This is a genomic window from Streptomyces shinuiensis (assembly GCF_043660855.1).
In the GTDB taxonomy this organism is placed as follows: domain Bacteria; phylum Actinomycetota; class Actinomycetes; order Streptomycetales; family Streptomycetaceae; genus Streptomyces.
Map to the genome: position 1 here is coordinate 2,949,649 of NZ_JBIHML010000001.1, position 111,772 is coordinate 3,061,420.

Consider the following 111,772-nt stretch of genomic DNA (forward strand, 5'->3'; position numbering starts at 1 on the left):
GCCGTCCAGGGCCGCCTCGATGTCGGCGCGCATCTCGTCGGCGGACTGGTAGCGGTAGTCCGGGTCCTTCACCAGCGCCTTGAGGACGATGGCGTCCATCTCGGGCGCGATCTCGGGATCGAAGGAGCTGGGCGGCTGCGGCTCCTCGCGCACGTGCTGGTACGCCACCGCGACGGGGGAGTCCCCGACGAACGGGGGTCTGACCGTCAGCAGCTCGTACAGCAGGCAGCCGGTGGAGTACAGGTCGGAGCGGGCGTCGACCGTCTCGCCCTTGGCCTGCTCCGGGGAGAGGTACTGGGCGGTGCCGATGACGGCGGCGGTCTGGGTCATGGTCATGCCGGAGTCGCCCATGGCGCGGGCGATGCCGAAGTCCATCACCTTGACCTGCCCGGTGCGTGTCAGCATGACGTTCGCGGGCTTGATGTCGCGGTGGACGATGCCGTTGCGGTGCGAGTACTCCAGCGCCTGGAGGATGCCGACGCACATCTCCAGGGAGCGCTCGGGCAGCAGCTTGCGCCCGGAGTGCAGCAGCTCGCGCAGGGTCGAGCCGTCCACGTACTCCATGACGATGTACGGGATGGAGATCCCGTCGACGTAGTCCTCGCCGGTGTCGTAGACGGCGACGATCGCCGGATGGTTGAGCGAGGCGGCGGACTGGGCCTCACGGCGGAAACGAGCCTGGAACGTGGGGTCGCGCGCGAGGTCCACCCGGAGGGTCTTCACCGCGACGGTGCGGCCCAGGCGGGTGTCATGGGCGAGGTAGACCTCGGCCATACCACCCCGGCCGAGCACCGAGCCCAGCTCGTACCGGCCGCCGAGGCGACGCGGCTCTTCCATAGTCTCCAGCCCTCTCCGTGCGTCCTGACCGTCTCCCTGCGCGGTCCGGCGGTGCTGCTCGGCATACGGTACCCGGACCGTGCGGCAGGCCGGGATGCGACCGCCGACGTGACCGCCGACGTGACCGGTGCCTCCCGGTCACCTCTTGCCGTCGAGAGCCGCCTCCATCATGGCCCTGGCCACCGGAGCGGCCAGCTTGCTGCCCGCGATGTCGTCGCGGAGGACGTCGGCGCTCTCGACGACGACCGCGACGGCGATCGGGGTGGAGCCGTCGGAGGTCTTGGCGTACGAGATGAACCAGGCGTACGGGTTCTTCTCGTTGTTCTCGCCGTGCTGCGCGGTACCGGTCTTGCCGCCCACTGTGACGCCGTCGATCTGCGCGGGGGTTCCCGTGCCCTTCTCGACGACCGTCTCCATCATCTGCTGGAGCTTCTGGGCGTTCTCCCCCGAGACCGCCTCGCCCATCTCCCTGGGCTTGTGCTCCTCGACGACGTTGAGGCTCGGCGCGACGAGCTGGTCCATCATGTACGGCTCCATCAGCTTGCCGTCGTTGGCGACGGCGGCGGCGACCATGGCCATCTGGAGCGGGGTGGCGCGGTTGGACGCCTGGCCGATGCCGGCCTGGGCGTTCTGCGAGTCGATGTCCTCGGGGTAGACGGACTCGGCGGTGCGGACCGGGACGAAGTGCTCCTGGTTGAAGCCGAACCGCTCGGAGTACTCGATCATCTTCTCGTTGGTCACTTCGTGACTGATCTTCGCGAAGACGGTGTTGCACGACCACTGCATGGCCACCCGCAGCGAGGCGTCCTCGCAGGGGTGGTTGCCGTCGTTGACCATGTCGGTCCTGGTGCCGGGCAGCTCGTACGGGTCGGGGGAGTCGGTCTTCTCGTCGATGCTCTCGTACAGGCCGCTCTCCAGCGCCGCGGCGGCGGTGACGACCTTGAACGTCGAGCCGGGCGGGTAGGTCTGGCGCAGCGCCCGGTTGAGCAGCGGCTCGTCCTCGTCCTTCAGCAGGGCGTTCCACTTCTCGGCGTCCTTGGAGGAGCTTCCCGCGAAGGAGGACGGGTCGTAGGAGGGGGTGCTGACCAGACCCAGGACCGCGCCCGTCTCGGGGTTGATCGCGACGGCGGCGCCCTTCTTGTCGCCCATGGCCTCGAAGCCGGCCTTCTGGACCTTCGCGTCCAGCGTCGTGACGACGTTGCCGCCCTTCTGGTCCTTGCCGGTGAGCATGTCGATGGTGCGGTTGAAGAACAGCCGGTCGTCGTCGCCGGTGAGGATGCCGTCGTAGATGCCCTCGAGCTGGGTGGCGCCGAAGGCCTGGGAGGCGTAGCCGGTCACCGGGGCCCAGGTCTTGCCGTTCCTGTACGTCCGCTTGTACTTGAAGTCGGTGCCCTCGACCTCTTTCGAACCGGTGATCGCCTTGCCGTCGACGATGATGTTGCCGCGCGGCTGGGCGTACCGTTCGATGGCGACCCGGCGGTTGTGCTTGTCGTTCTGCAGATCGTCGGCCTGGGCGAACTGGATCCAGTTGCTGCGGACCATCAGGGCCACCATCAGCAGGCCGCAGAAGATGGCGACACGGCGCAGGGGCTTGTTCACGATCGGACCACCTGGGTCATCTCGGCATCGGGTGAGGGTGCGGGAGCCGGCGCGGGCCGCCGGGCGGTGTCGCTGATCTTCAGCAGGATCGCGACCAGCGCCCAGTTGGCGATGACCGACGAGCCGCCCTGGGCGATGAAGGGCATGGTCATACCGGTCAGCGGGATCAGGGCCATCACACCGCCGGCCACCACGAAGACCTGGATGGCGAAGGCCGCGGACAGTCCGACGGCCAGCAGCTTGCCGAACGGGTCGCGGGCGGCCAGGGCGGTGCGGATGCCGCGCTCGACGAGCAGGCCGTACAGCAGCACGAAAGCCATGACACCGGTCAGGCCCAGTTCCTCGGCGACGGTGGCGAAGATGTAGTCGCTCTTGGCCGCGAACATGATCAGGTCGGAGTTGCCCTGGCCCAGTCCGGTGCCGAGGATGCCGCCCGCGCCGAAGGCCCACAAGGCCTGTGCGGGCTGGTTGGCCCGGCCGGTCTCGCGGACGGTGTGGAAGGGGTCGAGCCAGTCCTGGACACGGCTCTGCACATGGGGCTCGAAGCTGGCCACGGCCACCGCGCCGACGACGGCCAGGGTGAGGCCGAAGAGGATCCAGCTGGTGCGCTCGGTGGCCACGTAGAGCATCACGACGAAGAGACCGAAGAAGAGCAGCGAGGTGCCCAGATCGGTTTCGAAGACCAGGATGAGCACGCTCAGGCACCAGATCACCAGGATCGGGCCCAGATCGCGGCCGCGCGGCAGGTACAGGCCCAGGAAGCGTCGGCTGGCCAGCGCCAGGGCGTCCCGCTTCACCATCAGATAGCCGGCGAAGAAGACCGCGATGATGATCTTGGCGAACTCGCCGGGCTGGATGGACATCCCGCCGATGGAGATCCAGATCTTGGCGCCGTTCACCGCGGGGAAGAACATCGGCAGGATCAGCAGGACCAGCGCGACGACCATGGAGATGTAGGTGTACCGCTGCAGGATGCGGTGGTCCTTGAGGAAGATCAGCACCGCGAGGAAGAGTGCTATCCCCAGTGCGGACCACATCAGCTGACTGGACGCGCCGGGCGGGTCCACCAGCCGCTCCGACTGGTCGAGCCGCCAGATCAGCACCAGCCCCAGCCCGTTGAGGAGCGTGGCGATCGGCAGCATCAGCGGATCGGCGTACGGCGCGAATCTGCGCACCACGAGGTGGGCCACGCCGGCCATCAGACCGAGGCCGAGGCCGTAGCCGAGCATGCCCGCGGGCATCTCGCCGTTGATGGCCAGGCCCACGTTGGCGTAGGCGAACACCGGGATCAGCACGGCGAAGACGAGCATCGCCAGCTCGGTGTTGCGGCGGCTGGGCAGACCGCCGGGGGAGATCGTCGTGTTGCTGCCGGTGGTCCCGGTGGCTTGACTGGTGCTCATGGCGTGCGGCCCCCTATGACGTGGTGCACTGCTTGGCGAGCCTCTGCTGCTCCTCCGGAAGGGTGGGGCCGGGGGTGGGAGCGGTCGGGCTCTTGGTGCTGGCGGTGGCGGCGGAGTCGAGGGAGTCGGAGGACGCGGTCGGGCCGGGGGAGGCGGACGGCTCGGAGCGCTCGCCGGCCCCGGCGCCCTCGCTGGCGGAGCCGCTCTCGTCGGCCTTCCCTGCCTCCGCCTCCGCGCGCTCCTTCTCCCTGCGCTGGGCGGCGACGATCTCGCAGACCTCGGCCTGCTCCGCCAGCTTCTCCAGCCGGTTCTCCGCCTGGTCGAGGCTGTCCATGGAGATTCCGGCCTCGACCTCGTTGCGCTGGTAGGTCGGGAGGTACTTGAGTTCGACCGATGAGCTCCGCTCGACCTCGCTGAGCTGGATCCAGCCCAGCTTCTGGCCGATGCCGCGGTAGATCGCGACGCGGTCGCCGTCGGCTCCGACGTAGAACTGGGTCTGGGTCCATCTGTGGGCGCCGTACAGGCCACCGCCGAGCAGACCGAGGACGAGCAGGGCGAGGAAGATCCGCTTCAGCCACCTGAACCGCTTGCGCGGCTTGGCGAAGTCGTCCTCGGCGTAGGCGCCGAACGCCCCGGCGGGCGGGGTGGCGTCACCGCTGCCGGGCGGGCCGAAGCTCCCCTGCGGGCCCTCGGGCGACTGCTGCTGGGGCACACCGCCGCGGCCGAGTTCGGCGGCGCGGGCGGCGGGGGTCCGGAGGGTGCCCGGGTCGCCGAGCTGCTGCTGGTTCTCGGCGACGGCGCCGACGATGACCGGGGTGTCGTTGAGCCGGCCGGCGAGGGTGTCGTCGCCGACGTCCAGGACGTCCGCGACGATGCAGGTGATGTTGTCGGGACCGCCGCCGCGCAGGGCGAGCTGGATCAGCTCCTGCACGGTCTCGTGCGGCTCCTGGTGGGCGGCGAGGGTCTCCTCCATCGTCTGGTGGCTGACGACGCCGGACAGGCCGTCGGAGCACAGCAGATAGCGGTCCCCGGCCCGCACCTCGCGGATGGACAGGTCGGGCTCCACGTGGTCGCCGCTGCCCAGCGCGCGCATCAGCAGGGAGCGCTGCGGGTGGGTGGTGGCCTCCTCCTCGGTGATCCGGCCCTCGTCCACCAGGCGCTGGACCCAGGTGTGGTCCTGTGTGATCTGGGTGAGCCGGCCGTCGCGCAGCAGGTACGCGCGGGAGTCGCCGACGTGCACCAGGCCGAGCCGACGGCCCGTCCACAGCAGGGCGGTGAGCGTGGTGCCCATGCCCTCCAGATGGGGGTCCTCCTCGACCATGACGCGCAGCTGCTCGTTGGCGCGCTGCACCGCGGTGCCCAGCGAGGTGAGCAGGTCGGAGCCGGGGACGTCGTCGTCCAGCTGCACGAGGATCGAGATCACCTCCGAGCTGGCGACCTCGCCGGCGGCCTGGCCGCCCATCCCGTCGGCGATCGCGAGCAGCCGGGGACCGGCGTAGCCGGAGTCCTCGTTGCCCTCGCGGATCATTCCTCTGTGCGATCCGGCGGCGAAGCGCAGTGACAGACTCATGCGCACCTCGCCCGTCGGCTCCGGGTACATCCGCACGGTGCCCACCCTCCGGTCGTCATGGTCGCGTTCACTACTTCCGCAGCTCGATGACCGTCTTGCCGATGCGGATCGGCGCACCGGGCGGGATCGGCGTCGGTGTGGTGAGCCGGGTCCGGTCCAGGTACGTGCCGTTGGTGGAGCCCAGGTCCTCGACGATCCACTGGCCGTCGCGGTCCGGGTAGATCCTGGCGTGGCGGCTGGAGGCGTAGTCGTCGTCCAGCACGATCGTCGAGTCGTGGGCCCGGCCGAGTGTGATGGTCTGGCCCTGGAGGGCCACGGTGGTGCCGGTGAGCGACCCCTCGGTGACCACCAGCTTGGTCGGGGCGCCGCGGCGCTGCCGCCCGCCGCGGGCCGGCTGCTGCGGGGCCTGGCGCGGCTGGGGAGGGCGCTGTGCCTCGGCGCGGCGGGCCGTGCGCTGGGTCACACGGGTGCCGAAGAGGTCGCTCCTGATGACCTGCACGGTCACGATGACGAACAGCCACAGTACGGCGAGAAAACCCAACCGCATGACCGTCAGGGTCAGCTCTGACATTGCCCCCGCTTCACCCTTCGGCTTGCCGGTAAATGATCGTGGTGCTGCCCACGACGATGCGTGAGCCGTCGCGGAGCGTAGCGCGCGTGGTGTGCTGTCCGTCCACCACGATGCCGTTGGTGGAGCCCAGATCCTGGACCGTCGCCGGGTGTCCGGCCCGGATCTCGCAGTGGCGCCGCGAGACGCCGGGATCGTCGATGCGCACGTCGGTCTCGGTGGAGCGGCCCAGCACCATGGTGGGGCGGGAGATCTGGTGTCGGGTGCCGTTGATCTCGATCCAGCGGCGGGTCTGGGCGGGCGGCACCGGAGCGCCGGGGGCGTGTCCGGGAGGCGGCCCGGCCGGCATGGGCGGCGGCCCGGCCGGGCGCTGCGGCGGGTATCCGTAACCGCCGGGGGCGCCGGGGGCGCCGGGGGCGTGTGCGGGAGGCGGTGCGCCCTGCGGTGACTGGTGCTGGGAGCTGCTGGAGGCGAGGGTGCGGCTGCGCACCCGGTACAGGCCGGTGTCGAGGTCGTCGGCCCGCTCCAGGCCGACCTTGACCGAGCCCATGAACGTGTAGCGCTGCTGCTTGGCGTACTCGCGCACCATGCCGGCCAGCTCGTCGCCGAGCTGGCCGGAGTACGGGCTGAGGCGCTCGAAGTCCGGGGCGCTGAGCTGGACGACGAAGTCGTTGGGAACGACCGTCCGCTCCCGGTTCCAGATGGTGGCGTTGTTGTCGCACTCGCGCTGGAGGGCGCCCGCGATCTCGACGGGCTGCACCTCGGACTTGAACACCTTGGCGAAGGTGCCGTTGACGAGACCCTCGAGACGCTGCTCGAAGCGCTTCAGAACTCCCACGGTGCACCTCCTTCCCCGATGCCCACGGCTCTAGTGCGCCGGTCGCGGTCGCGCACGACGCGTTGCCTTCCAATACTGCTTACTGATCGTATCCACGCGCGGGGTGAACGGCTGGTTCCCCACCCGGGGCCCGGCGCGCGGGTGCCGACCCTCACACGGATCGTAGAGGTGGCACGGGGCCAGTGTCCCAAACCGTGGGCGGTCGATATGGGTGTGAGACCACCCCGGACAGCGTGCTAATGTTCTGTGTGTCGCCAGGCGATCCCACCGAACCGGACGAGAACCTTCCGGAAGGTGTGGGAGAATCGAAGCGGCAACACCCATGCGCGGGTGGCGGAATAGGCAGACGCGCTGGATTCAGGTTCCAGTGCCCGAAAGGGCGTGGGGGTTCAACTCCCCCCTCGCGCACAGAGAAGTACCGAGGAGCGGGTCTCCGGAAGTGGTGAAAGTCACTCCCGGGGCCCGTTTCTCGTTGTGGGCGCCTGAACTCCGTGCAGGCGGAACGGGAGCGCGCGACCGTATCGGTGCGGCAGACCAGGAGGTCGGGCAGCAGCGGACCGGGGCGGTCGTGGACGAGGGGACCGCGTCACGGGGACGGTGTGCGCCCGGCAGCCGTGCGACGAGCGACCGGCCCCGGCGTCCCTGCCGCGCCCGGCCTTCCGGGCGAGGCGCCGACGAGCCGTTCCCGGCTCTCCGGGAGCCGGCGGCCTCGGCGGCGAAGTGCGCGAGGCGGTGGTCGTCCTTCTTCGTCGGCCCGTCGTCGTCCCCCCGTGGGTGTCCTTCGGTGTCCGCCGTCACGGCGGGATGCCTCCGGGGCGCGAGCGGGTCACGGCGACGGGCCGGGCGCCCGGTGGGCCCGGCGCGGCAGGGACGCCGGGGCCGGGCCGTGGAAGCGGCCGCGGGAGCCGGTGCGTACGACGGTCGGGCCGGTCACCGGCACTCCGTTCGGGTGCGCCGCGGCGGTTGTCAGTCCTCCGTCCGGCGCGATCGGCGCAGTTCCTCCAGATCGCGGCGGAGCCGGGCGATCTCCTCCCTCAGATCGCGCAGGTGATCGGCCAGTTCACCGGTGTCGGCCGAGCTCCGGCCGGAGCTCGGCGGCTCGGGCGGGGGGCCGTAGGACTCGGGCGGGGGGTAGTAGCCCGGAGGCGGATAGAGCGGGGGTGGACGTAGTGATGCCAGGGACCGTGTCCGCACCAGCAGCTCATGGGATCCTCCTTTTCCACTGTCTCCGATGTCGCATAAATCACGGTTCGCGCGTATCGGACGGGAGACTTCCCCGCCGCCCCGGTCAGCCGGTGCGGGCCCGGGGCCCCGGCCTCCTGTCCCGAGCCGGAGGGAGCCGCGGTGGAACGCGTGGTCGGGGAACGGGTGGTCGACGGCCACCGGGTGAAGATCGTGGAGGATGCCGAGGACGAGGGGGCGGGTTTCCTTCTGATCGTCGACGGGATCCCGGCGGAGGAGGCGGAGACGTTCGCCGACCCTCCGACCGACGGGGAGATCCGGGCCCTGCCCGGGGCGCGCGGCCGTGACCGGCGCCGGACGGAGCCCGGCGCGGCGCCGGCCGGCCGCTAGGCGAGCAGGGCGATGCCCAGCAGGGCGGCCAGGCCCAGCGCGAAGCTCGCGGTGTGCAGGACCTTCTCCCGCGGGACGGGGGAGGTGGTGATCTCCGGAAGCAGGTCCGCGACCGCGATGTAGAGGAAGTTGCCGACCGCGAACGGCACCAGCACGGCGACGTCGATCCCGTCGGCCGCGGCGTAGGCGGCCAGGCCGCCCAGGGGGAAGGTGAGGGCCGAGACCAGGTTGTACGCCAGGGCCTGGCGCGGGCTCCAGCCGCTGTGCACCAGGATGCCGAAGTCCCCCAGTTCCTGCGGCACCTCGTGCGCCGCGGCCACCAGCCACGTCACCAGGCCCAGCCGGACGTCGACCACGAACGCGCCGCCCACCGCCATCCCGCCGACGAGGTTGTGCAGCCCGTCGGCGATCAGGATCAGACAGCCCAGCGGCCGGTGGTCCGACACCGGGCGGTGGCAGTGGTGCCAGTGCAGGAACTGCTCCAGCACCAGGAACGACAGCAGCCCCGCGGCCACCCACGCGTAGACGGTCAGGTCGTTGCCGAGTACCCGCACCGACTCGGGCAGCATGTGGAACAGCGCGCCGCCCAGCAGGGCGCCGGCCGCCAGGGCCACCAGCGGAACCACCACACGCCTGAACGCCCGCTCGGGCAGCAGCAGCGCGATGCCGCCCGTCAGCGCCAGCGCGCTCATGGCCAGCCCGGACAGCACGATCCACCACAGAACGGACATGCCGGAACGTTATCCGCCGCTTCCGCCGTGTTCCCGGAGCGGAGGCTCTCCGGGCAGCGGGCGGGGCGCCGGGTCCGGTCGTCCCGCCCGCTGCCCGGGAGCGGGATCGGGAGGTACCTTCTAACCCGCTGATCGTCGCGGTCGGCGCGGGTCGGCGCCGGCCCGCGCCGACCGCTGGTAAGTAGCAGGGGGTGGGGGCCGTGGACGAGCGGCTGCCGTATGTGCCGGGTTTCGCGGACCGGCGGAGTCCGCGGGAGCCCAAGCGGGAGGGCAGGGCGCTGCGGGAGGCGGTGCCGAGGCGTGCCCACGCGGAGTTCTCCGCGAGCCCGGAACGGCCGGACGCGGTGACGGCCGTGGAGGAGTCCAACCGGGGCCGGATCGAGGAACTGGTGCCGATCCGGGTCGGCCGGATGGTCGCCTCGCCCTTCGCGTTCCTGCGCGGCTCCGCCGGGCTGATGGCGTACGACCTGGCACACGGCACGCCCGCCACCGGCGTCGGCGCGCAGATCTGCGGTGACGCGCACGCCGCGAACTTCGGTCTCTACGGCGACGCCCGCGGTGGTCTGACCATCGACCTGAACGACTTCGACGAGACCGCGCGCGGCCCCTGGGAGTGGGACCTCAAGCGGCTGGCCGCCTCCCTGGTGCTGGCCGGGCGGGAGACGGGGGCGGACGAGGACGTGTGCCGGACGGCGGCGTACGACGCGGCCGGCGCGTACCGGCACACCCTGCGGTTGCTGGCGAGGATGCCGGCGGCCGACGCCTGGAACGCGGTCGCCGACGAGGAACTCGTCTCGCACGCCGACGCACACGACCTGCTGGGCACCCTCCGGCGGGTCTCGGAGAAGGCCCGGCGCAACACCAGCGCGCGCTTCGCCGCCAGATCCACCCGGGAAACCGACGGCGGCCGGGTCTTCGTGGACGCCCCGCCGGTGCTGCGCAGGGCGTCCGACGCGGAGGCGGCGGCCGTGGCCGCCTCGCTGGAGGAGTACCTGGGGACGCTGCCGGAGGACCGGCTGCCGCTGCTGGCGCGGTACGCGGTCCACGACGTGGCGTTCCGGGTCGTGGGCACCGGCAGCGTGGGCACGCGCTCGTACGTGGTGCTGCTCCTGGACCACCGGGGCAAGCCGCTGGTGCTCCAGGTGAAGGAGGCGCGGCCGTCGGTGCTGCGGCCGTACACGGCCCTGGCGGGCGTCGGCGGGCCGGAGCCGGGGCACGAGGGCCGCCGGGTGGTACTGGGGCAGCAGCACATGCAGGTGGTCTCCGACACACTGCTGGGCTGGACGACGGTGGAGGGGCGGCCGTACCAGGTGCGGCAGTTCCGCAACCGCAAGGGCAGCGTGGACCCGGCGGCGCTGGGGCCCGGCGAGATCGACGACTACGCGCGGATGACCGGCGCCCTGCTGGCCCGCGCGCACTCCCACAGCGCCGATCCGCGGCTGCTGGCGGGGTACTGCGGCAAGTCGGAGGAGCTGGACGAGGCGGTGGCCGCCTTCGCGGTGGCCTACGCCGACCGTACCGAGAGGGATCACGCGGAGCTGGAGACCGCGGTGCGCGCCGGGCGGCTGCCGGCCGAGCGGGATGTGTGAGGGCCGGTGTGCGCGGCCGGGCGTGAGGGCTCGTGTGGGGGCGGGGGTGTGGACGGGGATGTGAGGCCCGGGCCCGGGGAGCCGTAGGCTGGCCGGGTGGCGCCGCCGTCCGGCCGGGGGGTCTTCCCGGTGGCCGCGGCGCGAATCCCGGTCAGGGTCACGGTCAGGGCCGGGGTGCAGTGGAACGCCGTCGCGAGGAAGCCCGTGGAACCGGAAGCCCAGCAGGAAGCCCGGCAGGCCGGGCACGAGCCGCAGGACGCGCCAGAGGCCGCCCCGAGCGCCGGCGGGGAGGCCGTCGAGCGCCTGGAGCGAGCCGTGCGCGCGGCCGAGACGGCGCTGATCGAGTACGAGATCGCCGTGGAGACCTTCCGGGTCGAGGTGGAGAACTTCTCCCGGCTGCATGAACAGCGGCTCGGCCCGCTGTACGGCCGGATCGAGGAACTGGACGTCCTGATCGCCGAGGCGGCGGCCGCGTGCACCGGTGATCCCGAGGATGTGCGCAGGGCGCGTGAGGCACGTGCCTCCTTCCTGCCGATGCCGGCCGTGGAGGAGCTGTACCAGGGGTGGATGGACTCCGCCGGGCTGCCGCCGGAGGCCGTCGCGATGCTCACCGGGCAGCGGGTGCGGCCCCCGGAGCGGGTGCGGCCCAGCGAGCGGGCCAGGCGCCTGTACCGGGAGCTGGTGCGCTCCGCGCATCCGGACCTGGTGCAGGACGACGCGGAGCGCGGGCGGCGCGAGGAGTTCATGACCCGGGTGAACAAGGCGTACTCCGACGGCGACGAGGAGGTGCTCGCCGCGCTGGCCGAGGAGTGGGCCGCCGGGCCGCCGACCGGGGAGGAGCGGGAGGCCGCCCGCGGCGAGGAGCTGTACGCGCGCCTGGAGTGGCTGGCGCGGCGCAAGGAGAAGCTGGCCGCGGCCGCGGCGGAGCTGGAGGAGGGCGCGATCGGCTCCATGCTCAGGCTGGCGCCCGACGATCCGGACGGCCTGCTGGAGGAGATCGCCGGGCGGCTGCGCGAGCGGATCGCCGAGAAGGAGGCGCGTCTGGCCGAGCTGACCGGTCGGACGGGCCAGGCGGGGTGTACGGGTGATCCGAGGCCGACGGGTTAGGTTCTCGGCCGGCGGCCGGCCGGATCACCGGGCCGGAGCGTGCGGAGTGTGCGGAGTGTGTGGACTGTGCGAGACGGCGCCGGAGAACCGGGGCCGGTGAGAGGGGCGTGACCTGATGCAGTATGGCCGGATTCCGTCGGTGGAGGTCACGGCGGTGCCGTCGGAGGGCCTTCTGCTGGACGTCCGGGAGGACGACGAGTGGGTGGCCGGACATGCCGAGGAGGCTCTGCACGTGCCGATGAGCGAGTTCGCGGAGCGGTTCGGCGAGGTGACCGAGAGGGCCGCGGACCGGCGGGTGTACGTGGTCTGCCGGGTCGGCGGCCGGTCGGCGCAGGTCACGCGGTACCTGCTGGGGCAGGGCATCGACGCGGTGAACGTCGACGGCGGCATGCTGGCCTGGGAGGCGGCCGGGAAGCCTCTGGTGAACGACGGGCAGGGGCCCGCCCGCGTGGCGTGACACGCGGCGCGTGCCGCGCGACTTGAGCTGTGAACGGGAGGGGCCCGGCGCGGGGGTCGGAGCGCGCCGGGCCCACCGGCAGTGCGAAAGCCGGCTGTACGAGGGGCCGTGGGGCTCCTCAGGCGTCGAAGTCCACCTCGACGGTCTCGGTGACCGGCCGTGACTGGCAGGCCAGCACATACCCCGCCGAGACCTCCTCCGGCTCCAGGGCGAAGTTGCGGTCCATGCTCACCTCGCCGGACACCAGCCGCACCCGGCAGGTGCCACACACCCCGCCCTTGCAGGCGTAGGGCGCGTCGGAGCGGTTGCGCAGCACTGTCTCCAGCAGCGTCTCGCCCTCGGCGGCGGGCCAGACGCCCATGCGGCCGTCGAGCACGGCGGTGAGCTTCGAGCCGCCGGGCGCGGTACGGGCGGCGGTCCGCTTCTCCACGGCCGGGGAGGCGTCGTCCACATGGAAGATCTCCTGGTGGACCGCGGCTGGGGGCACCCCGAGCGCGGTCAGCGCGCGCTCCGCCTCCCGGACCAGCCCGTGCGGTCCGCACAGGAACCAGCCGTCCACGTCGGGCACCGGCAGCAGGGCCGGCAGCAGGTCGGCGAGGCGCTCGGCGTCGAGCCGCCCGGTGGGCAGGCCCGCCTGACGCTCCTCGCGGGAGAGCGTGTGCACCAGATGGAAGCGGTCCGGGTGGCGGTCCTTCAGCTCGGCGACCTCCTCCAGGAACATCGCCGACGCCGCAGTGCGGTCGGCGCGGATCAGGCAGAACCGGGCGTCCGGCTCCTCGGCCAGCAGTGTGGAGGCGATGGACAGCACAGGCGTGATGCCGCTGCCGCCGGCGACCGCCGCGAAGCGGCCGGGACGGGGACGCAGGGTGAAGCGGCCCGTCGGGGGCATCACGTCGACCGTGTCCCCGGCGGACAGCTCCTTGACGGCGTGGGCGGAGAACGCGCCGCCCTCCACCAGCCGGATGCCGACCCGCAGCACCGGCTCGGCGGGTGCGGGGACGGAGGGGGAGCAGACGGAGTAGGTGCGGCGCACCTCCGCGCCGTCCACCTCACGTCGCAGGGTGACGTGCTGGCCCGGGATGTGCCGGAAGGTGTCGTGCAGCCCGGGCGGCACCTCGAACGCCACGGCCACCGAGTCGTCCGTGAGCCGCTCGACCTCGCGGACCCGGAGCGGATGGAACCTCATAGCAGCTCCTTGAAGTGGTCGAACGGCTCCCGGCAGGAGGCGCAGCGGCGCAGCGCCTTGCAGGCGGTGGAGGAGAAGCGACTGAGCAGGGTGGTGTCGGTCGAGCCGCAGTGGGGGCAGCGGATGGCCAGGTCCACCGCGACCGGCCCGCCGCTCCCGGTGGCCCCCGCACCGGGCCGGGGCGGGGCTATCCCGAACTCGGCCAGCTTGCGGCGGCCCTCGGCGGTTATCGCGTCCGTCGTCCAGGGCGGGGAGAGGACCGTGCGGACCGTCACCTCCGCCACGCCGTGCTCGCGCAGTGCCCGCTCCACGTCGGCGGACATCGCCTCCACCGCAGGGCAGCCGGTGTAGGTGGGGGTCAGCTCGACCTCCACCCGGCCGGGCCCGAGTACGTGCAGACCGCGCAGTACTCCCAGCTCGGCCAGGGACACCACCGGCAGCTCCGGGTCCGGTACGGAGCCGGCGACCCCGCGCAGCTCCGCCTCCAGCGCCGTCGCCTCCGCCGGGGGCGTCACCACGACGCTCCCGGGTGGCTGCGGTGCAGATGCTGCATCTCGGCGAGCATCCGGCCGAACGGCTCGGTGTGGACGCCCTGCCGTCCGGCACCGGCGGCCCAGGGGCTGCTCCGCGGTCCTTCGGGAACGGCGAGGGCCGCACGCTCCAGCACGGCGGTGATGCGCCGCGCCCACTCCTCGTCCAGCCCGGCCCAGTCGACGTCCAGGCCCTCGACGGGCCGGAACAGCTCGCCGGTGTAGCGCCACAGCCCCTCCAGCGCGTCCTTCATGCGCTTGTGGCTCACCTCGGTGCCGTCGCCCAGGCGCAGCGTCCAGTGCTCGGCGTGGTCGCGGTGGTAGGCGACCTCCTTGACCGCCTTGGCGGCCAGGGCGGCGAGCTCCGCGTCGTCGGTGCCGCCGCCGGCCAGCCGCTCGTACAGCAGCTCCTGGTAGGTGGAGAAGTACAGCTGGCGGACGATGGTGTGGGCGAAGTCGCCGTTCGGCTGCTCGACGAGCTGCACGTTGGTGAAGGCCCGTTCCTCGCGGAGGTATGCCAGCTCGTCCTCGTCGCCGGCCATCGTCAGCAGGGTGCGGGCCTGGCCCAGGAGGTCCAGTGCGATGTTGGCGAGGGCGACATCCTCCTCCAGAACGGGTGCGTTCCCGGCCCACTCCCCCAGTCGGTGGGAGAGGACCAGCGCGTCGTCACCGAGGGCCAGCACGGCCGTGCTGGGAGCGCTCACAGGTGCTGCACCCCTTCCGGGACCTCGTAGAAGGTGGGATGGCGGTAGGGCTTGTCGGCGGCGGGCTCGAAGAACGGGTCCTTCTCGTCGGGCGAGGAGGCGGTGACCGCGGACGACGGAACCACCCAGATCGAGACGCCCTCCGACCGCCGGGTGTACAGGTCCCGCGCGTTGCGCAGGGCCATCTCGGCGTCGGGCGCGTGCAGGCTTCCGGCGTGGGTGTGGGACAGGCCGCGCCTGCTGCGGACGAAGACCTCCCACAGGGGCCAATCGCTGGTGGTCATGCCGCCGTCCTTCCGTCGCCGTCCTGCTCGCCGTGCTTGCGGGCGTACGCCGCGGCGGCCTCGCGCACCCAGGCGCCCTCTTCGTGGGCGCGGCGGCGGCGGTCCAGCCGCTGCTCGTTGCAGGGGCCGTTGCCGCGCAGCACCTCGTGGAACTCGGACCAGTCGATCGGCCCGAAGTCGTAGTGCCCGCGTTCCTCGTTCCACCGCAGCTCGGGGTCGGGCAGGGCCAGGCCGAGGGACTCGGCCTGGGGCACGCAGATGTCCACGAAGCGCTGGCGCAGCTCGTCGTTGGAGTGCCGCTTGATCTTCCAGGCCATCGACTGGGCGGAGTGCTTCGAGGCGTCGTCGGGCGGCCCGAACATCATCAGCGACGGCCACCACCAGCGGTCCACGGCGTCCTGCGCCATGGCGTGCTGGGCCTCGGTGCCCCGGCTCAGCGCGAGGAGCAGCTCGTATCCCTGGCGCTGGTGGAAGGACTCCTCCTTGCAGACGCGGACCATGGCCCGCGCGTAGGGCCCGTAGGAACAGCGGCACAGCGGCACCTGGTTGGTGATGGCCGCACCGTCCACCAGCCAGCCGATCGCGCCGACGTCGGCCCAGGTCAGGGTGGGGTAGTTGAAGATCGAGGAGTACTTCTGGCGCCCGGAGTGCAGTTTGTCCAGCAGTTCGTCGCGACTGGCGCCGAGCGTCTCGGCGGCGCTGTAGAGGTACAGCCCGTGCCCGGCCTCGTCCTGCACCTTCGCCATCAGGATCGCCTTGCGGCGCAGCGAGGGCGCACGCGTGATCCAGTTGGCCTCCGGCTGCATGCCGATGATCTCGGAGTGGGCGTGCTGGGCGATCTGGCGCACCAGTGTGGCGCGGTAGGCGTCGGGCATCCAGTCGCGCGGCTCGATCCGCTCGTCCGCCGCGATCGCCGCGTCGAACGCCCCCTGGTACGCCTCCTGACCCGCCTCCTCGTGCGCCCCGGGACCTCCGCCCCGGTCCGTTTCCGGCAGCAGCGTCGTCATGCAGAGCTCCCTTGCTCCTGGCGAGGAACCAACCGACCGATCGTTCGGTTCAATGGTGGTCGTCCGGGCCCCAAGGTGTCAAGGCTGTGGATAACCTCGTAGGGCCGCCGCGGACCGGGGCGGCCGCGGGGGAGCGCGACCGGTGTCGCGGGGTCGTGAGAGCGGGGCCCGGCCGGGCCCGAGATCGGGGAGGGCATGGATCCACAAGCACAGACGCGCCGGGAGGCACCGCCGCCCCCGTCGGCTGACGGCGCACCCTCCGGGACGCCTTACGGAAAAGCCCCGGGCGTGATGTCGCTCCCGCCCGCGGCGCGGATCGCCGTCGCGGTGGCGCTGGGCGTCGTCACCGTGCTCACCGGCGTGCACCTGGCGATGGTCTTCCTGCACGTCGCGCCGGACAACACCCTCAGCAAGCAGCACGGCCCGACGGTCTCGGACTACATCAACCCCGAGTTCGAGCAGAACTGGAAGCTGTTCGCCCCCAACCCGCTCCAGCAGAACGTCGCCGTCCACGCCCGCGCGGAAGTGGTCCGGCCGGACGGCGGACGCGAGCGGACCGGCTGGGTGGACCTGACGGCGATGGACATCGGCAACATCCGGGGCAACCCCTTCCCCAGCCACACCGACCAGAACGAGCTCCGCCGCGCCTGGGACTTCTTCACCGGCTCGCACGACGAGGAGAACCGGTCCAGCGGGCTGCGCGGAGACCTCTCCGAGGAGTATCTGCGGCGGATCGTGATGTCGCGGTTCGGGCCCGAGCTGAACGGCGGCGAGATCAGGCGCGTGCAGGTGCGGTCGGCGACCACGCCGGTCGCGCCGCCGCCGTGGAGCGGTGAGAGCGCGGGTGCCGGGACCACGCACCGGGTGCTGCCCTGGTGGCCGGTCGACCGCACGGACGTCCCGGAGGACCAGTGACACAGCCCGAGAACGGCTTCCCCGCCCCGTCCGCCCCCGCCCCGTCCGTCCCCGGCGCCCGGCGGCCAGGGGAGCGGCCGTCCGGCGAATCGCCCGCCGCACCGCCCCGGCCGTGGTCGCGGCGCCTGCTGTCGAAGGCCGACGAAGCGGTCGTACGCGGCATCGTCCGGGTCAGCGACCGGGCGCTGGGCCCGTACCAGAGCGCGGTCGTCCGGATCGGCTTCTCCTTCACCTGGCTGGTCTTCCTGCTCTTCGAGTGGCCCCACCGGCGCGAGCTGTACGGCCCGGACGGCCCGTGGAGCTGGGAACTGGGCGAGCGGCTGGTGGCGGGCAACCACGCCTTCACGGTGCTGCTGTGGTCCGACAGCGCCGTCTGGTTCGAGGCCGTCTACGCCCTCGCCGTCCTCTCCTCCGCCGCGCTGCTGGCCGGCTGGCGGACCAGGACCATGTCGGTGCTGTTCATGGTCGGCGTGCTGTCCCTGCAGAACCGCAGCGTCTTCATGGGCGACGGCGGCGACAACGTCATCCACCTGATGGCGATGTACCTGGTGCTCACCCGCTGCGGCCGGGTCTGGTCGCTCGACGCCCGCCGCGCCCGCCGCTCCGGCGCCGGGGGGGCCGACCTGGTCGGCATCGCGCTGTGGTCGCTGCTCGGCGCCGTCCTGCTGGTGGCCACCGCGGGCGGCCGGCTGAGCTGGTTCGGCGACGACGGACCGGTGCTCTACGTGGGCTGGGCGACCTTCCTGTGGAGCCTGTGGCTGGTGTACGGGCTGTGGTGGTACGTCACCCGCCCCGCGGACGGACGGGCCGGGCGGGAGAACGTCCGCCGGCTGATGGACGTCCTGGGCAACATCGTCCACAACGCCGTCCTGCTGATCATCATGGCCGAGGTCTGCCTGATCTACGCGACCGCCGGCTGGTACAAGGTCCAGGGCTCCCGCTGGCAGGACGGCACAGCCGTCTACTACCCCCTGCACCTGGACTACTTCTCCCCCTGGCCGGCTCTGGCCGAGGTGCTGGGGAGCAGTGGGCTGATGGTCATGCTGATCACCTACGGCACGGTGATCGCCCAGGTGGCCTTCCCCTTCACCCTCTTCAACCGCCGGGTGAAGAACGTGCTGCTCGCCGTGATGATGCTGGAGCACGCCTCCATCGCCGTCATCCTCGGCCTGCCCTTCTTCTCGCTCGCCATGATCGCGGCCGACGCCGTCTTCCTGCCGACGGTTCTCCTGGTCTGGATCGGGGCCAGGACGTCCCGGGCGACCTCACGGCTGCGCCGGGGACGCCCGCGCGAGCCGGAGGAGGCGGCTCAGCCGTCCGGGGCCGACGGCCCCGCACGTACCCTCGTGGGGTGAGCGAAGGCGAGACGGAGAACCGGCCCGTGCGGGACGAGCCCGTGCAGTACGACGAGGGCTACGGCGCGGAGGTGGGCGTCGGTCCCCACCCCGGGCCGTGGCCCGTCGGCGAGCACTACGACCCGGAACTGCTGGCCCGCGGCGACCGGCGCAACGTCGTGGACCGCTACCGCTACTGGACCCGGGAGGCGATCGTCGCCGACCTCGACACCCGGCGGCACGACTTCCACGTCGCGGTGGAGAACTGGAACCACGACTTCAACATCGGCAGTGTCGTGCGCACCGCCAACGCCTTCCTGGCCAAGGAGATCCACATCGTCGGAAAGCGCCGGTGGAACCGGCGCGGCGCGATGGTCACCGACCGGTATCAGCACATCACCCACCACCCGGACGTGGCCGCGCTGGCCGACTGGGCACGGGCCGAGAGGCTGCCGGTCATCGGGATCGACAACCTACCCGGCGCCGTCCCGCTGGAGACCACCGAGCTGCCCCGCCGCTGTGTGCTGCTCTTCGGCCAGGAAGGGCCGGGGCTGACGCAGGAGGCGTGGAAGCACGCCGAGCGCGTCTGCTCCATCGCCCAGTTCGGCTCCACCCGGTCCGTCAACGCGGGCGCGGCGGCGGCCATCGCCATGCACGCCTGGATCCGCGCGCACGCCGACATCGGCTGAGAGCGACCCGCCGGGAGCCGCCCGCTCCCGGGGGCCCGCCGCGCGGCGAGCCCCCGGGAGCCTTCGGACCCTCCGGGAGCGGGAGGCGTCAGGCCTGCCTGCGGACCTCCACCACGCGGAAGCGGCTCGCCACGAACGCCCCGTCGCACAGCGCGGCGTTGGCCGCCGGGTTGCCGCCGGAGCCGTGGAAGTCGGAGAACGCAGCGGTCTGGTTCACGTACACCCCACCGGTGAGGTTCAGCGAGAGCTGGGCGCACTCCTCCAGACAGGCCTCCTCCACCAGCCGCTCCACCTCCGGCGAGGTGGTGTACGCGCCGACCGTCATCGCGCCCTTCTCCCGGACGGTGCGGCGCAGCAGCTCGACCGCCTCGGCAGCGGAGTCCACGGCGACGGCGAAGGAGACCGGGCCGAAGCACTCCGACATGCAGACCTCCTCCGACTCGGGCTTCGTCCCGTCCAGCCCGACGATCGCCGGGGTGCGGACCGTGGCGCCGGGGAACTCCGGGTGCTCCACCGCGCGCGAGGCCAGGATGGTCTCGCCCAGCTCCGGCGCCCCCTCCAGCCGCTCGCGCACCCCGGGGTTGACGATCGCGCCCAGCAGCGCCACCGCCCGCTGGTCGTCGCCCAGCAGCTTGTCCACCGCGCCCGCCAGATCGGCGGTGAACTCCGCGTAGGACTTGTGGCCCGCGTCCGTGTCGATGCCGCCGCGCGGGATCAGCAGGTTCTGCGGGGTGGTGCACATCTGGCCGCTGTAGAGGGACAGGGAGAAGGCCAGATTGCCCAGCATGCCCCGGTAGTCGTCGGTGGAGTCGACGACGATCGTGTTGACGCCGGCCTTCTCGGTGAAGACCTGGGCCTGGCGGGCGTTGGCCTCCAGCCAGTCGCCGAAGGCGGTCGACCCCGTGTAGTCGATGATCCGGACCTCGGGGTGTACGGCCAGCTCCCGGGCGATGCCCTCGCCGTCCCGCTCGGCGGCCAGCGCCACCGTGTTCGGGTCGAAGCCGGCCTCGGCGAGGACCTCGCGGGCGGTCCGCACCGTCATCGCCAGCGGAAGGACCGCGCGCGGATGCGGCTTGACCAGCACCGGGTTGCCCGTGGCCAGGGAGGCGAACAGACCCGGGTAGCCGTTCCAGGTGGGGAAGGTGTTGCAGCCGATCATCAGCGAGACGCCGCGCGGCACCGGTGTGAACTCCTTGGCCAGCTCCAGCGGGTCCCGCTTGCCCTGCGGCTTGGACCACCGCGCCGATTCCGGGGTGCGGGTCTGCTCGGCGTAGGCGTACGCCACCGCCTCCAGGCCGCGGTCCTGGGCGTGCGGGCCGCCGGCCTGCATCGCCATCAGATAGGCCTGCCCGCTGGTGTGCATCACCGCGTGGGCGAACTCGTGGGTGCGCGCGTTGATCCGGGCCAGGATCTCCAGGCACACCAGCGCCCTCACCTCCGGCCCCGCGTCCCGCCAGGCGGGCAGCGCGGCACGCATCGCGGGCAGCAGCGCCCCGATGTCGGCGTGCGGGTACTCCACGCCCAGCCCGATGCCGTACGGCGAGACCTCGCCGCCCACCCAGCCGTCCGTGCCGGGCTGGTCCAGCTCGAAGCGGCGGCCCAGCAGGGCGTCGAACGCGGCCTTCCCCTCGGCGGGACCGAGCGTGCCGTGCTCCCCGCCGTACGCCTTGGGGTGCTCCGGATACGGGGACCAGTAATCCCTGGTGCGGATCGCCTCCAGTGCCATCCGAAGCGTCGGGCGGTGCTTCTCCGCGAGCCCCTCCTGGGTCAGTGGCGGGGCCTGGGTGGGTGCGGCGGCCATCGGGGACCAACTCCTCGTCGAGCTCGTCGAGCGGGCGGCGGTGCCGTACGGACGGCGCCCGGGCGGGCCGTGGAGGGCGCGCGGGCCGCCGTGCGCGGACGGGCGGACAGGTAGATACTGCTACCGAACGATCGGTCGGGGCAAGAGGGGCAGGCCGCCTGTGGATAACATCGAGGCCATGCCAGCCAAGCCGCCAGCCAAGCCGCCAGCCAAGCCGTCGGCCGGGTCGCCGGCCAGGCCCTCCGCCAAGTCGCCGGGGCGCGACACCTACACGCCCGAGTCGCTCCTCGCGGTGGCCGTGGAGGTGTTCAACGAGCGTGGTTACGACGGCACTTCGATGGAGCACCTCTCCCGTGCGGCGGGGATCTCCAAGTCCTCCATCTACCACCATGTGCGGGGCAAGGAGGAACTGCTGCGCCGGGCGATAGCCCGCGCCCTCGACGGCCTCTTCGCCATCCTGGACGAGCCGGACGCCGGCCGGGGGCGGGCGATCGAGCGGCTGGAGCACGTCACCCGCCGCACCGCCGAGGTGCTGATGGCCGAGCTGCCCTACGTCACCCTGCTGCTGCGGGTGCGGGGCAACACCCGCACCGAGCGCTGGGCGACGGAGCGCCGCCGGGAGTTCGACCACCGGGTGGCCGGACTGCTGAAGGACGCCGCCGCCGAGGGCGACATCCGCTCGGACCTCGACGCCCGGCTGGCCACCCGGCTGCTCTTCGGAATGATCAATTCCATCGTGGAGTGGTACCGCCCGCAGCCCGGGGACGCCGCGGACCGCGAGCGGGTCGCCGAAGCGGTGGTGCGGCTGGCCTTCGAGGGGCTGCGCAGGCAGTAGCGGCGGAGGAGCGGAGGGCGGGGCGCGGGGCAGGGGGCCGGAGCGGGCCGCCCGGCTCGCCGCTCACGGCTCGGGTTCGAGGTCGGTCTCCTCGAAGACCAGCAGGGTGCGGGTGCTCAGCACCTCCGGCATCGCCTGTATCCGGGTGAGCACCAGCTCCCGCAGCGCCCGGTTGTCGGCGGTGTGCACCAGCAGCAGCACATCGAAGTCGCCACTGACCAGCGCGATGTGCGCGGCGCCCGGCAGTGCCTGGAGCTTCTCGCGCACCGCGCGCCAGGAGTTCTGCACTATCTTCAGCGTGATGTACGCCGACGCGCCCTGACCGGCGCGCTCGTGGTCCACCCGGGCCGCGAAGCCGCGTATCACCCCGTCCTCCACGAGGCGGTTGATCCGGGCGTACGCGTTCGCCCGGGACACGTGCACCCGTTCGGCGACCGACCGTATCGAGGCGCGCCCGTCCAGCTGCAGCATCCGCAGGATGGACCGGTCGACGGGATCGAGCGGTCTGGCGGGCGGCCGGTGTCCGTCCTCCGGCGCCTCGGGGGCCATCTGTTCTTCCGGCATGGCCTGCCGCCTCCCCTCCATGGACGTCCTGCCGACATCCCACGCCGCGCAGAACCGTTTGTCCACAGGGCGGTGCCACCCGTAGCCAAAATGAGCCGACGACCGAACAATCGGTAGGGGGCCCGCCGGACCCAGCGCGGCCCCCTGCCCGCAGATGCCCCCCCCACCAGGAGGTGCCGCATGACAGTCCTGGAGCAGCCAGGCGCATACCGCCCCGCGCCGCCGCCCGCCTGGCAGCCGCGCACGGACCCCGTGCCGCTGTTGCCGGACTCCGAGCCGTACCGGCTGCTGGGCACCGGCGCCGACCTCGACCCCGGCCTGCTCAGGACGCTCTACGCGCACCTGGTGAGGGGCCGCCGCTACAACCGGCAGGCCACCGCGCTCACCAAGCAGGGCAGGCTCGCCGTCTACCCCTCCTCCACCGGGCAGGAGGCGTGTGAGGTGGCCGCGGCCCTGGTCCTCCGGGAGCGGGACTGGCTCTTCCCCAGCTACCGCGACACCCTCGCCGCCGTCGCCCGCGGCATGGACCCGGCCGAGGCGCTGGGGCTGCTGCGCGGCGACTGGCACACCGGCTACGACCCGCACCGGCACCGCGTCGCCCCGCTGTCCACCCCGCTGGCCACCCATCTGCCGCACGCCGTCGGGCTCGCCCACGCCGCCCGGCTCAAGGGCGACGACGTGGTGGCGCTGGCCATGGTCGGCGACGGCGGCACCAGCGAGGGCGACTTCCACGAGGCGCTGAACTTCGCCGCCGTCTGGCGCACCCCGACGGTCTTCCTCGTGCAGAACAACGGCTTCGCGATCTCCGTCCCCCTGGCCAAGCAGACCGCCGCGCCCTCGCTGGCCCACAAGGCCGTGGGCTACGGCGTCCCCGGCCGGCTGGTGGACGGCAACGACGCCGCGGCCGTCCACCGGGTCCTGACCGAGGCCGTCGAGCGCGCCCGGCGAGGCGAGGGGCCCACCCTCGTGGAGGCCGTGACCTACCGGATCGACGCCCACACCAACGCCGACGACGCCACCCGCTACCGCGGCGACGACGAGGTCGGCGTATGGCTCGAACACGACCCCGTGGCGCTGCTGGAGCGCGAGCTGACCGAGCGCGGCCTGTTCGAGGACGCGACACGCGACGGGGCGCACGAGGAGGCCGAGGAGATGGCCGCGCGGCTGCGCGAGGCGATGAACGAGGACCCTGTGCTCGATCCGATGGATCTCTTCGACCACGTCTACGCGGAGAAGACCGCGCAGCTCGGGGAGCAGGCCGCGCAACTGCGCGCCGAGCTGGACGCGGAGAACGACGGACAGGCCGGGCACGGCGGGACCACCGGGCACGGCGGGACCACGGCGGGAGGCGAGCGATGACGACCGCGACCACGGGCAAGAGTGCGGGCAGGGCGGACCAAGAGGCCCGGGGCGGGGCCGGGGCCGACCGCAGGCCCGCCACCATGGCCCAGGCCCTCAACCGCGCGATGCGCGACGCCATGGCCGAGGATCCGTCCGTGCACGTGCTCGGTGAGGACGTCGGCACGCTCGGCGGCGTCTTCCGCGTCACCGACGGCCTGACCGCGGAGTTCGGCGAGGACCGCTGTACCGACACCCCGCTGGCCGAGGCCGGCATCCTGGGCACGGCCGTCGGCATGGCGATGTACGGGCTGCGGCCTGTGGTGGAGATGCAGTTCGACGCCTTCGCCTACCCGGCCTTCGAGCAGCTCCTCAGCCATGTCGCCAAGATGCGCAACCGCACGCGCGGCGCGATGCCGCTGCCCATCACCGTCCGGGTGCCCTACGGCGGCGGGATCGGCGGTGTGGAGCACCACAGCGACTCCTCCGAGGCGTACTACATGGCCACCCCCGGCCTGCACGTGGTGACCCCGGCGACGGTGGCCGACGCCTACGGGATGCTGCGGGCCGCCATCGCCTCCGACGACCCCGTGATCTTCCTGGAGCCCAAGCGGCTGTACTGGTCGAAGGCCGACTGGTCGCCACAGGAGCCGGAGGCCGTCGAGCCCATCGGCCGCGCCCGGGTCCGCCGCACGGGGACGTCCGCCACGCTGGTCACCTACGGCCCGTCGGTGCCCGTCTGCCTGGAGGCGGCCGAGGCCGCCCACGAGGAGGGCTGGGAGCTGGAGGTCGTCGACCTGCGCTCCCTGGTGCCCTTCGACGACGAGACGGTCTGCGCGTCGGTGCGGCGCACCGGGCGGGCCGTGGTCGTCCACGAGTCGTCCGGTTTCGGCGGCCCCGGCGGCGAGATCGCCGCCCGGATCTCCGAGCGCTGCTTCCACCACCTGGAGGCGCCCGTGCTGCGGGTGGCCGGATTCGACATCCCCTACCCGCCGCCGATGCTGGAGCGCCACCACCTGCCCGGAGTTGACCGGGTCCTGGACGCCGTCGCCCGGCTCCAGTGGGAGTCGGAGTGGACCGAGCGGCCCGAGGCGTTCGGCGGGGCGAGCACGCGCGAGAGGGGTGGCCGCTGATGGCCGAGGTCCGCGAGTTCGCCCTGCCCGACCTGGGTGAGGGGCTCACAGAGGCCGAGATCGTCCGCTGGCTGGTGTCCGTCGGCGATGTCGTCGCCGTCGACCAGCCGGTGGTGGAGGTCGAGACGGCCAAGGCGATGGTCGAGGTGCCGTGCCCGTACGGCGGTGTGGTCACCGCCCGGTTCGGAGAGGAAGGGGCCGAGATCCCCGTCGGCGCGCCGCTGGTGACGGTGGCCGTCGGGGCCTCCGCCGCCACGGCGGGTGAGCCGGCCGGCGTCCCCGCCGAGGCGTCGGCCGGAGCGCCGGCCGACGCCTCGGAGAAGTCCGGGAACGTACTGGTGGGATACGGCACGGGCGCGCCCGCCGCCCGCCGCAGGCGGGTCCGCCCGGCCAACGGCGTGCCCGTCCCGGTCCCCGCCGCCGCGCCCGCCCCTGCGGCTCCGGATCCGGATCCGGAGCTGTCCGCGCCCGTGGCGGCCGGCCCGCCCGCCGCGCCCGTGGAGATCCGCCCCGCCGACGGACCCGTACCGGTGATCTCGCCGCTGGTGCGGCGGCTCGCGCGGGAGCACGGGATCGACCTGCGGCAGGTCGTCGGCTCCGGCCCGCGGGGGCTGATCCTGCGCGCCGACGTCGAGCGCGCGGTGGCGGAGGCCCAGGCCGCACCCGCACCCGCGCCCGTCCCCGCATCCGCACCCGTCGGCGGCACCGCCGCGCACGGCGAGCGGATCCCGCTGCGCGGGCTGCGCGGTACGGTCGCCGACAAGCTCTCCACCTCCCGGCGTGAGATCCCCGACGCCACCTGCTGGGTGGACGCCGACGCCACCGAACTGCTCGCCGCCCGGCGGGCGATGAACGCCGCGGGGCCGAAGGTCTCCCTGCTCGCCCTCCTCGCCCGGATCTGCACGGCCGCCCTCGCCCGGTTCCCCGAGCTGAACGCGACGGTGGACACGGCCGCGCGCGAGATCGTCCGGCTGCCCGAAGTCCACCTGGGCTTCGCCGCGCAGACCGACCGCGGGCTCGTGGTCCCCGTCGTACGCGACGCCCACACCCGCAACGCGGCCGGACTGTCCGAGGAGATCGCCCGGCTGACCGAGTCCGCCCGCGCGGGGAGGCTGACGCCCGCCGAGCTGACCGGCGGCACCTTCACCCTCAACAACTACGGCGTGTTCGGGGTGGACGGTTCCACTCCGATCATCAACCACCCCGAGGCGGCGATGCTCGGAGTCGGCCGCATCACCCCCAAGCCTTGGGTGCACGAGGGCGAACTGGCGGTGCGCCGGGTCGTACAGCTCTCCTTCACCTTCGACCACCGGGTGTGCGACGGCGGTACGGCGGGCGGCTTCCTGCGGTACGTGGCGGACTGCGTCGAGCACCCGGCGGTACTGCTGCGCACCCTTTGACATCCGCGTCGCCTGTGGCCGCGGTGTCGGGTGGGTTCCCGCCTCTCCGCGCTGCGCCGGGACGAAACGCCCGTCCTGCCTGCGCTCCACGGGCCGGCACGGCCGGTCCGGCCGCCCTGGCGACGTCGACCGCCGCGTTGACCTCCCGGTCCAGGACGGCTCCGCACGCCCTGCACGTCCACACCCGGACGTGCAGGGGCCCGGGGCCGTCCTGGGCGCCGCAGGCCGAGCACACCCGGCCGGTCGGCCCGCAGCGGCCGGCCTTGAGGAAGGTGCGCCCGGAGCGGGCGGCCCTGTACTCCAGCATGTTCCACGGACGCCGACCATCCGGCGTCGTGCACGGACCTGGCCAGGCGGGTGCGGGCGAGTCCCTGCACGCACAGGTCCTGCACCGCGACTGCCTGGTTCTCGTGGACGATCCCGGTGGAGAGGCGGACGGGGCACTCCCGTGCCGAAGGCCATGGGGGTGAGGAACTCGCGGCGCGCGTCGGCGACCTTCGCGTGTGCCCGTGCGACGCGGCCCCGGGCCTCGTCCCGGTTCCTGCTGTTCTGCTGTTCGCGGGACAGGGCCCGCCGTGCCTTCCTCGGGCGTTTCTCGGCCCGGCGCAGAAACCGCGGGGAGTCGATCTTCGTGTCGTCGGAGAGGACGGCGAAGTGGGTCGGCCCGAGACCGATTCCCAGCTCGGGCGCGACCCCGGGCGTCGTCTCCGGCAACAGTTCCCCGGGTCCGGTCTCCACCACGAGGGCCGCGGAGTACCGGCCCGCGCTGTCCCGGACCACCGTCACCGCGGACGGGGCGGACGGGGCGGACGGCAGGGAGCGGGACCAGCGCACCGGAATGTCGCCGATCTTCGGCAGGCGCAGTTTGCGCCCCGGGGTGATCGGCCAGTGGGCGTTGGCGGTGAAGCGGACGGCCTGCCGGGCGTCCTTGCGGGGCTTGTACCGGGGCGCGCCCGCGCGGGGGCGCCTGCCCGCCGGCCCGTCGAAGAAGTTCCGGTACGCGGTGTCCGGGTCGCGCAGTGACTGCTGCAGTACGAGGGCGGAGCCCCCGGTGTTTGTGACAGGTTTCGTTGGCCCCACTCCGGCACTCTGGTCTGGCCCCAGTTGATCGGCATTTGATTTGGCCCCATCTGTGAAGCTCTGAGGCGACATGCCCTCGTCCGAGTGAATGGTCTGGGCTGTCTGCCCGATCCCGACAGGGTGTGTCCGTCGTTCACGGTCATGTCGGAGGCCGTGCTGTGGGTCATGGCCGTGTCGGGAGGCCGGGTTGCGTGTTTCGCGTGTCGAGCTGTTCGAACAGATCCGTCGGGATGTCCGTCTCGATCCGTCGATCTCGCAGCGGGCCCTGGCGGCGAAGTACGGCGTTCACCGCCGAACCGTCCGGCAGGCCATGGCCTCCGCGATCCCGCCGCCGCGCAAGTCCGGCCAACGGCAGTTCCGCATCCTGGACCCGGCCACCGGGTGGATCGACGCGATGCTCCGCGCCGACCAGAAGGCCCCGAGGAAGCAGAAGCACACCATCGAGCGGATCCAGAAGCGTCTGGCCGAGGAGCACGACTTCGACCTGGCGTCGTATTCCACTCTGCGCAACTACGTCCGCAAACGGCGACCGGAGATCGTGGCAGAGGACCGTGAGGGCCGCCAGCATCTGGAGGGGATGGTGCCCCAAGCACACCTGCCCGGCGAGGAAGCCGAGGTCGACTTCGCGGACGTGTGGGTGCGAGTGGCCGGCGAGGTGGTCAAGTGCCACCTGTTCACGCTGCGGCTGTCGCATTCGGGCAAGGCCGTCCACCGGGTGTTCGCCTCACAGGCCCAGGAGTCGTTCCTGGAAGGCCATGCGGAAGCATTCCGGGTGCTGGGCGGTGTCCCGACCAAGCACATCCGCTACGACAACCTCAAGCCCGCGGTCCGGCAGGTCTGCACCGGCCGCAACCGGGTGGAATCAGAGCGGTGGACCACCTTCCGTTCGCACTACGGGTTCGATGCCTTCTACTGCATTCCCGGTGAGGAAGGCGCCCACGAGAAGGGCGGGGTCGAACAGGAAGGCGGACGCTTCCGCCGGGCCCACCTGGTCCCGGTCCCCGACGTCCCGTCGCTGGAGGAGCTGAACTCCCGCATCGCCACGATCGACGAGGCGGAGGACGAGCGGATCCTGCGCGGGAAGCTGACCTCGATCGGCTTCAACTTCCGCATCGAGGCCGAAGAACTGGCCCCGCTGCCGACCGAGGACTTCGAGTGCGGCATCACACTGACGCCGAAGGTTGACCGGACCAGCCGGATCACTGTCCGCCAGTCCCACTACTCGGTGCCCGCCCGCTTCATCGGAGAACGCGTACGCGTTCTGCTGCGGGGCAACGAACTGCTGGTCTTCGAGCGCCGGAACATCGTCGCCCGGCATCCGCGGCTGACCAAACGCTACGGATACCGCGACGTGCTGGACCACTACCTGGAGATCCTCCTGGTCAAACCGGGTGCCATGGCCGGGTCGACCGCGCTGGCCGCCGCACGGACCGAGGGCTCCTTCACGGCCATCCATGAGGCGTACTGGGCCGCGGCCCTGAAGGCGCACGGGGACGCGGCCGGCACCCGGGCCCTGATCGAGGTCCTGCTGCTGCACCGACGGATGCCCGCCGAGGCGGTCCAGGCCGGAATGTCGGCCGCGATCAAGGCCGGGTCGATCAGCCCGGATGTGGTGGCCATCGAGGCCCGCAAGGCCGAGTCCGCCGCCCGCGACCCAGAGCCGGAGGACGACGAGAACGATCCTCCGCCCTGGGCGGACATCCCCGGCGGGCAGCTGCTGACGCTGCCCGCCCGCCGACCCGAACTGCCCGAGGACAACCGCCCCCCGCCGTCGGTGGACGTCTATGACCAGCTCCTGACCCGCCTTCCGAAAGGTTCCGCATGAACGACAGCACCGCCCTCTTCGACGTCGGTGAGCGAGTCCCTGGGCCTCGCAAGGACGCCGCCGCCGCTGGCGCCGTCGAGACCGTGATCGACGAAGCCTGCCGGGCCCTTCACCTGCCCACGATTCGCTCACGCTGGGAGGAGATCGCGGGCACGGCGCTGAAAGAGCGGGCCAGCTACAAGGACTTCCTGGCCGACCTGCTGGAAGCCGAGTGTCTCCAGCGCGAGGAGCGGAAGAAGACCAGGCTGGTCAGGGAGGCGAACTTCCCCCGCCCCAAGCGGCTGGAGGATTTCGAGTTCGAGAAGAACCCGAACGTCACCCCCGAGCAGGTCAGCACCCTGGCCGACCCGGCCTGGGTGAAGGCCGGCCTGCCGCTCTGCCTGATCGGGGACTCCGGCACCGGCAAGTCGCACCTGCTGATCGGCATCGGGACCGCGATCGCCGAGGCCGGGATGCGGGTCCGCTACACGACCACGGCGAACCTGGTCAACGACCTTGCCGAAGCGGCGGACGAGAAGAAGCTCGGCCGCACCCTCGCCCGCTACGGACGCGTTGACCTGCTCTGTCTGGACGAGTTCGGCTACCTCGACCTGGACAAGGCCGGGGCGAAGCTACTGTTCCAGGTGTTCACCGAACGCGAGGAACGACGCGCGATCGCCATCGCCTCGAACGCCCCGTTCTCGGAGTGGAAGCAGACGTTCACCGATCCCCGGCTCTGCGCGGCGATCGTGGACCGGGTGACCTTCAACGCGCACATCGTCGAGACCGGCACCGACAGCTTCCGCTTCAAGAAGACCCAGGAGAAACACCGAAAGTCCTGAAAAGGTGTCTGAGCCCCGCATCACAAGTTGCGCGGGGCTTCAGTCCCGCCGCACGACGCCACCGCGAGCGTCTCGCGCTGGGCAGCGTGATGCAGCAACCCATCCCCCACAACCTTCGTACTGATCAGGTGCGGGTTACCGAATCAGCCAAAGACCACCCGCCACTCCCATGATCACCCGAACGAGCGATCGGCTTCAGGGCAGAATGACGGGCCCATGGACATGCATCCCCTCCGGCTCACCGCTCACGGCCTGTTGCTCCGGGAATGGACAAGCGACGACCTCGCCGTCCTGCAAGAACTGTTCGACGACCCCGACGTCGCCTACCGGACCCCCTTGCAGTCGCCGTTCGACCAGGCCGCCGCACGGCGCTACTTGCACAGCGCGCACCAGGCACGACGCGGACACGAACGCATCCACCTGGCCATCACGACCGACGGGCAACAGGCCATGGGAGAAGTCCTACTCAACCTGACCACTGGTGGCATCGGCTATATCGTGGGCGCCGCCCACCGAGGCCAGCACCTCGCAGCGCGAGCACTTCGAACCATGACCGAGTACGCGCACCACACCGCGGGCCTGACCCGGGTGATCCTCGAGATCGAGCCCGACAACCACCCCAGCATCGCCGTCGCCCGATCCGCAGGCTTCTGCCTCACCGACGCCAAACCCGAGACAGTCACCGACAAGGGACGGACCTACGACTTGCTCACCTGGGAACATCCGGCTCCGGCTTCCCGAGGTTAAAAACAAGCTGATCCGACCCACTTCAAGAACCGAGGCCGGCGCCCCGTGCGGGGCGCCGGCCTCGGCCCGGTTAGGCACGAGCCGTTCTCCGTCGGTCGTGCCGATGCCCGTCCTCGTCGTCCACCACAGATCGGAGAATCCGTCGGTCCCGGATCGAACACGGGTCGAGATCCTCTGGTCCGGCGGGCTGTCGGGGCCCGTCGTCCAGTCCGGATCCGATGTGCTTCACGCTACCGCTCCGCCCCCTCCCCACGACCAGGGAACCCACTCGTTCGGGGTGGGGCCAAATCAACTTGCCGGAGCGAGGTTGACGCACCCCACGCGACCGGTCAGGGCCAGCGAGTGGGGCCAACTTCAATGCCGGAGTGGGGCCAATTGAAGTTGCCACAAACACCCCGGACAGCCAGGCCCGTCCCGGGGTGCGCCTGGCCTCGGTGACCGGTGCCCTGGACAGCTCCCCGGCCGTCGGCAACGGCAGCCCGGCGGCCCGGCGGCGCGGCAGAGGCGGAACCGGTACCGAAGCCGCACGCCGCCCACGCCGCCCGGCACCCCCACCCGTCTTGACCAGAACTTGTGTGCGAGCCGTCACCGCCGCCGCCTCTCCCAGGGCAGGCCGAAGAACCGGGCAGAAATTTCCCCGGCCCCGCCCGCCGCTGCGGGCGGGTGCACCGCCTGTGCTCCGGTCCGCACCCCGCCGGGGTGGTGGGGCGCCGCCCGGCACTGTCACGCAGTGCATCGAGTGCCCCGACCGCCCGCTCCGGCCCGGACCGAGGCGAACCGTGCGGATCCGTGCCCACCGCCGAGGCCGGAGCGGGCCAAGGGTTCGCCTCACCACCGGGTCCGGAGCCCGGCGCACCGCGAACAGACCCGACAGCGACCGCCCCGGTCCGGAAGCCCCCCGTCCGGGCCGGGGCGGCGGGGGCCACACTCGGGGCATGACCCATGTGTACGACGCCGTCGTCATCGCCGGCGGCGCCGCCCGCCGGCTCGGCGGGACGGACAAGCCCGCCCTCACCGTCGGGGGCCGGACGCTGCTCGACCGGGTGCTGGACGCCTGCGCGGACGCGGCGCGGACGGTGGTCGTCGGCCCGCGCAGGCCGACGGCCCGGCCGGTGGACTGGACGCGCGAGGACCCGCCCGGCGGCGGGCCGCTGGCGGCACTCGACGCCGGACTGCGCCGCACCGGGAGCGAGACGGTGCTGGTGCTCTCCGCCGACCTGCCGTTCCTGACGCCCGCCACCGTGCGGGCGCTGCTGGACGGTGTGGACGGCCTGCACGGCGGGGACACCGGTCCCGGCGTCTCCGCCGGCCCCGACGGGGCGATCGTGGACGACGGGCGTGCCCAGCCCCTCCTGGGCGCCTACCGAGCCGAGTCCCTCCGCCGCGAACTGGCGCTGATCGCCGCCGAGCACGGGCGGCCGGCGAACCTCCCCCTGCGGCTGCTCACCGACGAGCTCGTACTGCGCCGCATCGCCCCCGCCGGCCCCGGGGAGGCCCGCGACTGCGACACCTGGGAGGAACTCGCCTCGGCCCGCTCCCGCATCAGGGAGCATGGACGCGTGCTGAACGAATGGATGACCGCGGCCAAGGCCGAACTCGGTATCGACATCGACGTCGACACCGCCGCCCTCCTCGACCTCGCGCGGGACGCCGCGCACGGTGTGGCCCGGCCCGCCGCCCCGCTGACGACCTTCCTCGTCGGATACGCGGCGGCGCGTGCGGGCGGGAGTCCCGAGGACGTGGCCGAGGCCGCTCGCAAGGCCGCCGAACTGGCCCGGCGCTGGGCCGCCGAGGCCGCCGAGGCCGGCGGGGGCGGCGGGGGCGGCGGGGGCGGAGAGGCCCGCGGCGGAGAGGGAACGGACGCCGGATGAGCGGCGACGAGCTGGCCGACGCCCTCGCCCTGGCCGACGGCCGCGGTGACACGCACAAAGACACGCACGGCACGTCCCGCGGTGACGGCCGGTCAGGGGGACGGAGGTCCGGCCCGGCTCCCCGGGAGAGCGGCCCCCACGACCCCCACGACCCCCACGACCCCCACGACCCCCACGACCCCCACGACCCCCACGACCCCCACGACGGAGTACGGCACCGCGACTGGCCCGCCGCCCGTGCCGCCGCCGCCCGCGCCGGGGCCGGCCGGCGGTCCGAGCCCGCCGCCGTCCCCCTGGACGAGGCCCTCGGTCACCGTCTCGCCGCCCCCCTGACCGCGCTCACCGATCTGCCGGCGTTCGACACCTCGGCCATGGACGGCTGGGCCGTCGCCGGGCCCGGCCCGTGGGAGCCGCTCGGTCCCCGGGACGGCACGCGGGACGGCGGGGACGCCGCCTCCGGCACGTCCCCCTCCACAGCACACGGCACGTCCCGCGGCATCCTGGCCGGCGACGACTGCCCGGACCCGCTCCCGGACGGCCACGCCGTCCGCATCGCCACGGGTGCCCGCATCCCGCCCGGCACCACCGCCGTGCTGCGCTCCGAGTACGGCGAGGTCCGCGACCGGCGGCTGCGCGCGAACGGTGCCCCCCAGCACGGCGCGGACATCCGCCCGCGCGGCCAGGAGTGCCGGGCGGGCGACCGTCTGCTGCCCGGTGGTACGCCGGTCACCCCGGCCGTGCTGGGGCTGGCCGCCGCCGCGGGCTGGGACGAGCTGCCGGTCGTACGCCGTCCCCGCGCCGAAGTCCTGGTGCTGGGAGATGAGTTGCTGGCCTCCGGCGTTCCGTCCGGCGGCCGGGTCCGTGACGCGCTCGGCCCGATGGTCGGTCCCTGGCTGACGGCTCTGGGCGCCGGGGTCACCGCCACCCGCCGTCTCGGCGACGACGCCGGGGCGCTGTACGCCGCGCTGGAGGGGACCACCGCCGATCTCGTCGTCACCACCGGCGGGACGGCCTCCGGCCCCGTCGACCACGTCCACCCGGCCCTGCGCCGCCTGGGGGCGGAGCTGCTGGTCGACGGGGTGCGCGTACGCCCAGGCCACCCGATGCTGCTGGCGCGGCTGCCCTCGGGTGCGCATCTGGTCGGGCTGCCCGGCAACCCGCTGGCGGCCGTGTCCGGACTGCTCACCCTCGCCGAACCGCTGCTGCGTGCCGCCACCGGCGCCGGTCCGGCCGAAGCGCAGCCCGCCGGTGCGCACACCGGACCGCACACCGGAGACGACGCCCTGCCCGCCGCCGCCCTCCTCGGCGAGGTCCAGGGCCACCCCCGTGACACACGCCTGGTCCCGGTCGTGCAGGATGGCGGTGGCGTACGGCCGCTGCGGTTCAGCGGCCCCGCGATGCTCCGCGGCATCGCGGCGGCCACCGCTCTCGCGGTCGTGCCGCCCGGCGGTGCCGCCACCGGCGCCGGCGTACACCTACTGAGACTCCCGTGGGCGTGACGGCATGAACCACACCTCGCCCGAAGAGCTGCAGCACTTCGTGCAGTTGCCCGAGCCCGCGGCCGGGCCGCTGCGGCAGGTGCTGCGGCGGCTGCTGGCCGCGCTGGTCGTCCTGCTCGTGACGGTGTTCCTGGTCTACCTCGAGCGCGACGGCTACACCGACAACGCCGACGGCGAGGTCTCGCTGCTGGACTGCTTCTACTACACCACCGTCAGCCTCTCCACGACCGGCTACGGCGACATCGCCCCGGTCAGCGACAGCGCCCGGCTGGTCAACGTCCTGGTCATCACCCCGCTGCGCGTCCTGTTCCTGATCATCCTGATCGGCACCACCCTGGAGGTGCTGGCCGAACGGACCCGCCAGCAGTTCCGCCTGGCCCGCTGGAGGTCCTCCTTGCGCGACCACACCGTCATCATCGGCTTCGGCACGAAGGGGCGCTCCGCGGCCGAGACGCTCATCTCGACCGGGGTCCCCCGGGAGCGGATCGTGATAATCGACCCGAGCCGCAAGGTCGTCGAGGCGGCGAACGCCGACGGCTACACCGGGGTCGTCGGCGACGCGACCCGCAGCGACGTCCTGCTGAAGGCGGAGGTGCAGCGGGCGGCCCAGGTGGTCATCTCCACCCAGCGCGACGACACCGCGGTCCTGGTGACGCTCACCGCCCGTCAGCTCAACCGCAACCTGCGCATCGTCGCGGCGGTGCGCGAGGAGGAGAACGCGCCGCTGCTGCGGCAGTCCGGCGCGGACTCCGTGATCACCAGCGCCAGTGCCGCCGGACGACTGCTCGGCATGTCCATGCTTAGCCCGAGCGCGGGCGCGGTCATGGAGGACCTGATCCACCAGGGCACGGGCCTGAACCTCACCGAGCGCCCGGTCACCAAGGCCGAGGCCGGCCGCTCCCCGCGCGAGTGCAAGGACCTCGTGGTCTCCGTGGTGCGCGGCCACCGGGTGCTGGGCTACGACGACCCGGACGCGGCCGTCCTGGAGCTGACCGACCGCCTCGTCGTCATCCGCCGTGCCACCCCCTCCACCACCGTCATGCCCTCGGAGACCCCGCGGAGGTAGCGTCACCCCATGCACGCGATCACCATCACCGAACCCGGCGGCCCCGGCGTCCTCGCCTGGACGGAGGTGGACGACCCCGTGCCCGGCGACGGCGAGGTCCTGGTCGAGGTGGTGGCCGGCGCCGTCAACCGCGCCGACATCCTCCAGCGGCAGGGCTTCTACGACCCGCCTCCGGGCGCCTCGCCCCACCCCGGGCTGGAGTGCGCCGGCCGGATCGCCGAGCTGGGGCCGGGCGTGGGCGGCTGGAAGGCCGGCGACGAGGTGTGCGCGCTGCTCGCCGGCGGCGGTTACGCGGAGAAGGTCGCCGTGCCGCACGGCCAGCTCCTGCCGCTGCCCGACACCCCCGGCGGCCGGCTCGACCCGGTCGCCGCCGCCGCCCTCCCCGAGGTCGTGTGCACGGTCTGGTCGAACGTCTTCATGCAGGCGAAGCTGCGCCCGGGCGAGACCCTGCTGGTCCACGGCGGGGCCAGCGGCATCGGCACCATGGCGATCCAGCTCGCCAAGGCCGTCGGCGCGCGGGTGGCGGTCACGGCGGGCGGCCGGAAGAAGCTGGAGCGCTGCGCGGAGCTGGGCGCGGACGTCCTGATCGACTACCGCGAGCAGGACTTCGCCGAAGAGGTCCGGGCGGCCACCGGCGGACGCGGCGCGGACGTGATCCTCGACATCATCGGCGCCAAGTACCTGGAGCGGAACGTCAGGGCGCTCGCCCGCGGCGGCCGGATCGTCGTCATCGGCCTGCAGGGCGGCGTCAGGGGAGAGCTGAACCTGGGTGCGCTGCTCGCCAAGTGCGGTACGGTCTCGGCCACCTCGCTGCGCGGCCGCCCGCTGGAGGAGAAGGCGGAGATCGTCGCGGCGGTGCGCGAGCACGTCTGGCCGCTGATCGCAGCCGGGCGGGTCCGCCCCGTCGTGGATCGCACGGTGCCGATGAGTAATGCCTCCCGGGCTCACCGGGTACTCGAGGAGAGCGATCACGTGGGCAAGGTCGTTCTCACCGTCTGAGGCGCCGGACCGGGGCGCCGGACCGAGACACCGGACCGAGACACCGGACCGAGACACCGGACCGAGATGCCGGGGCCGCGCGTTCGTGTGACGCTTGTTACACCATTCGATGCCTGGTACGGGAGGGGGCGTAGCGGTGAGGGAAGCCGCGATCACCCTGCTGGCCTGCGCGATGGTGCTCGTCCCGGCACCCGTCGCCCTGGCCTCCCAGCAGTACGCGGCCGTGACGGCCGTTCCCGGTGGCGCGCGGGACGGGATGGAGCCCAGAGCGGAGGGCCCGGGCGAATCCTCGTCCTCCCCCACCGCCTCCCCGGACGACCCGGAGGAGAGCGGGGATCCGGACGAACCGCGGGAACCGGACTACCCGGAGGATACGGAGCGTCCCCCGCGGTTCACCCTGCCGCCGTGGCCGAGTGGCTCCTCACCCGGCCCGGACCCGTCGTCCACGCCCACATCCACGCCGGAACCCACCTCCGGCGAACCCTCCGGCGAACCGTCCGGTACGGCGCCCGGCGGGGACGGCGGCCCCACCGCCTCCGCCGAGCCGCCGGGCACGCCGCGGCAGACCCCGCAGGGCCGGGCCGAGCAGGTCGTCGACCGGCGGACCGGCGTCGGCGACCACTACGACGACTACGTGTACGACGACGGCCGAAGCGGCGAGGAGCCCGCCCGGAACCGTGCGACGCCCGCCACCGGCGGCCAGCTCCTCCCGGTGCTGCCGCTCGGCGCGGGGCTGACCTTCCTCGGCCTGGGCCTGGCCTCGTTCGCCCTGCGGCTGCGGCGCTGAGACGGGCGGTGCCGAGGCCGCGGCGCCGAGGCGGGCGCACCTCCGGCACCGCCCCGGGGGATCGCCCTCCGGCCGTACGGACGGACGTTGCAGAATGGGGGTATGACTCAGCCGATGAACGAACGCTCGCAGGAGAGCCAGCACGTCCTGGTCGTGGGGCCGGACGGAATGGCCCTCGGCAGCACCGCCGCTCCCAGGGGCGGGGACGGCGGCTCCGACGACGAGCGGCGCGAGATCCCCGTGACGGAGATGGTCGAGCAGCCCGCGAAGGTCATGCGGATCGGCAGCATGATCAAGCAGCTCCTGGAGGAGGTCAAGTCGGCCCCCCTGGACGAGGCCAGCCGTGCCCGGCTCAAGGAGATCCACGCCAGCTCGGTCAAGGAGCTGGAGGACGGCCTGGCGCCCGAGCTGATCGAGGAGCTGGAGCGGATCTCGCTGCCGTTCACCGACGACGCGGTGCCCACCGACGCCGAGCTGCGGATCGCCCAGGCCCAGCTCGTGGGCTGGCTGGAGGGGCTGTTCCACGGCATCCAGACGGCGCTCTTCGCCCAGCAGATGGCGGCCCGCGCCCAGCTGGAGCAGATGCGCCGCGCGCTTCCGCCGGGCGCGCTGCCCGACGAGGAGGGCGACGGGCGCGGCGGCCAGATCCGCTCCGGCGGCCCCTACCTCTGAGCAGCAGCCTCCGAGCCGTCACCTCCGAGCAGCCAGGACCCCGTACGCGCGAGGGGCCGGCACGCGATCCGCGTGCCGGCCCCTCGTTCACGTCCGCCGCGGTCAGCCCGCCGGGTTGCCGGTGGAGACGGTCAGCGTGATCTTGTCCTTCTTGGGGTCGAAGCCCTCGTAGGCGCTCGGGGACTGCTTGAGGACGGTGTTCTTCCCGTACAGGTTCTCGTCCTCGTACTCGACGTCCTCCAGGATCCAGCCCGCCTCGCGGACGCACTCCTTCACCGAGTCCAGGTGCTTGAACGTCAGGTCGGGCATGTTCGTCTTGCCCTTGTCGAAGAGGCTCTCCGACGCCTCCGTGCACTTGGCCGGGTCGATGGTCTTCGAGGTGTCCTCGTCCTTGAAGCCGCTGTCGTCGTCGCCGTCGTCACCGCCGTCGTCGGTGTCCGTGCCGACCCCGTCGCCGTCGGTCTCCTGGCCGCCCGTGCCGCCGCCGGAGTCGCCCCCGCCGGTGCCCGCGGGCTGCTCCGCCGTCCGGACGGGCCCCGGGGACTCGCCCGCCCGCGGGTCCTCCCCGCCGCCGCCGTTGAGCGTCACCGCGATGATCACGGCGGCGGCGACGATGATCGCCGCGACCGCCGATCCGACTATCACCCCGGTGTTCCTCCCGCCGCCCGAGGGCTGGGGCTGGGGCTGGGGCGAGACGGTGTACGGCGGCGGGGTCGGCGCGCCGCCCCGGGGGCCGTACGGGCCCGGCGCCGGTGTGGAGTACCCCTGCGGGACCGCCCCCGCTGCCCCGAAGCCGGCCGCCGGCGCGTAGTGCGGCCGGTACGGCTGCTGCACGCCCGGCGGCGGCGGGGTGTTCCGGGCGTCCACCGGCGGGAAGACCGACTGGGAGACGGCCGCGCCGCTGTTGGGGCCGGGGGCGCCGCCGGCGATCAGCGGGGTGGTGTTCGAGGCGACCACCGAGTTGCGGACGCGCTCGCACTCCCGGCGCATCGACTCGGCGGTCGGGAACCGCTCGTCGGGGTTCTTCCGCAGCGCCCGCGCGATCAGCGCGTCCACGGCCGGAGGCAGCGACCGGTTGATCGACGACGGTACGGGCGGCTCCTCCTGGACGTGCGCGTAGGCGATGGCCAGCGGCGAGTCCGCGTCGAAGGGAAGGCGTCCGGTGAGCAGCTCGAAGAGCATGATGCCCACCGAGTACAGGTCGGAGCGGGCGTCCACGCCGCGCCCCAGTGCCTGCTCGGGGGAGAGGTACTGCGGGGTGCCGACGACCATGCCCGTCTGCGTCATCGAGGTGACCCCGGACTGCATGGCGCGGGCGATGCCGAAGTCCATCACCTTGACCGTGCCGCGCTTGTTCAGCATGACGTTGCCCGGCTTGATGTCCCGGTGCACCAGGCCCATCTCGTGGCTGGCCTCCAGCGCGGCGAGCACCTCGGAGACGATCGTCAGCGCCTTGTCGCCCGGCATCGCCCCGAGCCGGGCCACGTCCTCGTCGAGGACGGTGCGCAGCGGCTTGCCCTCGACGTACTCCATGACGATGTAGGGCACCGTCGCGCCGTCGATCCCGTCCTCACCGGAGTCGAAGACCGAGACGATGTTGGTGTGCGCCAGCTTGGCGACCGCCTGCGCCTCGCGGCGGAAGCGCTCCCGGAAGGACTGCTCGCGGCCCAGCTCGGTGTGGAGGGTCTTGACCGCCACCTGCCGGTCGAGCACCGTGTCGTAGGCCAGGTGCACCGATGCCATGCCGCCCTGGCCCAGCAGATCGCGTAGCTGGTAGCGCCCGCCGCCGACCGTACGCCCCCTGTACGCGGCCTGCGCGCCGTCGTCGCTCATCTGACTGCTTCCCCCTCGGCGCCGCAGGACTGCCGTCTCGGGCCTGCGCGTGTACGGTTGCTCTGCCGGTGCCCGTGGTGCTGCCGGCCGGGCTTCGAAAACGCCGGGCGGGGCACCGGTCCAACCCTGGACTCCACCCGTGAACTTCCAGGCCAAGTCTGCCCCAGCGGCCGGACACGTCAAGGCGCTTGCCCGTTCCGTGACCCGATGCGCGCATACGCCTCACACGTGTTCGCGGGGGCGCCCGACATCGTAACTTGCCAGTTGGACGCCCGAGCGGGTTGGATGGTCCGTTGCTGCCCCCCAGCGCTCTCGGTACCACGTCCCACGCCGCTCTCTTCGTCTTCGCCGAGGGGCACGGCTCCCGGACCCTGTTAGCGTGCACGAGGAGCAGAGCGTACGGATCCGCGCTCGCGGACCTGATCTACGGCGAGGACTGATGGCACAGACACAAGCCGCCGGAGGGCCTTCGGAGCCCGACGAGACTGCTGGTGGGGTGTCCGATTCGCCCGAGTCGTGGGGTAGCGGCGGTGTGGTGGGCGACGGGCGCTACCGCCTCACGCGCCGGCTCGGCCGCGGCGGCATGGCGGAGGTGTTCGCAGCCGAGGACGTACGCCTGGGCCGCACCGTCGCCGTCAAGCTGCTGCGCGCGGACCTCGCCGAGGACCCGATCTCCAAGGCCCGCTTCACGCGCGAGGCGCAGTCCGTCGCCGGCCTCAACCACCACGCGGTGGTGGCCGTCTACGACTCCGGCGAGGACGTGGTCGGCGGCAACACCGTGCCGTACATCGTCATGGAGCTGGTCCAGGGCAGCACCATCCGCGACCTCCTCCTCAACGCCGACGCACCGCCGCCCGAGCAGGCGCTGATCATCATCTCCGGGGTGCTGGAGGCGCTCGCCTACAGCCACCAGCACGGCATCGTGCACCGCGACATCAAGCCCGCCAACGTCATCATCACCGACAACGGCGCGGTGAAGGTGATGGACTTCGGCATCGCCCGCGCCCTGCACGGCGCGTCCACCACCATGACCCAGACGGGCATGGTCATGGGCACTCCGCAGTACCTCTCCCCCGAACAGGCGCTCGGCAAGACGGTGGACGCCCGCTCCGACCTGTACGCCACGGGCTGCATGCTCTACGAGCTGCTCGCGCTGCGTCCGCCGTTCACCGGCGAGACCCCGCTGTCGGTGGTCTACCAGCACGTCCAGGACGAGCCGGTGCAACCCTCGCGGGTGAACGACTCGGTGCCGCCGGAGCTGGACGGCCTGGTGATGCGGGCGCTGGCCAAGGACCCGGACGACCGTTTCCAGACCGCCGAGGAGATGCGCGGCCTGGTGCAGTACGCGCTGCGCATGCTCCAGGAGCAGGGCGGCCACACCGGCGGCCTGTGGAACACCGGCGCGGTGGTCTCCACCGGCGCCACGCCCGCCATGGGCACCCCGGGCGCCTACCGGGGCGGCGACACCCCCGCCGCCACCCCCGCGGGCGGCTACCCCGACGACGCCGCGACCCGGGTCGGCCCGCCGCTGCTGATGGGCGCCCCCGGCGGCGGCCCGTACGACGGCGGCGGATACGACACGGGCGGCGGCTACGGCGACGGACGCCGGGGCGGCAGCGGCCTGAAGTACGGGCTGATCGCCTTCTTCTCCGTCCTCGCCATCGCCGCGGGCGTCTTCCTGGCCGTCAACGGCAACGGAGGCGGCAGCGATCAGAAGGCGCCGGAGAAGACCACCTCCACGCCATCCCAGGACGAGAGCTCGTCGGAGCCCTCGCCCGACGAGGAGGAGACCCAGGAGCCCGGCCAGGGCGACGACACCGAGCCCGGCGGCACGGGCGGCTGGCAGAACGGCGGCGGGAGCACCGGCTGGACCGGGGGCGGGGAGCCCAGCCCGGAGCCCTCGCCCAGCGGTGAGCCCAGCGAGCCCGACGGCGGCACCGACGAGGGCGCCACCGACGGCGGCACCGACGAGGGCACCACCGACGGCGGCACGGAGACCGGCGGCACGGAGACCGGCGGTACCACCGAGGGCGGCACGAGCGAAGGCGCGACCGAAGGCGGTACGGACACCGGCACCACCACCGGCACGACCGAGGGCGCCGGGGGCGCCCCGGGCGGCACCGGCGGCGACTCGGCCGCGGCCGGCGGCCCCGCCACGGGGTCCTCGGGCACGATCGGCAACTGATCCGGCCGGCAGCCCCGGCGGCTCGCGCCGCCCCCATACCACCTCCGCGCACCCGGCGCACAACGCGTCCGGACGGTAGCTCTCGGTGATCTACGATCCCCGGCGTGCAGTCTCCCCACCTCTCCCGTTTCACCCTCGCCACGCTGGTGCGGCGCTTCGGCGCCGGGGAGCCGGTCTCCTGCGAGCCGGTGGCCCAGGGGCTGCTGAACCGCGGCTACCGGCTGTCCACCACGCGGGGCCGGTTCTTCCTAAAGCACCACCTCGACGGCGATCCACGCGACCCGGCACGCATCGAGCACCAGCACCGCGTCACCGTCCGCCTCGGCGACCTCGGGATCCCGGTCGTGCCGGCGGTCGAGGACGTCTCCGGGCGGACCGTCGCGGTGGTGGAGGACCGCTGCTACGCCCTCCACCCGTGGGTGGACGGCCACCACCGCGACGGCGGCGAGCTCTCGCGCGGCCAGTCGCGCCGCCTGGGCGCGCTGCTGGGCCTGGTGCACGTACGGCTGGGCCAGGTCGCGCCCGTGCCCGACGCCGAGTGCGCGGCCGGGCCCAGCGCCGATCCGGAGGTGACCTTCGGCCTCATCGACGAGCTGCTGGCCCGGGTGCGCGACCGGGCCCGGCGCGACTGCTTCGACGAACTGGCCGACCACCGGCTGCGCGAGCGCCGTGCCCTGCTGGAGCGCCATGCCCACCGCCGCCCGCCCGCGGGGGCCGAGCCGGTCGCCGGATGGGTGCACGGCGACTTCCACCCCCTCAACCTGCTCTACCGGGACCGGGCCCCCTGGGAGCCCGTCGCGATCGTGGACTGGGACCGGCTCGCCGTCCAGCCGCGCGCCGAGGAGGCCGTACGGGCCGCCGTCATCTTCTTCCTGCGGCCCGGCGGCACCCTGGACCTGGCCAAGATCCGGGCCTACGCCCGCGCCTACCGCGCCGCCACCGGGGCCGGGGCGGACGAGATGGCCGCGGCCGTCCACCGGGTGTGGTGGGAGCGGCTCAACGACTTCTGGATGCTGCGCTGGCGCTACCAGCTGCGCGACCGCCGCACCGATCCGCAGTTCCCGGCGGCCTCCGCACTGGTGGTGTGGTGGACCGGCCGTTACGAGGCGGTGCGCGACGCCTTCTGCCTGTAGTTCTGCCCGTAGGCGGCGTATGCGCGGTACGCGGCTCCTGCGGGGCCGTGTGCCCCTTCACCCTCCGTGTCCGTCTCACATACCGATCACGCACCATCTCCGCGTCACTCCTCCACAGCTCTTCCCGTCACTTCGGTACCGGGATAACGTGCGTTTGTCCCAGGCGCTTGCGAGGCTGTGACCAGTGACGTTCCAGGCTTTTGCGATTTACTTGGAAATCCAAGCAGAATTGCAGGTCAGGGACCCTTCGCACATGTGCGGAGGTACTGGGTAACGTGCTGACAGCGGGCCGTCGAACGGGACACCTGTCACCGCTCGGTTCCGTCCGCGCCGCACCCACCCCGTGGGCCGTACGGATCCGGGCGAGCCTCTCCCTGCCACCGGCGGGGAACCCTCAGGCTTCCCGGCGACCCCGGGGGCCGGACAGACGGAGGAGCACAAGTGACCGTGGAGAGCACTGCCGCGCGCAGCAAGCCGCGCCGCAGCAGCGGAAAGCGCACCACGACGAGCGGGGCGAGGAAGCGCTCGCAGTCGGCCGCGCGCCCCGAGCTCGTACAACTGCTGACGCCGGAGGGCGAGCGGGTCGAGCACCCGGACTACTCGCTGGACCTGACCCCCGACGAGTTGCGCGGTCTGTACCGCGACATGGTCCTCACCCGCCGGTTCGACGCCGAGGCCACCGCGCTGCAGCGCCAGGGCGAGCTGGGCCTGTGGGCGTCGCTGCTGGGCCAGGAGGCCGCGCAGATCGGTTCGGGCCGGGCACTGCGGGACGACGACTACGTCTTCCCGACCTACCGCGAGCACGGCGTCGCCTGGTGCCGCGGGGTGGACCCGACCAACCTGCTGGGCATGTTCCGCGGCGTCAACAACGGCGGATGGGACCCCAACAGCAACAACTTCCACCTCTACACCATCGTCATCGGCTCGCAGGCGCTGCACGCCACGGGCTACGCGATGGGTGTGGCCAAGGACGGCGCGGACAGCGCGGTGATCGCCTACTTCGGCGACGGCGCTTCCAGCCAGGGCGACGTGGCCGAGGCGTTCACCTTCTCCGCGGTCTACAACGCGCCGGTGGTCTTCTTCTGCCAGAACAACCAGTGGGCGATCTCCGAGCCCACCGAGAAGCAGTCGCGCGTTCCGATCTACCAGCGCGCCGCGGGCTTCGGCTTCCCCGGCGTCCGGGTGGACGGCAACGACGTGCTGGCGGTGCTGGCCGTGACCCGGGCCGCCCTGGAGCGCGCCCGCGCCGGCGAGGGCCCGACCCTGGTCGAGGCGTTCACCTACCGGATGGGCGCCCACACCACCTCGGACGACCCCACCCGCTACCGCAAGGACGCCGAGCGCGAGGAGTGGGAGGCCAAGGACCCGATCCTGCGGCTGCGCTCCTACCTGGAGAAGGAGGGCCTGATCGACACCGACTGGCTCGCCGGGCTCGACCAGGAGAGCGACGCGCTGGCGCTGCGGGTGCGCGAGGCCATCCGGACCATGCCGGACCCGGACACCATGGCCATCTTCGAGAACGTCTACGCCGACGGGCACGCGCTGGTGGACGAGGAGCGCGCCCAGTTCGCCGAGTACCTGGCGTCCTTCGCCGACGAGGAGGGCCGCTGACATGGCCAGCACCAAGATGCCCATGGCCAAGGCGCTCAACGAGTCGCTGCGCAAGGCCCTGGAGAACGACCCCAAGGTCCTGATCATGGGTGAGGACGTCGGCAAGCTCGGCGGCGTCTTCCGCATCACCGACGGCCTGCAGAAGGACTTCGGCGAGGGGCGGGTCATCGACACCCCGCTGGCCGAGTCCGGCATCGTCGGCACCGCGATCGGGATGGCCCTGCGCGGCTACCGGCCGGTGGTGGAGATCCAGTTCGACGGGTTCGTCTTCCCCGCCTACGACCAGATCGTCACCCAGCTCGCGAAGATGCACGCCCGCGCGCTGGGCAAGGTCAAGCTGCCGGTCGTCGTCCGCATCCCCTACGGCGGCGGCATCGGCGCGGTGGAGCATCACAGTGAGTCGCCCGAGGCGCTGTTCGCGCACGTGGCGGGCCTGAAGTGCGTATCGCCGTCCAACGCCTCGGACGCGTACTGGATGATGCAGCAGGCGATCGCCTCCGACGACCCGGTGATCTTCTTCGAGCCCAAGCGCCGCTACTGGGACAAGGGCGAGGTCGACACCGAGGCCATCCCCGGTCCGCTGCACAGGGCGGCCGTCGCCCGTGAGGGCACCGACCTGACGCTGGCGGCCTACGGGCCGATGGTGAAGACCTGCCTTGAGGCCGCCGCGGCGGCCGAGGAGGAGGGCAGGTCGCTGGAGGTGCTGGACCTGCGGTCGATGTCCCCGGTCGACTTCGACGCGATCCAGGCGTCGGTGGAGAGGACCCGCCGCCTGGTGGTGGTCCACGAGGCGCCGGTCTTCCTGGGAACGGGCTCGGAGATCGCCGCCCGGATCACCGAACGGTGCTTCTACCACCTGGAGGCGCCGGTGCTGCGGGTGGGCGGGTTCCACTCGCCGTATCCGCCGGCCAGGCTGGAGGACGAGTACCTGCCGAACCTGGACCGGGTGCTCGATGCCGTCGACCGCGCGCTGGCGTACTGAGAGTAGGGGCTGAGGAGAGTCGTGACGATGACTGATACGGCTGCCGCCGGGGCCGCTGCCCAGCGCATCCGCGAGTTCAGGATGCCGGACGTGGGCGAGGGCCTGACCGAGGCCGAGATCCTCAAGTGGTACGTGGGGCCCGGTGACACGGTGACCGACGGCCAGGTGGTGTGCGAGGTGGAGACGGCCAAGGCGGCCGTCGAGCTGCCCATCCCGTACAACGGCGTGGTGCACGAGCTGCGCTTCGAAGAGGGCGTCACCGTGGACGTGGGCACCCCGATCATCACGGTGGACACCGACCCGTCGGCGGGACCGGCCGCTCCCGCCGAAGCGCCGGCCGCCGGGGAGGCCGAGCCCGCCCCGGCCGAGCCGGAGGCGGCGGAAGAGGAGGAGGGCGCCAAGCGCCAGCCGGTGCTGGTGGGCTACGGCGTCGGCACCGCCTCCACCAAGCGGCGTCCGCGCAAGCAGCAGGGCCACGTGCGGGACGCGCAGGCCGCCGTCCAGGCGGAGATGGACGCCACCACCACGCCTCCGGCCGTGGCGCCCACCACCGAGGAGTCCGTGAAGCCGGCGGCCGGCCGGCCGCTGGCCAAGCCGCCGGTGCGTAAGCTCGCCAAGGACCTGGGCGTGGACCTGGCCGTGATCGTGCCGACCGGTCCCAACGGGACCATCACCCGTGAGGACGTCCACGCCGCCGCGGCCCCGGCGCCCTCGCACGAGGCCGCCGCCGTGACCGGGACCGCTCCCGAGGCGGCCCCGGCTCCCTCCCCGGCCCGGGCCGAGGTCCCGGCCCCGGCGGTGTGGAGCACCGGCGAGCGCGAGCGCCGGGTGCCGATCAAGGGTGTGCGCAGGGCGACCGCGCAGGCGGTGTCCTCCAGCGCCTTCACCGCGCCGCACGTCACGGAGTTCATCACCGTCGACGTGACCCGCACGATGAAGCTGGTGCAGGAGCTCAAGCAGGACCCGGACATGGCCGGTCTGCGGGTCAACCCGCTGCTGCTGGTGGCCAGGGCGTTCCTGGTCGCCATCCGCCGCAACCCGGAGGTCAACGCCGCCTGGGACGAGGCCAGCCAGGAGATCGTCCACAAGGACTACGTGAACCTGGGCATCGCCGCGGCCACCCCGCGCGGTCTGATCGTGCCGAACATCAAGGACGCGCAGGCCAGGACCCTGCCGGAGCTGGCGCGGGCGCTGGGCGAGCTGGTCGCCACCGCCAGGGAGGGGAAGACCTCTCCGGCGGACATGCAGGGCGGCACGGCCACGATCACCAACGTCGGCGTCTTCGGCGTCGACACCGGCACCCCGATCCTCAACCCCGGGGAGTCGGCGATCCTGGCCTTCGGCGCGGTCAAGCTCCAGCCGTGGGTCCACAAGGGCAAGGTCAAGCCGCGCCAGGTCACCACCCTGGGGCTCTCCTTCGACCACCGCCTGGTCGACGGCGAGCTGGGCTCCAAGGTGCTGGCCGACATCGCGGCCGTCCTGGAACACCCCAAGCGCCTGATCACCTGGGCCTGACGGTCCGGCGGATGCCGAGGTGCTGACGGTCTGCGTGGACTACGTCGCCGGGCGCCTGTGAGCCGTACGGCGGCCCGTACTCGCCCAGCCGCCGGCCGCCGGGACCCTGTCGCGGTCCCGGCGGCCGGCGGCGCCGTTCTTTCCGCCGCCCCGCCCTCCGTTCCTCCGCGAGGTCCGGCCAGCGGGGCGCGTCCCGCGCGGCGACGCGCTCCAGGTTCTCGCGGAAGACCTTCTGCGCGTCCGGGGTGACGGTGCGCAGCGCGACCATCGCGGTGAGGGCCACGTCGCACAGTTCCTTCCGCACGTCGTCCCAGGTGTGGCCGTGCCCCTTGCGGGGGTTGGAGCCCATGGCACCGTGCACGGCCTCGGCGACCTCCCCGGCCTCCTCGCCGATCTTGAGGATGCGCAGCAGCCGGGCCGTCTCCGGCGAGGCGGTGCCGTGGTCGTCCAGCCGCTTCACGAGCCGGCCGATCGTCTCCCAGGTCTCGTCGTCCATGTGCGTCGTTCTACCGGATGCCGCCGTCGGCGCCGGAGACGGACGGCAGGTCCCCGCGGATCGCCCGGCCACACCTACCGGCGGCCCGTGGGGCCGGGCGGCCCACCGACGGGCCCGGTCGAGGCTGTCGGTGACCAGGGTGCGGGGCACTGTGAGCCCGGCGCCGGCGGCGGCGAGCCGGGCGGGCTTGTGGGCCGAGGCCCGGTGGGTGTCCGGGTGGTGCGTCCCGGGACACGGGCGGACGGGGCGCGGGCCTCCTCGCCGGCAGGCCGGGTGCAGTCCCGTCGCGGGACCGGCGCGTACGCCGCCGGCGCCTCCCGGACCGACGCGTCCCGTGCGGGGCACCGTCCCGTATGACGGACGCGGACGGGCGCGCATACCTGTTGTATCTATGGTGTGTCCATGCCCTCCCCGGTCCCGCCTCCGAACCCGGCACCGGCGCCACCCGCCGCCGAACGCGTCTACACCCACGTCAAACAGGCCGTCCTGGAGCGCCGCTACGAGGGCGGCGCCCTGCTCACCGAGGGCGAGCTGGCCGGAGCGGTCGGGGTCTCCCGCACTCCCGTGCGGGAGGCGCTGCTGCGCCTGGAGGCCGAGGGCCTGATCAGGCTCTACCCCAAGAAGGGCGCGCTCGTCCTGCCCGTCTGCGTCCAGGAGATCGGCGATGTCGTCGAGACCAGGCTGCTGGTCGAGGAGCACGCCGTGCGCAAGGTCACCCCCGCGCCGCGCGACCTGCTGGACCGGCTCGGCGAACTCCTGGAGCAGCAGCGCCGCCAGGCCGGGACCGGCGACCTGGCGGCGGTGGCCGCCACCGACCGCTGCTTCCACGCCACCGTGGTCAGGGCGGCCGGCAACCAGATCCTGGAGCGCCTGTACGACCAGCTCCGCGACCGCCAGCTGCGCATGGGCGTCGCCGTGATGCACTCCCACCCCGACCGGATCGCCAAGAACATCACCGAGCACACCGAGATCCTGCGCGCGCTGTGCACGGGGGACGCGGAGGCCGCCGCCGAGGCGGTGCGCGGCCACGTCGGCTCCGTACGGCACCTGCTGCGCGGTGAGGTCCGGTGAGCGGCGGGAGCCTGCCCGGAACAGCGGCTTCCGGAGCGCGGCACGGCGGCCCGCGGGCCGCCTTCGTGTGGGGGCTGGGCGTCGCCGTCTACTTCACCGCCATCACCTACCGCACCAGCCTGGGCGTCGCGGGCATCGACGCCGCCGACCGCTTCCACATCAACGCCTCGGCCCTGTCGACCTTCTCCATCCTCCAGCTCCTGGTCTACGCCGGGATGCAGATACCCGTCGGCCTGCTGGTGGACCGCTGGGGCACCAGGAAGGTCCTGACCCTGGGCATCGTGCTGTTCACCACCGGCCAGTTCGCCTTCGCCCTCTCCGGCTCGTACGCCATGGCGCTGGCCGCCCGCGCGCTGCTGGGCTGCGGCGACGCCATGACGTTCATCAGCGTGCTGCGGCTGGGCTCCAACTGGTTCCCGCCCCGCCGCGGTCCGCTGATCGCCCAGGTGGCGGCGCTGTTCGGGATGGCGGGCAACCTGCTGACCACGCTGGTCCTGGCACGTCTGCTGGCCGCCTTCGGCTGGGCGCCGACCTTCGCGGGCAGCGCCGGGCTGGGCGTGCTGGTCCTGGTGCTCGTCCTGCTCTTCCTCAGGGACCGGCCCGAGGGTGCCCCCGCTTCCCCGCCCTCCGCCCCGTCCGCCGCCGCCCCCGGGCCGGGACCGGCGCGCGAGCCCGGCTACGTACGACGCCAGCTCGCCGAGGCGTGGCGCGAGCCGGGCACCCGGCTGGGCATGTGGGTGCACTTCACCACCCAGTTCCCCGGCATGGTCTTCCTGCTGCTGTGGGGGATGCCGTTCCTCGTCGAGGCGCAGGGCCGCACCCGCGCCGAGGCCGGCACCCTGCTGACCGCGGTGGTGCTCTCCAACATGGCCATCGGCCTGGTCTACGGCCAGGTCATCGCCCGGCACCACAGCGCACGGGCGCCGATCGCGCTCGGCACGGTGCTGGCCACGGCAGCCGCCTGGGCGATGGTGCTGTGCTGGCCGGGGCGGGCGCCGCTGTGGGCGCTGGTCCTGCTGTGCGTGGTGCTCGGCGCCTGCGGTCCGGGCTCGATGATCGGCTTCGACTTCGCCCGCCCCGCCAATCCGCCCGAGCGGCAGGGCACGGCGTCGGGCATCGTCAACATCGGCGGCTTCACGGCGTCCATGGCCACCCTGCTGGCGGTGGGCGTCCTGCTGGACGCGACCGGCGACGACTACCGGACAGCGTTCGCCTCCGTCTTCGTCCTCCAGGCGCTGGGCACCGCCCAGATCCTCCGGCTGCGCGGCCGGGCGCACCGCCGCGAGCGCGAGCGGGTGGTGGCCAGCCGCGTCGAGGCGGTGCACGTGCCGGTGTGAGACGGGCTGCGGCCCCGGGGCCGCCCGTGGCTCAGGGTGTGACGGCGAAGTGCGCGAGGATCGCGTCCGCGAGGGCCCGGTCGCCCTCGGCCTTGAGGTTCTCGCGCACCGCCGCGGTCCGCACCCGCCCGCAGGCCAGCCGCAGATACGTCTCCCAGTCCAGCGCCAGCGTGACCGCCGGCCCCAGCGAGACACTGCCGTCCACCGTGCCCCGGCCCTCGGCGTCCACGCGCACGGTCCGCATGAACTCCAGCGGCCCGCTCACATCGAGGACGACCGCCGAGTTCGGCGGTGCCCCGGCGTCCTTGGCGACCACCTTGGGCAGCTCGTGCAGCAGCACGTCCCGCGCGACGTACGCGCCGGGGGAGTCCAGGTTGCCCGGCTTGCCCAGCGCCCGCCGCAGGTCCTGCTCGTGCACCCACACGTCGAACGCCCGCAGCCGCAGCGCCCACTCCAGCGTCATCTCACGGCCGAGCGGGGTCATCACCATCGTCGACGGGTCGCGCTTCTCGTTCCGGAGCTGGCGGGAGCGGCGGATGATCGTGTACTCCAGCTCGCTGGTCATCTCCGGCGCGGTGTGGCAGCGCCGCACGTCCACCTGGACCTCGACGCGGCGGCTGACCTCGTCCTTCACATGGAACAGGTCCCGCGGCAGCGTGTGGATGGGGCGGGGGTCGCCCAGCATCTCGCACTCCGACCCGATGACATGGGAGACGATGTCGCGGACCGACCACCCGGGGCACTCGGTCGCGTGGTTCCACTCGCCCTCGACCAGCGGGGAGACCAGCTCGGATATCGCCTCGATGGAGTGGGCCCAGGCGTCGGCGTAGGGCTGAAGGCTAGGGTGGTCGGTCAACGGGACCCCTCGGATACGTGCTGAATACGTGTGGATGGTGTGGGTTCGCGGACTGGGTGCTCTCAAGTTACGCTGCGGGCGAGCAGCCTGACAGGCCTTTCGGGTGACGATCGTAGGCTGCTTTCGACCGGCTTTCGACCGGCGTTTGGCCCCCTCGAACCCATGGACGGTGGTACGGTGCGCGCCTCTCTCATCCAGATCGGTGTGGACGGGGACGAAACGGTCGAAGCGCGCCGCGTGCGGGCCGCCTCGCTCGTACGCGAGCAGACCGCCTCCGATCTGGTCGTACTGCCCGAGCTGTGGACGGTCGGGGCCTTCGCCTTCGACTCCTTCGAGGCCGGCTCCGAGCCGCTGGACGGACCCACCGCGCGGGCCATGTCCGAGGCGGCCCGTGAGGCGCGCGTCTGGCTGCACGCCGGATCCGTCGTGGAACGGGCCGAGCACGCCGGCGGCCCCGGCGGAACGGCTCTGTACAACACCTCCCTGGTCTTCTCCCCCGACGGCGAGCGGATCGCCGCGTACCGCAAGATCCACCGCTTCGGCTTCGACCGCGGCGAGGCCACCTTGATGTCCGCCGGCGCCGAACCGGTCACCGTCGACCTGCCCGGCATCACCCTGGGCCTGGCCACCTGCTACGACCTGCGCTTCCCCGAACTGTTCCGCGCGCTGACCGACGCCGGTGCCCGGGCGCTGGTGGTCCCGGCGGGCTGGCCCGACCGCCGCGCCTCCCACTGGTCCCTGCTGGCCCGCGCCCGCGCCGTGGAGAACCAGGCGTACGTGCTGGCCTGCGGCACCGCGGGCACCCACGCGGGCGTCCCCCAGGCGGGCCGCAGCGCGATCATCGACCCCTGGGGCGAGACCCTGGCCGAGGCGCCGGACGCCGGGGAGCGGGTCGTCACCGCCGAGCTGGACCCGGCGTACGTCGACAGGGTCCGCGAGGACTTTCCCGTCCTGCGGGACCGGGTGCTGCGCTGAGCGTGCCCGCACCGGCCCGCCGGGCAACCGCGCCGCCGCCGCGGCACGTCGTACCCCCGGAGGACCGGACGGGGAGGGCGCATGGCACGGACGGCGGGAGCGCGGCGCCGGTGGGGCGCGGACGCGGCGGGACGCACCGCCTGGACGCGGGGCCGCATCCCCGCCGCGCTCGCCGTGCTCACGGCCGGGGCGGCGGCGTTCCACTCCCTGGTCCCGGGCGCCGTGCTCGGGCTGGGCAGCCTGCTGGAGTCCTTCCTGCCGTGGCTCGGTCTCGCCGTCCCCCCGCTGCTGGCCGCGGCGCTGGTGCGCCGCTCGGCCCTCGCCCTGGTGGCGCTGGCGCTGCCGTCGGCGGTCTGGCTCGCCCTCTTCCACGACACCCTGACCCCCCGGGGTGAGGACGCCGTCGGCGCCGCGGCCCGTACCGCACTCCTCACGGCCGTCCAGCACAACGCGAGCGACGAGAACCGCGACCCGGCCGCCACCGCGCGGGCCCTGGCCGCCGCCGGTCCCGACATCGTCGCGCTGCAGGAGCTGACCCCCGCCGCCCTGCCCGTCTACGGCGAGGTGCTGGCGCGGGAGTACCCGCACCACGCGGTGGTGGGGACCGTCGGCCTGTGGTCCAGGCACCCCCTGACCGGCACCCGCCCGCTGGACATCCGCCCCGCGGACCTCGGTCCCGACTGGAACCGCGGGCTGCGCACCGCCGTACGCACCCCGCACGGCGACATCGCCGTGCACGTGGCCCATCTGCCCTCGGTCCGTGTCCGCGCGACCGGCTTCGACACGGAGTGGCGGGACGAGAGCGCCGCCCTGCTGGGAGGGGAGCTGCGGGCGGAGGAGCTGCCCCGCGTGATCGTGCTGGGGGACTTCAACGGCACCCTGGACGACCGCGGGCTCGCTCCCGTCCTGGCCGGTGTGGACTCCGCCGGCCGGGGGGCGGTGGACGGCTTCTCCTTCAGCTGGCCCACGGCCTTCCCCGTCGCCCGGATCGACCACGTCATGGCCCGCGGCGCCGCCGTCACCCGCCTGCGGACCCTTCCCGCCACCGGCAGCGACCACCTCCCGGTCGCGGCCCGGATCGCGCTCCCGGCCGCGTAGGGCGTACGCGCGGCGGCGGGGAACGGCGGTGGGGAACGGCGGTGGGGGCGGCGGCGGAAGACATACGCGCGAGTGGTCTAGACAACCGGTTGGCGCGCGACTACGGTGCGCTAGGTCTAGACCAATGCCCGTCGGTCTGGCGCCGCCCAGTCGCACCTCGTCGCATGTCCGGAAAGCTCGCGGACCCCCACCCCCAGGAGCACACCGTGCGAAGGAAGACCGCCCCCGCCCCCGCCGTCCCCCCGGCCCTCCCGGACGGAGGCCGCGACCACGTCGTCGGACTCTTCCGCGCCGTCGTCGGCTTCCTCCTCGCCTGCCACGGCGCGGCCACCCTCTTCGGCGTGCTCGGCGGCCCGCACGGCGGCCGCGTCCCGGACATCGGCCAGTGGCCCTCCTGGTGGGCGGCGGTCATCCAGCTCGCCGGCGGCCTCCTGGTGACGCTGGGCCTGTGCACCCGGACCGCGGCGGTGGTCTGCTCCGGCTCGATGGCCTACGCGTACTTCACCGTGCACCAGCCCAAGAGCCTGTTCCCCATCGAGAACGGCGGCGAGTCCGCCGCGCTGTTCTGCTGGGCCTTCCTGCTGACGGCCGCCCTCGGCCCCGGCCGCTGGTCACTGGACGCCCTCCGCGCGGGCCGCGGGGAGCCGCGCGAGGACGCGCGCGGGACATTGACACACTGGAAGGCATGAACAACCCCGCTCCCGCCTCAGCCGCCCCCCGCCGGCGTGCCCGTGTCCGTGCCCCCGAGCTGACCGGCAGGGGCGGCTGGCTGAACACCGGAGGCGAGAACCTGACGCTCGCGGACCTGCGGGGCAAGTGCGTCGTCGTGGATTTCTGGACCTTCTGCTGTGTCAACTGCCTGCACGTCATCGACGAGCTGCGCGAGCTGGAGGAGCGCCACGGCGACACCGTGGTGGTCGTCGGCGTTCACTCGCCCAAGTTCGTCCACGAGGCCGAGCACCGGGCCGTCGTCGACGCCGTCGAGCGCTACGGGGTGCACCACCCCGTCCTGGACGACCCCGAGCTGGCGACCTGGAAGCAGTACGCGGTGCGCGCCTGGCCCACCCTCGTCGTCATCGACCCCGAGGGGTACGTCGTCGCCCAGCACGCGGGTGAGGGGCACGTCCACGCCATCGAGAAGCTGGTGACGGAGCTGGAGGCCGAGCACGAGGCCAAGGGGACGCTGCGGCGCGGCGACGGCCCGTACGTGCCGCCGGAGCCGGAACCGACCGATCTGCGCTTCCCCGGCAAGGCGCTCGTCCTGCCCTCGGGCAACCTGCTGGTCACCGACACCACCCGGCACCAGCTGGTGGAGCTGGAGCCGGACGGCGAGACGGTGGTGCGGCGGATCGGCGAGGGGACGCGCGGGCTGGCGGACGGGCCGGGGGAGAAGGCCCGCTTCAACGAGCCGCAGGGCCTGGCGCTGCTCCCGGACGGCCGGGTGGCCGTCGCCGACACCGTCAACCACGCGCTGCGGGCCTGGGACCCGGCCGGCGGCGGGGTCACCACGCTCGCCGGCACGGGCCGCCAGTGGTGGCGGGGTTCGCCGACGGCCGGGCCCGCGCGCGAGGTGGACCTGTCCTCGCCGTGGGACGTCGCCTGGTGGCAGGGGCGGCTGTGGATCGCGATGGCGGGCGTCCACCAGCTCTGGGCGTACGACCCGGAGGCGGGGACGGTCTCGGTCGCGGCGGGCACCACCAACGAGGGCCTGGTGGACGGTCCGGCGGATCAGGCGTGGTTCGCGCAGCCGTCCGGGCTCGCGGCGGCCGGGGACCGGCTGTGGGTCGCCGACTCCGAGACCTCGGCGCTGCGCTGGGTCGAGCGCGGCGGCGGTGACGGCGGCGGTGAAGACGGCGACAGCGCGGGCGGCGGATTCGTGCTGCGCACGGCGGTCGGCACCGGCCTGTTCGACTTCGGCCACCGCGACGGAGCGGCCGGCCGGGCGCTGCTCCAGCATCCGCTGGGCGTCACCGCGCTGCCCGACGGATCGGTGGCGGTCTGTGACACCTACAACCACGCCCTGCGCCGCTACGACCCGGCGAGCGGCGAGGTCACCACGCTCGCCACGGATCTGCGCGAGCCGTCCGACGCCGTCCTGGCGGAGGACGACATCGTGGTCGTGGAGTCCGCCCGCCACCGGCTGACCCGGCTGCGGCTGCCCGAGGAGGCGGTGCGGGTCGAGTCCGTCGCCCACCGCACCCGGCGCGAGGCGACCGAGGTGGCGCCGGGGGCGCTCCGGCTGGACGTGGTCTTCCAGGCCCCGCCCGGCCAGAAGCTGGACGAGCGCTACGGCCCCTCCACCCGGCTCCTGGTCGGCTCCACGCCGCCGGAGCTGCTGGCGGACGGCGCGGGTCAGGGCACCGGCCTGGGCCGGGAGCTGGTGCTCGCCGACGGCGTCGCCGAGGGCGTGCTGCACGTCTCGGCGATGGCCGCCTCCTGCGACGACGACCCGGCGACGGAGTACCCGGCCTGCCATGTCCACCAGCAGGACTGGGGCGTGCCCGTACGCGTCACGGCAGGCGGCGTCTCCCGGCTGCCGCTGGTGCTGGCGGGGCTGGACGGCGACGCGTAGCGCCCGGCTGCGGGCCGCCCCCGGAAGAGGGGGCGGCCCGCCGGGCGCCTGATCCGCGGGCCGGGAGGCCCGGCCCGCGGAAAGTAACGCCTGGTGCCTGTGATCTTCCGCGGAGTAGGGTGCCCACCGGAGACCGGGGCGGCCTTTCGCACCGCCCCTCGACCAGGACCAGGACTCCGCGCCCGGGCGTGCTGTGCCCGCCGCGCACGGCCGGCGCGGCCGACACCACGGAGACCGGAAAGCGAGCAGCCATATGCAGGCGAGCACCCATGCGCGACCGACGTTCGTACTGGTGCACGGAGCCTTCGCGAACTCCTTCTCCTTCGCGCCGCTCCAGGCCGAACTCGCTCTCCTCGGGCACCGCTCGGCCGCCGTCGACCTCCCGGGTCACGGGTTCGCGGCGACCTACACCCGCGCCTACCAGGCGCCGCAGGACCCCGAAGGGCTCGCCACCGCGCCCGGTTCGATCAAGGGGGTCACACTCGCCGACAACGCCGCGCACCTGATCGGGTTCCTGGAACGGGCCAGGCGGAACGGCCCGGTGATCCTCGTGGCCCACAGCCGCGGCGGCGTCACGGCCACGGCCGCGGCCAACGCGCGGCCGGATCTGATCGACCGCATCGTCTACGTCTCGGCCTGGTGCCCGGTCGTCCTCGACGTGGGCGACTACTACGCCGAGCCGGAGATGGCCGGGGTCGACGCCGCCTCACTGGCCCTGGCGATGGCCGGGAACCCCGCCGAACTCGGCCTGCTGCGCGTCAACTTCCGCACCGCGGACCGGAACGCCCTCGCGGCGCTCAGGGCGGCGTTCCTCGCCGACGGCACAGACGAGGAGTTCCTGGCCTTCCTGAACACCTTCCAGCCCGACGAGAACCTGGACGCCGGCACCTCGGCCGACCGGGCGCGGGCCGCGACCTGGGGGAGGATCCCGAAGAGCTTCGTACGCCTGGCCGACGACGCGAGCATGCCGCTCGCCATGCAGGACCGGCTGATCCGCGAGGGCGACGAGCTGACGCCGGACAATCCCTACGACGTCCGCACCCTCGCAGGCAGCCATCTGAAGTGGCTGGTCGACCCGGCGCCGGCGGCCCGGGTCCTGGACGAGATCGCCGAGCTCACGGTCCGGGCCGCCGGCTGAGCGCCCGGCACCTCGTGCGCCCCGGCCCCCGGTGGGGACGCGGCGCGGCCCGGTCCGGGAACACCGGACCGGGCCGCGTACACGTCGCGCGGACGCCTTCCCTCCGGCGCCGCGTCAGGCGCGCCACTGGTGGCGGTGGTTCTCCTCGACGACCGGGGCCGCCGGGCTCGGCGGCTGCACACGGCGGCGCTTGAAGATGGCCACGTACGACGCCAGCCCGATGAAGCCGACCGCCATGAGGATCAGGCCGATCACATCGAGATTGACCCCGGAGATATCCCAGTTCACCCCGAAGGTCAGGATCGCGCCCACCGCGATCAGTACGATGGTCAGTGCCATGCCCATGAAGAACCGCCTCCGTCCGGCTGGTTGAGGGCCCGTTCAACCAATCGCGTACCCCTGGGAGGGACTTGCATTCCGGGCGGCGTTCGCACTCCCGGAACCCGGCCCGCCCGGCCGTTTCCGACGGCCTGTCGGCGAACGCCGCGGACCTGAGCCGACCCGCCTCCGTCAGGCCTCCAGAAAGGCCGTCAGGGCGTTCGCGAGCAGGAACGGGTCGTCGGCGCCGCACAGTTCGCGGGCGGAGTGCATCGACAGGATCGCCACACCGATGTCCACGGTGGCGATGCCGTGCCGCGCGGCGGTGATGGGGCCGATCGTCGTGCCGCAGGGGACGGCGTTGTTGGAGACGAACGACTGCCACGGCACCCCGGCCCGCTCGCAGGCGGCGGCGAAGACGGCGCGGCCGGTGCCGTCGGTGGCGTAGCGCTGGTTGACGTTGACCTTGAGGATCGGGCCGCCGTTCGGCATCGGGTGGTGGCCCGGCTCGTGGCGCTCGGGGTAGTTGGGGTGCACGGCGTGGCCGGTGTCCGAGGACAGGCAGACGGTGCCCGCGTACGCCCGCGCGCGGTCCTCGGGGCCGCCGCCGCGGGCGAGGACGGAGCGCTCCAGCACGTTGCCCAGCAGCGGGCCGTCGGCTCCGGTGTCGGACTGGCTGCCGTTCTCCTCGTGGTCGAAGGCGGCCAGTACCGGGATGTACGGCAGGTCACCGGCCCCGGCGGCCGCGATCAGGGCGGCGGCGCCGGCGTGGACGGAGAGCAGGTTGTCCATGCGCGGCCCGGCGAGCAGTTCGCGGTCGCGGCCGAGGTAGGCGGGCGGCTCGACGCTGTGGACCATCAGGTCCCAGCCGGCGATGTCGGCGGCGTCCAGGCCGGCCTCGGCGGCGAGGAAGTCCACCAGGTCGCCCTCGCGGGGCTCGCCCAGGCCCCAGACCGGCGTCATGTGGCGCTGCCGGTCCAGCTTCAGGCCGTCGTTGGCCTGCCGGTCGAGGTGGATGGCGAGCTGGGGGACGCGCAGCAGCGGCCGGTCCGCGTTCACCAGTCGGGTGGAGCCGTCGCGCAGGGCCAGCCGCCCGGCCAGGCCCAGATCGCGGTCGAGCCAGGTGTTGAGCAGGGTGCCGCCGTAGATCTCGACGGCGATCTGCCGCCAGCCGGCCGCGCCGGTGTCCGGTGCGGGCTTGACGCGCAGGTTCGGGGAGTCGGTGTGGGCGCCGACGATCCGGAAGGGGGTGGCGGGCGTGGCGCCCCCGGGCACGTACCAGGCGATGACCGCGCCGCCGCGCAGCACGTACCGGCCGCCGCCCTCGCCGTCCCAGGCGTCGGTCTCCTCCAGCCGCCGGAATCCCGCCCTCTCCAGCCGCTCGGCGGTGGTCGCGACCGCGTGGTACGGGGTGGGTGAGGCCGTGAGGAAGGAGGCCAGGTCGTCGGTGTGGCCACGGTCGAAGCGGCTGGAAGTGCTCATGTGCCCAGCATACGAACGGCGGGGGTCCCGCTCCCCCCTGACCTGGGAACGGGACCCCCGCCTGCCCGGCGTCCGCCCGTCCCGGGGACGGGCGGACGCGGGTGCCGTACGGAGCCGGGTCCCGGCCGGGACCCGGCTCCGAGCTCCGGTCGGAGCCGGCTCTGAAGGAGGCTCAGAAGGCGGCCTCGTCCAGCTCCATCACCGACAGGTCGGTGGCCTCGGCGATCTGCCGCTCGACGCCGACGCCCGGCAGGATGTTCGCGGCGAAGAACTTCGCGGCGGCGATCTTGCCCTCGTAGAACGCCCTGTCCTTGGCGGCGGCGCCCGGCAGCTTGTCGGCGGCCACGGCGGCGCCCCTGAGGAGCAGGTAGCCGATGACGACGTCGCCGGAGGCCATCAGCAGGCGGGTGGTGTTCAGGCCGACCTTGTAGATGGACTTGACGTCCTTCTCGGTGGCGGCCAGGTCGGTCAGCATGGTGCCGACGATGGCCTCCAGGTCGCCGGCGGCCTTGGCGAGCTGCTCGCGGGCGCCGGCCAGGTCCTCGCCGCCGGCGGCCTCGGCCAGGAACTTCTTGATCTCCTCCGACAGGGCGGTCATCGCCTGGCCCTGGTCGCGGACGATCTTGCGGAAGAAGTAGTCCTGGCCCTGGATCGCGGTGGTGCCCTCGTAGAGGGTGTCGATCTTGGCGTCCCGGATGTACTGCTCGACCGGGTACTCCTGCAGGTAGCCGGAGCCGCCGAAGGTCTGCAGCGACTGGGCGAGCTGCTCGTAGGACTTCTCCGAGCCGTAGCCCTTGACGATCGGCAGCAGCAGGTCGTTCAGGCGCTTGGCGGCGGATGCGTCCTCGCCGGCGGTCTCCTTGGCCAGGACCTCGTCCTGGACGGTGGCGGTGTAGAGCACCAGCGAGCGCATGCCCTCGGCGTACGCCTTCTGCGTCATCAGCGAGCGGCGCACGTCGGGGTGGTGGGTGATGGTGACGCGCGGGGCGGTCTTGTCCGTGAACTGGGCCAGGTCGGCGCCCTGGACGCGCTCCTTGGCGTACTCCAGCGCGTTGAGGTAGCCGGTGGACAGGGTGGCGATGGCCTTCGTGCCGACCATCATCCGCGCGAACTCGATGATCTTGAACATCTGGCGGATGCCGTCGTGCTTCTCGCCCATCAGCCAGCCCTTGGCCGGGCGGTTGGCGCCGAAGGTCATCTCGCAGGTGTTGGAGGCCTTCAGGCCCATCTTGTGCTCGACGTTGGTGGCGTAGGCGCCGTTGCGCTCGCCGAGCTCGCCGGTGGACCAGTCGAAGTCGTACTTGGGCACGATGAACAGGGACAGGCCCTTGGTGCCCGGGCCGTGGCCCTCGGGGCGGGCGAGGACGAAGTGCACGATGTTCTCGGACATGTCGTGCTCACCGGAGGTGATGAAGCGCTTGACGCCCTCGATGTGCCAGGAGCCGTCGTCCTGCCTGATCGCCTTGGTTCGGCCGGCGCCCACGTCGGAGCCCGCGTCGGGCTCGGTGAGGACCATGGTGGAGCCCCACTGCCTGTCGGCCATGAGCTCGGCTATCTTCTTCTGCTCCTCGGTGCCCTCCTCGTGGAGGACACCGGCGAAGGCGGGGCCGGACGCGTACATCCACACGGCCGGGTTGGAACCGAGGATGGTCTCGGCGAAGGCCCACAGCAGGGAGCGCGGGACGGTGGTGCCGCCGATCTCCTCCGGGATGCCCAGCCGCCACCACTCGGCGTCCATGTACGCCTGGTAGCTCTTCTTGAAGGACTCCGGGACCGGAGCGGTGTTGGTCTCGGGGTCGAACACCGGCGGGTTGCGGTCGGCGTCCTCGTAGGAGGCGGCCAGTTCGTTCTCCGACAGGCGGGCGACCTCGGCCAGCACGCTCTTGGCGGTCTCGACGTCCATCTCCGCGAACGGGCCGGTGCCGTACACCGTGTCGCGGCCGAGTACCTCGAAGAGGTTGAACTCGATGTCGCGGAGATTCGACTTGTAGTGCCCCATGGCGACGGCTCCGTAGTGGATAGGGGGAGGAGACTCCTCCCTACGCGTACCAGAAAGTAGCTCTCATCATGCTACCCGTCGGTAATAAGAAGCAACCCGATCCGCGCGACTGTGATGGAACTCCCCGGAGGCCGCCTTGACGCCGGACCGCCCCCGCGGCGGGGCGGGAGGGGGTCCGAAGTCGATACGCTTGCGCCCATGTACGGCTACGACCAGACCGGAAACGCGGGGCAGCACGCCGGTCACGGCGGCCACACCGGCCACCCGGGGCACACCGGCCATCCCGGGCACGGCGCACACGCCGGACAGCACCCCGGACAGCACTACGGGCAGCAGCCGCCGCCGTCCGGTTACGGCCAGCAGCCGCTCTACCCGGAGCCCTCGCCGCCGTCGCTGGCCGAGGCCGTACGGGCCTTCACCACCGGGGTGATGTCCCCCGAGGACTTCCAGGCGATCTTCGCCACGTCGAAGGTGTACTGCCCGCGCGGCGACACCCCGGGCTTCCTGGCGCTGCACAACACCCAGCAGCCGGTGATCCCGATGTTCACCACGCTCAAGGAGCTGCGCGCGTACGCGGGCAAGGAGTCGAAGTACTTCGTGATCACCGGCGCGGAGGTGCTCGACCTGCTGCCGTCGGGCTACGGCTTCGTGCTGGACATGGAGGGCGAGCACCGGATCGTCTTCGACGCCAAGGCGGTCGAGGAGATGGTCGACTTCGCGATGCGCCGGATGTACGGCTGATCCGCTGATCCGCGCGGGGCGTGACCGGGTGCGGCCGGGCGCCCGGAGCGCGGGGGCGCCGCAGGGGGCTGCCGGGGGCGTGCGGGCAGTGGGAGTTCGCGCCGCCCGTGCCGTGCGCTCCTGGCGTTCTGTTGAACGTTGAAATACTCTGGTGCCTCCAGGCTTCCCGAGGAGGTCCAGATGCCGGCGATCACCGCCGAGAACCCGCTCGCGCTCCCCCGTGTCACCGCTCCGGCGGACGCCCGCCCGCGCCGCGTCCTGCACACGGCCACGGCTCCCTCCGGCTTCGAGGGCGAGGGCTTCCCGGTGCGCCGGGCGTTCGCCGGGATCGACCACGTGCACCTGGACCCGTTCATCATGATGGACCAGATGGGTGAGGTGGACTACGAGGCCGGCGAGCCGAAGGGGACCCCCTGGCACCCCCACCGGGGCTTCGAGACCGTCACGTACATCATCGACGGCGCCTTCGTCCACCGGGATTCCCACGGCGGCGGCGGCACCATCTCCGACGGCGATACCCAGTGGATGACCGCGGGCTCCGGTCTGCTGCACATCGAGACCCCGCCCGAGGAACTGGTCGTCTCCGGCGGCCTCTTCCACGGCCTGCAGCTGTGGGTCAACCTGCCGGCCAGGGACAAGATGACCGGCCCCCGCTACCAGGACATCCGCGGCGGCGGCGTCAGGCTGCTGACGTCGGGCGACGGCGGTGCGCTCCTGCGCGTCATCGCGGGGGAGCTGGACGGCCACGAGGGCCCGGGCGTCACGCACACGCCGATCACGGTGATCCACGCCTCGGTGAGCCCCGGCGCCGAGGTCACGCTCCCCTGGCGTCCGGACTTCAACGCCCTCGCGTACGGCCTCGCGGGCCGGGGTTTCGCCGGCGGGGAGAGGCGGCCCTTCGGGATGGGCCAGACGGCCGTCTTCGGCGACGGCGGCGCGCTCACCGTCCGCGCCGCCGCGGAGCAGGACTCCCGCAGCGAGAACTTCGAGGTGGTCCTGCTCGGCGGCCTGCCGATCCGCGAGCCGGTGGCCCACTACGGCCCGTTCGTGATGAACAGTCACGCCGAACTGGTCCAGGCGTTCGACGACTTCAGGACGGGACGGCTGGGGACGGTCCCGGCCGACGCCCACTGACGCGGCGCGGACGTGCGGACGCGGGGCCCGGCCGCTCAGCCCCAGTCCGGCCCCTCGTCGGCCTCGTGGAGCTCGAACCAGATGCTCTTCCCCGCGCCCCTGGGCTCCACCCCCCACGAGTGCGCCAGCATCTCCAGCAGCAGCAGACCGCGTCCGCGGGAGGCCAGCTCGCCGGGGTGGCGCCGGTGGGGCAGCTCGTCGCTGGAGTCCGCGACCTCGACACGCAGCCGCCGCGAACCGGGCCCGCCCTCCAGTTCGGCGCTGAGCGTGGCGTCCCACTCGGTGTGGACCAGGGCGTTGGTCAGCAGCTCCGACAGCAGCAGGACGGCGCCCTCCACCTGGTCCTCCACCGCCCAGTCGAACAGCAGTTCGCGCAACTGGTGGCGGGCGTCGGCGATCCGGATCTGCTCGGACTGCGACACCGACATCACCAGACGGCGCACCAGGGGGCGCGGGCGCGCCTCGGGCGCGCCGCCCTCGCGGTTCAGCAGCAGCAGCGCGATGTCGTCCTCGCGTCCGCCCGCGCGCGGTTCCATGCCGTGCCCGGCGCCGGTCGCATGGCGGGTCGGAGCACCCTGCATCGCGCGGATCAGCGTGTCGGCGAGGTTCTCCGGCGATCCCCCGTGCTCTCCCAGGACCTTGCGCAGCCGCTCCCATCCGGCGTCGTAGTCCAGGCCGCCGGCCTCGATGAGCCCGTCGGTGCACATCAGCAGCGTCTCGCCCCGGCCCAGCGCCACCCGGGTGGTGGGGTAGCCGGCGTCCCCGACGACCCCCAGCGGCGGCCCGGGCGTCACCGAGCAGGTCAGCACCGCGCCGTCGGCCAGGCGGAGCACCGGGTCGGGGTGGCCGGCGCGGGCGATGTCGAGCGCGCCGTCCGGATCGGCCTCCACGTACAGGCAGGTGGCGAAGCGGTGGTCGTCGGCCGGATCCGCGTCCGCCCGCCCGGCGGCGCTGCCGGGTTCGGGCAGGTCGCCGGTCTCCATCCCGGCCAGGAAGCGGTTGGCGCGGGCGAGCACCGCGTCGGGCCGGTGCCCCTCCGCGGCGTAGGCGCGCAGCGCGATCCGCAGGTGCGTCATGACCCCCGCGGCGCGTACGTCGTGCCCCTGTACGTCGCCGATGACCAGGGCGGTGCGGCCGGACGGCAGCGGGATCACGTCGTACCAGTCGCCCCCGACCTGGAGGCCGCCGCCGACCGGCAGGTACCGGCTGACCACCGTCATGCCCGGGACGGCGGTGCGGTGGGCGGGCCGCATGGTGCGCTGGAGGCTGTCGGCCAGTTCCCGCTTGGACTCCTGGACGTACACCCGTGACAGGGCCTGCGACAGCATCCGCGCCACCGACACCAGTAGCTGGCGCTCGTCGGGGGTGAAGGCGAGGGGGGTGTCGAAGGCGAGCAGCCAGGCGCCGATCGTCCGGCCGCCCACGATCAGCGGCAGATAGGCCCAGGCCCGGCGCCCGTGGCTCTCGACCAGGGGCCAGACGGCGGGGAAGCGGCGGCGGTAATCGTCGGGGGAGGACAGGTAGACGGCCCGGCCGGTGCGGACGGCCACGCTGCCGGGATAGTCGCTCTCCAGCGTCGTCTCGCCGACAGCCCGCCGGCGGTGCTCGTCCGGCCCGTAGAAGCCGATCGGGGTCAGCCGGTCCCCCTTGACGCCGTAGATGATCTGGGAGGAGGGCGCGAGGCCGGGCAGCGACATCTGGGCCACCACCCGCAGTACCTCCTGCGTGGTCTGCGCCTCGGCCAGCGCCTTTCCCACGTCCAGCAGGAAGGCCTCGCGCGAGTGCCGCCACTCGGCGACGGCCGGGGCCCGGGCGGCGGGGGACTGCACGGCCGGGGTGGACGCGCCCGGGGGCCGCTCGGAGGCGATCTCCACCGGATACGTCTCCAGGGGGATCTCCGAGACGTTCCTGCCGGCCCCGGCGGAGCCGGTCGGCCAGGGAACCTCGGTCAGCAGTCCGTACAGCACGAAGGACTGGCCCGGCTCCGGCCCCATCAGGGTCCGCCCGGCCAGGGCCAGCCGGTTGCGCACGATCCGCAGGACGGTGCCGTCGGGCGCCACCACCCGCTGCAGCGCCTCGGCGATCGTGCCCTCGGCGATGGCGAGGGCGGCGACGTTGGCCAGTTCGGCGTAGTCGAGTGCGTGGAAGCGGGAGCGCAGGGCGCTCTCGGTCAGGACGGTCTCCTCGGGGGGCAGGCCCAGCAGCCGGGCGGCGGTGGCGTCCAGCGTCATGACGCCGGCCGTGTTGTCCCAGCGCCACAGGCCGACTCCGTTGGCAGCGAGAATGTCCTCGGTGTGCACTTTTCCACCTTATGTGCTCACTTCCGGGGGCACCCGGTGGAAGGCGGGCCGGACGGTAGTCTGTGGGGCGTGTGCGCCCCTCGCCGACGAGCGGCCGGCGGCCCGACACCAACCGACAACCTGACGACTTGGACGAATGATGCATCGGTACCGGTCCCACACCTGCGGCGAGCTCCGTGCCGCGGACATCGACACGGATGTCCGCCTCTCCGGCTGGCTGCACAATCGGCGGAACCTGGGCGGCATCCTCTTCATCGATCTCCGCGACCACCACGGGATCGTCCAGCTCGTCGTCCGCCCCGACACCGACCCCTACGAGGCGCTGAGCTCGATCTCCAAGGAGTCGGTCGTCCGCGTCGACGGCCGGGTCGTCGCCCGCGGCGAGGAGAACGTCAACCCCGAGCTGCCCACCGGCGAGATCGAGGTCGAGGTCGCCGAGGTCGAGGTGCTGGGCGGTGCCGGCCCGCTGCCGTTCACCATCAACACCGAGGACGGCGTGAACGAGGAGCGGCGTCTGGAGTACCGCTTCCTCGACCTGCGCAAGGAGCGCATGCACCGCAACATCATGCTGCGCTCGGCGGTCATCTCCACCATCCGGCAGGAGATGACGGCACTCGGCTTCAACGAGCTGGCCACCCCGATCCTGTCGGCCACCTCCCCCGAGGGCGCGCGCGACTTCCTGGTGCCCTCCCGGCTGCACGCGGGGAGGTTCTACGCGCTGCCGCAGGCCCCGCAGCAGTTCAAGCAGCTCCTGATGATCGCGGGCTTCGACCGCTACTTCCAGATCGCGCCCTGCTTCCGCGACGAGGACGCCCGCGCCGACCGCTCGCCGGGCGAGTTCTACCAGCTCGACATGGAGATGAGCTTCGTCGAGCAGGAGGACGTCTTCGGCGTCATCGAGAAGGTCATGACCGACCTCTTCGAGAAGTTCGGCAACGGGCGCCACGTCACCTCGCCCTTCCCGCGCATCCCCTTCCGCGAGGCGATGCTCAAGTACGGCAGCGACAAGCCGGACCTGCGCGTGGGGCTCGAACTGACCGACGTCTCGGACGTCTTCGCCGGCTCGGAGTTCAAGGCGTTCGCGGGTAAGCACGTGCGCGCCCTGGCCGTGCCCGGCACCGCCGGCCAGCCGCGCAAGTTCTTCGACCAGATGGGCGAGTTCGCCGTGGAGCAGGGCGCCAAGGGCCTGGCCTGGGTGCGCGTGGGCGACGACGGGAAGCTGACCGGCCCGATCGCCAAGTTCCTCACCGGGGAGAACGTCTCCGCGCTGCTGTCCCGCCTGGACGCCGGGCCGGGCACGGCCGTCTTCTTCGGCGCGGGAGAGTTCGACGAGGTCTCGAAGATCATGGGCGCGGTCCGCGTCGAGGCCGGGCGCCGCACCGGCCACTTCGAGGAGAACGTCTTCCGCTTCTGCTGGATCGTCGACTTCCCGATGTTCGAGAGGAACGAGGACACCGGGCAGATCGAGTTCTCCCACAACCCGTTCTCCATGCCGCAGGGCGGCCTGGAGGCGCTGGAGACCCAGGATCCGCTGGACATCCTGGCGTGGCAGTACGACATCGTCTGCAACGGCGTCGAGCTGTCCTCCGGCGCGATCCGGAACCACGAGCCGGAGATCATGTACAAGGCCTTCGAGATCGCCGGCTACAGCCACGAGGAGGTCGAGCGCGAGTTCGGCGGCATGCTGCGCGCCTTCCATTTCGGCGCCCCGCCGCACGGCGGCATCGCCCCGGGCATCGACCGCATCGTGATGCTGCTGGCGGATGAGCCCAACATCCGCGAGACCATCGCCTTCCCGCTCAACGGCAACGCCCAGGACCTGCTGATGGGCGCCCCGAGCGAGGTCGACGAGGCCCGGCTGAAGGAGCTTCACCTGTCGGTGCGCAAGCCGCCGCAGGTCAAGAAGGCCGACTGACGGGCACGGCGTCACGCGCCGACGGGCCGGGACCGCGCCGCGGTCCCGGCCCGTCCGCATCTCACAGGAAGCGGCGGACCGGCGTCACGGCGGCCTCCCGCACCCGCTGCACGACCGGCCGCCTGCGCCAGCGGGCGCCCACGATGCGCACGCTCCGGCCCAGGTCCGCGTCGTAGTCCCGGTCCAGCCCCGCGGTGAAGTCCTCGTCCAGGACGACGAGCATGACCTCCTCGTCGTGGTCCATCGAGCGCCGGTTGAGGTTTGTGGAGCCCACCAGCGAGGCGATCCCGTCCACCGTCACGGTCTTGGCGTGCATCATCGTCGGCTGGAAGTGCCAGATCCGCACCCCGCACGCCAGCAGTTCCTCGTAGTGGTTCTGCCCGGAGAGCTGGGAGGCCCGCTGGTCGGTGTGCGGGCCGGGCAGCAGGATCTCCACCTCCACCCCGCGGCGCGCGGTGGCGCACAGCATCTCGACGAAGTACGGGTCGGGCGCGAAGTACGCCGTGGCCAGCCGTACGCGCTCCTGCGCCGTCTCCAGCACCACCCGCAGCAGCGTCTGCATGTCCTGCCAGCCGAAACTGGCCGAACCGCGCACCACCTGCACCACGGAGCCGCCCTGCGGCTCGTGCTCGACGAAGCGGTCCCGCTCGTCGAACAGCACCTCCGCGCACTCCGCCCAGTTCTGCGCGAACGCGGCGGCGATGCCGTCCACGGCCGGGCCGCGCACCCGCACATGGGTGTCGCGCCACTCGCGCTCGTCGCGGGCGTCGCCGCACCACTCCTGGGCGATCCCCACCCCGCCGGTGAAGGCCGTCCGCTCGTCCACCACCAGCACCTTGCGGTGGCAGCGGTGGTTCTGTTTCAGCGGGGAGAGCCACAGCGGCTTGCGGAACCAGGCCACCCGCACCCCGGCCCGGTCCATCATCTCCAGCAGGTCCTTCTCGATCAGCCGGCTGCCGAAGCCGTCCAGCAGCAGCCGCACCCGCACCCCGGCGCGGGCGCGCTCGGCCATGGCGTGGGCGAACTCGCGGGCGATCTCGCCGCGCCAGTACACGAACGTCATCATGTCGACGGTGTGCTCGGCGGCCCGGACGCTCTCCAGCATCGCGGGGAAGATCTCGTCCCCGTTGCGCAGCGCGGTCAGCTCGTTCCCCTCGGTCGCGGCGATCCCGATCAGCCGCTCCAGCCGCCGCCGCAGCCGCCGCTTGCGCCTGTCCGCCTCGTCGTTCACGACGCCCATGGCCCCTTCCTCCCGGGCTCCTGGACTTCCGCCGAATCGAAAATCCTCTCGGTCCGCTTATGCCCACCGATCCGGTTCTCACAGATCGCTTCCGAACCAGTGGTCCCGCCTTCTCCGTTCCGGTCGGGGACCGGGTGGGTGGGGCCGGGCGGCGAGATGCTCCAGCAGCTCCTGGTGACGGAACTGGTAGGCGCCCCCGGCGGCGCGCAGCAGCCCGATCTCGTAGCAGTGGTGGAGCAGGTTCCCGAGCCGCCATGGAAGCCTGCGGCGTGTGCACAGAAGAAGTGAGGCGTGGCGCAGTGTCGCCGGCCCGCCCAGCACGGCGCGCAGTCCCCGGGCGGCGGGGACCGTGTCCTTGAGCGACAGCAGGAAGCCCCACCCGACGACGAGGACCAGTCCGAGGATCGCCATGGTGGGAATCAGGGCGGGGCCTTTGAACAGGAAGAACTGCTCGTAGGCGGGCAGCGCCAGGATTTCCACGCTCTCCAGCGCTCCGATGAGGGCGGCCGAGACCAGGCAGGCGGTCAGGTCGCCGCGCAGCGCGCTGCGCGGATCGCCGGCGGAGTGATGCCGGGGGCCGAGCGTGAGGTGGAGCAGGCAGCCGAAGCCCACCCAGCCGGGTACGACCGGCCAGTGGACGAACTCCCCGGCGGGATACGGGAACGTCCCGGACGCGGACTGACCGAGCCGCTCGTAGAAGAGGGCGCCGCCCACCCCGCCGAAGGCTCCGCTCACCAGCGCCGCCGTCGCCGTGCGCCGGAGCCCGGAGGGTGTGGTGAGGGGCCGCAGGGACAGCCGCGCCGGCTGCGGCCAGGCGACGGCGTAGGCCGCCGCGCCCGCCACGACCACCCACACCGCCGAGAAGGCGGCCAGACTGTCGGTCGTGCTGTTGGAGCTGTCGGTCAGGACGAAGGGCACCAGGAACAGCAGGAGGACCAGCGCGAAGAGCAGCCCGCTGACGACACGGGCCCTGCGGGGGCCGGCCAGCGGCCACAGCTCGTGGAGCACGATGTCCGTGCCCGACAGCCGGCGGCCCGCCACCGTGCGGGGCGGCATGGCCGTGTTGCCGTGCAGATAGGCGGCGAGGACCGCCAGGTGACGCCATACGGCCGCCGGGTCCGGTCGCGCCCGGGACCGCCGCCCGCCCTCCTCGGGCGGTGCGTTGACGGCCGCCTTGACGAAGCGGTCCAGCAGGTAACCGTGGAGCTCGCCGCTCTCCGCCAGACGCACCAGGTCCTTCGGGTCGCGGAGGAACGCGCCGCTTTCGGGGTCGCGCTCCTCGTACACGACGGCCGTCAGCGTCAGCCGCCAGGGGGTGTCGAGGGCGTCGACCAGCATGGCGGGGGCCGAGGGCGCGCCCAGCGCGTCCAGCAGGGGCTCCCAGCGGGCGAGGTTCCGCGCCGAGTAGCCGACCCTGGATTCGAGGTAGGAGCGGATGTCCCCGGTGGCCACCCGGGCGATCTCGATCCGCGTCGCTCCCTGGAGCTGGGCCTCTGCCGCGACCAGCGCCTCGTAGTGCGGGCGGCGGCAGGTGAGGACCACAGGGGCCTTCTCCTCCCGCCAGTGGTGGTCCTCGACGGCACGCAGCAGTTGCGCGGCCCGGGAGTTGTAGCCGGGCCGCGGGGCGGCGTCCATCTCGTCCAGGCCGTCGACGACCGGCATCACGAGGTTCGCGTCCACCACGGAGCGGGCCTCCCGGCGGGGCAGCTGGAACGCTTCGGTCAGATGACGGACGAGCCAGTCCCGCACGGAGCCGCCGGGCCAGGAGGACGCGGACAGACGGACCGCAACAGGCTCGGCGGGGGCGCGGCCCCGCGTCAGCCCGAGGATCAGCGCCACGGCGAGAACGGTCTTCCCCGTCCCGGCGTCCGCGGAGCCGTCACCGGCGGAGCCCGTGACGGCCAGGCGGCCGGGGGAGAGGGAACGGTAGTACGCGGCGATGTCGCGCATACCGCCTCCGGTCCGCCCGCCCCCCTCTCCGCCGGAGGCGGCCCCCGGGTCCGCGGTCCGGGTGAACCGGAGGTCGATCCTGGTGTTGAGGGCCTGGCGGTCGCCGCCGAGGAGCTGTTTGTACTGCCGTCCCTCCTCCGCCAGGACCGCCTCCGCCAGTTCCGCGGCGATCGTCGCCGCGGTCCGGTGCTCCCGTAACGCCCGGACGGCGGCCCACAGGCCCCCCACCGCGAGGCCCACGCCGGCCAGTCCCACCAGGAGCCCCGCGGTGTCTCCGGTGCTGCCGCCCCCCTCCCGTAGCGCACCGGCCGTCCAGGCCACGGAGGCCAGGCACAGCAGCCCGCACAGCCAGGCCGCCGTGTAACTCACCGCGCGTCGCCAACTCGTCACCACCTCCCCATCGTCTCCGAGGGGGCATGGCGGGTAGCCGGCAGTGACCGAATCGTGAGGCCGCCCGAACCGGAGACCGGGAACGGCTCCTGGCGCGGGCCTTCGCGGGGGCGGAGGCTGTGCGGCATGGAGTGGAGCACGGGGGAGAGGACGGGGGCGGCCGTCTGCGCACCGGCGGTCCTGCTGGGGGGCGCGGCCTGCTCGGCGGAGCGGGAGGAGCCGTTCAGCGACCGGGCCGTGATCGAGGTCGACCGGCCGGTCGCACCGGTCGACGAGGCGGTGCGCATACGCGTCACCGACCTGGCGCCGGGACAGGAGATCACAGTCTCCGCCGAGACCGGCAGCCTGCACGGCGACCGGCGCAGCCGGGCGGTCTTCCGCGCGGATGGGAAGGGCGTGGTCGGTCTGGCCCGGGCCGAGCCGCCGCGGGGCACTTACGGCGGGGCCGACGGCATGGGCCTGTTCTGGTCGATGAAGGCGGAGCGCGAAGGCGTCGGGGCCTACTGGAGCGAGCCCCCGCACCAGCGACCCGGACTCGATGTCCGCCTGACCGTCACCGGCAGGGGCGCCGGGCTCGCCGAGCGGACCCTGACGAGGCTCCAGATGGCCGGGGGCTTACGGCACCGGGAGCTGACCGTGGACGAGGACGGGGTGGCCGGCACGCTCCACCTGCCGCCCAAGGGGGCTCCGAAGGCCGCGCCCGCGCTGGTGATCGGTGGTTCCGAGGGCGGCGACAGCATGCGGGGCATCGCCGCGCTGCTCGCCTCGCGCGGCCATCCGGCGCTCTCCGTCTGCTGCTTCGACTGCGAGGGGCGGCCGAAGGAGCTTGCGCGGATCGGGCTGGAGTACTTCGCCGGGGCCGCCGGACTACTCGCCCGGCAGCGCGCCGCCGCCCCCGGCCGTCTGCTCGTCATCGGTTCGTCGCGCGGCAGCGAACCGGCCCGGATGCTCGCGCAGTACCACCCCGGGCTCGTCGAGGACGCCTACTTCCACCGCGGGACGCCGCAGGGCCTGCGGGAGGCGGGCACCGTGCCCGGGATCACGGGCCGTCTGCCGGGGTACGCCGCGATCCCGTACGCCGTCGGCGACTTCGACGGCGACGGTCGCGACGACGTCCTCGCCCGGCCCCGGGAGCAGGGCGGGCTGATCGTCGTGTCCGGCGACGCGAAGGGCCTGGGGCGGGGGCGGGGCCCGGTCGCCCTGGAGGGGGTCAGGGCGTCCTACGTCCGCGCTCCGGCCGTCGGCGACCTGAACGGCGACGGCCGCGACGACGTGGCCTTGCGCACCCCGGGGAAGGACCGCCGCGTCGGCCGGGTGACCGTCCTCCTCGGCGGCCCCGGAGGGCTGGACGACGGCCGCGCCACCGTGATCGACCGGTACGCCATCGGCCTGGACGGCAGGCCGGCGCACTCCGGCGACCGGGACTTCTTCGGCCTGGACCTCCACATCGCCGACCTGGACGCCGACGGCCGAGCCGAGCTCCTCATCGGCACCTTCGGCTTCGACCAACCGCGCAAGGACGCCGGTTACCGGATCCTGAGCGGGACGGAGCCGGGCCCGTCCACCACCGACCGCCGCTTCGTGGCCACGAAGGACTTCGGCGGCTGACCCGGGTGCCGGCCCGCACCCCCGCCCCGTACGCGGCCGGGGCCCGGCAGCGGCGCCTCCCTTTCGGGAGGACCGCTGCCGGGCCCCGGATGCCGCACCGCTCCCCGTCCCCACGGGCCGGTGCGGCCGGGGCCGCCGCGCCTTCCGCTCGCGCGCCGGCGGCCCCGGGTCTCGGCGGGCCCGGGCGCGGCTCAGTCGCGCGCGGCGACCGGCTCGCGCTCGTCCGCCTTCGCGGTGGGACCGTTCAGCTCGCGCTGGAGCTTCTCGCCCTCGACGTCGACGTTGGGCACGACCTTGTCCAGCCAGCGCGGCAGCCACCAGGCGGACTTGCCCAGCAGTGCCAGGACGGCCGGGACGACGGCCATGCGGATCACGAAGGCGTCGAAGAGGACGGCGACGGCCAGACCGAAGCCGATCATCTTGATCATCGACTCGGAGGAGCCGATGAACCCGGCGAAGACGCTGATCATGATCAGCGCGGCCGCGGTCACCACGCGCGCCCCCAGCTCGAAGCCGGTGACGACCGCCTCGTGCGGGGTCTCGCCGTGGACGTGGGCCTCGCGCATCCGGGTCACGAGGAAGACCTCGTAGTCCATCGCCAGGCCGAAGACCAGGCCGATCATGAGGATCGGCATCAGGCTCATGACCGGGCCGGTCTGCTCCACGCCGAAGACGTCGGCCAGCCAGCCCCACTGGAAGACCGCCACGACCGAGCCGAGGGCGGCGACCACCGAGAGCAGGAAGCCGAGCGCGGCCTTGAGCGGGACCAGGACCGAGCGGAACACCACGATCAGCAGCAGGAACGCCAGGCCGACCACGAGGATCAGGTAGGGCACCAGGGCGTCGTCCATCTTCTGCGAGACGTCGATGGCCATGGCGGTCTGGCCGGTGACCAGGACACTCGCGCCGGTGGCCTCGGCGATGCCGCCGGCCTGCCCGCGGATGTCGTGGACCAGGTCCTCGGTCGCGGCGCTGCTGGGCGCGGACTTCGGGATGACCGTGATCATCGCGGTGTCGCCGGCCTTGTTGAACGTGGGGGGCATCGCGGCGGCGACCCCGTCCAGGCCCTGGAGCCTCTCGGCGGTGGCACCGGCGGCGGCCTCGGGGTCGTCGCTGTCCTCGGCGTCCACGGTCACGATCAGCGGGCCGTTGGTGCCGGGGCCGAAGCCCTCGGCGATCAGGTCGTAGGCGCGGCGCTGGGTGGTGCTGGTGGGCTGGGAGCCGTCGTCGGGCAGGTTGAGCTGGAGGTCCTTGGCGGGGACGGCCAGCAGGCCGAGTCCGACGACGCTCACCAGCAGCACCGCGACCGGGCGGCGCAGCACGAAGCGGGCCCAGCGGGTGCCCGCGCCGTCCTTGGTCCCGGCGGCCGGGGCCGCCGCGCCGTCCTTCGCGCGCTGCTTGCGCGGCAGGACCTTCTTCCCGGCGAAGCCGAGCAGGGCGGGGATCAGGGTCAGGGCGACCAGCACGGCCAGGACGACCGAGCCGCCGGCGGCCAGACCCATCTTGGTCAGGATCGGGATGTTGACCACCGACAGGCCGACCAGGGCGATGACGACGGTCAGACCTGCGAAGACCACCGCCGAGCCGGCCGTTCCCGTGGCGCGGCCGACCGCCTCCAGGGGCTCGCGGCCCTCGGCGAGTTCGGCGCGGTAGCGGGAGACGATGAACAGCGCGTAGTCGATGCCGACGGCCAGGCCGATCATCGTCGCCAGGATCGGGGTGGTGGTGTTGAGGTCGAGGGGCACGGTCACGGCGGTGATGACCGCGACGGTGACGCCGACGCCTATCAGGGCGGTGAGCAGCGGCAGCCCGGCGGCGACCAGGGAGCCGAAGGTGATCAGCAGCACGATCGCGGCGATGGCCACACCGATGACCTCGGCGGCGCCGGTGTGCGGGACCGCCGCCATCGCGTCGCCGCCGGTCTCCACCGTCAGCCCGGCCTCCCGGCCCTCCTCTGCGGCGGCCTTGAGCGCCTCGCGCGACTCCTCGGTCAGCTCGAAGCCGGAGACCTCGTAGGTGACCTGCGAGTAGGCGATGGTCTGGTCCGGGCTCACGGCGCGGGCCCGGAAGGGATCGACGGCCTGCTGGACCTGATCGCCCTTCGCCAGTTCGGCCACGACCTCGCCGACGGCCGCCTTGTTCTCCGGGTCGGTTATCTTCTCGCCGTCGGGCGCCTTGAGGACGACCCGCGCGGTGGCGCCGTCGGGGCTGCTGCCGGGGAATCGTTCCTCCAGCAGCTCGAACGCCTTCTGCGCCTCGGTGCCGGGAATGGTGATGTTGCCGGAGGCCGCCGAGGACGCGGAGGCGGCGAGGCCGCCCGTGACCGCCAGCACCACCACCCACAACAGGGCGACCAGCCCGCGCCGCCGGAAGGCGAGGCGGCCGAGCCGGTACAGGAACGTGGCCATGAGAGTGAGGACTCCTGGTTGGGAGGAATTGGGACTCGGGAAAGGACGGGAGGTCCGGCCGCCGGGACGCCCGCCCCGGCCGCCGGCCTGGACCGGCCGGTCAGGAGAGGCCGAGCGAGGGGAAGACGACCGCGTTCAGATAGCGCTCCATGTACGCGGCGTCCGCGTCCCGGTTCTCGATCAGCTTGCGGGTGCCCAGCGCCCCGATGATCAGGTGCGGGACGAACTCGATCGCCGGGTTGGCGGGATCCACCTCTCCGCGTTCGGCGGCCCTGTGCACGGCGGCGTCGAACGCCTCCAGGCCGGGCCGGATGTGCAGCTCGTACAGGGCCTGCCACAGTTCGGGATCCTTGGAGACGGCGTGTGCCAGGCCGTTCAGCAGGGCGGTGTCCTCGGAGGCGTGGCAGATGAAGTCGCTCACCATCTGCCGCAGGTCCCCGGTCAGGGAACCGGTGTCGGCGTCCTCCGTGTGGCTCTTGCCCAGATGGCGCAGAGCGGTGGCGACCAGCTTGGGCTTGCTCTCCCACTGGCGGTAGAGGGTCGCCTTGCTGGACTTGGTGCGCGTCGCCACCGCGTCCATCGTCAGCGCCTCGTACCCCTGCTCGCGCACCAGGGCGACCACGGCCGTGAACACCTCGTGCTCCCGCTCCGGGGTCAGCCGGGTGCGGCGGGTGGGTGTGGCGGCGGCCGCCTGATCGGACATCTGCGCCCTCCGGTGGGAACGAAACGGTTTCGTACACCTGGAGTGTAGGGGGCCGGGGGATCGAAACGCAAAAGTATCGAAACGATTCCGTTTTCCGTGCCGCGTTCGGCCTGTCCGGATCGCCCTGTCCCGTCCCGCCGGGGCTACCCGGCGAGTCCGGCGAAGGCCCGGTGGAAGGCCGCCCGCGTCGGGGAGCCGGCTCGGCGGTCGAGGACGGCGAAGACGACGTGCGCGAAGCGCCCGGCGAACCGGCCGCCGCCGGCCAGGTGCGATCGGAACACGCCCGCGACGACCGCCGGGTCGTTGCGGAACACCCCGCAGCCCCACGCCCCCAGCACGAGCCGCCGGTAGCCCTGCGCCGCGGCCACCTCCAGCACCCGCTCGGCGCGTACGAGCAGCGCGCCGGGGACGCGGCCGGCCTCCTCGGGGGCGCGTCGCGCGATGACGCCCGCGTTGGGCGCGGGCGAGGTGAGGAAGCCCGCCTGGAACGGCTCCTCCAGCAGCGCACCGCGCTCGTCGCGGAAGACCGGCACACCGGGCGAGTGGATGACGCGGTCACTGTAGAAGGGGCTGCGCTCGGCCCGGTGGTGCTCGTAGTACCCGGGAGCGCGCAGCAGGCAGACGTACAGCGCGGAGGCGCGGCACAGCGCCTCCTCCTGCGCCTGGGCCCCGTTGAGGTAGCCGCCGCCCGGGTTGCGCGCGGAGGCGAAGTCGAGGACGGCGACCGGGCCGCCGGGGTCCGGGCCGTCACCGGAACCACCGGTGACCAGTCGGCGGGCGGCCTCCAGACTGCTCTCCTCCGTCACCTCGAAGACGGTGGGCAGCCGCTCCCCGGCCCCGGGCACGGGCACGGGGCCGAACAGAGCGGTCCCCTCCACCGCCGCGGCGACCGCCCCGGCGATGGACACCTCCCGGCCGCCGGGCGCCGTGTACCAGCCCCGCTCGACGATCTCCTCGGTCTGCTTCGCGATCCCGCGCAGCCATGCGCTCATGCCGGTCTCCCGTGCCCCCCGTGCCCCGTGCTGTATGACGGTGAGATCGTCGGCGACCGGCGGCCCGGCGCGCAAAGGAATTCCCGGGCTCTCCGCGGCGGGAGGCCGGGCGTCCGGCCTCCCGCCGCCGTTCACGGCCGGCCGAGCAGCCTGCTGCCCGCGACGGTCGAGACGCGGGCGGTGAAGAACTCCGTGAAGCCGCGCACGAACTCCTCCTCCGTGAGCCGCCCGTCGCCGTCCGCGTCGAGCTGCCGGAAGCCGTCGTTCAGCTCGGCCGGGTGCACCCGGGAGCCGCCGAAGAGCGCGCGGTACTCGTCGGGGCCGATCTCCCCGCTCCCGTCGGTGTCCCCCGCGCGGAAGAGGGCGCGTACGGCGATGTGGAGGCCGTCCTCCAGGTAGCGCGCGTCGCGGTCGCAGCCCGCGAGGGTGGCGGCCACGAACTCCGCCCGGCCGACCCGGCCGTCCCCGTCGGTGTCCATGGTGGCGCCCATGTGCCGCCACCAGGCGTCGAAGGCGGCGTAGACCTCGTCCTCCCGTTCGGTGGTCAGCTCCAGCTGCCAGCAGGCGTTGTGGGCCATGGCCCGCAGGTCGGCGGCGTCGACGTACCCGTCCCCGGTCTGGTCCATGACCTGCCGGAAGAAGGCGTCCAGCCGGGGCGGGCGCGGGTCGTGCCGCGGGGGCCGCGGCGCCCGGGGGCGCGGCACGGCCCCGGTGGGCGGCACGCGGTAGCGCAGCCGGTCCGGCAGCCGGGTCAGCAGGTGCCGCGCGCCGTGGTGCAGGACGCGTGACAGCAGCGCCGCCGCACGCGGACGCGGCAGTCCGAAGCGCTCCCGGAAGGCGGGCGGCAGATCGGCGACGGTCAGTGCCGCCAGGGTGCGTGCGACCACCACCCGCAGCAGCGGCCACAAGGTCCGCAGACGCCGCAGCCGGCTCGGGCAGGGCGCCTCGCGGAGGATGCCGAACAGCAGGTACTTCACCTCGCCGCCGTACTCCAGCCGTTCGCGGACCATGCGGTCGACGTACGCGGGCACGTCGGCGGCGGTCGGCGGCAGGACGTGGCCGGGCAGCCCGAACTCGGCGCAGACGGCGAGGAACTCCCGGTACAGCTCGTCGAGCTGCCCGGGGGTGGGCGGGTCGCCGGACAGCTCCCGCATCGCCGTCATCGACTCGTAGAGGGTGACCAGCACCCAGGCGCGCACCTCGGGATCCTCGGCCGTGTACGCCCCGCCCCGCCCGTCGGCGCCCCGGATGCGGCGGTGGGTGCGCTCCAGCCGGGCGACCTCCCGGCGCAGGCTGTCGGCGTCGGAGAAGAACAGGCGCTTGCCGCTGTCCATGGTGTGCTGCACACGGCGCCAGGGGTGCGCCCGGTAGGTGGAGTGGTCGGCCATCCCGGCGGCGACGACCGGGTGTGCGGTCTGGAGCACCAGCAGCCGCCAGGCGACCAGGGCGATGCGCCGTTCGCCGAGGGTACGGCGCAGGAGGGAGCCGGGGCCGGGCAGGTCGGTGCTGGGCATGGGGCCGCTCCGGGGTTCGCGGTGGTGTGGAGTCCGCCCCAGCGTGGCCGCGGCCGGGGGCCGGCGGGTCCCGGAGAGCCGCCGCGTCACCGGAAGGTGTGAATCACGGGCTCGCCGTGCATGGAAGCCGTGCGCGCGAGCGGAACCGGTGCCGCGGAACGGGCCCCGCGCCTCCGTGGGCGCGGGTGCGGCCGGGCCCGGCGTACGGCGTCACACCGGGGGCCGGGTGTGACAGGACAGGGCCGGGAGGGTGCCCCGCACCGCGGTCCCCGCGCGGTGACCGCCCGTCCGGGCACCCGGCGGTCAGTGCCGCAGCAGCCAGGCGATCCGGTCCAGGGAGAGGGCGTGGTAGACCGCGAGCACCCCGGCGAGCACCAGGGCGGGTACGCGCGCCCCCGCCGCGTACAGCGCGGCGGCACCGCCGAAGAGGAGGGCGAGCTCCAGCACCAGCCTCACCGGACCCGGCGTCGCGACGACCGTCTCCCCGGAGCGCGAGCCGTCACCGGGGGTGGCGAACACCCCCCAGACCACCGCGGCCACAGCGGCGCGGCGAAGGCCGCCGCGTACCGCAGCGGTCCGGGGCCCGCCGTGTGCCAGGCCCAGTAGGCGAAGCACGCGAGCGCGGCGAGCTCCAGCAGGAACCGCAGCCCCAGCAGGGCCGGGTGGTACCCGAGCCTCATCGTCGTCCCCGTTCCGCCGGCCGGACGCCGGTGTCCCGCCGCCCGCCCGGAGTCTCGCAGGAGACGGGCTACACGGACGCCAGCGGGGCCCTCCCCGGCGTGCCGGAGTCCGGACCGGTCCGCGGGCCCGGTCCGTAGGCTGCCACCGCGGCGAACACCCCCGCGAACAGGTAGGCGGGCGCCGCGAACCACGCTCCGCCGTGCAGCGTCGCGCCGGGGCCGAGCGTGCTGGAGAGGACGAGGAGCGCGGAGAGGTGGAGCGCGCACAGGGCGAGCGGGAAGGCGACGGTGATGCCGTGGTGGACGGCGTACGTGCGCAGCAGCAGGGCGACCGCCCCGGCCAGGACCACCACCGCCGCCACGGCGAACACCACCGCGTACAGCCGGAACCGCAGCACCTCGTACGGTTCCCAGTAGCTCTCGGGTTCGAGGAGGCTCGCGACACCCGCCAGCACGAGGACGGCGGCGGCCGACACCGCCGCGCCGCAGGCCGCGAAGCGGGCGCGCGGGCCGCGCACCCCCGCCGTCACGGCCAACAGGACCGCGACGACGGCGAACTGGGTGGTGTTGTGCACGTAGAACTGTGCGACGGGATGGACGACGCCGGGCACGTAGCCGTCCAGATATGCGGCGTCGGCCCCCACGACCTGGTAGTCGTTCGGCCCCGTCGCCCAGGTCAGCGCCATGCCGACCATCACCGCCAGAGCCGATACGACCGCCCCGGCCAACCCCGCCCACCGCACTGCCCGCCCCGTCATGGCCCGCGACCCTAGCGCACCGGCAACGGCTCGGAAACGGAAACTCCCCTGTTGGCCGGGGCGCCCGCGTCGGTGCGGGTGCCGGTGCCGGTGCCGGTGTGCGGAAAATGCCGGGACGTCCCGCGCCGGTCGGCGGTAGCTTCGGCCCTCATGAGCTGGCTCCCCGACGACTTCGTCCACCCCGTCCATGTGCCCGTCCCCGGCACCGCGCTTCACCTGCGGCCGATCCGGGAGGCGGACACCCCCATCGACTACCCCGCCGTGATGGGCTCCCGGGAGCGCCTGTGGGAGATCTTCGGCCCGGCCTGGGGCTGGCCCCCGGAGACGATGACCTATGAGGAGGACCGCGTCGACCTGCTGCGGCACGAGGAGGAGATCGCCGCGCACCAGTCGTTCAACTACGCGCTGCTGAACGAGGAGGAGACGGTGCTCTACGGCTGCGCCTACATCGACCCGCCCGAGCGCACCGGCTCCGACGCGGACATCTCCTGGTGGGTGGTGGACGACCTCGTCGGCGGCGAGGAGGAGCGCGCGCTCGACGCGCTGGTGCCGCGGTGGATCGACGCCGACTGGCCCTTCCGGCAGCCCCGTTACATCGGCCGCGACATCAGCTGGCAGGACTGGCTCGCACTGCCGCCCGCCGCGTGACAGGCCCCCGGCGCGGCGCGACGCCGTCTGGCGGCGCTCGCGCTCGTCTGGTTCTGTCTCGTGTGGTGATACGCGGACCATGGACGCCGGACAAGGTCCGGCAGGGGGAGTGGGAATGAGTTTCCGGCTGGCGGCGTATGCCGTGTGCGTCGAGGACGGGCGGGTGCTGCTCGCCCGTCACTTACTCCCGGACGGCGGGAGCAGGTGGACTCTTCCGGGCGGCGGGGTCGAGCACGGGGAGGACCCGTTCGACGCGGTGATCCGGGAGGTCGCCGAGGAGACAGGCTGCTCGGCGGTGGTGGACCGCCTGCTGGGGGTGGACTCGCGGTTGATTCCCGCGACCGCCACGCGTGAGGGGGTCGTGCACCAGAACGTCGGCGTCTTCTACCGGGTCCGCATCACCGGCGGCCGGCTCCGGCCCGAGCCGGACGGCGACATCGTCGAGTCGGTCTGGACCCCGGTCTCCGACGTCACCGGCCTGCGCCGGTTGTCGCTGGTCGACGTCGGCCTCGCCCTGGCGCGGGACCTTCCGCCGACCGGCCATGTCGACCCTGTCCCGGTCGGCGGCCTGATCCAGCACTGAGGCGCTGCCGGCGTCCGCCCGTCCCGCGTGCCCCGGCCGGGGCGGGCGCTCAGTCCAGGACGGCGGTGGCCTCGACCTCGACCAGGTGCTCGGGGGTGTGCAGCGCCGCCACGCCCAGCAGTGTGGCCGGCGGGACCGGGGTGGTGCCCAGCTTCGCGGCGGCCCGGGAGATCCCCTCCAGGAGCAGGGGCATCCTGTCGGGGGTCCAGCCGACGACGTGGACGTTCAGCTTCGCCACGTCGTCGAAGGTCCCGCCGACCCCGGCCAGGGCGGCGGCGACGTTGAGGTAGCACTGCTCGACCTGGGCGGCCAGGTCGCCCGCGCCGACCGTGTTGCCCTCGGCGTCCCAGGCGACCTGCCCGGCGACGAAGACCAGCTTCGAGCCCGACGCGACCGACACCTGCCGGTAGACGTCGGTGGCGGGCAGTCCGCCGGGGTTCACCAGAGTGATGGCCATGTCAGTTCGTCTCCTCGTCCGGGCACCCGTGGGCTCCCGTGGTCTCTTGCGGTTACTCGGAAACCGTAGGAGAGTCTGTGCTGACCTGGAAGAACGCACTTTTGAGTGACTGGGGAACCTCATGGTGACCAAGCAGTTCGGGGACTCCCCCGAGGAAGCGGACCTGCGGCGCGCGGACTCCCTGGCGCGGGAGATCTTCTCGGACATCGCCAACAAGTGGGCCCTGCTGATCATCGAGGCCCTGGGGGAGCGCACCCTGCGGTTCAGCGAGTTGCGGGACGAGGTCGAGGGCGTCAGCCACAAGATGCTCACCCAGAACCTGCGCATGCTGGAGCGCAACGGCATGGTCGAGCGGACGGTGCACCCCACCGTGCCGCCACGCGTCGAGTACACCCTCACCGAGCCGGGCCGGGACCTGCGCGAGGCGGTCGACGTGATGTGCGACTGGACCCACCGCTACCTCGGCCACATCGAGACCGCCCGCAGCCGCTTCGACAACTGACCTACGCTGCGAGGGAATCGGGCTCCCCCTCCCCCTGCGGGACGTTCGCTACGCTCGCGGGCGGACAGGCTGAGCGCGGACCCGCCCACAGCGCGGCGGTTCACCTGACGGGGGCTCACGGGTGCGCGCCGTGGGCGCAACGGGGACTGGGAGGTCTCATGCCGATGGCACGACGCGTAACCGCTCCGCTCGCCGTCGGCGGGCTGCTGGCCGCACTGGCCGCCTGCTCGGGGGACTCCGGAGGGAAGGCCGACGCCTCCCCGGAGCCGAGGGCCGAGAGGATCAGGACCGTGGTCCAGCTCTCCGAACTGTGCTCGGAGATCGGGGACGGACACCCCGGGGCGGCGAAGTACTCGGGCGACGGACCGCACCGCACGGCCGTCTTCCGCTCCGGATACCGGACCGACAAGGACGTGATGACCGGCACGGTGCTGCAGGAGCGCGTGAGTTTCGACGGGCTGCCGGATCTGTCGAAGACCACCCCGGTCTCCGAGATCGAACTGCTGGCCTGCGGCAAGGGGGAGCGGGGCGAGGAGCGGGAGCGCGACTGCGAGTACGCGGAGTCCGGCCGGCTGGATCCGCAGGAGAGCTACCCGATGTACTCCCAGACGTTCACCTACACCGTCTACGAACTGCGCACCGGACGCGTCGTGGACACCATCACGAGGACTCCGCAACCGCAGTGCCCGTCGAAGATCGGCTACCGCAAGGGCGGTTCGGGAGCGCCGGACAAGGTGTACGCGCAGATATCGGACCGGGAGGCGTCGCAGGTGCTGAAGCAGGTGGTGGAGGGTCCGGCGCGCTGACGGCCCGGTGAGCCGGTCCCGCCGGGGGCGGGACCGGGAAGCGGCGGGGCTCCTCCCGGACCCCCGCCGGTGCTCAGTCGACGAAGTGGTCGAACTCGCCGGCCTTGATGCCCTTGAGGAAGGCGTCGAGCTTGGTGGGCGTGGTGACGACGATCTCGTCGGGCTTGCTGCTCTCGCGCATGAGGACGCGATCGCCGTCCCGGGCGATCTCGATGCAGTTGTTGCCACCGTTTCCGCCGCAGGATGCGGCGTGCCACTCGATGGGTGCGGACATGTCGGCTCGTCCTCCCGGGGAGTCAGTGTGTGAGATGGTCGAGTTCGCCCGCCTTGGCGCTGAGTATCAGCGTCCGCAGCGCGGTGGTCGTGATGGCGATGGTCTGCCCGGGCCGTTCACTCTCGCGGAGCCGGATCGCCCCGGCGTCGGAGCGAAGCTCCACGCAGTTGTTCCCGCCACCGGCACAGAAAGACGACTTCTGCCAGGCAATCTCAGACATCTGTCTGTCCTTTCACAGTTGGTGAGCGGATTCTCTGATGAGATCCCGCGACTTCTTGACGCCCAGGGCCCGTTTCTCCATGGCGGAGAGGAGCTGCCGGTACGACCGGAGCTGGGCATCGGCATCCAGGAAGATCGGCCCGTGCGCCGAGTCGAGGTGAACTGTGTCGAGTTGGGGGACTGGCCCGCCCGCGTACAGCACCGCCTGGCCTGAACCGGCGACGCCGTCGGAGTCGAACGGGATCACCCGTACGGTGACCTTTGGATGCTCCGAGATCTGCAGCAGGTGGTCGAGTTGCCTTTGAGTTACCTCACGGCCCCCGAAGCGCATCCGCAGAGCCGTCTCATGAATCAGTGCTGTGTAGCCGGAAAGTTCCGCCCGCTCCAGGACTCTGGCTCGCTGCGACCGATGGTCGAGCATGACCTCCATATCGCGTCTTGAGAGGCGGGGAAACCCGAACTCGAAAACAGCGCGTGCGTATGCCTCTGTCTGCACGATGCCAGGTACGTGAACGATCTGGTACGTGCGGAGGTAGGCGGAGTGGTGTTCCAACTCCGTCACGTCGAGGAAGCCTGCGGACAGGACGCCCCGGTACTCCTCCCACCACCCTCTGGTTCGGTCGGTCGCCATGGCGACGAGTGCGTCGACGTACGCCTGGTCGTCGCACCTGTACGCGCCGGCGAGGGTGCGCACCCGGTCGGCGCTGACGCCGAAGCGGGCGGTCTCGACCTGGCTGATCTTGGTGTGGTCGATGCCGAGGATCGCAGCGGCCTCGCGGGCGTTGTACCCGGCCGCCTCCCTCATCTTGCGCAGCTCGGTGCCAAGTCGCCGTTGCCGGGCGGTCGTCACTGTCCTCGGTGGCATGGCGACAGTCTGCCCTCTTACGAGTGAAGTGGTCCAAGGGGATCCACATGGATCCTCGCGAATCGGTAGTCATGTTTATCCCGAGTGTCCTATGGCCCTCGGTAGCTCAGCGTGAACGCCAGTGAACCCGAAGTGCAGTTGGCCTCCCCTGCCCGCGTACCGTCGCGGGCGGGGGAGGGCGGCCGAGCCACGGTGGTGGGCGCGTGTGCTCCGCAGCGAAATGCAAGCGAACCGCGAACGAACCGCGTTGGGAGAAGACGCAGATGACCGTGACCGCACCCGGCAGACCCGCCACCGCCGTCTACCGGCTGACCGAGCCCGCCCTGCCCACCACCCCGGGAGTCGCCCGCGACGCGGTCGCGGCGTGGCTGTGCGCCGCCGGGCACCACGGGCTGCTGGACACCGCCCGCACGCTGGTCAGCGACGTGGTGACGAACGTCGTCGTGCACACCCGCGTACCGCATCTGTGGGTCGGGGCCGCCGTCACACGGCTGGGCGCGGTCGTCTCCGTGTGGGACGGCGACCAACGCGGCGTCCCCCGACCGCGTCAGGCGGCCGAGGACGACACCGGCGGGCGCGGGCTGTTCCTGGTGGAAGCGCTCAGCCACGCCTGGGGCGTGAGCTGGACCGGAGGGGCGGAGCCGGCCGGGAAACGGGTCTGGTTCGAGCTGCGCGCCTCGCGCGAGGGGACGTGAGCGCGATGGACTTCACCGCCCTGTGCCTGGGCGCGCTGACCATGACGGTCAGCGCGGCGCTGACCGGCTTCGCCGTGGCCGCCGCCCGCAACTCCGGCGGCACCGGCGTCTGGTGCGAGGCCACCGTCCTGGACGCGGACACCCACCGGGAGTGGCTGCTCGACTGCCACCGGGCCCGCAACCCCCGCCGAGCCCTGCGCTGGATACGCGCCCAGGCCCCGCGCCTGGCCGACCGTATCGACCCGTCCCCGGACGCGCCCTGGGCCGCGCCCGGCACCATCCGCCCGCACGAGCCCGGCCGGCCGTGCGGGCCGGACGGCTCCGGCAGGCCGGACCCGGCCGCCGTCCTGCGGTGCCGGCCGCTGGACGGGATCACGGACCGCGACGCCCTGCGGGTCCTGGGGGACGGCGGCCTCCACGTCCTCACCGCGCCGGACGGGGACGGCCTGCGCTACCGGCTCTCCGCCCGAGCCCTGCGCTGACGCCCCGCCCCGACGCCCCGCCCCGACGCCCCGCCCCGACGCCCGGGGGCCGGGCCCGCCCCGCGGCGGACCCGGCCCCGGAGTCCCGTACCCGGACCGCTCGGACGGTCACCTGCCGGCGAAGGCCAGCAGGGCCTCGTTGACCTCGGCTGCGTGCGTCCACAGCAGGCCGTGCGGCGCGCCGTCCACCTCGGCGTACTCCGCCTCCGGGAAGGCCTTGTGGAAGGGGCGCCCGGTGGAGTCGACGGGCAGGATGTTGTCGCCGGTGCCGTGCAGGATCAGCGAGGGCTTGCCGGCGGCGCGGACGGCGGCCACGTCCTCGCGGAAGTCCTCGATCCAGGCGGGTACCACCGCGTAGGCGGCGACGGGCGCGGAGGAGGTGGCGGTGTTCCAGCTGGCGGTGACGACCTCCTGGCTGATGCGGGTGCCGAGGTTGTCGTCCAGGTTGTAGAAGTCCTTGAAGAACTGGGTGTACCAGGCGTAGCGGTCGGCGCGGGCGGCCTCCTCGATGCCCTCGAAGACCGAGCGCGGCACCCCGCCGGGGTTGTCGTCGGTCTGCACCAGGAACGGCTCCAGCGAGGCCAGGAAGGCCAGCTTGGCGACCCGCTCGTGGCCGTACGTCCTGACGTAGCGGGCCAGTTCACCGGTGCCCATGGAGAAGCCGACCAGGATGACGTCGCGCAGGTCCAGCGTCTCCAGCAGGGTGTTCAGGTCGGCGGCGAAGGTGTCGTAGTCGTAGCCGGTGCCGACCTTGCTCGACTGGCCGAAGCCGCGGCGGTCGTAGGTGACGACCCGGTACCCGGCCGCCAGCAGCTCCCTGGTCTGGAGTTCCCAGCTGTGGCCGCTGAGCGGGTAGCCGTGGATGAGGACGACCGGCTGCCCCGATCCCTGGTCCTCGTAGTACAGCTCGATGTCGGTGGTGTTCTCGCTGCCGACCTTGACGTAGCCCATGGGAGCATCCTCTCCACTGCGGAGAACGGTCGTTCTCTCGCTCTGTCGACTACAGTAGAGAACGTTGGTTCTCTTTGCAAGGGGAGTTCTCGTGATCGATGAGCAGACAGCGCGCGAACGGGTGGTGTCCGCCGCCGACCGGCTGTTCTACGCCCGGGGGGTGCAGGCCGTCGGCATGGACGCCGTCCGCGGCGAGTCAGGCGTCTCGCTCAAGCGCATCTACGCGCTGTTCCCCTCCAAGGAGGAGCTGATCGTCGCCGTGCTGCGGCACCGCACGGACCGGTGGAACGCCGGCATCACCGACGCGGTCGACGGGGCCGGGACGCCGCGCGAGAGGCTGCTGGCGGTCTTCGACTTCCTGGCCGGCTGGTTCCGCGAGGACGACTTCCGAGGCTGCGCCTTCATCAACGTGTTCGGCGAACTGGGCGGCGGCAGCGACCGGATCGCCGAGGCGGTGCGCGAGCAGAAGGAGTCCTTCGGGCGCGAGGTGGCCGCACTGGTCCGGGCCGCGGGCGGCCCGGACCATCTCGCCCCCCAGCTCGTGCTCCTCGCCGAGGGCGCCCAGACCACGGCCGCCATATCGCGTGACCCGGACATGGCGGGCCACGCCCGCGCCGCCGCCGACACCCTCATCCGGTGCGCGCTGGACGCCGCCGGGGAACGCGCCCCGGCGGCGTGAGCGCCGTACGCGCCCCGGCGCCCGGCGGGGTGTCATGGCCGTACGGCCGGGAGGGGGCGGTCGGCGCGCGGTCGGCCCCCGCGCAGGGCGTCACCGGGGCGGCGGTGCGCGGGGACGGGCCCGGCGGCCCTGGCCGCCGAGCCCGTCCCCGTCCGTCCGACAAGCCCCCGGTCTTCCGTCCGGAAAATACGCCGCGGCCTTCTCCGGATGGCCCGGAGTGATGTCGGAGGAGGCCCATTCCGTTCGGCCCAGGTGGTATGGAACGGTCCCGCTATCCACACAGGGCCGGAAACGGGTCAACGCCCCCGGGTCGACCCGGCGAATCCGCGATTCCCCGGCCGTTTTCCGGGAAAGCGGCCGTCCCGTCCGGCTCTGGACTGAGATAGCGGAAGACAATCCCTCACGCCGGATACCGATGGAGGTTTTTCCGGTTCGGGGAGAGACCTGCGGGGCCCGGTGGCCGTCGACTCGGCAGACCGGACCCCGCAGACGGAGATGTCACCGGGATGGCCGGTGACTCAGCACTTGTTGGGCACCCCGCCGGTGCTGTCGCCGCTGAGGGCGATGGCGGTCACGTAGCCGTTCTGCTTCGGCCAGGTCCGGTCGATCAGGACCCACTTGTTGTTGGTGTAGCCCTCAAGGGTGACGGTCTCGCCGTACGTCCAGCAGATCGCGGGGTAGGTGTAGCCCGGGGCCACGTAGCTGAGGATCTCGCTGCTCGTGTTGGGCTGGGCCCGGACGTTGGCCCGCAGCCATGCGTAGACCTGGGTGTTCTGCACCTTGACCGGAGTGGTCTGCACCTTCGGCGTCGCTGCGGCGGTGGCTTCCTGCGTGGCCTCGGCGGCATGGGCGCCGGTGGCGCCGGTGACACCCAGGCTGAGCAGGAAGGCGGCCCCGACGGCAGCGGTCGTCTTCAGTGCGGTTCGCATACAGGAATTCCTCTCCTGGGATCTTTCTCGAGTGATACGTAATATCGTCATCCTGTAATAATCAAGCGGGAAGACATTTTTCGGCCAGTCCCGGGGCGGGAATTTTTCATGGCTCGCTCCCGCCTTTTTCGGCCATGTGGGGAGAGGGTGCGAGGGGCCGTATGCGGAGTCTTCGGAAAAACGCTTGTTACGCGCTCGGCCTGCCGATACCGAGTCGCTTCCGGCCCTGTGCGGAAGGGTTTCGGCCCCTGCGGCGGCAACATGTGAAGGCCCTGTCTCCGGCCTCTGCCTCTCGTGACGGTCCGTCGACACAGCCGGCGGACCGTCTCCCGTCGTGCGGCCGCCGGCGGACACACCCCGGCCCCCGGCCGCCCCGACGGATCGGGGCGGCCGGGGGCCGGGGAGTGGGGGCGTACGTACGCGGGCTACGCGCCCTTGGGTTTCTCCAGGCGCGGGAAGAGCGCCGCGCCCTTGGTGACCCGGGTGCCCGCCGGGAGCAGGCCCCAGGCACCGGCGTCCTGGACGCGCTGGTCGGCCAGGGCGCCCAGCGGGGCCTGCGCGCCCAGCGAATCCCACAGCAGGCCGGAGGTGCGCGGCATCACCGGGTTGAGCAGGACCGCGCAGGCGCGCAGCGACTCGGCGGCGGTGTAGAGGATCGTCGCCAGCCGCTCCTGGGCCTCGGGCGAGGTGTCCTTGGCGACCTTCCACGGCTCCTGCTCGGTGAGGTAGCCGTTGACCTGCTTGATGAAGTCGAAGACCGCCGCGATGCCGCCCGCGAAGTCCAGCTCGTCGCCGATGCGGCGGTCGGCCTCGGCCACGGCCTTCACCATGCCGTCCCGGACCGCCTGCTCGGCCTCGCCGTCCGCCTTGGACTCGGGCAGCAGCCCGTCGAAGTACTTGTTCACCATGGCGGCCAGCCGCGAGGCGAGGTTGCCGTAGTCGTTGGCCAGCTCGCTGGTGTAGCGGGCGGAGAAGTCCTCCCAGGAGAAGGAGCCGTCCTGGCCGAAGGCGATGGCGCGCAGGAAGTACCAGCGGTAGGCGTCCACGCCGAAGTGCCCGGTGAGCTGCTGCGGCGAGATGCCCGTCAGGTTGGACTTGCTCATCTTCTCGCCGCCGACCATCAGCCAGCCGTTGGCGGCGACCTTCCCCGGCAGCGGCAGGCCCTGCGCCATCAGCATCGCGGGCCAGATCACCGCGTGGAAGCGGAGGATGTCCTTGCCCACCAGGTGGACGTCGGCGGGGAAGGTCTCCTCGAACTTCCTCTGGTCGGAGCCGTAGCCGACGGCGGTGGCGTAGTTCATCAGGGCGTCGATCCACACGTAGATCACGTGCTTGTCGTCCCAGGGGATCTTCACGCCCCAGTCGAAGGTGGAGCGGGAGATCGACAGGTCCTCAAGGCCCTGGCGGACGATGTTGACGACCTCGTTGCGTGCCGACTCGGGCTGGATGAACTCCGGGTGCCTCTCGTAGTGCTCCAGGAGCTTCGGCCCGTACTCGGAGAGCTTGAAGAAGTAGTTCTCCTCCTGGAGCATCTCCACGGGCTTCTTGTGGATCGGGCAGAGCTTCCCGCCCGCCCGCTCCCCCTCGCCGTCCAGCAGGTCGCCGGGGGACTTGTACTCCTCGCAGCCCACGCAGTACGGGCCCTCGTACTCGCCCTTGTAGATCTCGCCCTTGTCGTACAGGTCCTGCACGAACTCCTGGACGCGGGCGGTGTGCCGCTCCTGCGTGGTGCGGATGAAGTCGTCGTTGGCGATCCCCAGGTGCTCCCAGAGGGGCTTCCACGCCTCCTCCACGAGCTTGTCGCACCACTCCTGCGGGGTGACCCCGTTGGCTTCCGCGGTGCGCATGATCTTCTGACCGTGCTCGTCCGTGCCGGTGAGGTACCACACCTTCTCGCCGCGCTGGCGGTGCCAGCGGGTGAGCACGTCGCCTGCGACGGTCGTGTAGGCGTGGCCCAGGTGCGGAGCGTCGTTGACGTAGTAGATGGGGGTCGTGACGTAGAACGCCTTCGCCCCCTGCTGCTCTTTTCCAGTGGCCGCCATGGGGGAAATCCTAACGGTCCGGGGCCGTGCCGCCGGTCCGGATACCGCCGTGCGCGGGGGCGCCTGGACGGCCGGGGGAAGGGCGTGGGAGGGGGCTTCGGACACCGGTCGTGCCGGTGCGGCGACCGTACGGATCCGGCCACGGCGGGCGCGCCGGTGGCCGCCGAACGGCCTGCCGATTCCACGGGGCGGATTCACCCCGCGTTCACCGCCGAGTCGCCCCCCGTCGTGGCCGCGCGCCTAGCGTCCGACACGCGTAGACACCGAACATCCGGAGGGGACCATGCGCAAACTGCTGCCGCTGATCGGTTCGCACCCCGGCGGGAGAGCCGCCCTGACCTGCCGCTACCGCTGCGGCGACGCCTGCTTCCACGAGGTGCCCAACAACAGTGGCAACGAGTACGCCGGCGATGTCATCGCCGCCGCCCTCTCCCGCCGCTCGGTGCTGCGTGCCGGCGCCGTCGTCGGCGCCACCGCCGCGGCCGGGGTGGCGGTCGGTATCGGCCGGGCGCCCGCCGCCGCGACCCCCGCCGCCGCACCGGGCAAGGGCTGGGAGAAGGGCCGCGGGAAGGTCCGCGGGGCGGCGCGCGGCCTGCGCTTCGCGCCCGTGGCGCCGAACACCGCCGACGCGGTGACCGTCCCCGAGGGCTACGCCCAGAACGTCGTCATCCGCTGGGGCGACCCGATCCTGCGCGGCGCGCCCGCCTTCGACCCGGAGAAGCAGAGCGCGAAGGCGCAGGCCGGCCAGTTCGGCTACAACAACGACTTCCTCACCCTGCTGCCGCTCAAGGGCGAGCGCGGACGCCAGGTGCTCTTCGCCAACCACGAGTACACCGACGAAGAGCTGATGTTCACCGGCTACGACGCGGACAACCCCACGCGCGAGCAGGTGGAGATCGCCTGGGCCGCGCACGGACTGTCCGTCGTCGTGGTGGAGGAGGACCGCCGCACGGGGAAGCTCACGGCCGTCCCCCGCCACCACCTCAACCGCCGCTTCACCACCAGCAGCGAGTTCCGCCTCACCGGCCCAGCAGCCGGGTCCGACCTGCTGAAGACCTCCGCGGACCCCACCGGCACCAGGGTGCTGGGCACCCTCAACAACTGCGCGGGCGGCACCACCCCCTGGGGCACGGCGCTGTCGGGCGAGGAGAACTTCAACCAGTACTTCGCAGGCGCCGCCTCCGTCACCGACCCGGAGGTGAAGGCCAGGCTCAGGCGGTACGGCATGAGCGGCGGCGCGTCGGGACGCAAGTGGGAGCGGTTCGACGACCGCTTCGACCTCACCAAGGAGCCCAACGAGGCCAACCGCTTCGGCTGGGTCGTCGAGGTGGACCCGTACGACCCCGACTCCGTGCCGCGCAAGCGCACCGCGCTCGGCCGCTTCAAGCACGAGGCCGCCGAGCCCCGCCTGACCGCCGACGGCCGTCCGGTCGTCTACATGGGCGACGACGAGCGCTTCGACTACTTCTACAAGTTCGTCTCCTCCAGGCGGATGATGAAGGGCGACAGCCGCGCCGCCCGCGAGCACAACCTCACGCTGCTGGACGAGGGCACCCTCTACGTGGCGAAGCTGACCGGCGACAGCCCGGCCGACGGGATCGACGGCAGCGGAAAGCTCCCCTCCGACGGCGAGTTCGACGGCTCCGGCGTGTGGATCCCGCTGGCCACCAGCACCACCTCCCACGTCCCCGGCATGAGCGCCGAGGAGGTCTACGTCCACACCCGGCTGGCCGCCGACAAGGTGGGCGCCACCAAGATGGACCGTCCCGAGGACGTCGAGCCCAGCCCGCGCACCGGCCGCGTCTACATCGCGCTGACCAACAACTCCCGGCGCGGGGTCGACTCCAACCCGGCCGCCGACGAGGCCAACCCGCGCAACGCCAACAAGCACGGCCAGGTGCTGGAGCTGGCCGAGCACTGGGACGACCCGGCGGCCGACGGCTTCGCCTGGCGCCTGTTCCTGGTCTGCGGCGACCCGGAGGACCCCTCCACCTACTACGGCGGCTTCCCCAAGGACCAGGTCAGTCCGATCTCCTGCCCGGACAACATCGCCTTCGACGACTACGGCAACCTGTGGCTGTCCACGGACGGCAACGCGCTGGGCTCCAACGACGGCCTGTTCGGCGTGGCCACGGCGGGCGGACGGCGCGGCGAGGTGCGGCAGTTCCTCACGGTGCCCGTCGGCGCCGAGACCTGCGGCCCGATCATTCAGGACCGCCGGGTGCTGGTCGCGGTGCAGCACCCGGGCGAGGTGGACGGCGCCAGCTACGAGCAGCCCGCCTCGGCCTGGCCCGACGGGCCGGGCAAGGTCGTCCGGCCGTCGGTCGTCGCCGTCTGGCGCGAGGACGGCCGGGGCATCGGCGCCTGAGCGCGGCCCGGCTGCCGGGCCGGACCGCCGGCTCTTGACAACTTGACATGTCCTTGTGTGCATGGGCCGGTACCGGGAAGGAGGAGGTGAGAAAACCGTCCCGAAAGGGTGAAGTCATGGAGATAACCGGCATCATAACCGCGATCGTCATCGGCATCGTCGTCGGTGTGCTGGGGCGGCTGGTCCTGCCGGGCCGCCAGCGCATCGGTGTCCTGTGGACGATCGCGGTCGGTATCGTCGCCGCCCTGATCGGTACGTTCATCGCGGCCGGGATCGGTGTCGCGGACACCGGCGGCGTCGACTGGATCGAATTGCTCATCCAGATCGGCCTGGCCGCGGCGGGTGTCGCCGCCGTGGAACGCGCCAAGGTCCGCACCTGACGGGACCTCCTGCCCGCCGGGTCCTTGCGCCCGGCGCCTTCGGGAAGCACCGGCCCGGCGGAAGAGCGGCCCCCACAGCCGCCTTCCGCCGGGCTCTCGGCTGCCTGGGACCGGGCCCCACCCGGTCCCGCGGACAGCCGGGAGACCGGGGGTGGTGTGTGCCCCGGCCTCCGCCGCCTCCGGCGCGACGGCCCCGCCCGGCTCCGTCCGAACCCACCGGGCAGGGCCGGCTCCCTCACCCCGGAGCCGGTGTCGGACACGGACTCAGCCCGTGTGGTGGTCCCGCTGGACGAGCGCGGCGTGCTCCAGTACGTCCTCCATCGGGTCGTCGATCTGCCCCGTGGAGATCAGCGCGACGGTCGGCCCGTTGTGCGATCCGCGGTGGGTCTCGTCGGCCCACGCCGGCGCGGCCCCGCCCGGCAGCGCGACCGCCACCACGGCCGCCCCCGCCGCCACCACGCACCCGCGCGTCGTCCGGTTCCGTCTCACCGTGTTTCTCCTCTCGCTCTCATCCGGTCACGGCGATCGCCGTTCACCGTTCGCCGTGCATATCTGCCGGTGAGCGGAAAAGTTACGAACGGATTGTGGATCTGCCCTACGACGTCCCACGGTGCGCCCCGTCGCGCGCTCCGGGGAGCGTCCGCGCCCGCGAAGCCGCTTCGGCCGCCGGCCCGGCGCCGCCGCGCACGCGCGGGGCGAACGGCTGAGGGGGTGAGAAGGCAGAGAAGAGTTCCGTCTGTGAGGGTTCCAAAATTGATACCCTCATGTTTGAGGATTCCAAAGATGGAACCCTCACAGCTGAGACTCTCTGCGAGGCGAGGTGTCGATGGCGGACGGCTTCATCGGGCGCGAGCGGGAGCTGGCCCTGCTGGGACGGATACTGCGCAAGACGGAGCGGGGCGACCGGCCCGGCCGGGCCGTACTGATCCGGGGGCGGCGGCGAGTGGGCAAATCGAGGCTGGTGGAGGAGTTCATCGAGCGCTCCGGACTGCCGAGCCTGTTCTTCACCGCCTCGGCCCAGTCCACTCTCTCCGCCGACCTCGGCCTGTTCATGGAGGAACTGGCCGCCTCGGACCTCCCGGGCGCGGCGGAACTGGCCGGCCAGTCGCCCCGCAACTGGGACGCCGCGCTGCGCCTGCTGGTCACGGCCCTGCCCGACGACCGCCCCGCCGTCGTCGTGCTGGACGAGATGCCGTATCTGATCGGCAACGACCCCGGCTTCGAGGGCACCCTCCAGAAACTCTTCGACCGGGAGTTCTCCCGCAGACCGGCGCTCCTGCTGTGCGTGGGCTCGGACCTGGCGATGATGGAGCGGCTCAACGACTACGACCGCCCGTTCCACCAGCGCGGCACGGAGATGGTGGTCCCACCGCTCAACCCCTCCGACGTGGCCGGGATGCTGGACCTGCCGCCCGCCGAGGCGTTCGACGCCTACCTAGTCTCCGGCGGGCTGCCGCTGGTGCTGGAGGAATGGCCACGAGGCGGCGGCGTCTTCGACTACCTCCAGGACGCGCTCACCGACCCCACCTCCGCACTCGTCGTGAGCGGGGAGCGGTCGCTGGCCGCCGAGTTCCCGGCGGACGCCCAGGCCCGGCTGGTGCTCGGGGCGATCGGAGCGGGGGAGCGGACGTACTCGCTGATCGGGCGTGAGGCGGGCGACCTGCCCAAGGCCAGCCTGAGCCGGGCGCTGCGACTGCTCGGAGCCAAGAGGGTGGTCGATGCGGCCACGCCGCTGTCGACGCGCCCCTCCAAGGAGACGCGCTACCACGTCGCCGATCCCCATCTGCGCTTCTGGCTGGCCTTCCTCGGCCCGCACCTGCCGGAGGTCGAACGGGGCAGAGGCGATCTGACCCTGGAGAGGGTCCGCCGCTCGTGGGCGGCCTGGCGGGGGCGCGCGGTCGAACCCGTCGTCCGCGAGGCGCTGCTGAGAATCCGGGAGGGCGGACTGCCCGAGGGAACCGGGGCCGTGGGCGGCTACTGGACCCGCACCAACGACCCCGAGATCGACATCGTCGGCGCCGACCGGGCGCCGATCGCCAAGCGGATCACGGCCGTCGGCTCGGTCAAGTGGCTGGAGAACCGCCCCTTCGACGCCCGCGACCTCTCCCGCCTCCTGATCCACCGCTCCCAGCTCCCGGGCGCGGACGAGGACGTCCCGCTGTACGCGGTGACCAGATCGGGCGCCACGGTGGACGGGATCCGCGTACTCGGTCCCGGGGAACTGATCACCGCCTGGAGCTGAGCCCGGAGCCCGCACCCGGTGTGCGGGCCTACTCGGGAAGGAGTTCGCGGACCCGGGCGCGGAAAGTCCGCCAGCGGCGCTCGTTGCCGTGGACGAGCGCCGCCGACTCGGCCAGCAGATCCGCCGCGCGGTCGAGCAGCTCGGAGGCCGAGTAGAGGTAGGCGGGCGCCGTACGCCCGCCGGCCAGGTCGAGGCGGAGGGCGGCCGGGGAGAAGTCGACGCGCGCCAGCAGCTCCAGGGCGCGGCGCAGCAGCCGCGCGATCAGGGACAGCAGGCCGGCGGCCTGCCAGTCGTCGGCGATGATCCGGTGCCGCTCCCCGGCCAGATCGGCGAGCGCCGGATGGGCGGCCAGGTTCCCGGCCGTCCGCCACGACTGCTCCATGGCGCCCGACAGCCAGGTGCCGGTCTGCTCGCTGTCGTCGGCGAGCAGACCGATGTCGCGCCTGAGCCGCTTCAGCTCGGCCGGCTCCTCCCCGTCCTCCATGAAGAGGACACCGGCCTCGGCGACGAGCCCGGGGGCGTTCAGGTCCTCCGCGCCGGTGAACGCCGGGCCCTCCGTACGCTCGCCGGCGCCGACCGTGCTCCACCGGTCGGCGAGCGCCTTCAGCACCCGCGAGTGCGCCTGGAGTCCGGCCGCCTGCCGCAGGGGCGCCTGCGCGTAGAACTCCTCGTGCTCGCGGTGGAACCGCGCGAGGTTGTCGATCATGCGCAGCAGCGGCTCGGGAGGGGCGGACGGCGCTCCGTCCCCGTGCTGGTCCTCGGGCATGCGGGCAGTGTGTACCGGCCCCGTGCGCGGGGGCGGCCGGGCACGCCCGCCGGGGCGGGGCCGGGGCCCGTTCGGCGCAGCGGGGCCGGGCCCCGGGCTCCCGGCTCGCCGCCGGCCCGCGCCCGGCCCGGAAGGCACTGTGGTGCAAGACACACCGGATTCATCTCGCCACTCTCCGTGGCCGCACGGGACGGAGTGTCGGCTCATTATAGGGATATTTTATTTTTATCCTCTTCGTGAAATTTCCATCTCCTTGCTCTGGGTTATCGGGTCTTGTTCGAGGGTCGGCCGCCGGGCTGGATAAGTTTTGGGTCCTCATTTAGCCTTTCCGGGGATTCGGGCGCGGCCCCTCTTGCTTGCCCGGTTTTGTTTCACAGGGTCGACCGGGGTCGCGTGATATTTTTCCGCTCGAAAAGGAGAGGTCTCATGGCTTCCGTTCTGCGCGCCACAAGGTCTTTCTGTGTGGCAATCGCGGCGAGCTTGTTCGTTCTCACGGGTCTCGCGGTTCCCGCAAGCGCCATCCCGGAGGAACCCCCTGTCGGGGCGATGCAGCTGGAGAAGTGCGGGAGTCTCGACAACGGCGAGCTCTGCCTGTATTCGCCGGAGAATTCAACAACCGGTTACTACACCACTGAGTACTGCCGTACCGGCGGATCGGGAACGATCACGGTCCAGTTCGGTTACCAGCTCGACGGCGGCGGCTACGTGTGGGACGGCTGGGAGAACCAGTTCATCTCGACCGGAAACTGCGGCTCGTACACCCGGTACCTCTCCAGTCTGCCTGCCGACGGCGCGATTCGCGGAATTATGATGTCCAGCGGAAACGTGTATGTGACCCAGTGGCGGTACCTCTGATCCGCTCTCTTTTCCCCGTGGCCTGTGGAGCCGTATGCCGAACGGCCCCACAGGCCGCACGGCACAGGTAAGGGGGAAGTGATGTGGCGAATCGTCCTTCACTTGACACCGCTGACGACCGTACTTGTTCTGGTGGCTTTCTTTCTGGGATCGGTCGGCGCACACCGTGCGAGCGAACTCCGGCCGGACCTGACACGCCGTGCGGCGTGGGCGGCGCTCGTCGTCTGGGGTCTTCTGGTGGGTCTCGCGACGCTCGCCGGTGACGGGAGCGAGGGGGGCAGCGGCCTGGTTTGGTGGGGGCAGGGCGTGGAGACCCTACTCAACGACTCGCAGGACCAGGTATCCGGAAACGAGAGATCCATGGTCCTCCGGCAGTGGGTGGCGAACTGCCTCATGTTCGTTCCGCTTCCACTCCTTCTGTCCCTGTCGGCGCGAGGTGGTGCATCCGTGGTGCGGGCCATGGCTGTCGGGCTGGGGGCGAGCGTCATGATCGAAGCGCTGCAGTGGCTGCAGGGAGCGGGCCGCGTGGTGGACCTGGAGGATGTTCTCTTCAACACGCTCGGATGTGCTGTCGGGGTCGGTGTGAGCGTGCTCGCCGGCCGGGTGGTGAGGCGCTGGAACGGCCGGGTGCCCGTCCGCTCCGGACCGTGACGGGCCGACGGCCGCGCCCCTGCTCACGTGACTCCACCCGCGCGTTTACGCGTGGGTGGAGTCACGACGGGCGATCTCACCGAGGCGCAGGACAAGGCCCAGCCGTCCCGGACCCGCACGCTCGGCCATGACCTGAGCTTCGACGGAGAGGGCCGGGTGACCAGGGTGCAGTCGCTGTACAACTCCTGACCGGTGCGCCGCTTCTGCTCGGCAACGGCACCCTGTACCCGGCCGGCGGCACGCACGACCGCACCGTCGGCGGGTACGGCCCCGCCTCGGCCCGCCTCGCCCCGGCTCTCACGGCTGCGGGCCCGCGCACCGGGCCACATGCGGGGCCCGTGCCGGTCCGCCGGTCGCCGGGGCCTCGGCGTCACCTCCACCGGCTACTGCGCCACCTTCTGTGCCCCCGCCCCCCGGCCAGTCCGGTCTGTGACCGGACTGGCCGGCGGCTTCTTCCGGGAAGAGCGCGGAGGGGAAATCTCGGGGGCAGGGGCGGAATTCGACATTCCGCGACCGGTGATGTCGGCGGGATTCCGTCGGGCGCTCTCGTGGGACGACTCCTCGATGTGCTGCACTGGCTGTCGGTTTCCGGGGGGAGGCGGGACGGCGATGCGCCTGATGACGGCCGTGCGGTTGGGAACGTCTGTCGTCTCGGGTGTGGGAACTGACGCAGACGTACCAGGGGCGTATGGACGTTCGCTGCATCGACATCAGATCCCGGGATTACTGGATCGTGGAGAACGACGGGTCGCTGTGGATCGAGCGAGCCACCGAGGACGCCGATGTGCGTAGCTGCGGAAAGGAATCCTTGATGTCCATCTGTAACACGCGCCCCGTGGAGGCGGGATGACGGACCGGGAGATCGACGCGGGAATGCTGAGATGCCTGCGGCTGGCCCGTGAGGCGGTGTTCTCCGGGAACTACGGGCTGGGGGCGGTGGTGATCCGGGACGGCGCCGTCCTCGGGGAGTCGGGCAGTGGACTCGTCCAGGGCCACGACCCGACCGCGCACCCGGAGGTGCAGGCCATCCGCCGGGCTGCCGAACGGGTCGGCTCCCGCTACCTCGCCGGCGCATTCCTGCTGACGACGCTGGAGCCGTGCCCGATGTGCACCGCCGCCGCGATCTGGGCCAAGACGCGCGGCATCGCCTTCGGCGCCACTCAGGAGGACGCCCGGAGCTGGGCGTCCGAGCATCCCGACGAGACTTTCACCTGGCGGCAGATCGACCTCCGGGCCCGCGACGTGGTCCGGGCCGGGCGTCCGCGGCTGGAGGTGCGCGAGGGGTCCGCCGGGACGAATGCCTGGAACTCTTCCCCCTCACCGCCCGGAAGGCTGCCGGGCAGGCCCCGGTGGGCGGCGCGGCGGGGCGCCGCTGAGGCGGGCGGTAGCGGGAAGACGTGAGCGGCCCGCCCCGGGCGGGGCGGGCCGTGGTGCACGGGGCCGGGTGCCGGGGTGTGCCGGTCAGCTCGGCCAGTAGGACCAGCTGGAGCAGCCCTTGTGGTCCTCGCAGACCCGGAACTGCTTGATGCGTGAGCTGTAGCTCGCCCACGGGCCCCAGTTGCCGTCCGCGCCGTTGCCGTCCCACTGCGAGACGTGGGCGCCGTTGGCCAGGTAGGCGTCGGCGTAGACGCCGTTGCCGTCGCGCTCGCCGTCGTAGGCGCGCATCGCGTAGGCGGTCGCCTGGGCGGCGTCGCTGCCGTGGTGGCGCGTCACGGTCGCCGACGCGGATGTGGCCGTGGTCAGGGCCAGCAGGATCGCGCCGCCGAGCACGGCGGCCGTACGCGCGACTCTCCTCGTCGTCCCGGTCGTCCTCGTCATGTTTCCCCCTTGCGGTCGCTTGCGGTGCACACGGGCCGGGCGGCCCGCTCCTCCAAGTCTGGGAAGGAGATGTGTCGACTTCTCGCTTTTGGTGAATATGCATCCGAAAGGGTTGTTCGGGGAACGCGGTTGCGGGCACCTGGGTTCGTCGTGGGCCGAAACCTCCGGTCCCGAACGGGCCGGAGGGTGGCGTCAGGCGCGTCGAGATCCTCCCGGCCGGGCGGCGTGAGAGCTTCCGTCCCCGGGAGGTCCCGACCTCTGTCCGGGGGTCGACGCACGGGCCGGTGCCACCCCTCGGCTACGACGAATCGTCGATGTAATCTCAAACAAGGGCGAAAGGTGCGGACGGACCTCTCCTTTCTTTCGCCGCGGAACGAGGGGCAGTCTTGACGCTCTCCACGGGCAACCGGGTCGGCCTGGCCGGAGCGGCGGTGGTCGGAGTCGCCTTCGGCATGGCCCGGTACGCCTACGGTCTGACGCTGCCCGACATCCGGCAGGACCTGGAACTCTCCGAACTGGTGCTCGGCCTCGTCGCCAGCGCCACGTTCGCCGGCTACCTGGCCGGACTGGTGCTCGCGGGGGCGCTCGCCGCCCGCCGCGGCTCGCGGGCGCCGACGACCGTGGGCGGGGCCTGCGGCGCGGTGGGTGCGGTGATCGTGACCTTCGCCCAGTCCCCATGGCTGCTCGCCGTCGGCGCCGTCCTGGCCGGCAGCGCGGGCGGCTGGGTCTGGGCGCCCTACTCCGACATCGTGACGCGTACGGTGTCCCCGCGGCAGCGGCCGAGAGCGCTGGCGATCATCACGACCGGCACCAGCGGCGGACTGGTGGTGCTGGGCGGACTGGCCGCCCTGGCCGCACTGGGGTCGTGGCGCCTGGTCTGGGGCGGCATCGCGCTCGCCGCCGTGGCCGCCGCCGCGGTGAACCTGCGCATGGTGCCGCGGACCAGGCCGACCTCACGCCCGGACGGACGGCAGGGGGTCTCCACACTCGCAAGGGCACTGAAGATCTCGGCCGCCTACTCCGCCGTCTACTTCGCGGTCGTCATCGTCTACTTCACCTATGCCGCCGACGTCCTCTCCGGCGGCTTCCCGGAGGCAGCGGTCCCGGCGCTCTACGCGGCCATCGGCACCACCGGCATGGTGGGTGTGGCGACCGGGACCGTCGCGCGGCGACTGGGCAGCCCCAGGGTCGCGGCGCTGTGCCTGGTGACGGTGGCCGCGGCGCTGGCGCTCCTGGGGCTGGCCGGCGACTCCCCGGCGGCGACGGCGGTCTCGGCGTGCGTCTTCGGCGCGGGGTACATGACCGGGTCGGCGGTGCTGGCGGTCTGGACCGCCGAGCTGGTGCCCGACCGCGCGAGCGCGGCGTTCACCGGCTGCCTGGTCGTGGGGGCCGTCGCCTCGGTCGCGGCACCGGCCCTCGCCGGCGCGGTGATCCCCGGCCTGGGGCTGGGGACGCTGCTGGTCCTCACCGCCGCGGTGTCACTGCTCAGCGGGGTGGTGCTGATGCTGCACAGGACGTCGAGGAGAGGGGCCGCCGCGGAAACCGGGCGGTGACTGCGGAGCCCTGCCCGCCGTCGGCACACACCCCGCACCGTGAAGGTTCTGCTCGCGGTGCCGAACTCCTCGTGGGGGAGGCCGGCGTCAACGGTGGCTCAGCACGTTGACCACGCGGCCGTTGGGGTCGCGGACGAAGAACCGCCGCACGCCCCACTCCTCGTCCTGCAAGGGGTGGACGATCTCCGCACCGCTGTCCCGCATGACCGCATAGGCCGCGTCCACGTCGTCCACTTCGACACTCATGTCGGGTACTACCGGGGCGGTCCTGTCACCGGTCATGACGCTGACCTGCCCCGTTGGAACGGACGGGGAAGCGAGTGTCACGATCCAGCCGTGGTTCATGACCTCCTCGAGGCCCAGCAGGCCATAGAACTCCTGGCTCTCCTGTACGGCCTCCGACTGGATGTTGGGCACGACACGACGAACTGTCATCGACGACTCCAAACGGGAACGGACCTGACTCCGAGACCCTCCAGGAGTACTACGGCACGTCCGCCGTCGCACGCACTTTCGCGACACGCTCCGGGGCGCCGAAGCGAAGGTGTCCGGGGCGGGCCGCCGCGAAACGCTCTTGGAAGCCCTCGTTCCCGCCTCCGCGGACACCCCCTGAAACCGATCACCCGGCGAACCCCCGCCACCGTCACACCGGAAGGGACCGCGGCATGTCCAGCGATCGTCTGATGCGCATCCACAGCGCCGAGTTCAAGGCCATGGCCGAGAGGGTCCTGCGGGTCACCGAGCTCACCTCCCGCCTGAACGCCTTGCCCTTCGAGGACGAGGCCGGCAAAGCGGAACTGTTCGAGCGGATCCTCGGCAGGCCGCTGCCGCCGAGAGTCACGATCTACCCGCCCTTCTACACGGACCACGGCCTCAAACTCGACCTCGCCGAGCGCGTGTTCATCAACCAGAACTGCACGTTCCTGGACTACGCCGGCATCCGGCTCGGTGAGCGCGTGATGGTCGGCCCGAAGGTCACGTTCATCACCAGCGGCCACCCCGTCGATCCCGGAGAGCGCAAGCTGTACCTCACCGGCGCGCCCATCGACGTCGCGGAGAACGTGTGGATCGGCGCCGGCGCCACGATCCTGCCCGGCGTCAGCATCTGCCGTGACGCCGTGGTCGCCGCCGGCGCGGTCGTGGCCGACGACGTTCCGCCGGCAAGCCTGGTGACCGGCGGCAAGGCGACCGTGCACCGGCGGTGGTGACGGCCCCTCCGGGGCCGCGCCGAGCCGCCGACCACGAGCAGCCCTCAACTCCTGATCGGTGCCCCTTCCTTCCACAGCGCCTCGACGTGTGAGGCGAAGCGGTCGAACATGCCGTCGTCCTGCAGCCGCCGCAGATGGAGCATGGGCGAGTCGTGACCGACCAGGTTGGACAGGTGGGGGGTGACGAGCATCTGGTCGTCGAAGCGGAACACCGACAGGCTGATGTGGCCCTCGTGACGGCTGTAGCGGGCCTCGATGTTCTCGGTGTTCCCGAGCCGTTCCAGGTGCTCCAGTGTGATGCGGATGCGGGTGGAGACGGTCAGCGCGGTCTGCTCCACCGTCTCGCGGCGCCGGGTCGTCTCTGAATCGGGCTCGCCCAGCAGGAACCGCACTGTGACACCGGCGCGGGCCTTCTTCCTGAGCACGGTGGCGAGGTTCGGGTGTTCGAGCCAGAGGAAGTAGTTGGTGTACCCGGCGAACGTCAGCTCCTCGCGGGCGTCCGTGATCAGAGAGCGCCAGACGGACGACGGGCAGGCCGAGCGGTACGGGTGGACCGAGACGACCTCGCGGTCGGGGCCGGTCTTCATGACGGCCTTCACGGCGTTGGGCCACAGCACGCTTTCCTCAACTCCCAGTCGGTCGGCGACAACTGCGCGGGTACCGGGGCGGGGTACCCGTCCTTCATGCAATCACCGGTCGTTGAGCGGAACATCGCGGACAACCACATCCATGTCTGGGAGATAACCGTCGAGGCGCGGGAGATCGAGGTGTGGCGGCGCGAGGTCGCGGCGGCGGTGCGCGCGATGGGCGGGGGCCGGGCGGCGGTGGAGACGGCGCGGCTGGGGATCTCGGAGCTGCTGTCGAACGTGTGCCGGCACGTGGCCGACCGGCGGTGCCGGCTGGAGGTGAGGCAGGGGCGGGGCACGGCCCTGGTCCGGCTGTACGACCGCTCCTGCCGGGCCCCCGCCGTCCAGGTGCCGGACTGGGACGCCGGGCGCGGGCGCGGGCTGTGGCTGCTGCGGGAGACGGCCGACGCCCTGGGCTACACCTGCGTGCCCGGCGGCGAGTGGGTGTGGTTCACCGTGCTGCTCGACTCATCTGCGGGGAGGGCGGATGAGCGGCCGGTGGCCCGCCGCGTACCGGGCCGAGGCCGTCGCCTACCTGCGTACGCCCCGGCCGCGCATGTTCCACCTCGGGGACTGCTTCTCGGCGTACGCCGGGGAGGTCCAGTGGTGGGCGGGGGAGCGCGCGGTGCGGATCGCGGCGAGCCTGGGCCCCGACGACCCCGAGGCCGCCGCCCGGTTCCTGGCCTGGGGGCACGAGGCGGCGGCCGACCGCACCCACCGGCTGCTGCGCGCCGGGAGGGCAGTGGTCTACAGCCACACGGGCGCCGAGTGCCTGTGGGAGATCTCCCTGCGGCCCGTGCCGCAGGACCCCGCACCGGGGCTAGGACGGGGGCCGGGAGGCGGCGTCCCGTGATGTTCCGCCGTCTGCGCGCCGAGCCGGACACGGCGGGCTGGACCGGCGAACCGGACACCGCGCCCGACGCGCCCCCGGCCACCTACCGCATGGCCTGCGACGAGTGCGGCGCCGCGTCGCACACCGGCGTCGAGTTCGGCACCGCCCTGGACCGGCAGCTCCACCACGCCGCCCGCCACCCCGCCCACCGCGCCTACACCCAGACCGTCACCCGCCCCTGGCGGGCCCGGCCCCGGCCGTGAGCTGCCAGTTGACGTGTTCGGCGCAGAGGGCGCGGCGCGCCTCGCCGTGGGGGATCGGCGCCCCGGTGCGGCCGAGGGCCCGGTCACGCTCCAGCCGGGCGATGGCGAGGGCGTCCTCGAGGTCTTCGAGTTCTGCGGGGGAGACGAGCACGGCCACGGGGGTACCGCGGTCGGTCAGGGTGATGCGCTCGTGCCGGGCGGCCCGGCGGGCGAGGCCACCGAGTTCGCCCCGTGCCTCGGCGAGGGAGTACATGGCGGTCATGCCTCCAGTGTGCGGACGCACGGCCTCACAGGCGCTCGAAGCCGCGGACGCGCTCCCAGTCGGTGACGGCGCGTTCGAAGGCGGACAGCTCGGCGCGGGCGGCCCGCGCGTAGTGGGCGACGGTCTCCTTGCCGAAGAGTCCGGCCGCGATGCCGCTGTTCTCCCAGCGGTGCAGGGCCTCGGTGAGGGTGGCGGGCAGGCGGGGGACGGCCGGGTCGGCCAGGGCGTTGGCGGTGTGCTCCGGCGGCAGGGGGAGGCGGTTGTCGATGCCGTACAGCCCGGCGGCGACGGCGGCGGCGACGGCCAGGTACGGGTTGGCGTCGCCGCCGGGGACGCGGTGCTCGATGCGCAGGGAGGGGCCCGAGCCCACCACCCGTATCGGGCAGGTGCGGTTGTCGCGGCCCCAGGCGACGCCCGTGGGGGCGAACGCGCCGGGCTGGAGGCGCTTGTAGGAGTTGACGTTGGGGGCCATCAGCAGGGCCAGGTCGGGCAGGCAGGCGAGCTGCCCGGCGACGAAGTGCCGCATCAGCTCCGACATGCCGTCGCCGGCGTCCGGGTCGGCCAGCACGGGCGTGCCGTCGGCACCGCGCAGGGAGAGGTGGACGTGGCAGGAGTTGCCCTCGCCCTCGTCGAACTTCGGCATGAAGGTGAGCGAGGCGCCCTCGGCGGCGGCGAGCCGCTTGGCGCCGTCCTTGAACAGGACGTGGTTGTCGCAGGTGGCCATCGCCTCGTCGTAGCGGAAGACGATCTCGTACTGGCCCGGGTGGCACTCCCCGCGGGCGGTCTCCATCCGCAGCCCGGCGCGCGTCATCGCGCGGCGGATGCGGCGGGCGACCGGCTCGACCTCCTCCAGGCCCTGGAGGGAGTAGTCGGTGTTGTAGCGGGCGGCCGGGCGCAGGCCGGTGTAGCGGCGCTCCCAGGCCTCGCGGTAGGAGGCGGTGAAGACGAGGAATTCCAGTTCCGTCCCGGCGTACGCGGTCAGGCCGCGGGCGGCCAGCCGGTCGAGCTGGGTGCGCAGGACGTGGCGGGGGGCGACGGCGACCGGCTCGGAGTCGAGGCCGCCGCCGGGCCACACCGCGTCGGCCAGTACGAGGGCTGTGCCCTCGTCCCAGGGCAGGACGGTGCGCAGGGTGGCCGGGTCGGGGCGCAGGACGAAGTCACCGAAACCGCTGTCCCAGGCGTCGATGGCGTAGCCGGGGCCGGTGTCCATCTCCACGTCGGTGGCGAGCAGGTAGACGCAGGCGCCGAAACCGTCGCGTGCGGCCTCCTGAAGGAAGTAGGGCACGGACAGGCGGCTGCCCATCAGCCGGCCCTGGAGGTCGGGTACGGCGACGACCACCTCCTCGACGCGTCCCGCCTCGGCCTCGGCGCGCAGCCGCTCGTACGGGTCGGTCACCTGGACTCCTCGGTGGAAGCGGCGGGCTCGGTGGAAGGTGCCGGGGCGGCCAGGGGGTTGGGGACGGTGCCGTGGACGACGTCGAAGCCCTCGTCGCGTTCGGCGCGGTCGTGGAAGCCGCCGCCCAGCAACTGCTCCCGGTTCAGGGCGACCCGGTCGAAGGAGGGCGCGAGCAGGTCGAACTCCTCGAATCTGTCGGCGAGTTCGGGGAATCGGGCGTGGTAGTGGCCGATCTCGGCGCGCACCAGGGACCAGAAGTCCGCCTCGGGGAAGCCCAGATGCTCCTCCACCAGGGGAGCGAAAAAGCGGAAGTGGCCCGCGAAGACGGCGCTCAGCAGCGAGTGCGCCAGCTCGTGCGCCGGCCAGCGCAGCAGTACGGCGTCGGCGCGCGGCGGCAGTCCGGCGTACTCGGGGCGGCGGCCGGGGAGCAGGTTGACGTCCTCGGCGAAGTCCTTGAGCGCGATGCCGACGGGCACCTCGCGGGCGTCGTGGACGACCACGGTGTTCTCGCCGTGCGGGCAGAAGGCGATGCCGTGGCGGTACAGGCAGTGCAGCAGCCCGGGCAGCAGGGCGGCCAGGAAGCGGGTCAGCCAGGCGCGCGGGGGCAGGCCGGAACGTTCCACCAGTTCGGCGACCAGCGCCCTGCCGTCCGAGCCGGTCTTGAGCAGGGCGGCCATCGTGCGGGCCCGCTCGCCGTCGCGCAGCAGGGCGGTCACCGGTTCGCGCCACACCGCGCCCAGCAGTTCGTGGTAGCGGTAGGGGGCGTCGGCCACCGACTCGTACAGCGGGTGGCGCACGGCGACGGAGGCCACCTCGCCCAGGGGATGGAAGCGCAGCTCGTCGCGGAGGTAGGGGTCGCCGTCGCGTACCGCGTGCAGCCAGGCGCTGATGTCGGGCGCGGCCCGCGTCGGTTCGGTGGACAGCCCGCGCCACACCAGGGTGTTGCGGATGAGCAGGGGCACCTTGACGTTGCGGCGGCCGGGGCGGTCGAGGTTGGCGAGGGTGCGGATCGACTGCAGGGGCCGGTAGCGGTCCGGCCCCTCGCCGAGGGGGACGATGCGGCCGTCGGCGAGGTAGGGGGCGAAGAGGGTGGCGACGGCCTCGTCCCAGTGGAAGGGGTGGACCGGCAGCCAGACGAAGTCGCCCGGGACGTAGGGGCCTTGGGCGCAGGCGTCGGCGAGGACGGCGGCGAAACGTTCGCGCACGGCCGCGTCCAGCTCCTCGGACAGCAGCGCCTGAGCGTCCAGGCCGGGCGCACCCGCGTACGAGGCCAGGGAGGTGTGGACGGCCGCCCAGCGCAGCCGCACCTCGCCGGCCGCCTCGGGGGTGTAGGCGGCGGCGTCGGAGGCGGAGAAGCCCAGGCGGCCCTTGTTGAGCAGCATGCAGGGGTGGCCGTCCTGGTGGGACTCCAGCTCCAGGTGGTCCAGGTCGGCCAGGGCGGCGGCGGGCAGGTCGCGGGATATGACGTGGGCCTCGGCGCGGCGGGTCGCGGTCAGCTCGCGCAGCACCTCGGCGGTGGTGGGGCCGTCCCAGCCCAGCACCGAGCGGGCGTCGAGCAGCAGCCGCTCCGGGCCCGCCTCCTCCATCTCTTCCTCCGCGCCGCCGCCGGGCGCGGGCCGGCGGCGCAGGGTGCCGGGGACCAGGCGCCAGGAGCCGAAGGAGCCGCGGGCGGCGCGGAACGTCCAGGACACCCCGCCGCCCAGGTCCAGCCGGTACGCGTCGCCGGCGGCGGGGTCGGGTTCGGGGACGAGCAGCTCCTCGTAGGCGAACTCCTCGACGGCCCTGGTCAGCAGTCTGCGCCCGGCCTCCCGCCAGGCGTCGCGGGGGACGGCGCTCATCGGGCCGCCTCCCCGGCGCGCGCCCCGGGCTCGGTCTCGGGTTCGCCCCCGGGCTCGGGCGCGCCGAAGGTCGTCCACGCCGCCCGGTCGGGCACGGGCAGGACGGTGCGCCCGGCGGCGGAGTTGAGGATCACCGCCGCCCGCCAGGCGCCGAGGGTGAGGTCGGGCGCGCCCACGCCGTGGGTGTGCATCTCGGCGTTCTGCACGTACAGCGCGCCGGTGACGCTCTCGTCGAGCGCGACGCGGTAGTCGCCGCCGACGCGGTAGCGGCCGCGCGCGTCCCAGTCGACGAGCTTGTCCAGCGGGTCCAGGCAGGCCGGGCGCACGGCCGCGTAGCCGGTGGCCGCGACGACCGCCGAGGTGCGCACCTCGAACTCCGTGCCCTGCCCGGTGTGGCGGCAGCCCAGTACGTAACCGCGCCCCCCGGAGTCCTCCACGGTGCGCACGGCGGTGATCTCCACGCCCGGGTGGAGGCCGGCGCGCGGCCGGCCGCCGCCGATGGTCCGCTCGTACAGCTCGTCGTGGATCTCGCCGAGGGTCTGCTCGCTGACGCCCTTGTAGAGCTGCCACTGCTCGCGCACCAGCCGGTCGCGGGCGGCCTCGGGCAGGGCGCGGAAGTAGCGGACGTGGTCCGGGGTGAAGTGCTCCAGGCCGATCTTGGAGTACTCCATGGGCGCGAACGCCGGAGTGCGCGCCAGCCAGCGCACGTACGGGCCGCCGCGCCCCTCGCCGTCCTGGTGCCGCAGCAGGTCGAGCACGACCTCCGCGCCTGACTGCCCCGCCCCGACCACCGTCACGTCGTCCCTCCCGGCGAGGGCGGCGCGATGGGTGCGGTAGTCGGCGCTGTGCAGCACGCGCCCGGCGTGCGCGGGTGTGAGCAGGGGGCGCAGCGGCTCGGGCACGACCGGGGTGGTGCCGACGCCGAGCACGACCCGCCGGGCCAGTACGCGCTCCTCCCGGCCCCCGTCGGAAGGCGCGCCCGAGGGCCGGTGGGTGACGGCGAAGGCCTCGGCCGACGCGTCCCACTCCACCGCCGTCACCTCCGAGCCGAAGCGGCACGAGGGCAGGCGCTCGGCGACCCAGCGGCAGTAGTGGTCGTACTCGCGGCGCGGGATGTGGAAGCGCTCGGAGAAGAAGAACGGGAACAGCCGCCCGTGCTCGCGCAGGTAGTTCAGGTACGACCAGCGGCTGGTGGGGTCGGCCATCGTCACCAGGTCGGCCATGAAGGGCACCTGCAGGACGGTGCCCTCCAGCAGCAGGCCGGGGTGCCAGGAGAAGGCGGGCCGGCGGTCCAGGAAGAGGGTGTCCAGCCCCGGCACGCCGTCGCAGAGCGCGGCCAGGGAGAGGTTGAACGGGCCGATGCCGACGCCGACGAGGTCGTGCACGCCGTGCGGCGGGGTGGGGTGGTCGTTCACCGCTGTGCCTCCGCGAGGGGGTTGGGAAGGTCGATGTAGACGGACTGGGTGTGGACGTCGCCGACCAGCTCGTCGAGCCCGTCCACGCAGGTCAGGAAGTTGGCCTTGCAACGCAGCGACGGGGCGTCCAGCAGCAGGTCCAGCAGGCCCTTGGCGCCGGGCTCGGCTGCGCGCAGCCGCTCCAGCGCGCCGCGCAGCACGCGCAGCAGGCGCTCCTCGCGGGCCAGCCCGAACGAGCCGAACGCGCCCACCAGGCCCAGGAGGTTGCTCACGCCCAGGTAGTAGGCGACACGCTCGTCGACGAAGGAGTCCTCGAAGACCAGCTCCACCCCCTCGTACAGGCCCGGCAGCAGCCGTTCCAGCGCGGCGGCGCGGGAGGCGGCGACGTAGTAGCCCTGGCTGTCGCGGTACCGGCCCGCCACCGGCAGTCCGTCGGCGCCCAGGGCCACCAGGGTGTTCTGGTGGTGCGGCTCCAGGGCGATCCCGTGGTGGGCCTGGAGGCGGATCAGGGGGACGGCCAGCACGTCGAGGTAGCGCAGCAGCCAGCGCTCGGAGGCCTCGGCGGCGGAGACCCCGTGGGCGCGTGCGGTGCGCGCCACGGCCTCGCACAGCGCGGCGCGGTGCGGCGGCGGGGAGCCGTCGCCGGGGCCGGTGCGCTCGGCCAGCAGACCGGCCACGCACAGCGCCTCGCCGGTCCCGCCCCGGAAGGGGTTGTCGCGTATCGCCGTCTCCAGCCCCGTCTCCGGGCCCGCCTCCGGGGCGTCACCACCGCTCCCCTCGCCGCGGCCCACCGACACCCAGGCGAAGTCGCGCAGGATGCCGAACTGCGGATGCTCGGCGCGCAGCCACCCGCCAGGCCCGGGGCGGTCCGGTGATCCGGCGGCCAGCAGCCGCGCGGCCCGCACCCCCAGCCGCAGCTCGCCGCGGAGGTTGTTGCGGCGGGAGTTGGTGATCCGCATGCCGAGCGACAGCTTCAGCATCGCCTCCGCGTCCGGCCGGTGCACCGTCCGCAGCGAGGAGGTGGGATACCAGGCGGGACCGGCCGGCCCCAGCGGGCGCAGCAGCCCGGCCTCCAGCAGCGCGGCGGTCCGCGGGCGGCGTACGGCCTCGCGCGCCTGCCAGGGGTGGGCGGGCACCGGCACCATGCCGGCGGGCACCTCCACACCCGCCGCCAGGGACCGCAGCAGCTCGGCGACGGGACGGCCGTCCGCGCTCTCGCCGACGACCGCGTCCGGGTGTGCGGCGAACCAGTGCAGCGGGAAGGAGCCGCGCAACTCCGGCGAGTAAGAATCCAGTTCGGCGTCCGACGCCTCCCCGCGGCTCTTGGGCGCGGGGTGGAGGGGGTGGCCCAGCAGCAGAGCCTGCTCGGCGTCCAGGAACGGCGTCGGGCCGGCCGCACCCGGTGCCTCCGCCCGGCGCCGGGCCAGATGGACGGCGCTGCGGCGGGCCGAGTCCAGCACCCGGGCCACCGCGTTGTTGCCGTCGAGGATCGAACGGCCGCGCCGCAGTGCCTGCTCCCGGACCAGCCCCGCCGCCACCAGCGCGATGTCCGCCGGGAGACTGCCGCCCCGCTCGGAGGTGACCACGCGCACCTCGCCGAAACGGTGCCATCCGGTCGCGGACCGGTACCGCACCGGGACGCGCAGCGTCATCCTGCTCAGCGGCAGCACCAGATGCAGCGACTGCCCGGCGGCCGGCACCTCGGTGCCGGTCTCGCGGACGTACGCGCGCAGCAGCCGCTCCGCCGCGGTGGTGCCGGCGGCGCGCTGCGGGTCGGGGTGGTCGAGCGGGTCGGGGCCGCCGTACGGGCCGCCGCCGCGCGCATGCGGGTTTCCGACCGGGGGGGACGGGGTCACGGGGAATCCTCCTCGGCCCGGCGCCCGGCCCGCTCGTCGGCGAGTTCCCCGGCGCGTTCTTCGGCCCGCTCCTCCGCGAGACCGGCGTCGGCGACCGCGTTCAGCAGCCGCTCGACGTCAAAGGGCGTCGCGTGCGGGTTGAGCAGGGTGAGCTTCAGCCGCACCCGGCCCGGCCCCTCGCCCGGCAGCTCGGTGCGGCCGACGACCGCACGGCCCTCGCGCAGCAGCCTGCGCCGCAGGGCCGTGTTGATCCGGTCCGCCCGCCCGGGATCGCTCTGCCCGCGCGGCACGTAGCGGAAGAGGAACGCCGTCAGCACCGGATCGGCGTGCAGTTCCAGCCGGGGGTGGGCACGCACCGCCGCCGCTCCGGCCAGCGCGAGGTCGTGGCAGGCGTCCACCATGCGGCCCAGACCCTCGCGGCCCAGCGTGCGCAGGGTGACGGCGATGGAGAAGCCGTCCGCGCGGCGGGTGGTGCGCAGCGACAGGCCGAGCAGGCTGGGGTAGCCGGCCTCCTCGTCGTCGCCCGGGTTGAGGTAGACCGCGCGGCGGGCGAGCGAGGCGTACGTCTCCGCGCGCCGGACGAGGAAGACGCCCGCCGCGACCGGCTGCCAGCCCAGCTTGTGCCAGTCCAGGGAGACGGAGTCGGCCAGCCCGACGCCGTCCAGCAGCGGGGCCAGGCGGTCCGACAGCAGCGCGCCGCCGCCGTAGGCCGCGTCCACGTGGAACCAGGCGCCGTACTCGGTGGCCAGACGCGCGCACTCGGGCAGCGGATCGACCGTGCCGGTGTCGGTGGTCCCGGCGGTGGCGACGACGGCGACGGGCAGCTCGCCGGCGTCCGCGCACCGCCTCAGGGCGGCGGCGAGTGCGCCGGGGTCCATGCGCTGGGCGTGGTCGATGCCGACGGCCACCACCGCGTCCTCGCCCAGGCCCAGCAGGGCGGCGGCGCGCTGGACGGAGAAGTGCGCGGCGGCGGAGGTGAGCACGCGGGGGCGCGGGCCGTGGCGCGGCACGCCCTCCACCTCGACCTGCCGCCCCGACGCGCGCCCCAGCACCCGGTCACGGGCCAGCATCAGGCCCATCAGATTGGACTCGGTGCCGCCGGAGGTCAGCACCCCGGCGGCCTCCTCGCCGTAGCCCACCAGCCCGGCCAGCTCCGCCAGCAGCAGCGTCTCCAGGGTGGTGGCGGCCGGCGCCTGGTCCCAGGAGTCCTGCGAGGGGTTGAGCGCGGAGACGGCCAGGTCGGCGGCGACGGCGACGGCCAGCGGCGGGCAGTGCAGATGGGCCGCGCACAGCGGGTCGGCCGGATCGGCGCTGCCGTACGCCAGCAGCGAGGTCAGCCGGGGCAGGGCCGCCGCGCCGCGGGCCGCCGCGTACTCACCGGTGACGCGCGCGGCCAGCTCGCCGGGTTCGAGCGCCGGCACGGGGCCGCCGCGCCGCGCCGCGCCCTCCGCCAGCGCCGCGAGCGCGGCGCGCAGCAGCGGTTCCAGGGCGCCGGGGCCGTCCGCGGAACCGGACAGGGCGGCACCGGGCGGTCCGGTGGCGGGCGCTTCCGTTCCCGGCGCTTCCGCACCGGAGGGGGCGGCGGCCGTCAGCAGTCCGTCGACGAGTGCGCGCAGCGCCTCGGCCCGGCCGCCGCCGTCCCGGGCCCCCGGGACGGCCTGGACGCCCGGCGCCGGGGAGCCCGCCTCCGCCGCGCGGACGCGGCCCGTCACGCCGTCCGCCCGGTGCCGCCGCGACCCGGCGCGCTCGCCGTGCCGGACGCGCGGGCGCGGGCCGAGGGTCCCCGCGCGCACCGGCGCCCCGGGTCGGCGTCCGCGGAGTCGGTGGCCGCGGCGGCGGCCGGTGTCGCAGGTGCGGTGGGCACGGTCATGGCGTTGTCGCTCCGTTGCTCCGGTGCTCCGTCGGGAGGAAGGCGGCGGTGGTACGGCCCGGCGGCCGTCCCCCGGGGGCGGTCGGTGGTCACAGCAGGTGGCGTTCCGCGACGGGATGGCCGAGGAAGCCGTGCATCGCGAACTCCCAGCCGTAGGAGCCCGCGTAGGGGAAAACGACCAGATCCCCCGCTCGGACTCGGTCCACCCGGACATCGCGCAGCAGGGTGTCCTCGGGGGTGCACAGTTCGCCGACGACGGTGACACGCGTACCGGCCGCCTCCGGGCGCGGCAGGCCGTCGGGCCAGCGGTCGACGGGCAGGACGGCGACGTTGTGCACCAGGTCCCAGGAGGTGGGGAGCTGGAAGTGGTTGATGCCGCCGCGCAGCACGGCGAAGGCGGTGCCGTAGCTGTGCTTGACGTCGGTGACCTCGGCCGCGTACCAGCCGCAGTCGGCCACCAGGAAGCGGCCCGGCTCCAGGACCACCCGCACGTCCGGCGGCGGCTCGCACCGCGCGACCAGCTCGCCGAAGCGGCCGACGTCGAAGGGCCGCTCGCCCGCGAGCTCCTCGAAGGCCACGCCTATGCCGCCGCCGACGTCGACCATGCGCAGGTCCACGCCGTGCCTCCGGGCGGTCGCCGCGCTCCACTCCACGCACCGGCGCAGGTGGGCGGCCTGGGATTCGGCGTCGAGGTTGTTGGAGGCGGCGTGGACGTGGAAGCCGGTGACGTCCAGCCCCGGCAGCCGCAGCGCCTGCTCCAGCACCCCGGGCACATCGGGCTCGGGCACCCCGAACTGCGACGCCCGGCCGCCCATGCGCAGCGACCCGGGGGCCGGGTCGGCGGCGGGGGCCGCGGCGGGGGTGCCGGCCGGGTTGACGCGCAGCGCCACACGGGCGGTGGTGCCCTCGGCGGCGGCGATACGGCTGATGCGGTGCAGCTCCAGCAGGCTCTCGGCGTTGATCGCCTCGACCCCGGCGCGCACCAGGGCGGTCAGCACGGGCACGGACTTGGCGGGCCCGGCGGCGACGACGGGGACGGGGGAGGCGCCGGCGGGAGGGGAGCCGTCCCGCTCCCGCAGGGCGGCCAGGGCCAGCTCCAGTTCGGTGCGGGAGGCGACCTCGAAGCCGTCCACGTACGGGGCCAGCGCCCGT

Annotated in this window: 103 protein-coding genes, 1 tRNA gene and 3 pseudogenes (2 of these 107 running past the window's edge); 56 read left to right on the forward strand and 51 right to left on the reverse strand. The window is 72.9% G+C overall.

What is annotated here, in order from left to right; genetic code table 11:
- The 6 genes from pknB to ACGRHY_RS13350 all read right to left on the reverse strand — a co-directional run.
- Positions 1–837 carry the 5' end (the start) of a Stk1 family PASTA domain-containing Ser/Thr kinase gene (gene pknB / locus ACGRHY_RS13325; protein ID WP_394635557.1) on the reverse strand. The gene continues 1,167 nt to the left of window position 1, outside the view, so the window shows 837 of its 2,004 coding nt (coding positions 1–837); it begins with the start codon at positions 835–837; the stop codon falls past the left edge of the window.
- Between the two features lie 138 nt (positions 838–975).
- Entirely contained in the window at positions 976–2,436 is a 1,461-nt protein-coding gene (locus ACGRHY_RS13330) for a peptidoglycan D,D-transpeptidase FtsI family protein (RefSeq protein ID WP_394635558.1), read from the reverse strand.
- Positions 2,433–3,836, reverse strand: coding sequence for an FtsW/RodA/SpoVE family cell cycle protein (locus ACGRHY_RS13335; RefSeq protein WP_394635559.1), 1,404 nt, complete (start codon positions 3,834–3,836; stop codon positions 2,433–2,435). Before ACGRHY_RS13335 ends, ACGRHY_RS13330 begins: the two co-directional genes overlap by 4 nt.
- Positions 3,837–3,849: 13 nt before the next feature.
- On the reverse strand, positions 3,850–5,406 hold the full coding sequence (locus tag ACGRHY_RS13340; protein WP_394635560.1) for a Stp1/IreP family PP2C-type Ser/Thr phosphatase: 1,557 nt from the start codon (positions 5,404–5,406) through the stop codon (positions 3,850–3,852).
- Positions 5,407–5,476: 70 nt separating this feature from the next.
- A complete protein-coding gene (locus ACGRHY_RS13345) occupies positions 5,477–5,977 on the reverse strand; it encodes an FHA domain-containing protein FhaB/FipA (protein ID WP_394635561.1) in 501 nt (166 codons plus the stop codon).
- Positions 5,978–5,987: 10 nt separating this feature from the next.
- Positions 5,988–6,812 carry an FHA domain-containing protein gene (locus tag ACGRHY_RS13350; RefSeq protein WP_394635562.1) on the reverse strand — a complete coding sequence of 275 codons (825 nt, stop codon included), beginning with the start codon at positions 6,810–6,812 and terminating at the stop codon, positions 5,988–5,990.
- Between the two features lie 324 nt (positions 6,813–7,136).
- Here ACGRHY_RS13350 and ACGRHY_RS13355 point away from each other — a divergent pair.
- Positions 7,137–7,220, forward strand: a tRNA-Leu gene (locus ACGRHY_RS13355).
- A gap of 558 nt (positions 7,221–7,778) precedes the next feature.
- Here the strand turns inward: ACGRHY_RS13355 and ACGRHY_RS13360 are convergent.
- On the reverse strand, positions 7,779–8,006 hold the full coding sequence (locus ACGRHY_RS13360; protein WP_394635563.1) for a hypothetical protein: 228 nt from the start codon (positions 8,004–8,006) through the stop codon (positions 7,779–7,781).
- Positions 8,007–8,156: 150 nt separating this feature from the next.
- Here ACGRHY_RS13360 and ACGRHY_RS13365 point away from each other — a divergent pair, with 150 nt between their 5' ends.
- Positions 8,157–8,384 carry a hypothetical protein gene (locus tag ACGRHY_RS13365; protein ID WP_394635564.1) on the forward strand — a complete coding sequence of 76 codons (228 nt, stop codon included), beginning with the start codon at positions 8,157–8,159 and terminating at the stop codon, positions 8,382–8,384.
- Here ACGRHY_RS13365 and ACGRHY_RS13370 read toward each other — a convergent pair.
- Positions 8,381–9,115: a ZIP family metal transporter gene (locus ACGRHY_RS13370; protein WP_394635565.1), complete on the reverse strand. Its 735-nt coding sequence runs from the start codon at positions 9,113–9,115 to the stop codon at positions 8,381–8,383. The genes ACGRHY_RS13365 and ACGRHY_RS13370 overlap by 4 nt on opposite strands.
- Positions 9,116–9,315: 200 nt before the next feature.
- Here ACGRHY_RS13370 and ACGRHY_RS13375 point away from each other — a divergent pair, with 200 nt between their 5' ends.
- The 3 genes from ACGRHY_RS13375 to ACGRHY_RS13385 all read left to right on the forward strand — a co-directional run bounded on the left by ACGRHY_RS13375 (position 9,316) and on the right by ACGRHY_RS13385 (position 12,268).
- Positions 9,316–10,704 carry a DUF2252 domain-containing protein gene (locus tag ACGRHY_RS13375; RefSeq protein WP_394638035.1) on the forward strand — a complete coding sequence of 463 codons (1,389 nt, stop codon included), beginning with the start codon at positions 9,316–9,318 and terminating at the stop codon, positions 10,702–10,704.
- Positions 10,705–10,908: 204 nt separating this feature from the next.
- On the forward strand, positions 10,909–11,811 hold the full coding sequence (locus ACGRHY_RS13380) for a J domain-containing protein (protein ID WP_394638036.1): 903 nt from the start codon (positions 10,909–10,911) through the stop codon (positions 11,809–11,811).
- Positions 11,812–11,926: 115 nt separating this feature from the next.
- Positions 11,927–12,268 carry a rhodanese-like domain-containing protein gene (locus tag ACGRHY_RS13385; RefSeq protein WP_394635566.1) on the forward strand — a complete coding sequence of 114 codons (342 nt, stop codon included), beginning with the start codon at positions 11,927–11,929 and terminating at the stop codon, positions 12,266–12,268.
- A gap of 118 nt (positions 12,269–12,386) precedes the next feature.
- Here ACGRHY_RS13385 and ACGRHY_RS13390 read toward each other — a convergent pair whose 3' ends face one another.
- From ACGRHY_RS13390 to paaA, 5 genes are read right to left on the reverse strand one after another with little or no spacing between them, the layout of a single operon-like run.
- Entirely contained in the window at positions 12,387–13,454 is a 1,068-nt protein-coding gene (locus ACGRHY_RS13390) for a 2Fe-2S iron-sulfur cluster-binding protein (RefSeq protein ID WP_394635567.1), read from the reverse strand.
- Positions 13,451–13,972 (reverse strand): 1,2-phenylacetyl-CoA epoxidase subunit PaaD, encoded by a 522-nt coding sequence (paaD, locus tag ACGRHY_RS13395; protein ID WP_394635568.1) that lies wholly within the window; start codon positions 13,970–13,972, stop codon positions 13,451–13,453. Before paaD ends, ACGRHY_RS13390 begins: the two co-directional genes overlap by 4 nt.
- Positions 13,966–14,688, reverse strand: a complete 723-nt coding sequence (gene paaC, locus ACGRHY_RS13400) for a 1,2-phenylacetyl-CoA epoxidase subunit PaaC (RefSeq protein ID WP_394635569.1) — start codon at positions 14,686–14,688, stop codon at positions 13,966–13,968. Before paaC ends, paaD begins: the two co-directional genes overlap by 7 nt.
- The gene (gene paaB, locus ACGRHY_RS13405) at positions 14,685–14,972 is read right to left on the reverse strand and encodes a 1,2-phenylacetyl-CoA epoxidase subunit PaaB (RefSeq protein ID WP_394635570.1); all 288 of its coding nucleotides are present in this window, start codon (positions 14,970–14,972) and stop codon (positions 14,685–14,687) included. The genes paaC and paaB overlap by 4 nt, the downstream gene beginning before the upstream one ends.
- Positions 14,969–15,979, reverse strand: coding sequence for a 1,2-phenylacetyl-CoA epoxidase subunit PaaA (gene paaA, locus ACGRHY_RS13410; RefSeq protein WP_394635571.1), 1,011 nt, complete (start codon positions 15,977–15,979; stop codon positions 14,969–14,971). Before paaA ends, paaB begins: the two co-directional genes overlap by 4 nt.
- Positions 15,980–16,270: 291 nt before the next feature.
- On the opposite strand from paaA, the gene ACGRHY_RS13415 reads away from it, so the two are divergent.
- The 3 genes from ACGRHY_RS13415 to ACGRHY_RS13425 are packed head-to-tail and all read left to right on the forward strand — an operon-like array spanning position 16,271 to position 18,917.
- The gene (locus tag ACGRHY_RS13415; RefSeq protein WP_394635572.1) at positions 16,271–16,894 is read left to right on the forward strand and encodes a DUF5819 family protein; all 624 of its coding nucleotides are present in this window, start codon (positions 16,271–16,273) and stop codon (positions 16,892–16,894) included.
- Entirely contained in the window at positions 16,891–18,249 is a 1,359-nt protein-coding gene (locus ACGRHY_RS13420; RefSeq protein WP_394635573.1) for an HTTM domain-containing protein, read from the forward strand. The genes ACGRHY_RS13415 and ACGRHY_RS13420 overlap by 4 nt, the downstream gene beginning before the upstream one ends.
- A complete protein-coding gene (locus ACGRHY_RS13425) occupies positions 18,246–18,917 on the forward strand; it encodes a TrmH family RNA methyltransferase (RefSeq protein ID WP_394635574.1) in 672 nt (223 codons plus the stop codon). Before ACGRHY_RS13420 ends, ACGRHY_RS13425 begins: the two co-directional genes overlap by 4 nt.
- A gap of 88 nt (positions 18,918–19,005) precedes the next feature.
- On the opposite strand, the gene paaN is transcribed toward ACGRHY_RS13425, so the two are convergent.
- Positions 19,006–20,718 carry a phenylacetic acid degradation protein PaaN gene (gene paaN, locus ACGRHY_RS13430; RefSeq protein ID WP_394635575.1) on the reverse strand — a complete coding sequence of 571 codons (1,713 nt, stop codon included), beginning with the start codon at positions 20,716–20,718 and terminating at the stop codon, positions 19,006–19,008.
- 178 nt (positions 20,719–20,896) lie between these two features.
- Here paaN and ACGRHY_RS13435 point away from each other — a divergent pair, with 178 nt between their 5' ends.
- The gene (locus tag ACGRHY_RS13435; protein WP_394635576.1) at positions 20,897–21,553 is read left to right on the forward strand and encodes a TetR/AcrR family transcriptional regulator; all 657 of its coding nucleotides are present in this window, start codon (positions 20,897–20,899) and stop codon (positions 21,551–21,553) included.
- A gap of 63 nt (positions 21,554–21,616) precedes the next feature.
- Here ACGRHY_RS13435 and ACGRHY_RS13440 read toward each other — a convergent pair whose 3' ends face one another.
- A complete protein-coding gene (locus ACGRHY_RS13440) occupies positions 21,617–22,117 on the reverse strand; it encodes an Lrp/AsnC family transcriptional regulator (protein ID WP_394635577.1) in 501 nt (166 codons plus the stop codon).
- 180 nt (positions 22,118–22,297) lie between these two features.
- Here ACGRHY_RS13440 and ACGRHY_RS13445 point away from each other — a divergent pair, with 180 nt between their 5' ends.
- The 3 genes from ACGRHY_RS13445 to ACGRHY_RS13455 are packed head-to-tail and all read left to right on the forward strand — an operon-like array spanning position 22,298 to position 25,988.
- Entirely contained in the window at positions 22,298–23,476 is a 1,179-nt protein-coding gene (locus tag ACGRHY_RS13445; RefSeq protein WP_394635578.1) for a thiamine pyrophosphate-dependent dehydrogenase E1 component subunit alpha, read from the forward strand.
- A complete protein-coding gene (locus tag ACGRHY_RS13450; protein WP_394635579.1) occupies positions 23,473–24,588 on the forward strand; it encodes an alpha-ketoacid dehydrogenase subunit beta in 1,116 nt (371 codons plus the stop codon). The genes ACGRHY_RS13445 and ACGRHY_RS13450 overlap by 4 nt, the downstream gene beginning before the upstream one ends.
- Positions 24,588–25,988, forward strand: a complete 1,401-nt coding sequence (locus ACGRHY_RS13455; RefSeq protein ID WP_394635580.1) for a dihydrolipoamide acetyltransferase family protein — start codon at positions 24,588–24,590, stop codon at positions 25,986–25,988. The genes ACGRHY_RS13450 and ACGRHY_RS13455 overlap by 1 nt, the downstream gene beginning before the upstream one ends.
- On the opposite strand, the gene ACGRHY_RS13460 is transcribed toward ACGRHY_RS13455, so the two are convergent.
- Both ACGRHY_RS13460 and ACGRHY_RS13465 read right to left on the reverse strand, forming a co-directional pair.
- Entirely contained in the window at positions 25,885–26,295 is a 411-nt protein-coding gene (locus ACGRHY_RS13460) for a zinc ribbon domain-containing protein (protein ID WP_394635581.1), read from the reverse strand. The two genes, ACGRHY_RS13455 and ACGRHY_RS13460, sit on opposite strands and share 104 nt — an antisense overlap.
- 161 nt (positions 26,296–26,456) lie before the next feature.
- Positions 26,457–27,140 (reverse strand): annotated as a pseudogene (locus ACGRHY_RS13465) (RNA-guided endonuclease InsQ/TnpB family protein); the annotation flags it as partial.
- A 115-nt stretch (positions 27,141–27,255) separates the two neighbouring features.
- On the opposite strand from ACGRHY_RS13465, the gene istA reads away from it, so the two are divergent.
- From istA to ACGRHY_RS13510, 9 genes are all read left to right on the forward strand, one after another.
- The gene (gene istA, locus ACGRHY_RS13470) at positions 27,256–28,893 is read left to right on the forward strand and encodes an IS21 family transposase (protein WP_394635582.1); all 1,638 of its coding nucleotides are present in this window, start codon (positions 27,256–27,258) and stop codon (positions 28,891–28,893) included.
- Positions 28,890–29,714, forward strand: a complete 825-nt coding sequence (gene istB, locus ACGRHY_RS13475; protein ID WP_394635583.1) for an IS21-like element helper ATPase IstB — start codon at positions 28,890–28,892, stop codon at positions 29,712–29,714. Before istA ends, istB begins: the two co-directional genes overlap by 4 nt.
- Positions 29,715–29,930: 216 nt before the next feature.
- Positions 29,931–30,461 (forward strand): GNAT family N-acetyltransferase, encoded by a 531-nt coding sequence (locus ACGRHY_RS13480; RefSeq protein WP_394635584.1) that lies wholly within the window; start codon positions 29,931–29,933, stop codon positions 30,459–30,461.
- A gap of 935 nt (positions 30,462–31,396) precedes the next feature.
- The gene (locus tag ACGRHY_RS13485; protein WP_394635585.1) at positions 31,397–32,332 is read left to right on the forward strand and encodes an NTP transferase domain-containing protein; all 936 of its coding nucleotides are present in this window, start codon (positions 31,397–31,399) and stop codon (positions 32,330–32,332) included.
- Positions 32,329–33,831 (forward strand): molybdopterin molybdotransferase MoeA, encoded by a 1,503-nt coding sequence (locus ACGRHY_RS13490; RefSeq protein ID WP_394635586.1) that lies wholly within the window; start codon positions 32,329–32,331, stop codon positions 33,829–33,831. The genes ACGRHY_RS13485 and ACGRHY_RS13490 overlap by 4 nt, the downstream gene beginning before the upstream one ends.
- A gap of 4 nt (positions 33,832–33,835) precedes the next feature.
- A complete protein-coding gene (locus ACGRHY_RS13495; RefSeq protein ID WP_394635587.1) occupies positions 33,836–34,897 on the forward strand; it encodes a potassium channel family protein in 1,062 nt (353 codons plus the stop codon).
- A 9-nt stretch (positions 34,898–34,906) separates the two neighbouring features.
- A complete protein-coding gene (locus ACGRHY_RS13500) occupies positions 34,907–35,896 on the forward strand; it encodes an NAD(P)H-quinone oxidoreductase (protein WP_394635588.1) in 990 nt (329 codons plus the stop codon).
- A 136-nt stretch (positions 35,897–36,032) separates the two neighbouring features.
- Positions 36,033–36,683, forward strand: a complete 651-nt coding sequence (locus ACGRHY_RS13505) for a hypothetical protein (protein WP_394635589.1) — start codon at positions 36,033–36,035, stop codon at positions 36,681–36,683.
- 102 nt (positions 36,684–36,785) lie between these two features.
- Entirely contained in the window at positions 36,786–37,355 is a 570-nt protein-coding gene (locus ACGRHY_RS13510) for a bacterial proteasome activator family protein (protein ID WP_394635590.1), read from the forward strand.
- A gap of 102 nt (positions 37,356–37,457) precedes the next feature.
- Here ACGRHY_RS13510 and ACGRHY_RS13515 read toward each other — a convergent pair whose 3' ends face one another.
- Entirely contained in the window at positions 37,458–39,188 is a 1,731-nt protein-coding gene (locus ACGRHY_RS13515) for a protein kinase domain-containing protein (protein ID WP_394635591.1), read from the reverse strand.
- Positions 39,189–39,627: 439 nt separating this feature from the next.
- On the opposite strand from ACGRHY_RS13515, the gene ACGRHY_RS13520 reads away from it, so the two are divergent.
- From ACGRHY_RS13520 to ACGRHY_RS13540, 5 genes are all read left to right on the forward strand, one after another.
- On the forward strand, positions 39,628–41,373 hold the full coding sequence (locus ACGRHY_RS13520) for a protein kinase domain-containing protein (protein WP_394635592.1): 1,746 nt from the start codon (positions 39,628–39,630) through the stop codon (positions 41,371–41,373).
- Between the two features lie 104 nt (positions 41,374–41,477).
- Positions 41,478–42,506, forward strand: coding sequence for a phosphotransferase (locus ACGRHY_RS13525; RefSeq protein WP_394635593.1), 1,029 nt, complete (start codon positions 41,478–41,480; stop codon positions 42,504–42,506).
- 441 nt (positions 42,507–42,947) lie between these two features.
- Positions 42,948–44,117: a pyruvate dehydrogenase (acetyl-transferring) E1 component subunit alpha gene (pdhA, locus tag ACGRHY_RS13530; RefSeq protein WP_394635594.1), complete on the forward strand. Its 1,170-nt coding sequence runs from the start codon at positions 42,948–42,950 to the stop codon at positions 44,115–44,117.
- Position 44,118: 1 nt separating this feature from the next.
- Positions 44,119–45,099 carry an alpha-ketoacid dehydrogenase subunit beta gene (locus ACGRHY_RS13535; protein ID WP_394635595.1) on the forward strand — a complete coding sequence of 327 codons (981 nt, stop codon included), beginning with the start codon at positions 44,119–44,121 and terminating at the stop codon, positions 45,097–45,099.
- 27 nt (positions 45,100–45,126) lie between these two features.
- Positions 45,127–46,614 (forward strand): dihydrolipoamide acetyltransferase family protein, encoded by a 1,488-nt coding sequence (locus tag ACGRHY_RS13540; RefSeq protein WP_394635596.1) that lies wholly within the window; start codon positions 45,127–45,129, stop codon positions 46,612–46,614.
- On the opposite strand, the gene ACGRHY_RS13545 is transcribed toward ACGRHY_RS13540, so the two are convergent.
- Positions 46,601–47,110 carry a MazG-like family protein gene (locus ACGRHY_RS13545; protein ID WP_394635597.1) on the reverse strand — a complete coding sequence of 170 codons (510 nt, stop codon included), beginning with the start codon at positions 47,108–47,110 and terminating at the stop codon, positions 46,601–46,603. The two genes, ACGRHY_RS13540 and ACGRHY_RS13545, sit on opposite strands and share 14 nt — an antisense overlap.
- Before the next feature lie 402 nt (positions 47,111–47,512).
- Here ACGRHY_RS13545 and ACGRHY_RS13550 point away from each other — a divergent pair, with 402 nt between their 5' ends.
- Complete coding sequence (locus ACGRHY_RS13550) at positions 47,513–48,181, forward strand: GntR family transcriptional regulator (protein ID WP_394635598.1); 669 nt, start codon at positions 47,513–47,515, stop codon at positions 48,179–48,181.
- Complete coding sequence (locus tag ACGRHY_RS13555; RefSeq protein ID WP_394635599.1) at positions 48,178–49,518, forward strand: MFS transporter; 1,341 nt, start codon at positions 48,178–48,180, stop codon at positions 49,516–49,518. Before ACGRHY_RS13550 ends, ACGRHY_RS13555 begins: the two co-directional genes overlap by 4 nt.
- 31 nt (positions 49,519–49,549) lie before the next feature.
- On the opposite strand, the gene ACGRHY_RS13560 is transcribed toward ACGRHY_RS13555, so the two are convergent.
- Positions 49,550–50,374, reverse strand: coding sequence for a maleylpyruvate isomerase family mycothiol-dependent enzyme (locus tag ACGRHY_RS13560; protein WP_394635600.1), 825 nt, complete (start codon positions 50,372–50,374; stop codon positions 49,550–49,552).
- A gap of 177 nt (positions 50,375–50,551) precedes the next feature.
- Here ACGRHY_RS13560 and ACGRHY_RS13565 point away from each other — a divergent pair, with 177 nt between their 5' ends.
- The 5 genes from ACGRHY_RS13565 (at position 50,552) to ACGRHY_RS13585 (ending at position 56,157) form a co-directional block, all read left to right on the forward strand.
- Positions 50,552–51,349 carry a carbon-nitrogen family hydrolase gene (locus ACGRHY_RS13565; RefSeq protein ID WP_394638037.1) on the forward strand — a complete coding sequence of 266 codons (798 nt, stop codon included), beginning with the start codon at positions 50,552–50,554 and terminating at the stop codon, positions 51,347–51,349.
- An 81-nt stretch (positions 51,350–51,430) separates the two neighbouring features.
- On the forward strand, positions 51,431–52,447 hold the full coding sequence (locus ACGRHY_RS13570; RefSeq protein ID WP_394635601.1) for an endonuclease/exonuclease/phosphatase family protein: 1,017 nt from the start codon (positions 51,431–51,433) through the stop codon (positions 52,445–52,447).
- A gap of 206 nt (positions 52,448–52,653) precedes the next feature.
- Positions 52,654–53,136 carry a DoxX family protein gene (locus tag ACGRHY_RS13575; protein ID WP_394635602.1) on the forward strand — a complete coding sequence of 161 codons (483 nt, stop codon included), beginning with the start codon at positions 52,654–52,656 and terminating at the stop codon, positions 53,134–53,136.
- Positions 53,133–55,019, forward strand: coding sequence for an NHL domain-containing thioredoxin family protein (locus ACGRHY_RS13580; protein WP_394635603.1), 1,887 nt, complete (start codon positions 53,133–53,135; stop codon positions 55,017–55,019). The genes ACGRHY_RS13575 and ACGRHY_RS13580 overlap by 4 nt, the downstream gene beginning before the upstream one ends.
- A gap of 253 nt (positions 55,020–55,272) precedes the next feature.
- A complete protein-coding gene (locus ACGRHY_RS13585; RefSeq protein ID WP_394635604.1) occupies positions 55,273–56,157 on the forward strand; it encodes an alpha/beta hydrolase in 885 nt (294 codons plus the stop codon).
- A 114-nt stretch (positions 56,158–56,271) separates the two neighbouring features.
- Here ACGRHY_RS13585 and ACGRHY_RS13590 read toward each other — a convergent pair whose 3' ends face one another.
- The 3 genes from ACGRHY_RS13590 to ACGRHY_RS13600 all read right to left on the reverse strand — a co-directional run bounded on the left by ACGRHY_RS13590 (position 56,272) and on the right by ACGRHY_RS13600 (position 59,956).
- Positions 56,272–56,502 carry a DUF6458 family protein gene (locus tag ACGRHY_RS13590; RefSeq protein WP_093850961.1) on the reverse strand — a complete coding sequence of 77 codons (231 nt, stop codon included), beginning with the start codon at positions 56,500–56,502 and terminating at the stop codon, positions 56,272–56,274.
- A gap of 165 nt (positions 56,503–56,667) precedes the next feature.
- Positions 56,668–57,957: a M18 family aminopeptidase gene (locus ACGRHY_RS13595; protein WP_394635605.1), complete on the reverse strand. Its 1,290-nt coding sequence runs from the start codon at positions 57,955–57,957 to the stop codon at positions 56,668–56,670.
- Positions 57,958–58,129: 172 nt separating this feature from the next.
- Positions 58,130–59,956: an acyl-CoA dehydrogenase gene (locus tag ACGRHY_RS13600; RefSeq protein WP_394635606.1), complete on the reverse strand. Its 1,827-nt coding sequence runs from the start codon at positions 59,954–59,956 to the stop codon at positions 58,130–58,132.
- A gap of 198 nt (positions 59,957–60,154) precedes the next feature.
- Here ACGRHY_RS13600 and ACGRHY_RS13605 point away from each other — a divergent pair, with 198 nt between their 5' ends.
- Both ACGRHY_RS13605 and ACGRHY_RS13610 read left to right on the forward strand, forming a co-directional pair.
- Positions 60,155–60,697: an SseB family protein gene (locus tag ACGRHY_RS13605; RefSeq protein ID WP_394635607.1), complete on the forward strand. Its 543-nt coding sequence runs from the start codon at positions 60,155–60,157 to the stop codon at positions 60,695–60,697.
- Positions 60,698–60,877: 180 nt separating this feature from the next.
- Positions 60,878–61,831, forward strand: a complete 954-nt coding sequence (locus ACGRHY_RS13610) for a pirin family protein (RefSeq protein WP_394635608.1) — start codon at positions 60,878–60,880, stop codon at positions 61,829–61,831.
- Between the two features lie 35 nt (positions 61,832–61,866).
- Here ACGRHY_RS13610 and ACGRHY_RS13615 read toward each other — a convergent pair whose 3' ends face one another.
- The gene (locus ACGRHY_RS13615; protein ID WP_394635609.1) at positions 61,867–64,131 is read right to left on the reverse strand and encodes a SpoIIE family protein phosphatase; all 2,265 of its coding nucleotides are present in this window, start codon (positions 64,129–64,131) and stop codon (positions 61,867–61,869) included.
- Between the two features lie 139 nt (positions 64,132–64,270).
- Between ACGRHY_RS13615 and aspS the strand changes: the two genes are divergently transcribed.
- A complete protein-coding gene (gene aspS / locus ACGRHY_RS13620; protein WP_394638038.1) occupies positions 64,271–66,046 on the forward strand; it encodes an aspartate--tRNA ligase in 1,776 nt (591 codons plus the stop codon).
- Between the two features lie 61 nt (positions 66,047–66,107).
- Here the strand turns inward: aspS and ACGRHY_RS13625 are convergent, their stop codons facing one another.
- Positions 66,108–67,286, reverse strand: a complete 1,179-nt coding sequence (locus tag ACGRHY_RS13625) for a phospholipase D-like domain-containing protein (protein WP_394635610.1) — start codon at positions 67,284–67,286, stop codon at positions 66,108–66,110.
- A 78-nt stretch (positions 67,287–67,364) separates the two neighbouring features.
- Positions 67,365–69,626 carry a hypothetical protein gene (locus ACGRHY_RS13630; RefSeq protein ID WP_394635611.1) on the reverse strand — a complete coding sequence of 754 codons (2,262 nt, stop codon included), beginning with the start codon at positions 69,624–69,626 and terminating at the stop codon, positions 67,365–67,367.
- Positions 69,627–69,752: 126 nt separating this feature from the next.
- Between ACGRHY_RS13630 and ACGRHY_RS13635 the strand changes: the two genes are divergently transcribed.
- Positions 69,753–71,234 (forward strand): acyl-CoA thioesterase/BAAT N-terminal domain-containing protein, encoded by a 1,482-nt coding sequence (locus tag ACGRHY_RS13635; RefSeq protein WP_394635612.1) that lies wholly within the window; start codon positions 69,753–69,755, stop codon positions 71,232–71,234.
- Between the two features lie 191 nt (positions 71,235–71,425).
- Here ACGRHY_RS13635 and ACGRHY_RS13640 read toward each other — a convergent pair whose 3' ends face one another.
- The 6 genes and pseudogenes from ACGRHY_RS13640 to ACGRHY_RS13665 form a co-directional block, all read right to left on the reverse strand.
- Positions 71,426–73,642 carry an MMPL family transporter gene (locus ACGRHY_RS13640; RefSeq protein WP_394635613.1) on the reverse strand — a complete coding sequence of 739 codons (2,217 nt, stop codon included), beginning with the start codon at positions 73,640–73,642 and terminating at the stop codon, positions 71,426–71,428.
- Positions 73,643–73,742: 100 nt separating this feature from the next.
- Complete coding sequence (locus ACGRHY_RS13645; protein WP_394635614.1) at positions 73,743–74,345, reverse strand: TetR/AcrR family transcriptional regulator; 603 nt, start codon at positions 74,343–74,345, stop codon at positions 73,743–73,745.
- Between the two features lie 143 nt (positions 74,346–74,488).
- Complete coding sequence (locus ACGRHY_RS13650) at positions 74,489–75,337, reverse strand: TIGR02452 family protein (protein WP_394635615.1); 849 nt, start codon at positions 75,335–75,337, stop codon at positions 74,489–74,491.
- A gap of 131 nt (positions 75,338–75,468) precedes the next feature.
- The gene (locus tag ACGRHY_RS13655) at positions 75,469–76,851 is read right to left on the reverse strand and encodes an oxygenase MpaB family protein (RefSeq protein WP_394635616.1); all 1,383 of its coding nucleotides are present in this window, start codon (positions 76,849–76,851) and stop codon (positions 75,469–75,471) included.
- 303 nt (positions 76,852–77,154) lie between these two features.
- Positions 77,155–77,531 (reverse strand): annotated as a pseudogene (locus ACGRHY_RS13660) (YrdB family protein).
- Between the two features lie 68 nt (positions 77,532–77,599).
- Positions 77,600–78,289: a hypothetical protein gene (locus ACGRHY_RS13665; RefSeq protein ID WP_394635617.1), complete on the reverse strand. Its 690-nt coding sequence runs from the start codon at positions 78,287–78,289 to the stop codon at positions 77,600–77,602.
- 150 nt (positions 78,290–78,439) lie between these two features.
- On the opposite strand from ACGRHY_RS13665, the gene ACGRHY_RS13670 reads away from it, so the two are divergent.
- Together ACGRHY_RS13670 and ACGRHY_RS13675 are read left to right on the forward strand one after the other, a co-directional pair.
- A complete protein-coding gene (locus tag ACGRHY_RS13670) occupies positions 78,440–78,937 on the forward strand; it encodes an N-acetyltransferase (RefSeq protein WP_394635618.1) in 498 nt (165 codons plus the stop codon).
- A 115-nt stretch (positions 78,938–79,052) separates the two neighbouring features.
- Positions 79,053–79,520: an NUDIX hydrolase gene (locus ACGRHY_RS13675; RefSeq protein WP_394635619.1), complete on the forward strand. Its 468-nt coding sequence runs from the start codon at positions 79,053–79,055 to the stop codon at positions 79,518–79,520.
- A 49-nt stretch (positions 79,521–79,569) separates the two neighbouring features.
- On the opposite strand, the gene ACGRHY_RS13680 is transcribed toward ACGRHY_RS13675, so the two are convergent.
- Entirely contained in the window at positions 79,570–79,977 is a 408-nt protein-coding gene (locus tag ACGRHY_RS13680; RefSeq protein WP_394635620.1) for a RidA family protein, read from the reverse strand.
- Positions 79,978–80,098: 121 nt separating this feature from the next.
- On the opposite strand from ACGRHY_RS13680, the gene ACGRHY_RS13685 reads away from it, so the two are divergent.
- Positions 80,099–80,479, forward strand: a complete 381-nt coding sequence (locus ACGRHY_RS13685) for a winged helix-turn-helix transcriptional regulator (protein ID WP_394635621.1) — start codon at positions 80,099–80,101, stop codon at positions 80,477–80,479.
- Positions 80,480–80,643: 164 nt separating this feature from the next.
- Entirely contained in the window at positions 80,644–81,285 is a 642-nt protein-coding gene (locus ACGRHY_RS13690) for a hypothetical protein (RefSeq protein ID WP_394635622.1), read from the forward strand.
- A 73-nt stretch (positions 81,286–81,358) separates the two neighbouring features.
- Here ACGRHY_RS13690 and ACGRHY_RS13695 read toward each other — a convergent pair whose 3' ends face one another.
- From ACGRHY_RS13695 to ACGRHY_RS13705, 3 genes are read right to left on the reverse strand one after another with little or no spacing between them, the layout of a single operon-like run.
- Entirely contained in the window at positions 81,359–81,559 is a 201-nt protein-coding gene (locus ACGRHY_RS13695; RefSeq protein WP_394635623.1) for a DUF397 domain-containing protein, read from the reverse strand.
- A 22-nt stretch (positions 81,560–81,581) separates the two neighbouring features.
- Entirely contained in the window at positions 81,582–81,779 is a 198-nt protein-coding gene (locus ACGRHY_RS13700; RefSeq protein WP_394635624.1) for a DUF397 domain-containing protein, read from the reverse strand.
- Positions 81,780–81,791: 12 nt separating this feature from the next.
- Positions 81,792–82,643 carry a helix-turn-helix domain-containing protein gene (locus ACGRHY_RS13705; protein ID WP_394635625.1) on the reverse strand — a complete coding sequence of 284 codons (852 nt, stop codon included), beginning with the start codon at positions 82,641–82,643 and terminating at the stop codon, positions 81,792–81,794.
- Positions 82,644–82,906: 263 nt separating this feature from the next.
- On the opposite strand from ACGRHY_RS13705, the gene ACGRHY_RS13710 reads away from it, so the two are divergent.
- Positions 82,907–83,338 (forward strand): ATP-binding protein, encoded by a 432-nt coding sequence (locus ACGRHY_RS13710; protein ID WP_394635626.1) that lies wholly within the window; start codon positions 82,907–82,909, stop codon positions 83,336–83,338.
- On the forward strand, positions 83,335–83,820 hold the full coding sequence (locus ACGRHY_RS13715) for a hypothetical protein (RefSeq protein ID WP_394635627.1): 486 nt from the start codon (positions 83,335–83,337) through the stop codon (positions 83,818–83,820). Before ACGRHY_RS13710 ends, ACGRHY_RS13715 begins: the two co-directional genes overlap by 4 nt.
- A gap of 108 nt (positions 83,821–83,928) precedes the next feature.
- Here ACGRHY_RS13715 and ACGRHY_RS13720 read toward each other — a convergent pair whose 3' ends face one another.
- Positions 83,929–84,771, reverse strand: a complete 843-nt coding sequence (locus tag ACGRHY_RS13720) for an alpha/beta fold hydrolase (protein ID WP_394635628.1) — start codon at positions 84,769–84,771, stop codon at positions 83,929–83,931.
- Positions 84,772–84,862: 91 nt separating this feature from the next.
- On the opposite strand from ACGRHY_RS13720, the gene ACGRHY_RS13725 reads away from it, so the two are divergent.
- Positions 84,863–85,450: a TetR/AcrR family transcriptional regulator gene (locus ACGRHY_RS13725; protein WP_394635629.1), complete on the forward strand. Its 588-nt coding sequence runs from the start codon at positions 84,863–84,865 to the stop codon at positions 85,448–85,450.
- Between the two features lie 518 nt (positions 85,451–85,968).
- Here the strand turns inward: ACGRHY_RS13725 and ACGRHY_RS13730 are convergent.
- Complete coding sequence (locus tag ACGRHY_RS13730) at positions 85,969–86,379, reverse strand: SH3 domain-containing protein (protein ID WP_394635630.1); 411 nt, start codon at positions 86,377–86,379, stop codon at positions 85,969–85,971.
- 425 nt (positions 86,380–86,804) lie between these two features.
- Positions 86,805–88,421: a methionine--tRNA ligase gene (metG, locus tag ACGRHY_RS13735; protein ID WP_394635631.1), complete on the reverse strand. Its 1,617-nt coding sequence runs from the start codon at positions 88,419–88,421 to the stop codon at positions 86,805–86,807.
- 283 nt (positions 88,422–88,704) lie between these two features.
- On the opposite strand from metG, the gene ACGRHY_RS13740 reads away from it, so the two are divergent.
- Positions 88,705–90,789 carry a PhoX family protein gene (locus ACGRHY_RS13740; protein WP_394635632.1) on the forward strand — a complete coding sequence of 695 codons (2,085 nt, stop codon included), beginning with the start codon at positions 88,705–88,707 and terminating at the stop codon, positions 90,787–90,789.
- A gap of 116 nt (positions 90,790–90,905) precedes the next feature.
- On the forward strand, positions 90,906–91,169 hold the full coding sequence (locus ACGRHY_RS13745) for a GlsB/YeaQ/YmgE family stress response membrane protein (RefSeq protein WP_394635633.1): 264 nt from the start codon (positions 90,906–90,908) through the stop codon (positions 91,167–91,169).
- A 264-nt stretch (positions 91,170–91,433) separates the two neighbouring features.
- Here ACGRHY_RS13745 and ACGRHY_RS13750 read toward each other — a convergent pair whose 3' ends face one another.
- Positions 91,434–91,658: a hypothetical protein gene (locus ACGRHY_RS13750; protein ID WP_394635634.1), complete on the reverse strand. Its 225-nt coding sequence runs from the start codon at positions 91,656–91,658 to the stop codon at positions 91,434–91,436.
- A gap of 337 nt (positions 91,659–91,995) precedes the next feature.
- On the opposite strand from ACGRHY_RS13750, the gene ACGRHY_RS13755 reads away from it, so the two are divergent.
- Complete coding sequence (locus ACGRHY_RS13755; protein WP_394635635.1) at positions 91,996–93,411, forward strand: ATP-binding protein; 1,416 nt, start codon at positions 91,996–91,998, stop codon at positions 93,409–93,411.
- 28 nt (positions 93,412–93,439) lie between these two features.
- Here ACGRHY_RS13755 and ACGRHY_RS13760 read toward each other — a convergent pair whose 3' ends face one another.
- Complete coding sequence (locus ACGRHY_RS13760) at positions 93,440–94,177, reverse strand: hypothetical protein (RefSeq protein ID WP_394635636.1); 738 nt, start codon at positions 94,175–94,177, stop codon at positions 93,440–93,442.
- Between the two features lie 426 nt (positions 94,178–94,603).
- On the opposite strand from ACGRHY_RS13760, the gene ACGRHY_RS13765 reads away from it, so the two are divergent.
- The 4 genes from ACGRHY_RS13765 to ACGRHY_RS13780 all read left to right on the forward strand — a co-directional run bounded on the left by ACGRHY_RS13765 (position 94,604) and on the right by ACGRHY_RS13780 (position 97,084).
- Entirely contained in the window at positions 94,604–95,032 is a 429-nt protein-coding gene (locus tag ACGRHY_RS13765) for a hypothetical protein (RefSeq protein WP_394635637.1), read from the forward strand.
- A gap of 81 nt (positions 95,033–95,113) precedes the next feature.
- Positions 95,114–95,683 carry a VanZ family protein gene (locus ACGRHY_RS13770; RefSeq protein ID WP_394635638.1) on the forward strand — a complete coding sequence of 190 codons (570 nt, stop codon included), beginning with the start codon at positions 95,114–95,116 and terminating at the stop codon, positions 95,681–95,683.
- A 51-nt stretch (positions 95,684–95,734) separates the two neighbouring features.
- Positions 95,735–95,872, forward strand: coding sequence for a hypothetical protein (locus tag ACGRHY_RS13775; RefSeq protein ID WP_394635639.1), 138 nt, complete (start codon positions 95,735–95,737; stop codon positions 95,870–95,872).
- Positions 95,873–96,529: 657 nt separating this feature from the next.
- Positions 96,530–97,084, forward strand: a complete 555-nt coding sequence (locus ACGRHY_RS13780) for a nucleoside deaminase (RefSeq protein WP_394635640.1) — start codon at positions 96,530–96,532, stop codon at positions 97,082–97,084.
- Positions 97,085–97,144: 60 nt separating this feature from the next.
- Here ACGRHY_RS13780 and ACGRHY_RS13785 read toward each other — a convergent pair whose 3' ends face one another.
- The gene (locus ACGRHY_RS13785; RefSeq protein ID WP_394635641.1) at positions 97,145–97,501 is read right to left on the reverse strand and encodes a hypothetical protein; all 357 of its coding nucleotides are present in this window, start codon (positions 97,499–97,501) and stop codon (positions 97,145–97,147) included.
- A 386-nt stretch (positions 97,502–97,887) separates the two neighbouring features.
- Between ACGRHY_RS13785 and ACGRHY_RS13790 the strand changes: the two genes are divergently transcribed.
- Positions 97,888–99,054 (forward strand): MFS transporter, encoded by a 1,167-nt coding sequence (locus ACGRHY_RS13790; RefSeq protein ID WP_394635642.1) that lies wholly within the window; start codon positions 97,888–97,890, stop codon positions 99,052–99,054.
- Positions 99,055–99,141: 87 nt separating this feature from the next.
- Here ACGRHY_RS13790 and ACGRHY_RS13795 read toward each other — a convergent pair whose 3' ends face one another.
- Positions 99,142–99,489 (reverse strand): VOC family protein, encoded by a 348-nt coding sequence (locus ACGRHY_RS13795; RefSeq protein WP_394635643.1) that lies wholly within the window; start codon positions 99,487–99,489, stop codon positions 99,142–99,144.
- 230 nt (positions 99,490–99,719) lie between these two features.
- Between ACGRHY_RS13795 and ACGRHY_RS13800 the strand changes: the two genes are divergently transcribed.
- A complete protein-coding gene (locus ACGRHY_RS13800; RefSeq protein ID WP_394635644.1) occupies positions 99,720–100,262 on the forward strand; it encodes a DapH/DapD/GlmU-related protein in 543 nt (180 codons plus the stop codon).
- Between the two features lie 44 nt (positions 100,263–100,306).
- Here the strand turns inward: ACGRHY_RS13800 and ACGRHY_RS13805 are convergent, their stop codons facing one another.
- Entirely contained in the window at positions 100,307–100,879 is a 573-nt protein-coding gene (locus tag ACGRHY_RS13805; protein ID WP_394635645.1) for a phospholipase D-like domain-containing protein, read from the reverse strand.
- 66 nt (positions 100,880–100,945) lie between these two features.
- Between ACGRHY_RS13805 and ACGRHY_RS13810 the strand changes: the two are divergent.
- From ACGRHY_RS13810 to ACGRHY_RS13820, 3 genes and pseudogenes are all read left to right on the forward strand, one after another.
- Positions 100,946–101,332, forward strand: a pseudogene (locus ACGRHY_RS13810) (ATP-binding protein); the annotation flags it as partial.
- A 43-nt stretch (positions 101,333–101,375) separates the two neighbouring features.
- A complete protein-coding gene (locus ACGRHY_RS13815; protein WP_394638215.1) occupies positions 101,376–101,741 on the forward strand; it encodes a hypothetical protein in 366 nt (121 codons plus the stop codon).
- A complete protein-coding gene (locus ACGRHY_RS13820) occupies positions 101,741–101,983 on the forward strand; it encodes a DUF7848 domain-containing protein (RefSeq protein ID WP_491630974.1) in 243 nt (80 codons plus the stop codon). The genes ACGRHY_RS13815 and ACGRHY_RS13820 overlap by 1 nt, the downstream gene beginning before the upstream one ends.
- Here the strand turns inward: ACGRHY_RS13820 and ACGRHY_RS13825 are convergent.
- The 7 genes from ACGRHY_RS13825 to ACGRHY_RS13855 all read right to left on the reverse strand — a co-directional run.
- On the reverse strand, positions 101,949–102,245 hold the full coding sequence (locus tag ACGRHY_RS13825; RefSeq protein ID WP_394635646.1) for a type II toxin-antitoxin system prevent-host-death family antitoxin: 297 nt from the start codon (positions 102,243–102,245) through the stop codon (positions 101,949–101,951). The two genes, ACGRHY_RS13820 and ACGRHY_RS13825, sit on opposite strands and share 35 nt — an antisense overlap.
- A 25-nt stretch (positions 102,246–102,270) precedes the next feature.
- Positions 102,271–103,641 (reverse strand): glutamine synthetase family protein, encoded by a 1,371-nt coding sequence (locus tag ACGRHY_RS13830; protein ID WP_394635647.1) that lies wholly within the window; start codon positions 103,639–103,641, stop codon positions 102,271–102,273.
- Complete coding sequence (locus tag ACGRHY_RS13835; protein ID WP_394635648.1) at positions 103,638–105,479, reverse strand: IucA/IucC family protein; 1,842 nt, start codon at positions 105,477–105,479, stop codon at positions 103,638–103,640. The genes ACGRHY_RS13830 and ACGRHY_RS13835 overlap by 4 nt, the downstream gene beginning before the upstream one ends.
- Positions 105,476–106,894 carry a lysine N(6)-hydroxylase/L-ornithine N(5)-oxygenase family protein gene (locus ACGRHY_RS13840; RefSeq protein WP_394635649.1) on the reverse strand — a complete coding sequence of 473 codons (1,419 nt, stop codon included), beginning with the start codon at positions 106,892–106,894 and terminating at the stop codon, positions 105,476–105,478. Before ACGRHY_RS13840 ends, ACGRHY_RS13835 begins: the two co-directional genes overlap by 4 nt.
- A complete protein-coding gene (locus ACGRHY_RS13845) occupies positions 106,891–108,750 on the reverse strand; it encodes an IucA/IucC family protein (RefSeq protein WP_394635650.1) in 1,860 nt (619 codons plus the stop codon). Before ACGRHY_RS13845 ends, ACGRHY_RS13840 begins: the two co-directional genes overlap by 4 nt.
- Positions 108,747–110,267, reverse strand: coding sequence for a pyridoxal phosphate-dependent decarboxylase family protein (locus tag ACGRHY_RS13850; protein ID WP_394638039.1), 1,521 nt, complete (start codon positions 110,265–110,267; stop codon positions 108,747–108,749). Before ACGRHY_RS13850 ends, ACGRHY_RS13845 begins: the two co-directional genes overlap by 4 nt.
- Before the next feature lie 442 nt (positions 110,268–110,709).
- On the reverse strand, positions 110,710–111,772 hold the 3' portion of the coding sequence (locus tag ACGRHY_RS13855) for a type III PLP-dependent enzyme domain-containing protein (protein ID WP_394635651.1). 233 nt of this gene lie beyond the right edge of the window; 1,063 of the gene's 1,296 nt are visible here — the last part of the coding sequence; the start codon falls outside the window, past its right edge; its stop codon occupies positions 110,710–110,712.

Bases quoted from the DNA above. Each gene is read 5' to 3' on its own strand.
- ACGRHY_RS13335 (WP_394635559.1), bottom strand. From the start codon at position 3,836: ATGAGCACCAGTCAAGCCACCGGGACCACCGGCAGCAACACGACGATC.
- ACGRHY_RS13340 (WP_394635560.1), bottom strand. From the start codon at position 5,406: ATGAGTCTGTCACTGCGCTTCGCCGCCGGATCGCACAGAGGAATGATC.
- ACGRHY_RS13345 (WP_394635561.1), bottom strand. From the start codon at position 5,977: ATGTCAGAGCTGACCCTGACGGTCATGCGGTTGGGTTTTCTCGCCGTA.
- ACGRHY_RS13370 (WP_394635565.1), bottom strand. From the start codon at position 9,115: ATGTCCGTTCTGTGGTGGATCGTGCTGTCCGGGCTGGCCATGAGCGCG.
- ACGRHY_RS13385 (WP_394635566.1), top strand. From the start codon at position 11,927: ATGCAGTATGGCCGGATTCCGTCGGTGGAGGTCACGGCGGTGCCGTCG.
- ACGRHY_RS13390 (WP_394635567.1), bottom strand. From the start codon at position 13,454: ATGAGGTTCCATCCGCTCCGGGTCCGCGAGGTCGAGCGGCTCACGGAC.
- paaB (WP_394635570.1), bottom strand. From the start codon at position 14,972: ATGACCACCAGCGATTGGCCCCTGTGGGAGGTCTTCGTCCGCAGCAGG.
- paaA (WP_394635571.1), bottom strand. From the start codon at position 15,979: ATGACGACGCTGCTGCCGGAAACGGACCGGGGCGGAGGTCCCGGGGCG.
- ACGRHY_RS13415 (WP_394635572.1), top strand. From the start codon at position 16,271: ATGTCGCTCCCGCCCGCGGCGCGGATCGCCGTCGCGGTGGCGCTGGGC.
- paaN (WP_394635575.1), bottom strand. From the start codon at position 20,718: ATGGCCGCCGCACCCACCCAGGCCCCGCCACTGACCCAGGAGGGGCTC.
- ACGRHY_RS13435 (WP_394635576.1), top strand. From the start codon at position 20,897: ATGCCAGCCAAGCCGCCAGCCAAGCCGCCAGCCAAGCCGTCGGCCGGG.
- ACGRHY_RS13440 (WP_394635577.1), bottom strand. From the start codon at position 22,117: ATGCCGGAAGAACAGATGGCCCCCGAGGCGCCGGAGGACGGACACCGG.
- ACGRHY_RS13445 (WP_394635578.1), top strand. From the start codon at position 22,298: ATGACAGTCCTGGAGCAGCCAGGCGCATACCGCCCCGCGCCGCCGCCC.
- ACGRHY_RS13450 (WP_394635579.1), top strand. From the start codon at position 23,473: ATGACGACCGCGACCACGGGCAAGAGTGCGGGCAGGGCGGACCAAGAG.
- ACGRHY_RS13455 (WP_394635580.1), top strand. From the start codon at position 24,588: ATGGCCGAGGTCCGCGAGTTCGCCCTGCCCGACCTGGGTGAGGGGCTC.
- ACGRHY_RS13460 (WP_394635581.1), bottom strand. From the start codon at position 26,295: ATGCTGGAGTACAGGGCCGCCCGCTCCGGGCGCACCTTCCTCAAGGCC.
- istB (WP_394635583.1), top strand. From the start codon at position 28,890: ATGAACGACAGCACCGCCCTCTTCGACGTCGGTGAGCGAGTCCCTGGG.
- ACGRHY_RS13480 (WP_394635584.1), top strand. From the start codon at position 29,931: ATGGACATGCATCCCCTCCGGCTCACCGCTCACGGCCTGTTGCTCCGG.
- ACGRHY_RS13485 (WP_394635585.1), top strand. From the start codon at position 31,397: ATGACCCATGTGTACGACGCCGTCGTCATCGCCGGCGGCGCCGCCCGC.
- ACGRHY_RS13490 (WP_394635586.1), top strand. From the start codon at position 32,329: ATGAGCGGCGACGAGCTGGCCGACGCCCTCGCCCTGGCCGACGGCCGC.
- ACGRHY_RS13495 (WP_394635587.1), top strand. From the start codon at position 33,836: ATGAACCACACCTCGCCCGAAGAGCTGCAGCACTTCGTGCAGTTGCCC.
- ACGRHY_RS13500 (WP_394635588.1), top strand. From the start codon at position 34,907: ATGCACGCGATCACCATCACCGAACCCGGCGGCCCCGGCGTCCTCGCC.
- ACGRHY_RS13510 (WP_394635590.1), top strand. From the start codon at position 36,786: ATGACTCAGCCGATGAACGAACGCTCGCAGGAGAGCCAGCACGTCCTG.
- ACGRHY_RS13515 (WP_394635591.1), bottom strand. From the start codon at position 39,188: ATGAGCGACGACGGCGCGCAGGCCGCGTACAGGGGGCGTACGGTCGGC.
- ACGRHY_RS13520 (WP_394635592.1), top strand. From the start codon at position 39,628: ATGGCACAGACACAAGCCGCCGGAGGGCCTTCGGAGCCCGACGAGACT.
- ACGRHY_RS13535 (WP_394635595.1), top strand. From the start codon at position 44,119: ATGGCCAGCACCAAGATGCCCATGGCCAAGGCGCTCAACGAGTCGCTG.
- ACGRHY_RS13540 (WP_394635596.1), top strand. From the start codon at position 45,127: ATGACTGATACGGCTGCCGCCGGGGCCGCTGCCCAGCGCATCCGCGAG.
- ACGRHY_RS13545 (WP_394635597.1), bottom strand. From the start codon at position 47,110: ATGGACGACGAGACCTGGGAGACGATCGGCCGGCTCGTGAAGCGGCTG.
- ACGRHY_RS13550 (WP_394635598.1), top strand. From the start codon at position 47,513: ATGCCCTCCCCGGTCCCGCCTCCGAACCCGGCACCGGCGCCACCCGCC.
- ACGRHY_RS13570 (WP_394635601.1), top strand. From the start codon at position 51,431: ATGGCACGGACGGCGGGAGCGCGGCGCCGGTGGGGCGCGGACGCGGCG.
- ACGRHY_RS13580 (WP_394635603.1), top strand. From the start codon at position 53,133: ATGAACAACCCCGCTCCCGCCTCAGCCGCCCCCCGCCGGCGTGCCCGT.
- ACGRHY_RS13585 (WP_394635604.1), top strand. From the start codon at position 55,273: ATGCAGGCGAGCACCCATGCGCGACCGACGTTCGTACTGGTGCACGGA.
- ACGRHY_RS13590 (WP_093850961.1), bottom strand. From the start codon at position 56,502: ATGGGCATGGCACTGACCATCGTACTGATCGCGGTGGGCGCGATCCTG.
- ACGRHY_RS13595 (WP_394635605.1), bottom strand. From the start codon at position 57,957: ATGAGCACTTCCAGCCGCTTCGACCGTGGCCACACCGACGACCTGGCC.
- ACGRHY_RS13600 (WP_394635606.1), bottom strand. From the start codon at position 59,956: ATGGGGCACTACAAGTCGAATCTCCGCGACATCGAGTTCAACCTCTTC.
- ACGRHY_RS13605 (WP_394635607.1), top strand. From the start codon at position 60,155: ATGTACGGCTACGACCAGACCGGAAACGCGGGGCAGCACGCCGGTCAC.
- ACGRHY_RS13610 (WP_394635608.1), top strand. From the start codon at position 60,878: ATGCCGGCGATCACCGCCGAGAACCCGCTCGCGCTCCCCCGTGTCACC.
- aspS (WP_394638038.1), top strand. From the start codon at position 64,271: ATGCATCGGTACCGGTCCCACACCTGCGGCGAGCTCCGTGCCGCGGAC.
- ACGRHY_RS13625 (WP_394635610.1), bottom strand. From the start codon at position 67,286: ATGGGCGTCGTGAACGACGAGGCGGACAGGCGCAAGCGGCGGCTGCGG.
- ACGRHY_RS13635 (WP_394635612.1), top strand. From the start codon at position 69,753: ATGGAGTGGAGCACGGGGGAGAGGACGGGGGCGGCCGTCTGCGCACCG.
- ACGRHY_RS13640 (WP_394635613.1), bottom strand. From the start codon at position 73,642: ATGGCCACGTTCCTGTACCGGCTCGGCCGCCTCGCCTTCCGGCGGCGC.
- ACGRHY_RS13645 (WP_394635614.1), bottom strand. From the start codon at position 74,345: ATGTCCGATCAGGCGGCCGCCGCCACACCCACCCGCCGCACCCGGCTG.
- ACGRHY_RS13650 (WP_394635615.1), bottom strand. From the start codon at position 75,337: ATGAGCGCATGGCTGCGCGGGATCGCGAAGCAGACCGAGGAGATCGTC.
- ACGRHY_RS13655 (WP_394635616.1), bottom strand. From the start codon at position 76,851: ATGCCCAGCACCGACCTGCCCGGCCCCGGCTCCCTCCTGCGCCGTACC.
- ACGRHY_RS13665 (WP_394635617.1), bottom strand. From the start codon at position 78,289: ATGACGGGGCGGGCAGTGCGGTGGGCGGGGTTGGCCGGGGCGGTCGTA.
- ACGRHY_RS13670 (WP_394635618.1), top strand. From the start codon at position 78,440: ATGAGCTGGCTCCCCGACGACTTCGTCCACCCCGTCCATGTGCCCGTC.
- ACGRHY_RS13675 (WP_394635619.1), top strand. From the start codon at position 79,053: ATGAGTTTCCGGCTGGCGGCGTATGCCGTGTGCGTCGAGGACGGGCGG.
- ACGRHY_RS13680 (WP_394635620.1), bottom strand. From the start codon at position 79,977: ATGGCCATCACTCTGGTGAACCCCGGCGGACTGCCCGCCACCGACGTC.
- ACGRHY_RS13685 (WP_394635621.1), top strand. From the start codon at position 80,099: ATGGTGACCAAGCAGTTCGGGGACTCCCCCGAGGAAGCGGACCTGCGG.
- ACGRHY_RS13690 (WP_394635622.1), top strand. From the start codon at position 80,644: ATGGCACGACGCGTAACCGCTCCGCTCGCCGTCGGCGGGCTGCTGGCC.
- ACGRHY_RS13695 (WP_394635623.1), bottom strand. From the start codon at position 81,559: ATGTCCGCACCCATCGAGTGGCACGCCGCATCCTGCGGCGGAAACGGT.
- ACGRHY_RS13700 (WP_394635624.1), bottom strand. From the start codon at position 81,779: ATGTCTGAGATTGCCTGGCAGAAGTCGTCTTTCTGTGCCGGTGGCGGG.
- ACGRHY_RS13705 (WP_394635625.1), bottom strand. From the start codon at position 82,643: ATGCCACCGAGGACAGTGACGACCGCCCGGCAACGGCGACTTGGCACC.
- ACGRHY_RS13710 (WP_394635626.1), top strand. From the start codon at position 82,907: ATGACCGTGACCGCACCCGGCAGACCCGCCACCGCCGTCTACCGGCTG.
- ACGRHY_RS13720 (WP_394635628.1), bottom strand. From the start codon at position 84,771: ATGGGCTACGTCAAGGTCGGCAGCGAGAACACCACCGACATCGAGCTG.
- ACGRHY_RS13730 (WP_394635630.1), bottom strand. From the start codon at position 86,379: ATGCGAACCGCACTGAAGACGACCGCTGCCGTCGGGGCCGCCTTCCTG.
- metG (WP_394635631.1), bottom strand. From the start codon at position 88,421: ATGGCGGCCACTGGAAAAGAGCAGCAGGGGGCGAAGGCGTTCTACGTC.
- ACGRHY_RS13740 (WP_394635632.1), top strand. From the start codon at position 88,705: ATGCGCAAACTGCTGCCGCTGATCGGTTCGCACCCCGGCGGGAGAGCC.
- ACGRHY_RS13745 (WP_394635633.1), top strand. From the start codon at position 90,906: ATGGAGATAACCGGCATCATAACCGCGATCGTCATCGGCATCGTCGTC.
- ACGRHY_RS13755 (WP_394635635.1), top strand. From the start codon at position 91,996: ATGGCGGACGGCTTCATCGGGCGCGAGCGGGAGCTGGCCCTGCTGGGA.
- ACGRHY_RS13760 (WP_394635636.1), bottom strand. From the start codon at position 94,177: ATGCCCGAGGACCAGCACGGGGACGGAGCGCCGTCCGCCCCTCCCGAG.
- ACGRHY_RS13765 (WP_394635637.1), top strand. From the start codon at position 94,604: ATGGCTTCCGTTCTGCGCGCCACAAGGTCTTTCTGTGTGGCAATCGCG.
- ACGRHY_RS13770 (WP_394635638.1), top strand. From the start codon at position 95,114: ATGTGGCGAATCGTCCTTCACTTGACACCGCTGACGACCGTACTTGTT.
- ACGRHY_RS13780 (WP_394635640.1), top strand. From the start codon at position 96,530: ATGACGGACCGGGAGATCGACGCGGGAATGCTGAGATGCCTGCGGCTG.
- ACGRHY_RS13785 (WP_394635641.1), bottom strand. From the start codon at position 97,501: ATGACGAGGACGACCGGGACGACGAGGAGAGTCGCGCGTACGGCCGCC.
- ACGRHY_RS13795 (WP_394635643.1), bottom strand. From the start codon at position 99,489: ATGACAGTTCGTCGTGTCGTGCCCAACATCCAGTCGGAGGCCGTACAG.
- ACGRHY_RS13800 (WP_394635644.1), top strand. From the start codon at position 99,720: ATGTCCAGCGATCGTCTGATGCGCATCCACAGCGCCGAGTTCAAGGCC.
- ACGRHY_RS13815 (WP_394638215.1), top strand. From the start codon at position 101,376: ATGAGCGGCCGGTGGCCCGCCGCGTACCGGGCCGAGGCCGTCGCCTAC.
- ACGRHY_RS13820 (WP_491630974.1), top strand. From the start codon at position 101,741: ATGTTCCGCCGTCTGCGCGCCGAGCCGGACACGGCGGGCTGGACCGGC.
- ACGRHY_RS13825 (WP_394635646.1), bottom strand. From the start codon at position 102,245: ATGACCGCCATGTACTCCCTCGCCGAGGCACGGGGCGAACTCGGTGGC.
- ACGRHY_RS13835 (WP_394635648.1), bottom strand. From the start codon at position 105,479: ATGAGCGCCGTCCCCCGCGACGCCTGGCGGGAGGCCGGGCGCAGACTG.